This window comes from Nocardioides silvaticus, from assembly GCF_003160695.1.
Lineage (GTDB): Bacteria > Actinomycetota > Actinomycetes > Propionibacteriales > Nocardioidaceae > Nocardioides > Nocardioides silvaticus.
The window spans coordinates 281,242-388,668 of record NZ_QGDD01000003.1 but is presented as its reverse complement, the minus strand read 5'-3'; the positions used below and the strand labels follow the sequence as shown (position 1 = coordinate 388,668).

At 71.9% G+C, this 107,427-nt stretch carries 107 protein-coding genes and 3 tRNA genes (1 of these 110 only partly in view); 63 read left to right on the top strand and 47 right to left on the bottom strand.

The window, feature by feature from the left end:
- Positions 1 to 250: 250 nt before the first annotated feature.
- Entirely contained in the window at positions 251 to 1,621 is a 1,371-nt protein-coding gene (locus DJ010_RS09945; protein ID WP_109693500.1) for an HNH endonuclease signature motif containing protein, read from the bottom strand.
- Positions 1,622 to 1,714: 93 nt separating this feature from the next.
- On the opposite strand from DJ010_RS09945, the gene DJ010_RS21800 reads away from it, so the two are divergent.
- Positions 1,715 to 2,188: a hypothetical protein gene (locus DJ010_RS21800; protein WP_146207310.1), complete on the top strand. Its 474-nt coding sequence runs from the start codon at positions 1,715 to 1,717 to the stop codon at positions 2,186 to 2,188.
- 386 nt (positions 2,189 to 2,574) lie between these two features.
- Here DJ010_RS21800 and DJ010_RS09940 read toward each other — a convergent pair whose 3' ends face one another.
- From DJ010_RS09940 to DJ010_RS09925, 4 genes are read right to left on the bottom strand one after another with little or no spacing between them, the layout of a single operon-like run.
- Positions 2,575 to 3,096, bottom strand: coding sequence for a GNAT family N-acetyltransferase (locus tag DJ010_RS09940; protein WP_211318733.1), 522 nt, complete (start codon positions 3,094 to 3,096; stop codon positions 2,575 to 2,577).
- The gene (locus DJ010_RS09935) at positions 3,093 to 3,638 is read right to left on the bottom strand and encodes a hypothetical protein (RefSeq protein ID WP_109693499.1); all 546 of its coding nucleotides are present in this window, start codon (positions 3,636 to 3,638) and stop codon (positions 3,093 to 3,095) included. The genes DJ010_RS09940 and DJ010_RS09935 overlap by 4 nt, the downstream gene beginning before the upstream one ends.
- Positions 3,631 to 5,061 carry a sensor histidine kinase gene (locus DJ010_RS09930; RefSeq protein WP_109693498.1) on the bottom strand — a complete coding sequence of 477 codons (1,431 nt, stop codon included), beginning with the start codon at positions 5,059 to 5,061 and terminating at the stop codon, positions 3,631 to 3,633. Before DJ010_RS09930 ends, DJ010_RS09935 begins: the two co-directional genes overlap by 8 nt.
- Positions 5,058 to 5,774 (bottom strand): response regulator transcription factor, encoded by a 717-nt coding sequence (locus DJ010_RS09925; protein WP_109693497.1) that lies wholly within the window; start codon positions 5,772 to 5,774, stop codon positions 5,058 to 5,060. Before DJ010_RS09925 ends, DJ010_RS09930 begins: the two co-directional genes overlap by 4 nt.
- An 853-nt stretch (positions 5,775 to 6,627) precedes the next feature.
- Here DJ010_RS09925 and DJ010_RS09920 point away from each other — a divergent pair.
- From DJ010_RS09920 to DJ010_RS09890, 7 genes are all read left to right on the top strand, one after another.
- Complete coding sequence (locus DJ010_RS09920; protein ID WP_109693496.1) at positions 6,628 to 7,866, top strand: HNH endonuclease signature motif containing protein; 1,239 nt, start codon at positions 6,628 to 6,630, stop codon at positions 7,864 to 7,866.
- Between the two features lie 265 nt (positions 7,867 to 8,131).
- A complete protein-coding gene (locus DJ010_RS09915; protein ID WP_109693495.1) occupies positions 8,132 to 8,932 on the top strand; it encodes a class I SAM-dependent methyltransferase in 801 nt (266 codons plus the stop codon).
- Positions 8,929 to 11,064 carry a DEAD/DEAH box helicase gene (locus DJ010_RS09910; protein WP_109693494.1) on the top strand — a complete coding sequence of 712 codons (2,136 nt, stop codon included), beginning with the start codon at positions 8,929 to 8,931 and terminating at the stop codon, positions 11,062 to 11,064. The genes DJ010_RS09915 and DJ010_RS09910 overlap by 4 nt, the downstream gene beginning before the upstream one ends.
- A gap of 47 nt (positions 11,065 to 11,111) precedes the next feature.
- Positions 11,112 to 12,242, top strand: a complete 1,131-nt coding sequence (locus DJ010_RS09905) for a hypothetical protein (protein WP_146207309.1) — start codon at positions 11,112 to 11,114, stop codon at positions 12,240 to 12,242.
- Between the two features lie 35 nt (positions 12,243 to 12,277).
- Positions 12,278 to 15,115 (top strand): DEAD/DEAH box helicase, encoded by a 2,838-nt coding sequence (locus tag DJ010_RS09900; protein ID WP_109693492.1) that lies wholly within the window; start codon positions 12,278 to 12,280, stop codon positions 15,113 to 15,115.
- Positions 15,112 to 15,825, top strand: coding sequence for an SWIM zinc finger family protein (locus DJ010_RS09895; RefSeq protein ID WP_245927407.1), 714 nt, complete (start codon positions 15,112 to 15,114; stop codon positions 15,823 to 15,825). Before DJ010_RS09900 ends, DJ010_RS09895 begins: the two co-directional genes overlap by 4 nt.
- A 105-nt stretch (positions 15,826 to 15,930) precedes the next feature.
- Positions 15,931 to 21,720, top strand: a complete 5,790-nt coding sequence (locus DJ010_RS09890; RefSeq protein WP_158282991.1) for an EAL domain-containing protein — start codon at positions 15,931 to 15,933, stop codon at positions 21,718 to 21,720.
- A gap of 7 nt (positions 21,721 to 21,727) precedes the next feature.
- Here the strand turns inward: DJ010_RS09890 and DJ010_RS09885 are convergent, their stop codons facing one another.
- Complete coding sequence (locus DJ010_RS09885; protein ID WP_245927405.1) at positions 21,728 to 22,408, bottom strand: PaaX family transcriptional regulator C-terminal domain-containing protein; 681 nt, start codon at positions 22,406 to 22,408, stop codon at positions 21,728 to 21,730.
- An 88-nt stretch (positions 22,409 to 22,496) separates the two neighbouring features.
- Here DJ010_RS09885 and DJ010_RS09880 point away from each other — a divergent pair, with 88 nt between their 5' ends.
- Genes DJ010_RS09880 through DJ010_RS09870 form a run of 3 tightly spaced genes read left to right on the top strand, consistent with a single transcriptional unit; the run spans position 22,497 to position 25,890 of the window.
- Complete coding sequence (locus DJ010_RS09880; RefSeq protein WP_109693489.1) at positions 22,497 to 23,444, top strand: crotonase/enoyl-CoA hydratase family protein; 948 nt, start codon at positions 22,497 to 22,499, stop codon at positions 23,442 to 23,444.
- Between the two features lie 11 nt (positions 23,445 to 23,455).
- Positions 23,456 to 25,114: an acyl-CoA dehydrogenase family protein gene (locus DJ010_RS09875; protein WP_109693536.1), complete on the top strand. Its 1,659-nt coding sequence runs from the start codon at positions 23,456 to 23,458 to the stop codon at positions 25,112 to 25,114.
- Positions 25,114 to 25,890, top strand: coding sequence for a crotonase/enoyl-CoA hydratase family protein (locus DJ010_RS09870; protein ID WP_109693488.1), 777 nt, complete (start codon positions 25,114 to 25,116; stop codon positions 25,888 to 25,890). Before DJ010_RS09875 ends, DJ010_RS09870 begins: the two co-directional genes overlap by 1 nt.
- Here DJ010_RS09870 and DJ010_RS09865 read toward each other — a convergent pair.
- From DJ010_RS09865 to DJ010_RS09855, 3 genes are read right to left on the bottom strand one after another with little or no spacing between them, the layout of a single operon-like run.
- On the bottom strand, positions 25,887 to 26,459 hold the full coding sequence (locus tag DJ010_RS09865; RefSeq protein ID WP_109693487.1) for a TetR/AcrR family transcriptional regulator: 573 nt from the start codon (positions 26,457 to 26,459) through the stop codon (positions 25,887 to 25,889). The genes DJ010_RS09870 and DJ010_RS09865 overlap by 4 nt on opposite strands.
- A gap of 43 nt (positions 26,460 to 26,502) precedes the next feature.
- Positions 26,503 to 27,189 carry a VOC family protein gene (locus tag DJ010_RS09860; protein ID WP_109693486.1) on the bottom strand — a complete coding sequence of 229 codons (687 nt, stop codon included), beginning with the start codon at positions 27,187 to 27,189 and terminating at the stop codon, positions 26,503 to 26,505.
- A 27-nt stretch (positions 27,190 to 27,216) separates the two neighbouring features.
- Positions 27,217 to 27,771: a hypothetical protein gene (locus DJ010_RS09855; RefSeq protein ID WP_109693485.1), complete on the bottom strand. Its 555-nt coding sequence runs from the start codon at positions 27,769 to 27,771 to the stop codon at positions 27,217 to 27,219.
- A gap of 101 nt (positions 27,772 to 27,872) precedes the next feature.
- On the opposite strand from DJ010_RS09855, the gene DJ010_RS09850 reads away from it, so the two are divergent.
- Genes DJ010_RS09850 through DJ010_RS09835 form a run of 4 tightly spaced genes read left to right on the top strand, consistent with a single transcriptional unit; the run spans position 27,873 to position 33,289 of the window.
- A complete protein-coding gene (locus DJ010_RS09850; protein WP_109693484.1) occupies positions 27,873 to 29,447 on the top strand; it encodes a carboxyl transferase domain-containing protein in 1,575 nt (524 codons plus the stop codon).
- 5 nt (positions 29,448 to 29,452) lie between these two features.
- Entirely contained in the window at positions 29,453 to 31,243 is a 1,791-nt protein-coding gene (locus DJ010_RS09845; protein ID WP_109693535.1) for an ATP-binding protein, read from the top strand.
- Positions 31,236 to 32,186: a hydroxymethylglutaryl-CoA lyase gene (locus tag DJ010_RS09840; protein WP_109693483.1), complete on the top strand. Its 951-nt coding sequence runs from the start codon at positions 31,236 to 31,238 to the stop codon at positions 32,184 to 32,186. The genes DJ010_RS09845 and DJ010_RS09840 overlap by 8 nt, the downstream gene beginning before the upstream one ends.
- On the top strand, positions 32,183 to 33,289 hold the full coding sequence (locus DJ010_RS09835) for a hypothetical protein (protein ID WP_109693482.1): 1,107 nt from the start codon (positions 32,183 to 32,185) through the stop codon (positions 33,287 to 33,289). Before DJ010_RS09840 ends, DJ010_RS09835 begins: the two co-directional genes overlap by 4 nt.
- 251 nt (positions 33,290 to 33,540) lie before the next feature.
- Here the strand turns inward: DJ010_RS09835 and DJ010_RS09830 are convergent, their stop codons facing one another.
- The gene (locus DJ010_RS09830) at positions 33,541 to 34,236 is read right to left on the bottom strand and encodes an EcsC family protein (RefSeq protein ID WP_109693481.1); all 696 of its coding nucleotides are present in this window, start codon (positions 34,234 to 34,236) and stop codon (positions 33,541 to 33,543) included.
- A gap of 17 nt (positions 34,237 to 34,253) precedes the next feature.
- Between DJ010_RS09830 and aat the strand changes: the two genes are divergently transcribed.
- The 4 genes from aat (at position 34,254) to DJ010_RS09810 (ending at position 36,681) form a co-directional block, all read left to right on the top strand.
- Positions 34,254 to 35,021, top strand: coding sequence for a leucyl/phenylalanyl-tRNA--protein transferase (gene aat, locus DJ010_RS09825; protein ID WP_109693480.1), 768 nt, complete (start codon positions 34,254 to 34,256; stop codon positions 35,019 to 35,021).
- 81 nt (positions 35,022 to 35,102) lie between these two features.
- Positions 35,103 to 35,549 carry a hypothetical protein gene (locus tag DJ010_RS09820; RefSeq protein ID WP_109693479.1) on the top strand — a complete coding sequence of 149 codons (447 nt, stop codon included), beginning with the start codon at positions 35,103 to 35,105 and terminating at the stop codon, positions 35,547 to 35,549.
- A gap of 100 nt (positions 35,550 to 35,649) precedes the next feature.
- Positions 35,650 to 36,087, top strand: a complete 438-nt coding sequence (locus DJ010_RS09815) for a hypothetical protein (RefSeq protein WP_109693478.1) — start codon at positions 35,650 to 35,652, stop codon at positions 36,085 to 36,087.
- Positions 36,088 to 36,126: 39 nt separating this feature from the next.
- Positions 36,127 to 36,681, top strand: coding sequence for a hypothetical protein (locus DJ010_RS09810; RefSeq protein WP_146207308.1), 555 nt, complete (start codon positions 36,127 to 36,129; stop codon positions 36,679 to 36,681).
- A gap of 8 nt (positions 36,682 to 36,689) precedes the next feature.
- Here the strand turns inward: DJ010_RS09810 and DJ010_RS09805 are convergent, their stop codons facing one another.
- Both DJ010_RS09805 and DJ010_RS09800 read right to left on the bottom strand, forming a co-directional pair.
- Positions 36,690 to 37,022 (bottom strand): rhodanese-like domain-containing protein, encoded by a 333-nt coding sequence (locus tag DJ010_RS09805; protein ID WP_109693476.1) that lies wholly within the window; start codon positions 37,020 to 37,022, stop codon positions 36,690 to 36,692.
- Positions 37,023 to 37,044: 22 nt separating this feature from the next.
- Positions 37,045 to 37,923 carry an Fpg/Nei family DNA glycosylase gene (locus DJ010_RS09800; RefSeq protein ID WP_109693475.1) on the bottom strand — a complete coding sequence of 293 codons (879 nt, stop codon included), beginning with the start codon at positions 37,921 to 37,923 and terminating at the stop codon, positions 37,045 to 37,047.
- 56 nt (positions 37,924 to 37,979) lie between these two features.
- Between DJ010_RS09800 and DJ010_RS09795 the strand changes: the two genes are divergently transcribed.
- Together DJ010_RS09795 and DJ010_RS09790 are read left to right on the top strand one after the other, a co-directional pair.
- Positions 37,980 to 38,234, top strand: coding sequence for a hypothetical protein (locus DJ010_RS09795; RefSeq protein ID WP_109693474.1), 255 nt, complete (start codon positions 37,980 to 37,982; stop codon positions 38,232 to 38,234).
- Between the two features lie 33 nt (positions 38,235 to 38,267).
- A complete protein-coding gene (locus DJ010_RS09790; protein ID WP_109693534.1) occupies positions 38,268 to 39,467 on the top strand; it encodes an ATP-binding protein in 1,200 nt (399 codons plus the stop codon).
- Positions 39,468 to 39,541: 74 nt separating this feature from the next.
- Here the strand turns inward: DJ010_RS09790 and DJ010_RS09785 are convergent, their stop codons facing one another.
- From DJ010_RS09785 to DJ010_RS09765, 5 genes are all read right to left on the bottom strand, one after another.
- The gene (locus DJ010_RS09785) at positions 39,542 to 40,012 is read right to left on the bottom strand and encodes a hypothetical protein (RefSeq protein ID WP_109693473.1); all 471 of its coding nucleotides are present in this window, start codon (positions 40,010 to 40,012) and stop codon (positions 39,542 to 39,544) included.
- A 106-nt stretch (positions 40,013 to 40,118) separates the two neighbouring features.
- Positions 40,119 to 40,544, bottom strand: a complete 426-nt coding sequence (locus DJ010_RS09780) for a hypothetical protein (protein ID WP_109693472.1) — start codon at positions 40,542 to 40,544, stop codon at positions 40,119 to 40,121.
- Between the two features lie 9 nt (positions 40,545 to 40,553).
- A complete protein-coding gene (locus DJ010_RS09775; protein ID WP_245927404.1) occupies positions 40,554 to 41,864 on the bottom strand; it encodes a hemolysin family protein in 1,311 nt (436 codons plus the stop codon).
- Positions 41,865 to 41,933: 69 nt separating this feature from the next.
- Positions 41,934 to 42,716: a putative protein N(5)-glutamine methyltransferase gene (locus DJ010_RS09770; protein ID WP_245927401.1), complete on the bottom strand. Its 783-nt coding sequence runs from the start codon at positions 42,714 to 42,716 to the stop codon at positions 41,934 to 41,936.
- A 7-nt stretch (positions 42,717 to 42,723) separates the two neighbouring features.
- Complete coding sequence (locus tag DJ010_RS09765; protein WP_158282990.1) at positions 42,724 to 43,923, bottom strand: GNAT family N-acetyltransferase; 1,200 nt, start codon at positions 43,921 to 43,923, stop codon at positions 42,724 to 42,726.
- 138 nt (positions 43,924 to 44,061) lie between these two features.
- On the opposite strand from DJ010_RS09765, the gene DJ010_RS09760 reads away from it, so the two are divergent.
- Both DJ010_RS09760 and DJ010_RS09755 read left to right on the top strand, forming a co-directional pair.
- Positions 44,062 to 44,682 carry a ClpP family protease gene (locus DJ010_RS09760; protein WP_109693469.1) on the top strand — a complete coding sequence of 207 codons (621 nt, stop codon included), beginning with the start codon at positions 44,062 to 44,064 and terminating at the stop codon, positions 44,680 to 44,682.
- On the top strand, positions 44,679 to 45,284 hold the full coding sequence (locus DJ010_RS09755) for a ClpP family protease (RefSeq protein ID WP_109693468.1): 606 nt from the start codon (positions 44,679 to 44,681) through the stop codon (positions 45,282 to 45,284). The genes DJ010_RS09760 and DJ010_RS09755 overlap by 4 nt, the downstream gene beginning before the upstream one ends.
- Here DJ010_RS09755 and DJ010_RS09750 read toward each other — a convergent pair.
- Both DJ010_RS09750 and DJ010_RS09745 read right to left on the bottom strand, forming a co-directional pair.
- Positions 45,230 to 45,532: a PspC domain-containing protein gene (locus DJ010_RS09750; RefSeq protein WP_109693467.1), complete on the bottom strand. Its 303-nt coding sequence runs from the start codon at positions 45,530 to 45,532 to the stop codon at positions 45,230 to 45,232. The two genes, DJ010_RS09755 and DJ010_RS09750, sit on opposite strands and share 55 nt — an antisense overlap.
- Positions 45,533 to 45,749: 217 nt before the next feature.
- The gene (locus DJ010_RS09745) at positions 45,750 to 46,085 is read right to left on the bottom strand and encodes a helix-turn-helix domain-containing protein (RefSeq protein ID WP_109693466.1); all 336 of its coding nucleotides are present in this window, start codon (positions 46,083 to 46,085) and stop codon (positions 45,750 to 45,752) included.
- An 83-nt stretch (positions 46,086 to 46,168) separates the two neighbouring features.
- On the opposite strand from DJ010_RS09745, the gene DJ010_RS09740 reads away from it, so the two are divergent.
- Both DJ010_RS09740 and DJ010_RS09735 read left to right on the top strand, forming a co-directional pair.
- Positions 46,169 to 46,978, top strand: a complete 810-nt coding sequence (locus tag DJ010_RS09740; RefSeq protein ID WP_109693532.1) for a glycerophosphodiester phosphodiesterase — start codon at positions 46,169 to 46,171, stop codon at positions 46,976 to 46,978.
- Positions 46,979 to 46,988: 10 nt separating this feature from the next.
- Entirely contained in the window at positions 46,989 to 47,936 is a 948-nt protein-coding gene (locus DJ010_RS09735) for a DUF5926 family protein (RefSeq protein WP_109693465.1), read from the top strand.
- Between the two features lie 19 nt (positions 47,937 to 47,955).
- Here the strand turns inward: DJ010_RS09735 and DJ010_RS09730 are convergent, their stop codons facing one another.
- The 5 genes from DJ010_RS09730 to DJ010_RS09710 all read right to left on the bottom strand — a co-directional run bounded on the left by DJ010_RS09730 (position 47,956) and on the right by DJ010_RS09710 (position 52,494).
- Entirely contained in the window at positions 47,956 to 48,969 is a 1,014-nt protein-coding gene (locus DJ010_RS09730) for an adenylate/guanylate cyclase domain-containing protein (protein WP_109693464.1), read from the bottom strand.
- Between the two features lie 53 nt (positions 48,970 to 49,022).
- The gene (locus DJ010_RS09725; RefSeq protein WP_109693463.1) at positions 49,023 to 49,391 is read right to left on the bottom strand and encodes a Crp/Fnr family transcriptional regulator; all 369 of its coding nucleotides are present in this window, start codon (positions 49,389 to 49,391) and stop codon (positions 49,023 to 49,025) included.
- A gap of 87 nt (positions 49,392 to 49,478) precedes the next feature.
- Positions 49,479 to 50,726: an arginine deiminase gene (locus tag DJ010_RS09720; protein WP_109693462.1), complete on the bottom strand. Its 1,248-nt coding sequence runs from the start codon at positions 50,724 to 50,726 to the stop codon at positions 49,479 to 49,481.
- A 106-nt stretch (positions 50,727 to 50,832) separates the two neighbouring features.
- A complete protein-coding gene (locus tag DJ010_RS09715; protein ID WP_109693461.1) occupies positions 50,833 to 51,654 on the bottom strand; it encodes an ion transporter in 822 nt (273 codons plus the stop codon).
- A gap of 6 nt (positions 51,655 to 51,660) precedes the next feature.
- Entirely contained in the window at positions 51,661 to 52,494 is an 834-nt protein-coding gene (locus tag DJ010_RS09710; protein WP_109693460.1) for a prephenate dehydratase, read from the bottom strand.
- Between the two features lie 32 nt (positions 52,495 to 52,526).
- Here DJ010_RS09710 and DJ010_RS09705 point away from each other — a divergent pair, with 32 nt between their 5' ends.
- Positions 52,527 to 52,928, top strand: coding sequence for a DUF4446 family protein (locus DJ010_RS09705; RefSeq protein WP_109693459.1), 402 nt, complete (start codon positions 52,527 to 52,529; stop codon positions 52,926 to 52,928).
- On the opposite strand, the gene DJ010_RS09700 is transcribed toward DJ010_RS09705, so the two are convergent.
- Positions 52,912 to 54,492 (bottom strand): bifunctional phosphatase PAP2/diacylglycerol kinase family protein, encoded by a 1,581-nt coding sequence (locus DJ010_RS09700; RefSeq protein WP_109693458.1) that lies wholly within the window; start codon positions 54,490 to 54,492, stop codon positions 52,912 to 52,914. The two genes, DJ010_RS09705 and DJ010_RS09700, sit on opposite strands and share 17 nt — an antisense overlap.
- A 39-nt stretch (positions 54,493 to 54,531) precedes the next feature.
- On the opposite strand from DJ010_RS09700, the gene DJ010_RS09695 reads away from it, so the two are divergent.
- The 4 genes from DJ010_RS09695 (at position 54,532) to DJ010_RS09680 (ending at position 58,547) form a co-directional block, all read left to right on the top strand.
- On the top strand, positions 54,532 to 55,530 hold the full coding sequence (locus DJ010_RS09695; RefSeq protein ID WP_109693457.1) for an aldo/keto reductase: 999 nt from the start codon (positions 54,532 to 54,534) through the stop codon (positions 55,528 to 55,530).
- A gap of 139 nt (positions 55,531 to 55,669) precedes the next feature.
- Positions 55,670 to 56,950, top strand: a complete 1,281-nt coding sequence (gene serS, locus DJ010_RS09690) for a serine--tRNA ligase (RefSeq protein WP_109693456.1) — start codon at positions 55,670 to 55,672, stop codon at positions 56,948 to 56,950.
- 8 nt (positions 56,951 to 56,958) lie between these two features.
- Positions 56,959 to 57,798: an HAD family hydrolase gene (locus DJ010_RS09685; RefSeq protein WP_109693531.1), complete on the top strand. Its 840-nt coding sequence runs from the start codon at positions 56,959 to 56,961 to the stop codon at positions 57,796 to 57,798.
- 29 nt (positions 57,799 to 57,827) lie between these two features.
- On the top strand, positions 57,828 to 58,547 hold the full coding sequence (locus DJ010_RS09680) for a hypothetical protein (protein WP_146207307.1): 720 nt from the start codon (positions 57,828 to 57,830) through the stop codon (positions 58,545 to 58,547).
- An 18-nt stretch (positions 58,548 to 58,565) separates the two neighbouring features.
- Here the strand turns inward: DJ010_RS09680 and DJ010_RS09675 are convergent, their stop codons facing one another.
- The 4 genes from DJ010_RS09675 to mobA form a co-directional block, all read right to left on the bottom strand.
- Positions 58,566 to 59,177: a bacterial proteasome activator family protein gene (locus DJ010_RS09675; protein WP_109693454.1), complete on the bottom strand. Its 612-nt coding sequence runs from the start codon at positions 59,175 to 59,177 to the stop codon at positions 58,566 to 58,568.
- A 14-nt stretch (positions 59,178 to 59,191) separates the two neighbouring features.
- The gene (locus DJ010_RS09670) at positions 59,192 to 60,169 is read right to left on the bottom strand and encodes an NAD(P)H-quinone oxidoreductase (protein WP_109693453.1); all 978 of its coding nucleotides are present in this window, start codon (positions 60,167 to 60,169) and stop codon (positions 59,192 to 59,194) included.
- 23 nt (positions 60,170 to 60,192) lie between these two features.
- The gene (locus tag DJ010_RS09665) at positions 60,193 to 60,564 is read right to left on the bottom strand and encodes a DUF6457 domain-containing protein (RefSeq protein WP_146207306.1); all 372 of its coding nucleotides are present in this window, start codon (positions 60,562 to 60,564) and stop codon (positions 60,193 to 60,195) included.
- A gap of 77 nt (positions 60,565 to 60,641) precedes the next feature.
- A complete protein-coding gene (gene mobA / locus DJ010_RS09660) occupies positions 60,642 to 61,217 on the bottom strand; it encodes a molybdenum cofactor guanylyltransferase (protein ID WP_245927399.1) in 576 nt (191 codons plus the stop codon).
- 63 nt (positions 61,218 to 61,280) lie between these two features.
- On the opposite strand from mobA, the gene DJ010_RS09655 reads away from it, so the two are divergent.
- The 9 genes from DJ010_RS09655 (at position 61,281) to DJ010_RS22060 (ending at position 65,604) form a co-directional block, all read left to right on the top strand.
- Complete coding sequence (locus DJ010_RS09655) at positions 61,281 to 62,078, top strand: carbon-nitrogen hydrolase family protein (RefSeq protein WP_245927398.1); 798 nt, start codon at positions 61,281 to 61,283, stop codon at positions 62,076 to 62,078.
- A 19-nt stretch (positions 62,079 to 62,097) separates the two neighbouring features.
- Positions 62,098 to 63,138, top strand: coding sequence for a hypothetical protein (locus DJ010_RS09650; RefSeq protein WP_109693451.1), 1,041 nt, complete (start codon positions 62,098 to 62,100; stop codon positions 63,136 to 63,138).
- 64 nt (positions 63,139 to 63,202) lie between these two features.
- Positions 63,203 to 63,427, top strand: a complete 225-nt coding sequence (locus DJ010_RS09645; RefSeq protein ID WP_109693450.1) for a biotin/lipoyl-binding carrier protein — start codon at positions 63,203 to 63,205, stop codon at positions 63,425 to 63,427.
- 238 nt (positions 63,428 to 63,665) lie between these two features.
- Positions 63,666 to 63,989, top strand: coding sequence for a helix-turn-helix domain-containing protein (locus DJ010_RS09640; protein ID WP_211318732.1), 324 nt, complete (start codon positions 63,666 to 63,668; stop codon positions 63,987 to 63,989).
- Between the two features lie 36 nt (positions 63,990 to 64,025).
- Positions 64,026 to 64,445 (top strand): hypothetical protein, encoded by a 420-nt coding sequence (locus DJ010_RS09635; protein WP_109693448.1) that lies wholly within the window; start codon positions 64,026 to 64,028, stop codon positions 64,443 to 64,445.
- A 38-nt stretch (positions 64,446 to 64,483) separates the two neighbouring features.
- Positions 64,484 to 64,568, top strand: a tRNA-Ser gene (locus DJ010_RS09630).
- Positions 64,569 to 64,632: 64 nt separating this feature from the next.
- Positions 64,633 to 65,079 (top strand): hypothetical protein, encoded by a 447-nt coding sequence (locus tag DJ010_RS09625; RefSeq protein ID WP_146207305.1) that lies wholly within the window; start codon positions 64,633 to 64,635, stop codon positions 65,077 to 65,079.
- Positions 65,080 to 65,176: 97 nt separating this feature from the next.
- Positions 65,177 to 65,267: transfer RNA gene (locus tag DJ010_RS09620), tRNA-Ser, on the top strand.
- A 190-nt stretch (positions 65,268 to 65,457) separates the two neighbouring features.
- Positions 65,458 to 65,604, top strand: a complete 147-nt coding sequence (locus DJ010_RS22060; RefSeq protein WP_158282989.1) for a hypothetical protein — start codon at positions 65,458 to 65,460, stop codon at positions 65,602 to 65,604.
- A 22-nt stretch (positions 65,605 to 65,626) separates the two neighbouring features.
- On the opposite strand, the gene DJ010_RS09615 is transcribed toward DJ010_RS22060, so the two are convergent.
- Positions 65,627 to 66,640, bottom strand: coding sequence for a phospholipase D-like domain-containing protein (locus DJ010_RS09615; protein WP_146207304.1), 1,014 nt, complete (start codon positions 66,638 to 66,640; stop codon positions 65,627 to 65,629).
- A gap of 153 nt (positions 66,641 to 66,793) precedes the next feature.
- On the opposite strand from DJ010_RS09615, the gene DJ010_RS09610 reads away from it, so the two are divergent.
- The 10 genes from DJ010_RS09610 (at position 66,794) to DJ010_RS09565 (ending at position 75,091) form a co-directional block, all read left to right on the top strand.
- Positions 66,794 to 66,866: transfer RNA gene (locus DJ010_RS09610), tRNA-Arg, on the top strand.
- Positions 66,867 to 67,000: 134 nt separating this feature from the next.
- On the top strand, positions 67,001 to 67,639 hold the full coding sequence (locus DJ010_RS09605) for a PAS and ANTAR domain-containing protein (RefSeq protein ID WP_109693445.1): 639 nt from the start codon (positions 67,001 to 67,003) through the stop codon (positions 67,637 to 67,639).
- A 50-nt stretch (positions 67,640 to 67,689) separates the two neighbouring features.
- Entirely contained in the window at positions 67,690 to 68,055 is a 366-nt protein-coding gene (locus tag DJ010_RS09600; RefSeq protein ID WP_109693444.1) for a UBP-type zinc finger domain-containing protein, read from the top strand.
- A gap of 86 nt (positions 68,056 to 68,141) precedes the next feature.
- Positions 68,142 to 69,686, top strand: coding sequence for an ABC transporter substrate-binding protein (locus DJ010_RS09595; RefSeq protein WP_109693443.1), 1,545 nt, complete (start codon positions 68,142 to 68,144; stop codon positions 69,684 to 69,686).
- Positions 69,683 to 70,651, top strand: coding sequence for an ABC transporter permease (locus DJ010_RS09590; RefSeq protein ID WP_109693442.1), 969 nt, complete (start codon positions 69,683 to 69,685; stop codon positions 70,649 to 70,651). The genes DJ010_RS09595 and DJ010_RS09590 overlap by 4 nt, the downstream gene beginning before the upstream one ends.
- Positions 70,648 to 71,484, top strand: coding sequence for an ABC transporter permease (locus DJ010_RS09585; RefSeq protein ID WP_109693441.1), 837 nt, complete (start codon positions 70,648 to 70,650; stop codon positions 71,482 to 71,484). Before DJ010_RS09590 ends, DJ010_RS09585 begins: the two co-directional genes overlap by 4 nt.
- Positions 71,481 to 72,923, top strand: coding sequence for an ABC transporter ATP-binding protein (locus DJ010_RS09580; RefSeq protein WP_109693440.1), 1,443 nt, complete (start codon positions 71,481 to 71,483; stop codon positions 72,921 to 72,923). The genes DJ010_RS09585 and DJ010_RS09580 overlap by 4 nt, the downstream gene beginning before the upstream one ends.
- Before the next feature lie 16 nt (positions 72,924 to 72,939).
- Positions 72,940 to 73,950, top strand: a complete 1,011-nt coding sequence (locus tag DJ010_RS09575; protein WP_109693439.1) for a permease — start codon at positions 72,940 to 72,942, stop codon at positions 73,948 to 73,950.
- Entirely contained in the window at positions 73,947 to 74,627 is a 681-nt protein-coding gene (locus DJ010_RS09570; RefSeq protein ID WP_158282988.1) for a TIGR03943 family putative permease subunit, read from the top strand. The genes DJ010_RS09575 and DJ010_RS09570 overlap by 4 nt, the downstream gene beginning before the upstream one ends.
- Positions 74,624 to 75,091 carry a hypothetical protein gene (locus DJ010_RS09565; RefSeq protein WP_109693437.1) on the top strand — a complete coding sequence of 156 codons (468 nt, stop codon included), beginning with the start codon at positions 74,624 to 74,626 and terminating at the stop codon, positions 75,089 to 75,091. The genes DJ010_RS09570 and DJ010_RS09565 overlap by 4 nt, the downstream gene beginning before the upstream one ends.
- A 16-nt stretch (positions 75,092 to 75,107) precedes the next feature.
- On the opposite strand, the gene DJ010_RS09560 is transcribed toward DJ010_RS09565, so the two are convergent.
- Positions 75,108 to 75,683: a hypothetical protein gene (locus DJ010_RS09560; RefSeq protein WP_109693436.1), complete on the bottom strand. Its 576-nt coding sequence runs from the start codon at positions 75,681 to 75,683 to the stop codon at positions 75,108 to 75,110.
- A 123-nt stretch (positions 75,684 to 75,806) separates the two neighbouring features.
- Between DJ010_RS09560 and DJ010_RS09555 the strand changes: the two genes are divergently transcribed.
- Positions 75,807 to 76,382 (top strand): TetR/AcrR family transcriptional regulator, encoded by a 576-nt coding sequence (locus tag DJ010_RS09555; protein WP_109693435.1) that lies wholly within the window; start codon positions 75,807 to 75,809, stop codon positions 76,380 to 76,382.
- On the opposite strand, the gene DJ010_RS09550 is transcribed toward DJ010_RS09555, so the two are convergent.
- Both DJ010_RS09550 and DJ010_RS09545 read right to left on the bottom strand, forming a co-directional pair.
- Positions 76,361 to 76,582 carry a hypothetical protein gene (locus DJ010_RS09550; protein ID WP_109693434.1) on the bottom strand — a complete coding sequence of 74 codons (222 nt, stop codon included), beginning with the start codon at positions 76,580 to 76,582 and terminating at the stop codon, positions 76,361 to 76,363. The genes DJ010_RS09555 and DJ010_RS09550 overlap by 22 nt on opposite strands.
- An 8-nt stretch (positions 76,583 to 76,590) precedes the next feature.
- Positions 76,591 to 78,009 carry a glycosyltransferase family 2 protein gene (locus DJ010_RS09545; protein WP_109693433.1) on the bottom strand — a complete coding sequence of 473 codons (1,419 nt, stop codon included), beginning with the start codon at positions 78,007 to 78,009 and terminating at the stop codon, positions 76,591 to 76,593.
- 347 nt (positions 78,010 to 78,356) lie between these two features.
- On the opposite strand from DJ010_RS09545, the gene DJ010_RS09540 reads away from it, so the two are divergent.
- From DJ010_RS09540 to DJ010_RS09515, 6 genes are read left to right on the top strand one after another with little or no spacing between them, the layout of a single operon-like run.
- Positions 78,357 to 79,604 (top strand): MFS transporter, encoded by a 1,248-nt coding sequence (locus DJ010_RS09540; protein ID WP_245927396.1) that lies wholly within the window; start codon positions 78,357 to 78,359, stop codon positions 79,602 to 79,604.
- Complete coding sequence (locus DJ010_RS09535; protein ID WP_109693431.1) at positions 79,601 to 83,233, top strand: nitrate reductase subunit alpha; 3,633 nt, start codon at positions 79,601 to 79,603, stop codon at positions 83,231 to 83,233. Before DJ010_RS09540 ends, DJ010_RS09535 begins: the two co-directional genes overlap by 4 nt.
- Positions 83,230 to 84,876, top strand: coding sequence for a nitrate reductase subunit beta (gene narH, locus DJ010_RS09530; protein ID WP_109693430.1), 1,647 nt, complete (start codon positions 83,230 to 83,232; stop codon positions 84,874 to 84,876). Before DJ010_RS09535 ends, narH begins: the two co-directional genes overlap by 4 nt.
- Complete coding sequence (gene narJ, locus DJ010_RS09525; protein ID WP_109693429.1) at positions 84,876 to 85,502, top strand: nitrate reductase molybdenum cofactor assembly chaperone; 627 nt, start codon at positions 84,876 to 84,878, stop codon at positions 85,500 to 85,502. Before narH ends, narJ begins: the two co-directional genes overlap by 1 nt.
- Positions 85,502 to 86,230: a respiratory nitrate reductase subunit gamma gene (gene narI, locus DJ010_RS09520; protein WP_109693428.1), complete on the top strand. Its 729-nt coding sequence runs from the start codon at positions 85,502 to 85,504 to the stop codon at positions 86,228 to 86,230. The genes narJ and narI overlap by 1 nt, the downstream gene beginning before the upstream one ends.
- A 32-nt stretch (positions 86,231 to 86,262) precedes the next feature.
- Entirely contained in the window at positions 86,263 to 86,598 is a 336-nt protein-coding gene (locus DJ010_RS09515; RefSeq protein ID WP_109693427.1) for a cupin domain-containing protein, read from the top strand.
- On the opposite strand, the gene DJ010_RS23030 is transcribed toward DJ010_RS09515, so the two are convergent.
- Both DJ010_RS23030 and DJ010_RS23025 read right to left on the bottom strand, forming a co-directional pair.
- Positions 86,511 to 86,876 (bottom strand): DUF421 domain-containing protein, encoded by a 366-nt coding sequence (locus DJ010_RS23030; RefSeq protein WP_369333141.1) that lies wholly within the window; start codon positions 86,874 to 86,876, stop codon positions 86,511 to 86,513. The two genes, DJ010_RS09515 and DJ010_RS23030, sit on opposite strands and share 88 nt — an antisense overlap.
- Positions 86,877 to 86,917: 41 nt before the next feature.
- Entirely contained in the window at positions 86,918 to 87,277 is a 360-nt protein-coding gene (locus tag DJ010_RS23025; protein WP_369333140.1) for a hypothetical protein, read from the bottom strand.
- A 327-nt stretch (positions 87,278 to 87,604) separates the two neighbouring features.
- On the opposite strand from DJ010_RS23025, the gene DJ010_RS09500 reads away from it, so the two are divergent.
- A complete protein-coding gene (locus DJ010_RS09500) occupies positions 87,605 to 87,928 on the top strand; it encodes a hypothetical protein (RefSeq protein ID WP_109693424.1) in 324 nt (107 codons plus the stop codon).
- A 16-nt stretch (positions 87,929 to 87,944) separates the two neighbouring features.
- On the opposite strand, the gene DJ010_RS09495 is transcribed toward DJ010_RS09500, so the two are convergent.
- Genes DJ010_RS09495 through DJ010_RS09480 form a run of 5 tightly spaced genes read right to left on the bottom strand, consistent with a single transcriptional unit; the run spans position 87,945 to position 92,103 of the window.
- A complete protein-coding gene (locus DJ010_RS09495) occupies positions 87,945 to 88,817 on the bottom strand; it encodes a universal stress protein (RefSeq protein WP_109693423.1) in 873 nt (290 codons plus the stop codon).
- A 55-nt stretch (positions 88,818 to 88,872) separates the two neighbouring features.
- On the bottom strand, positions 88,873 to 89,406 hold the full coding sequence (locus tag DJ010_RS09490; protein ID WP_109693422.1) for a hypothetical protein: 534 nt from the start codon (positions 89,404 to 89,406) through the stop codon (positions 88,873 to 88,875).
- Positions 89,407 to 89,414: 8 nt separating this feature from the next.
- Positions 89,415 to 89,873 carry a pyridoxamine 5'-phosphate oxidase family protein gene (locus DJ010_RS22055; protein ID WP_158282987.1) on the bottom strand — a complete coding sequence of 153 codons (459 nt, stop codon included), beginning with the start codon at positions 89,871 to 89,873 and terminating at the stop codon, positions 89,415 to 89,417.
- Positions 89,870 to 90,571: a hypothetical protein gene (locus DJ010_RS22050; RefSeq protein ID WP_158282986.1), complete on the bottom strand. Its 702-nt coding sequence runs from the start codon at positions 90,569 to 90,571 to the stop codon at positions 89,870 to 89,872. The genes DJ010_RS22055 and DJ010_RS22050 overlap by 4 nt, the downstream gene beginning before the upstream one ends.
- Positions 90,568 to 92,103, bottom strand: a complete 1,536-nt coding sequence (locus DJ010_RS09480) for a YfcC family protein (RefSeq protein ID WP_109693420.1) — start codon at positions 92,101 to 92,103, stop codon at positions 90,568 to 90,570. The genes DJ010_RS22050 and DJ010_RS09480 overlap by 4 nt, the downstream gene beginning before the upstream one ends.
- Positions 92,104 to 92,259: 156 nt before the next feature.
- On the opposite strand from DJ010_RS09480, the gene DJ010_RS09475 reads away from it, so the two are divergent.
- Genes DJ010_RS09475 through arcC form a run of 3 tightly spaced genes read left to right on the top strand, consistent with a single transcriptional unit; the run spans position 92,260 to position 95,444 of the window.
- On the top strand, positions 92,260 to 93,501 hold the full coding sequence (locus tag DJ010_RS09475) for an arginine deiminase (protein WP_109693419.1): 1,242 nt from the start codon (positions 92,260 to 92,262) through the stop codon (positions 93,499 to 93,501).
- A 1-nt stretch (position 93,502) separates the two neighbouring features.
- Positions 93,503 to 94,504, top strand: coding sequence for an ornithine carbamoyltransferase (gene argF / locus DJ010_RS09470; RefSeq protein ID WP_109693418.1), 1,002 nt, complete (start codon positions 93,503 to 93,505; stop codon positions 94,502 to 94,504).
- Between the two features lies 1 nt (position 94,505).
- Positions 94,506 to 95,444 carry a carbamate kinase gene (gene arcC / locus DJ010_RS09465; protein WP_109693417.1) on the top strand — a complete coding sequence of 313 codons (939 nt, stop codon included), beginning with the start codon at positions 94,506 to 94,508 and terminating at the stop codon, positions 95,442 to 95,444.
- 30 nt (positions 95,445 to 95,474) lie between these two features.
- Here arcC and DJ010_RS21790 read toward each other — a convergent pair whose 3' ends face one another.
- Entirely contained in the window at positions 95,475 to 96,386 is a 912-nt protein-coding gene (locus DJ010_RS21790) for a universal stress protein (protein WP_158282985.1), read from the bottom strand.
- 108 nt (positions 96,387 to 96,494) lie between these two features.
- Between DJ010_RS21790 and DJ010_RS09460 the strand changes: the two genes are divergently transcribed.
- Positions 96,495 to 99,167 (top strand): bifunctional acetate--CoA ligase family protein/GNAT family N-acetyltransferase, encoded by a 2,673-nt coding sequence (locus DJ010_RS09460; RefSeq protein WP_158282984.1) that lies wholly within the window; start codon positions 96,495 to 96,497, stop codon positions 99,165 to 99,167.
- Positions 99,168 to 99,275: 108 nt separating this feature from the next.
- Here the strand turns inward: DJ010_RS09460 and DJ010_RS09455 are convergent, their stop codons facing one another.
- The gene (locus DJ010_RS09455; RefSeq protein ID WP_109693415.1) at positions 99,276 to 100,178 is read right to left on the bottom strand and encodes a universal stress protein; all 903 of its coding nucleotides are present in this window, start codon (positions 100,176 to 100,178) and stop codon (positions 99,276 to 99,278) included.
- 94 nt (positions 100,179 to 100,272) lie between these two features.
- Positions 100,273 to 101,127, bottom strand: a complete 855-nt coding sequence (locus DJ010_RS09450) for a nitroreductase family protein (protein WP_146207300.1) — start codon at positions 101,125 to 101,127, stop codon at positions 100,273 to 100,275.
- A gap of 143 nt (positions 101,128 to 101,270) precedes the next feature.
- Between DJ010_RS09450 and DJ010_RS09445 the strand changes: the two genes are divergently transcribed.
- The gene (locus DJ010_RS09445; protein ID WP_109693413.1) at positions 101,271 to 101,948 is read left to right on the top strand and encodes a response regulator; all 678 of its coding nucleotides are present in this window, start codon (positions 101,271 to 101,273) and stop codon (positions 101,946 to 101,948) included.
- A 7-nt stretch (positions 101,949 to 101,955) separates the two neighbouring features.
- Entirely contained in the window at positions 101,956 to 103,680 is a 1,725-nt protein-coding gene (locus DJ010_RS09440; protein ID WP_245927395.1) for a sensor histidine kinase, read from the top strand.
- 9 nt (positions 103,681 to 103,689) lie between these two features.
- On the opposite strand, the gene DJ010_RS09435 is transcribed toward DJ010_RS09440, so the two are convergent.
- From DJ010_RS09435 to DJ010_RS09420, 4 genes are all read right to left on the bottom strand, one after another.
- Positions 103,690 to 104,097 (bottom strand): pyridoxamine 5'-phosphate oxidase family protein, encoded by a 408-nt coding sequence (locus tag DJ010_RS09435; protein ID WP_109693412.1) that lies wholly within the window; start codon positions 104,095 to 104,097, stop codon positions 103,690 to 103,692.
- A 128-nt stretch (positions 104,098 to 104,225) separates the two neighbouring features.
- Positions 104,226 to 106,307: a putative bifunctional diguanylate cyclase/phosphodiesterase gene (locus tag DJ010_RS09430; protein ID WP_158282983.1), complete on the bottom strand. Its 2,082-nt coding sequence runs from the start codon at positions 106,305 to 106,307 to the stop codon at positions 104,226 to 104,228.
- 89 nt (positions 106,308 to 106,396) lie between these two features.
- On the bottom strand, positions 106,397 to 106,981 hold the full coding sequence (locus tag DJ010_RS09425; RefSeq protein WP_245927394.1) for a hypothetical protein: 585 nt from the start codon (positions 106,979 to 106,981) through the stop codon (positions 106,397 to 106,399).
- Between the two features lie 127 nt (positions 106,982 to 107,108).
- Positions 107,109 to 107,427, bottom strand: partial view of a magnesium transporter gene (locus tag DJ010_RS09420; protein ID WP_211318730.1) — the end only. Its footprint extends 590 nt past the window's final position; the window shows 319 of its 909 coding nt (coding positions 591-909); the start codon falls outside the window, past its right edge; it ends in the stop codon at positions 107,109 to 107,111.

Sequence of the window (107,427 nt, the reverse complement as noted above, 5' to 3'; positions counted from 1 at the left end):
GGCCCGCGCATGCCAGTAGAGAGCCACACGGACAAGCCGTGGGCAGCCGCATTGAGAGCCACGGACCGGACGCCTAGACCGAGCCTCGCCAGGCACCGGTCCTGGGGTCAATGAAACAAGTAGCCGCACGGCGTGCTCGCGGAGCAGCACGCCAATGCCGCGTGATGTGCGCGGTTGTGTCGGACTTGATTGCTCGGGCATGCCGATGGCCCCGCCGGTTGTGCTGGGGGCGGGGTTCGGGGCTCGGCAGCTACTGGTCGGGCGGGGATGTGCCGGTGAGGGGGTGGGTGCCGGTGGGGTCGACGAGGTAGGTGCCGGAGGCGAGGGTCCAGTGGTAGGTGCCGGGCCGGATCATCCGGTAGGCCGCGCGGTGGGCGGTCTTCATCCGGTGGTGGCCTCGGCACAGGGGCGCGAGGTTGCACGGACAGGTCGCTCCGCCGGCGGCGTGCGCGTTGACGTGGTCGAGGTCGCAGCGGGCCACGGGTTGGGTGCAGTGGGGGAAGACGCAGTGGTGGTCGCGTTCGGTGACCTGGCGTCGGATGCGGTCGGGGATCTCGTAGGAGTCCACGGGCTGGCAGTCGGCCAGATCGACCACCGGGCGCACCACCACGGTGCTGGCCTGGGTGCCGGTCAGGCCGAGCCATTCCTTGACCTGCTCGGGTGAGATCGGGGTCTTGACGTTCCCGAACCGACCGACCGTTGTGTCGGCCGCTGAGAGGTGGAGGATCAGTTCGGTCTTGCGGCCCGGGACGGTGCGGGTGATCTCCCCGGTGTCGGGGTCCACGATGTGGAGGTCGAGGGTGAGGTCTTCGCGCGCGATCTCCCCGAGGGCCTTGGCGCGGCGCACGTCCAACGAGTCCTGATCGCCGAGCCGGCCCAGGAGGGTGGCACGCCGGGAGAGGGCGTTCTCCAGGTCGAGGGCATCGGCAGCGTCGAGGACCGCGGAGATGTTCGCGGTGCCGTCGAACCCGACAGTGGTGAGGCCGGTGTCGACGTGGCGGTGCTCGCGCTCCTCCCGGCGCTTCTCTTCGGCCGCAGCGGGGTCGAACCGCACGAGGGCTTCTTCGACGAGCCGGGCGATCTGGGCCCAGCTGCAGCCGTGGGCGAACGGGGCGAGGTGCCGATCGACGAACGCTGCGGCCTCCTCGGGGAGGGGGCGGGTGAGGTCGGCGATCCGTAGTGCCTTCCAGACCGGGACCTCCCCGTCCAGGACCCGTGCCCAGGTGCGCGGGAGGCGGTGGGCGAGCTCGACGACCTGACCCACATAAGCACGCCCCGAGTCCAGCGACCGGCCGAGGAGGGCGGCGAGCTCCATCACCGCGAAGTCCGAGATCAACGGCGCACCGGGGCCGGCGACCGGGAGGCCGGTGTCCAGACCACGGTCGGTCAACGTGGCGGCGACGGCCTCGTCGTCCACGACGTGCTCGAGGGCCCACTCGGCGATGTGGCGCAGCTTGGTGATCTCGCGGTCGCGGAGGACCTGGTCGTCGTGCCGGATGTCAGCCAGCAGCTCCTGGGAACGGGTCAGGGTGGCGGGCTCGGCAAGAACCGCAGCAGCGTCGACGGCCTCGGCGCCCGAGGGGGCGGGGAGGTCGAAGAGCGGGGCGGTCCCGAGATCCATACCGCCTATTCAACATGGGACCACCGACAGTACGAAACGCACGGAACCCGCCTGTGGACAGGGCATTCACCGATCCAACGCTGTGGACGACAAATGGCCCGAGCGGTCTCGATACGTCCTCGCGCAGAGCGCTCGGACTACTCGACCACCGAAGGCCGCGCAGAGCGCTCGGACTACTCGACCACCGAAGGCCGCGCGGAGCGCTCGGACTACTCGACCACCGAAGGCCGCGCGGAGCGCTCGGACTACTCGACCACCGAAGGCCGCGCGGAGCGCTCGGACTACCCGACCACCGAAGGCAGCGCAGCGCGCTCGGACTACCCGACCACCGAAGGCCGCGCGGAGCGCTCGGGCTACTCGACCACCGAAGGCCGCGCGGAGCGCTCGGACTACTCGACCACCGAGGCGAGCTGCACGGCCTCCGCTAGCCGCATGCCGACCGCAACTACCCGCCCTCCCGGTCGCGACCGCAACCACAACGAGCACCCCAAGCCTCCCGCCACCGGCGCAGGGCTAGGGGGAACAGCACCGCAACCAACGACGGCGCGCAGCCACGCAATTCTGTAGTTCAGAACCGCAACCCCCACGGCCCGCAGCCCGCGGGCACCACCCCGAGGTCTCGATACGTCCTCGCGCAGAGCGCTCGGACTACTCGACCACCGAGGTCACCGGACGCCGCCTTCCAACCGTGGCCACCGTGCTCCCCCGCGCGACCGCAACCACAACGAGCACCCCAGGCCTCCCGCCACTCGCGCAGGGCTAGGGGGAACAGCGCCGTGACCAACGACGGCGCCCAGCCACGTAATTCTGTAGTCCAGACCGCAACCACCCACAGCCCGCGAGCCGCTGGCATCACCACGGGGTCTCGATACGTCCTCGCGCAGCGCGCACGGACTACTCGACCACCGAACCGAGCCGCTCGGCCTCCGACAGCCGGATGCCGACCGCAACCCCTAGGCCTCAGGCGCGTCCGGCCGGGTCCATCGCCACTCCCAGACGGTGCCGACCTCGGGGTCGTCCTGGTCCTCGACGTGCTCGAAGCCCAGCGCGACGAGCACACCGGTCGACGGGTTCGGGCCGGGCAGGGTGTGCGCGACGACGTGGTCGACCTCGCCGGTGCCGACGGCGGCGTCGACGAGGGCGCGAGCAGCCGCGGCGCCGAGACCGCGGCCGCGGAACTCGGGTGCCACCTCGTAGCCGATCTCGACGACGCGGTCGGCCGGCGGCGCGGCGTACCCGCCCGAGCCGATGAAGCGGCCGGACCCGCCTTCGAGGAAGAGCTGCATCGACCACCGTCGGTCCGCCTCCGGCGCATCCCGCAGGCGCTCCAGCGTGAAGCCGATGGCCTCGGGGAACTCGGGCCAGCCGTCCGGGATCGGTGAGCCGACCAGCTCGACGAACCGGTCGCGGTCCTCGGTCAGCGCGGTCAGCAGCTCGACGGTGGCGGGGAGCAGCCGCACGAACGGCTCGCTCATCCCTCCTCCTCGACGCCCGACTCCACGGCGTGCTGTGACAGCCGCGTCAGCGTGGCGCGGACGGCGGCGACGATCTGCTGCTCGTCGTACGGTGCGGGGTCCACGACGTTGACGCTCTGGATGAGGTCGCCGTTGGCGACGAAGCCGGTGACGCCCGCGTCCTTGCGGTCGGTGTTGACGATGATGCGGGCGTCGTCGGCGCCGTCGACCTGCGGCGACGACGAGCGGGCGTCCTCGGAGATGTCCATCGTCTCCCACGCCTCCTCGAGGGTGCCGGAGAAGAGCAGGTAGTTGACGGAGACCGCGGGTGCGCCGTCCTCCTCCGGCACGAACCGGCACTCGGGTGCGGCCGGCTCGCCGTCCTCCTCGGTCGCGACGGTGCCGAAGGCCTGCTCGATGAAGGCGGGGTCGAGGACGTCGCAGGGGTTCCAGAGCGCGGGGGTCTCGTCGGGGAGGTCGGGCTTGTCGCCGAGGTCCTCGCCGCCGCACGCGGCGAGAGGGAGTACGGCGAGCAGCGCGCCTGCTCCGAGGGCCCTACGCATCCACGCTCTCCGTTCCCGGCAGCTTCAGCACCAGCCGTGCCCCGCCACCGACGTTCTCGGCCGCCTGCACGGTGCCGGCGTGCCGCTCGGCCACCTGACGAACGATCGCCAGCCCGAGGCCCGAACCGGGCAGGGTCCGCGAGTCCGCGGACCGCCAGAACCTATCGAAGATGCGGTCGCGCTCCTCCTCGGGGATCCCGGGACCCTGGTCGTCGACGGTGAGGACGCCGTCGCTGAGCCGCACGGTCACGACCCCGCCCTCGGGGCTCCACTTCGCCGCGTTGTCGAGCAGGTTGGTGACGGCGCGCTCGAGCGCCGGGGCCTCGCCGACGACCCACCAGGGGCGGGTGAAGACCTCGAAGGTGAGTCCGGGGGCGCGGCGTCGTACTCGCTCGGTGGCGTGGTCGATGACCTCGGCCAGGTCGACCGGCTCGACGGTCGGCGGCACCGGCTCGTCGCGGGCGAGCTCGGTGAGGTCGCCGATGAGCGTCGTCAGCTCCTCGATCTGCGCGCGGATGTCCTCCATCAGCTCGGCCTTGGCCTCGGGCGGCAGCGCCGCCGCGTCGTCGGACATCGTGAGCAGGTCGATGTTGGTGCGCAGCGAGGTCAACGGCGTGCGGAGCTCGTGGCTGGCGTCGGCGACCAGCTGGCGCTGGCGGACGCGGGAGGCGTCGAGGGAGACCAGCAGGTGGTTGAACGCGGTCGCGAGGCGGGCGACCTCGTCGTCGCCCTCGACCGCTAGTGCGGTGAAGTCCTCGGTGCGCGCGACGTGCTCGACCGACTCGGTCAGCCGGCGCACGGGGCGGAGGCCGTTGCTGGCGACCAGCCAGCCGGCGAGTCCGGCGGCGAGCATCCCGAAGCCGCCGAACGCGACGGTCACCCATCCTAGGCGCGCCAGGATGCGGTCCTGGTCCTCGAGGGGCTGGGCGATGACGAGTGCGATCTGGGGGCGCCGGGCCTGCACCGCGACCATGCGGTAGCGCTCGCCGTCGATGAGGATCGTGCGCACGCTGGAGGAGCTCTCCCTGAGGGCGACGTCGATCTCCGGAGTGCCGAGCTTGAACTCCGGTCCCGAGTCGAGCACCTGGCTCTCGGTCTTGCCGGTCTCCTCGTCGGCGTACAGGAACGCGATTCGCACGTCCGCCGCGCCCAACGCCCACGACGGCACCTCCTGGATCACGCCTGCTTCGAGCAGCACGTCGGACCGGGCGGCAGCGTCGGCCCGCTCCATGAGCGAGTTGTCGAGACTCTGCTGCATCTGGAACCGGGTGGTGGCATACGCCGCGACGGCGACGAACGCCACGGCCAGCCCGACGCTCATCGTGGTGAGCAGGACGACCCGGCTCGCGAGCGACCGCCGGTAGTGCCAGCGTCCGTCGGGCCCGGGGCCGGCCGCGATCGACCCGGCCCAGAACCCGCTCATGACTCCTTCAGCACGTAGCCCACGCCGCGCACGGTGTGGATCAGCCGCGGCTCGCTCCCCGACTCGGTCTTGCGGCGCAGGTAGCCGACGTACACCTCGAGCGAGTTGGCCGTCGTGGGGAAGTCGTAGCCCCACACCTCCTCGAGGATGAAGCTGCGGTCGAGCACCCGCCGCGGTCGCCGCAGGAACATCTCGAGCAGCGTGAACTCCGTGCGCGTCAGCTCGATCGGTCGCTCGCCGCGGGTGACCTCGCGCGTGGTGACGTTCATCGTGAGGTCGGAGAAGGTCAGGATCTCCTCCTCGTCGCCCTCCGCGTGCGGCACGACGCGTCGCAGCAGCGCCCGCAACCGCGCCAGCAGCTCCTGGAGGGCGAACGGCTTGGTCAGGTAGTCGTCCGCGCCCGCGTCCAACCCCTCCACGCGGTCGCCGACCGCGTCACGCGCGGTGAGGACGAGGATGGGTACGTCGTTCCCCGCCGCCCTCAACGCCCGTGTCGCGTCCAGCCCGTCGAGCCGCGGCATCATCACGTCCATCACGACCACGTCCGGCGCGACCGCCCCGATCCCCGCCAGCGCCTCCGCCCCGTCGCCGGCCAGGTGCACGTCGTACCCGTTGAACTCGAGGGATCGCCGCAGCGACTCCCGCACGGCCCGGTCGTCATCGACGACGAGGACGCGCGGTAGGTGCTGGGCGCGCTGGTTCACGCGCTCCATGATGCCGAACCTGGCTGAGGGGGTGCTGAGAGCCCGATCGGGCGCCTCGGTCGTAGCGCTGTGGGTCGTCGAGTAGCCCGAGCCGCCTTCGGTCGTCGAGTAGCCCGAGCGCTCTGGCGCCCTTCGGTCGTCGAGTAGCCCGAGCGCTCTGGCGCGAGGGCGTATCGAGACGCGGTGAGATCCCTGCGGCCTTGCGGCCGTGGGTGGTGGCGACCGAAAGGCTTTGGACGGGAGCGGAGGGAGCGAGTGGTTGCGCGCCGCCGCCGGCTCCCGGGTCGTCCTCGGTGGTCGAGTAGGCCGAGCGCTCTGGCGCCCTTCGGTCGTCGAGTAGGCCGAGCGCTCTGGCGCGAGGGCGTATCGAGACGCGGTGGGATCCCTGCGGCCTTCGGGCTGTGGGCGGTCGCGACCGAAAGGGCTTTGGACGGGAGGGAGGGGGTGCGGGGCTGCCCGCCGCCGCCGGCCTGCCGGTCGGTGGTCGAGTAGTCCGAGCGCTCTGGCGCGAGGCCGTATCGAGACGCGGTGAGATCCCTGCGGCCTTCGGGCTGTGGGCGGTGGCGACCGAAAGGGGCTTTGGGCGGGAGGGAGGGGGCGGGTGGTTGCGCGCCGCCGCCAGCCTGCGGGTCGTCCTCGGTGGTCGAGTAGGCCGAGCGCTCTGGCGCGAGGACGTATCGAGACCCCGTAAGCCAAGAAACCGCCGTACTTTCGTGCAATCCCCCGCGTTCGACCCTTCCATCTTGAGTCGAACTGGTGTACGATCGACGTACGTCGAACCCCTCGACCAGCCGTCCACGAGACTCAGATCTAGGACACCCCGGCACCAGGCCACCGGACCCGTAGCAGCCTGGGAGTCCGGATGAGCGAGCACACCGCCCTTCACCCGATCCGTGCTGCCGCCGCGACCGCGAAGGCCGCGTTCAAGGACGTCCGCGACGTCCAGCCGGTGTTCATGTCCCCGGCCGACCAGGAAGCAGCGGTCCGCGAGCTCGCTGCTCTGGAGGCGATGGTGGCCGAGGCACGGCTGCGGGTGGTAGTAGCAGCCCAGGACACTGCGTCGCGTTCCGGTGCCCGCGACCTCGGCGCCTGGCTCTCCACCCTGACGTTGACCGACTTCAACCACGGTCGTGCCGACGCCCGCCTCGCCGAAGCACTCGACCGCAGGTGGGCGAAGGTCGCTGACGGTATGGCCGACGGCGCCGTGTCCGCAGGCCAAGCACAAGTGATCGTGCACGCACTGGACGTGTTGCCGGCCGACCTCGACCCCGAGCTCCTGACCAAGGCCGAGCAGCAGCTGGTCGACTACTGCAAGGACTTCCGCCCCCGCGACCTCCGACGCCTCGGGCGGCGGATCCTGGAGATCGTCGCCCCGGACATCGCCGAGGCCGAGGAAGCCAAACGCCTCGAGGACGAAGAGCGACGCGCACGGGAGAAGTGCCGACTGGTGCTCAAGCCGATCGGGGACGGCACCACCCGACTCACCGGTCTGCTGCCCGACCTGGACGCCCACCGTCTGCGCACCTACCTCGACGCCTTCACCTCACCCCGCAAAGCAGAACACGCTGCGGGTGGGGAGGAGGACCGCATTCCCTACCCCCGCCGCCTCGGCCACGCCTTCTGCGCCCTGTTGGAGCATCTCGACCCCAAGAACCTCCCGGTGCACGGCGGCGACACCACCACCCTGCTGGTGACGATCCCGCTGGAGTCACTGAAGAAGGATCTCGGCACCGGCACCGTGGTCGGCGGGGAGCCGATGTCGGCATCCGCGGTGCGGCGGTTGGCGTGCACCGCGAACATCATCCCGGTCGTCCTCGGCGGCCAGAGCGAGGTCCTCGACCTCGGCCGCACCCGACGGCTGTTCTCACCCGCCCAACGCAAAGCCATGCGCTGGCGCGACCAACACTGCCGAGCCGAAGGCTGCACCATCCCCGCCGGCTGGTGCGAAGCCCACCACCTCGACCCATGGGCCAACGGCGGGAAGACCGACCTCGACCGCGGCGCCCTCCTCTGCTCCTGGCACCACCACCGCGCCCACGACCCCACCCACACCACCGAACACCTCCCCAACGGCGACATTCGCTTCCACCGACGACCCTGAGGACCGGCTTCGGCCGGCACGTTCTGCCCCAAACCTCTCGACCCGTGGGTCGAGAACCTGTCGTGACCTGATCGCTGCCGTCCTGTGCCTACGCCGACCTAGCGTGAACCGCGTGGGTTGGACCCGGCGGACGTCCTCGGTCGCGTTGCTCAGCCTGCTTGCGCCGGTGCCGGTCGTTGCCGGCGGGTGCGTCGTTGCGTGTCCCGACGTGTACTACGCGGACGGAGTCACAAGACCGGCTGGGGCACTGAGCGAGGATGGCGCAATGTCACGGATGCACTTCGAGCAGATCGCCGGCGACTACGCGGCGGCCCGACCGACGTACCCCGACGAGCTCTACCGCGCGCTTGCCGATGCTGAAGTGACCGGCCCCGGGCGGCGGATCCTCGAGATCGGCGCGGGCGCCGGCCTTGCCACCGTCGAGCTGCTCCGGGCGGGGTGCGAGGTGGTCGCGGTCGAGCCGGGAGCCCGCCTCGTCGAGCATCTTCGTGCGGTCGCCCCCGGTGTGGACGTCATCCAGTGCGGATTCGAGGACGTCGACCTGCCTGGATCGGCGTTCGACGCGGTGGTGGCGGCGACCTCCCTGCACTGGGTGGACCTGGCGGTCGGCCTGCCCAAGATCCATGGAGCCCTACGGACCGGAGGTCGGCTGGCTGTGTGGCGGACCGTCTTCGGAGATGACGAGGTCGGCACCGAGTTCAGGCGCCGCGTTGCAGCGATCGTCGCCCGACGATCGTCCGACGAGCAGGATCGACGGCGAGAGGTGAGGCCCACCGTCGATGAACTGTCCGAGGGCGGGTTGTTCGAGCTCGCGTCCAGCGAGGAGTGGCGGTGGTCGGTCGACCTGACCGCCGACGAGGTGCGGCGCCTGTTCGGCACCTTCAGCAACTGGAACGAGGCCGAGGTGGCGGCTGCCGGGCAGGCGGCCGACGAGCTGGGCGGCGTCGTGACCGAGCACTACCGGACGGTCCTCCATCTCCTCCGACGGCGCGACAGGGAATCTGCTGTGGACGAACCGCGCCGGGTGTCCGACCCGTCGGACGGCGCTGGTAGACACGACGCATGACCGCAGCGACCCAGAGCGACACCCGGGCGCGCGCCCAGCAGCACCTGCGCGCGCTCGTGGGCAAGGACGACGCGGAGCTGTACGACGACCAGTGGGCCGCGATCGAGGCGTTGGTCGTGGATCGGCGGCGGGCGCTGGTGGTGCAGCGGACCGGCTGGGGGAAGTCGGCGGTCTACTTCGTGGCGACCCTCCTGCTGCGCGAGCAGGGGAGCGGGCCGACGGTGATCATCTCGCCGCTGCTGGCGCTGATGCGCAACCAGATCGGGGCGGCCGAGCGGGCCGGCATCCGGGCGGTGACGATCAACTCGACCAACATGGAGCAGTGGGAGGAGACCCACGAGGCGATCCAGCGCGGCGAGGTCGACGTGCTGCTCGTCAGCCCGGAGCGGCTCAACAACCCCGGCTTCCGCGACGAGGTGCTGCCGCGGCTGGCGGCGACCTGCGGCCTGCTGGTGGTCGACGAGGCGCACTGCATCTCCGACTGGGGCCACGACTTCCGGCCCGACTACCGCCGGATCCGCACCCTCCTCGCCGAGCTCCCCGACGGCATCCCGGTCCTGGCGACGACAGCGACCGCCAACCAGCGGGTGACCGACGACGTCGCGGAGCAGATGGTCTCGACAGGCTCGGCCGACAACGGGCCGCTCGTCCTCCGGGGGACGCTCGACCGCGAGACCCTGCGCCTCGGCGTCGTGCACCTCAAGACCGCCGAGCAGCGGCTGGCGTGGCTGGCCGACCACCTGGCCGAGCAGCCGGGCAGCGGCATCGTCTACTGCCTCACCGTGGCGGCGACCCAGCAGGTCGCCGACTACCTGCGGTCCCGCGGGCACAACGTCCGGGCCTACTCCGGTCAGACCGAGCAGACCGAGCGGCTCGCGCTCGAGCAGTCGCTGCTCGACGGCGAGGTCAAGGCGCTGGTCGCGACCAGCGCCCTCGGCATGGGGTTCGACGCGGCGCTCGGCTTCGTCGTCAACCTCGGTGCGCCGAGCTCGCCGGTGGCCTACTACCAACAGGTCGGTCGCGCGGGACGCGGCAGCGTCGGCCCTGCGTCGGTCGTGCTGCTGCCGGCGATCGAGGACCGCGACATCTGGGCCTACTTCGCATCCCTCGCCTTCCCGCGCGAGGAGCTGGTGCGCGAGACCCTCGCCGCGCTGGCCGAGGGCGGCGTGTTGAGCACCCCGGCGCTGGAGGCGCGGGTCGACCTCAGCCGCAACCGGCTCGAGACGATGCTCAAGGTGCTCGACGTCGACGGCGCCGTGCGCCGCGTGCGCGGCGGCTGGGAGGCCACCGGCCAGGAGTGGGTGTACGACGCGGAGCGCTACCGCCGGGTCTCGGAGGCACGGGAGCGTGAGCAGCGGGCGATGCTCGACTACCTCTCGACCGACCGCTGCCGGATGTGGTTCCTCCGCCACCAGCTCGACGACCCGGGAGCGACCGAGGACTGGTCGTGCGGGCGGTGCGACAACTGCGGCGGCCTCGAGCTGCCCACCGACGTCTCGTCGACGGCCGTGGCCGACGCCGCCGACCGGCTGGCCCGGCCCGGGGTGCCCATCGAGCCCCGCAAGCTCTGGCCCACCGGACTGGCCGCCCTCGGCGTCGACCGCTCCGGCCGCATCAAGCAGCCGGCCGAGGAGGGTCGCGCGATCGCCCGGCTCACCGACCTCGGCCACGGCAACGCCTTGCGCGAGCTGTTCCGGGCGGGAGACGAGCGGCCGCCCGAGGAGGACACCGTCCCGGTGCCGCTGGTGCGCGCGGTCGTGGCGATGCTCGCCGACTGGCGACCAGCGCCCGACGTCATCGTGGTGACCGAGTCGGCGAGCCGGCCCGGTCTGGTCGCCGACCTGGCGAACGGGCTCTCCCGCTACCTCGAGCGTCCGGTCGTCGGGCGCTGGGCGATCGCCGACTCCTCGGTGCTGCCGGGCCAAGGGGCGACCAACTCCGCCCAGCGCGTCGCCGCCGTCTCCCGTCGCCACCGGCTCCAGCTCGACGACCCCGCCGCCGTCGAGGGCAGGCGGGTGCTGCTCGTCGACGACCTCGTCGGCACCGGGTGGTCCCTCACCCTCGCCGCGGACGCCCTCGTGCAGGCCGGCGCCGAGGCGGTGCTCCCGTTGACCCTCGCCGTGTCGGCCTGAGCGCCGACGTCCCCGGTAACGAGGGCGATCGGCCGTACCGTCGAGGCATGACGGAGGACGCTGCTTCCACGGGTCCGGTCCGGCCGCAGGGCACGCCCAACGACCCCCCGCCCCCGCCGCCGCCTCCTGCGGAGACGGTGGTCGCCGGTGCACCACCACCGCCGGGCGGTACGACGACGGTGGTCGCCGACCCGCCCCCGCCCGCACCGCCGGTGCGGGCGGAGAAGCCGGACCGCCCGGGCATGGGCCTGCTGCCGATCGCGCTCGGCGTCGGCCTGCTCGCCGCTGCCATCGCCATCTCCACCACCCGCAGCCGCGCCGACGGTGAGCTCGACTGGTCCAACTACGGCGTCGGGCTCGGCGCCACCGCCGTGCTGCTCGTCGTCGCGGCCGCCGCCTTGATGATCGGCTCCGGCCGCACCCGCGAGGACCTCGTGGCCTGGCCGGGCGCGGTCGGCATCCTCGGCGTCGGGGCGATGATCGGCGTGGGCCTCGAGGACCTCGACGGCAGCGAGGACTGGCTGGCCTACCTCATCGGCGGTGTGATCTTCCTGCTGTCGGTGGCCGGGTACGCCGCCGTAAGACGCGGCGCGTTCGTCGTCACCGCGATCCTCGGCCTCGGGGTGGCCTACCTCCAGCTCTCCGAGGACGTCATCTCCGACATCGGCGACGACGACGACGGGGCGATCATCGCCGCGATCACCGTCGCGGTGTTCGTGCTCGTGGTCACCGCCGTCGGTTGGCTGCTCCGGACCCGTGCGCTCAGTGGCGTCGTCGCGGGTGTGATCGGTCTGGTCGGCCTCAACGCGGTGCTGGCGACGCTGGTCTTCCAGCAGCTGTTCGCGGGATTCTTACCCACGATGATGATGTCCGGGGTCGACGACACAGCGGTCATACCGTTCGAGGAGGCACCGACCCCTGACTTCGACAACGACGTCTACGTCATCCTGGCGATCGCGGCGGTCCTCACCCTGGTCTGGGCGCTCGCCGCCTCGGTCAACGGCAACCCCGGCTTCGCCGTCCTCACGATCGCGATGCCGGCGACCGTGGTGCCGATGGCGACGTTCGTGCTCGTGGTCGAGCACCCGACCTGGTGGGGCGTCGCGCTCGGCGGTGTCGGTGCGGTGCTGCTGGCGCTCGTCGCGCTGCGCCAGCTGCTGGCGCGCAGGAAGCCCTGATCGTCGTGTAGGACCCGGCGGCTAGCGTCGCCTGCGTGAGTTTCGTGCCCGTCACCGGTCCGGCCACCTTCCGGCCCGCCGACCCGCCCCGCGACGGCACGATCGAGTTCACCGGGGAGCGCCGCGCCGTCACCCTGTCGATCCGTGCCGCGCTACCGGTGCTGAGCCGCGCCCGGTCACAGGCCGACGTCCACCCCAGCGTCGCCCTGCTCGGCGGCGCCGCGCTGCTCGCCGGACGGTTCGTCGCGGCCGGCAAGCTCGCGCCGGCTGCCGGCGCCGAGAGGCCGAGCTGGCGGATCGGCGACCTCGACGACCGCGACCGCGACAGCGTCTCCCGGCTCGCCGAGGCACGGTCGTACGACGACCTCGACGCCGCTGCCGCCACCACGCTGGTCACCCAGCTGCTCGATGCCGTCGCCGACGCGCTGCCGCGGGCGGCACCGGTCGGAGCCCGGGACCTCCCCGGCCAGCGGGACGCGGAGCCGCGCTCCGACTTCGTCGACCGCGTCCGCCGTCGCGCGGCCGAGCGCGCCGACGCCGAACGGGCCGCCGCCGATCAGCAGTCGCTGCCCGAGCTGGTGCGGATCTCGCTCCGGGTCGAGGCCGACGAGGAGGAGCTGGTCGCGGGCTCGGTGCGGGTGGTGCTGCAGGTCCACGACGAGCGCGACCCGCTCCACGTCTGCGACGCAGCGCTGCTGTGGGCCGACGGTGAGGACCGGGGCTTCGGTCCCCGCGCCCGGGTGCACGCCAGCATCGCGCTCCGGTCGGCCGCCGAGGTGTGGCCGGTGCTCGACCGGCTGCTGGCGCTGTCGGTCCCGGACCAGCTGACCCTCGACGGCGAGGAGATCAGCAGCCTGCTCGAGCACGTCGGCGCCCTCCGCGACGCGCGGGTCGACGTGCACTGGCCACGCGCGCTCGGGCGCGACCTCACCACCCGCGCCGTCCTCGAACGCCGCGCCGACCCCCGCAACCCCGAGCTGCCGCTCCAGGACAGCCCGTTCTCCGCCGACGGGCTGTTCGCGTTCTCCTGGCAGGTCGCCCTGCACGGTGAGGCGCTCACCGACGCCGAGATGGAGCAGCTCGCGAGTGCGGCCTCCCCGGTCCTCAAGCTGCGGGGCGCATGGACCGTCGTCGACCCCGCCACCGCCCAGCGGGCCCGCAAGCGGCTGATCCGCAAGGCCAGCGGAGCGCAGGCGCTGGCCGCCGCGCTGAGCGGTGTGACCGAGCTGCCCGACGCCAGTGCCGCGGAGACCGGCGGCACCGCCGAGGTCGTCGTCGGCGCCAGCCTGCTGAAGGTGCGCGAGCAGCTGCTCGCCGCCCCGACCCGCGAGCCGCTCCCCACCCCGGCGGGCCTGCGCGCCGAGCTGCGGGACTACCAGCGGCACGGGCTGACCTGGCTCGCCGACCTCACCGGGATGGGCCTCGGCGCCTGCCTCGCCGACGACATGGGGCTCGGCAAGACCATCACCCTCATCGCGCTCCACCTGCACCGCCTCGAGCAGGACCTCTCCGGCGGCCGCCCGACGCTCGTCGTCTGTCCCGCCAGCCTGCTCGGCAACTGGGAGGCGGAGATCCAGAAGTTCGCGCCCGGCCTGCCGGTGCGGCGGTTCCACGGGACCGGCCGCGAGCTCGGAGGTCTCGACAGGCTCGACCACCGGGACGAGCCCGACCATCCCGGCGGAGGTGCCGGATTCGTGCTGACGACCTACGGCACGATGCGCCGCGACAACGCAGCCCTCGCCGAGGTCGCGTGGGACCTCGTGGTCGCCGACGAGGCCCAGCACGTCAAGAACTCCCGTTCCTCGACCGCCCGCAACCTCCGGCTGATTCCGAGCCGCGCGCGGGTGGCCCTGACCGGCACGCCGGTCGAGAACGACCTCACCGAGCTGTGGTCGATCCTCGACTGGGCGATCCCCGGCCTCCTCGGCAGCCGGCAGGCGTTCCGGCGGGTGTGGGGTGCGCCGATCGAGTCCGGCCTCGAGCCCACCAAGGCGCGCCAGTTCGCCGACCTGATCGGTCCGTTCCTGCTGCGCCGCCGCAAGTCCGACCCCGGCATCGCCCCCGAGCTGCCGCCGAAGACCGAGACCGACCACCTGCTCGGGCTGACCCGCGAGCAGGTGGTCCTCTACGAGGCGTTCGTTCGCGAGACCATGGACCGCATCGAGCGGCTCGCAGGCGACGACCCGCTCCGGCGCGGCATCGTGCTGGCGCTGCTGACCGGCCTCAAGCAGATCTGCAACCACCCGGCCCAGTTCCTCAAGCAGTCCGGCGCGGTGCGGCTCACCGGCCGTTCGGAGAAGCTCGAGCTGCTCGACGAGCTGATCTCCACGGTGGTCGCGGAGGACGGCGCGGTGCTGGTCTTCACCCAGTACGTCGCGATGGCGCGATTGATCGAGCAGCACCTCACCCGCACCGGCGTGGTCCACCAGCTCCTCCACGGCGGGACCCCGGTGACGGCGCGCGAGGCGATGGTCGAGCGGTTCCAGGCCGGTGAGGTGCCGGTCTTCCTGCTCAGCCTCAAGGCCGGCGGCACCGGCCTCAACCTCACCCGCGCCGACCACGTCGTCCACGTCGACCGCTGGTGGAACCCCGCGGTCGAGGAGCAGGCCACCGACCGGGCCTACCGGATCGGGCAGACCCGGCCCGTGCAGGTGCACCGGATGGTCACCCGCGGCACGATCGAGGAGCGGGTCGCCGCGCTGCTCGACCGCAAGCGCGCGCTCGCGGACGCCGTCCTCGCGCGGGGCGAGGCCGCGCTCACCGAGCTGAGCAACGAGGAGCTGCGCGACCTCGTGACGCTCCGCAAGGAAGCGCGCCTGGGTCTCGACCGGCTCGACCGACAAGCACTCACCGACCTCGAGCAGGAGGGGTGAGCGTCGTGGACCGCGCCGGGCGGGTCACCCACGCACGACTGGCGCCGCCGCGCACCGGCATCCGCTCGTGGTGGGGCAAGGCCTGGCAGCGCGCGGTCGAGGAGGCGGCCTACGCCGACGCCGACCTGCGTGCCGGCCGCACGTTGGCGCGGCGCGGCGAGGTCGGCGGCATCAGCATCGCCGCCGGCTCCGTGCTGGCCGCCGTCCGCGAGGGCGACGACGCCTGGACCGCCGAGGTCTCCGTGCCGGTGCTCGCCGAGGAGGAGCAGCGCGCGCTCGTCGAGGTGGTCGCCGCCGAGGCCGGCCGGGTCGCCGCGCTGCTGTCGGGCGAGCTGCCGTTCGACCTGGTGGAGCACGCCGACGAGATCGGCGCCGAGCTGTTGCCGTACGGCGGTGAGCTGGCCGCTCGCTGCACCTGCGACGCCTACCTCGACCCCTGCCGCCACGCGCTCGCGGTGCTCGTCCAGACCGGCTGGCTGGTCGACGCCGACCCGCTCGTGCTGTTCGCGCTGCGCGGCCTGGACCGGGAGGCGCTGCTCGCCGCGCTGCACGAGCGCGCGGCCGGCGGCCCGGACGGGATCGGCCAGGGGCCGGGCGGCGTCACCGAGCTGGCCGACGACGTCGAGGTGGCCGCCGACGCGATGGTCCGCGCCCAGCGGTTGGTCGCGCTGATGGAGGCAGGCGCAGACCTCCCCGACGGCCTCGTCTGAGCGGCGCTTGTTCGCCTAAGCGCATTTGTCGATAAAAGCATCCGGTCCTACGGCCCGCCCTACCCTCGGGAGCGAGGGGAATGCGGGGGAGTGATGGAGAGCGGCATGTTCGCAGGTCGTTTTCTGCTGGGCCCTGTCCTCAAACGGGGCAACGGCGTCGACACCTACCGTGCCCGCGACACCCGCAGCGGCCTCGACGTCGTCGTGAAGTCGATCGACGCGCAGGTGGTGCACGCAGCCGCGCGGCTGCGCTTCGAGCACGAGACGGCGGTGCTCCGGCAGCTCACCGGTAGCGGCCTCGCCGAGCTGCACGCCTCCGGTGAGGTCGACAACCGGCTCTACCTCGTGCAGCAGCACGTGCCCGGCCAGACCCTCGAGGCGCTGCTCCAGGTCGGTCGGCTCTCGGTCGACGACGTGCTGCGCATCGGCATCGACATCGCCCGCGCCCTCAGCGTCGCCCACGAGGCCGGCATCGTCCACCGCGACGTCAAGCCCGCCAACATCATCGTCGAGGGCGCCGACCCGGTCACGGCGGTGACGCTCATCGACTTCGGCTTCGCCCGCAGCGCGCACCTCGACGAGTCGGTCCGGGAGGACCTGGTCGGCACCGTGCGCTACCTCGCGCCCGAGGCCGCGGGCCTGCTGTCCGCGACGCCCGACGAGCGCTCGGACCTCTACTCCGTCGGCATCCTGCTCTTCGAGTGCCTGGCCGGCTCGCCGCCGTTCGCGGGCCCCGGGGTGAGCGACCTGCTCCGCCAGCACCTCTCGACACCCGCGCCGGCGGTCGGTGATCTCCGTCCCGACGTGCCGCGGGTCCTCGACGCGATCCTCCAGCGGCTGCTCCGCAAGGACCCCGTCGACCGCTACCAGTCCGCCGCAGCGCTCGCCTACGACCTCGAGACCCTCCGCTCCACCCTCGCGACCGGAGACCCCGACCCGCGGTTCACCATCGGGCGGGTCGACCACCGCCAGCACCTCACCGACCCGGCGTTCGTCGGCCGCGACGCGGAGCTCGCCAGCCTGCAGGCGCTGCTCGCCGAGATCCGGGACGGCGGCAGTGGGCTGGTGCTCCTCGACGCCGAGTCCGGCGGAGGCAAGAGCCGACTGCTCGCCGAGCTCGCCTCCCAAGCCGTCAGCCTCGGCGTCACGGTCCTGCACGGCCAGGGCATCCGCGACGGCGTCCAGCTCCCGTTCACCCTCGTCCAGGGGGTCGCCCGCGACCTGGCCGGACGCGACGACGCCGAGCTGCTCCGCGCCGGTCTCCGCGACCGGCTGGGCGAGGCCGCGCGGGTCACCGCCCACGTGCTGCCACCGCTGCGCCCGCTGCTCGACGTCGAGGTCGACGACACCGGACTGGAGGCGTTCGGTCCGGACGCGTTCGGTGAGGAGCGCAGCCTCGCTGCGCTGCGCCAGTTCCTGGCGTCGATCTCGACGCCCGAGAGCCCGGTGCTGCTGGTGCTCGACGACTGCCAGTGGGCCGACGCGCTCACCGTCCGGTTGCTGGCCGAGGCCTTCGGCGACGATGCCGACCTGCCCGCGCACCTCGGCATCGTGGCCGCCTTCCGCTCGGAGGAGGTGGAGCCGGGTGCTCCGCTGCGCACGATCGGCGCGGCCAAGGCCCTGCACCTCGGCCGGTTGTCCGACGAGGCGATGCGGCTGCTGGCGGAGTCGATGGCCGGACCGCTGCCCGAGAAGGCGCTGGCCACCATGACCCGGCTCGCCGACGGCAGCCCGTTCATGGGCGCCGCCGTGCTCCGGGGCCTGGTGGAGTGCGGTGCGTTGACCGCGAGCGAGCACGGCTGGCTGGTCGACGACGCGGCGCTGGCCGAGGTCCAGACCGAGCGCCGCTCGGCCGCCGTGCTCGTCCGCCGGCTCGACCTGCTGCCGGACGGCGTGCGCCGTGCCCTCTCCGTCGGCGCGGTCCTCGGCAAGGAGTTCGACATCGTCCAGGCGGTCGAGCTCGCCGGCCAGAGCGAGTCCGCGGCGACGATCCTCGAGGAGTCGCTGCGGCGGCGCCTGCTGTGGGTCGACAACCGTTCGGGCCGCTGCACGTTCTTCCACGACCGGATCCGCGAGGCGCTGCTCGACCGGCTCGACGTGGACACTCGCGAGCGGCTGCACAGCCAGATCGCCGACGCGCTGCTCGAGGGCGACGTCGACGACGCGGGAGTCTTCGACGTCGCCTACCACCTCGACGCCGCCCACCGGAACGCCGACGCCCTGCCCTACGCGCTGCGTGCCGCCGAGCTCGCCCGCGCCCAGTACGGCCTCGACTCCGCACTCGCCCACTACCGGATGGCCGAGCGCGGGGTCGCAGAGGGCGACCACGCCACGCGGGCCACGATCGCGACCGGCATGGGCGACGTCCTCATCCTTCGCGGCGCGTACGCCGAGGCAAAGGCCGCCCTCGTCGACGCCAAGGCACTGGTGACGGACCGGGTCGAGAAAGCCTCGCTGGAGGAGAAGCTCGGCGGGCTCGCGTTCAAGCAGGGCGACCTGTCGACGGCGCGCGAGCACCTGCACGGCGCGATGACCCAGCTCGGCCGTCGGGTCCCGACGCGCACGCCGGTCGTCGTGGTCTGGCTGCTCTGGGAGTTCCTCGTGCAGGCCGTGCACAGCCGGCTGCCCCGGCTGACCACCGGCCGCCGATCGCCCGAGGGCCGCGACGAGGACTTCCTCGCGATGCGCATCTACAGCCGTCTTGCCTACGTCTACTGGTTCTCCAGCGGCAAGTTCACCTGCGCGTGGAGCCACTTCCGCGGCCTCAACCTCGCCGAGCGCTACCCGCCGAGCGACGAGCTGGGCCAGGCCTGCTCCGAGCACGCACCGGTGATGACGATGCTGCCGTGGTACGAGCGCGCACTGCGCTACGCACGACGGTCGCTGGAGATCCGTCGTACCCGCAACGACCCGTGGGGCCAGGGCCAGAGCCACGGCTTCGCCGGGGTGTCCCTCTACGCCGCCTCACGTTTCGACGAGGGCGCCGACGCCTGCCGCGAGGCGATCCGGTTGCTGAAGTCGACCGGCGACCAGTGGGAGGTCAACACCGCCAGCTGGAACCTCGCCCTGTGCCACTACCGGAAGGGCGAGCTGCCGGCCGCGATCGAGGTCGCGCGGGCGACGTACGACTCCGCGATGGCGATCGGCGACGAGACGTCCGCCGGTGTCGCGCTGTCGGTGTGGACCCGCGCCAGCGGCGGGCGGGTCGACCCGGCGCTCATCGACGCCGAGCTCGCGCGCGGCAGCTCCGACGTCAGCACCACCGCCGAGCTGCGGCTCGCCGCCGCCGTCTGTGCCCTGCACGCCGGCGACCACGAGCGCGCTGCCGACGAGGCCGCGCAGGCCGCGGCCAAGGTCAGGGAGGGTGGGCTCCGGCAGGAGTACGCCGCGCCGATCGCCTCCTGGAACGCCACCATCGCGCGGCTCGCCGTTGAAGCCGCCTCCGTCTACGACGCCGCCGGCCGGGCCCGGCTGCTGCGGGCCTGTGCCGCGCACGTACGACGCGCCCGGGTCTGGGCGTTCAGCTATCGCAACAACCTGCCCCACGCCCTGCGCGAGGCCGGCCTGCTGGCGAGCCTGAAGGGCCGGGAGCACCGGGCGGTCCGCCTGCTCGAGCGCAGCATGGCGGTCGCGGGCGAGCAGGGCGCGCAGTACGAGCTCGCGCTCAGCAAGCAGGCGTGGGCAACGGTGATGGTCGCCCGCGGCGAGCCCGAGGAGCTGCTGGAGGAGGCGACCGCGGCCCTCGCCGCGTTCGAGCTGGCCCTGGAGCCGTTGCGGGCCGACGACGACTCGGATGCCTCGGTGTCGCTGTTCGACCGGTTCACGACGCTGCTCGGCGTCGGGCGGGAGATCGCGGCCGCCCCGTCGACCGTCGCCCTCGAGGGCGTCATCCGGCGCGCTGCGCTGACGCTCCTGCGGGGGGAGCGCTGCCACATCATCAGCGTCGAGGACATCCGCAACGACAACCTGGTCACCGTCTCCGGTGAGCGCGCCGACGCGATCAGCCACACCCTGCTGACCCGCGCCATCGAGGCCGGGGCGCCGATCGTCGCCGGCGACCTCAGCGTCGACGGCAGCGAGAGCATGCTGCTCTCGGAGATCCGCTCGGTGCTGGTCGCCCCGATCACCGTCGACGGCAAGGCCCTGTGGTGCTTCTACCTGACGCACAGCCAGCTCGGTGAGCTGTTCGGCGAGGAGGAGATCCAGCTCGCCAGCTTCATCGCGACCCTGGCCGGCGCGGCCTACGAGCACCTCGAGGGCACCGAGGCCCGGTTCCGCGCGATCGGCCAGAACTCCAGCGACGTGCTCACCCTCGTCGACCGCGACGGCACCGTGACCTACCAGAGCTCCGCGGCGTCGCGCGTCTTCGCGCTGCCCGCCGTGGGGCTGGTGGGCCGGCCGATCCTCGAGTGGGTGCACCCCGGTGACCGGGCGCTCTTCGACGAGGCGCTCGCGCGCGCCGTACGCGAGAACCAGTGCCGGGTCGAGTGCCGGCTGATGCAGTCCGACGGCTCGTTCCGCTACACCGAGACCTCGGTGACCGACCTGCTCGACGACCCGGCGGTCGAGGCGCTGGTGCTCAACACCCACGACGTGACCGAGCGCCGCCGGCTCGAGGACGAGCTGCGGGAGCGGGCGCTGTCGGACGAGCTGACCGGCCTGGCCAACCGGGTGCTGTTCCTCGAGCGCACCCGGCACGCGCTCACCCGGCGCGAGGCGCACCCGTTGGTGGTGTGCTTCCTCGACCTCGACGACTTCAAGGCCGTCAACGACGCGCACGGCCACGGCGCCGGCGACCAGCTGCTGCGCAACATCGGCGCCCGGTTGCTCGACAACGTGCGTCCCGGCGACACCGTCGCCCGCTTCGGCGGCGACGAGTTCGCGATCCTGCTCGAGGACACGGACCTCGACGCCGCCGTACCCGTCGTCGAGCGGCTGCTCGAGGCGATCAGCGTGCCGGTCGACCTCGGCGACGTCGAGGTCGTCAGCCACGCGAGCATCGGGCTCGCCGAGTCCGCGTCGTGGCACCCGGACACCGAGACCCTCCTCGCGGAGGCGGACGCCGCGATGTATGCGGCGAAGGCCAAGGGCAGCAACACCTTCCAGGTGTTCAGGCCCGAGATGCGGGTCGCGGCGCAGTCGCGCTCGCGGGTGCGCACCGACCTCGACCTGGCGCTGGTGCAGGAGGAGTTCTGGCTGCACTACCAGCCGATCGTCGACCTGCAGACCAACCAGCGGCTCGGCGTCGAGGCGCTGATCCGGTGGCTGCACCCGGGCCGCGGGCTGCTCAACCCGGCGGACTTCATCGACCACGCCGAGACCAGCGGCCAGATCGGGCCGATCGGCGAGTGGGCGCTGCGCACCGCCTGCGACGCCACCTCGACCCTGCCCGACGACGTCTACACCAGCGTCAACATCTCCGCCCGCCAGCTGCGGCTGCCCAACCTGGCCGACGTGGTCGCCCAGGCGCTCGACGCCTCCGGGCTGCCGGCGAAGCGGCTCGTCCTCGAGATCACCGAGACGGCCACCGTCAGCGACATGACCGGCGCCATCGCCCGGCTGTGGGAGCTGAAGTCGCTGGGCGTGCAGATCGCGCTCGACGACTTCGGCACCGGCTACTCACCGCTGACCCACCTGCGCACGTTCCCCGTCGACATCCTCAAGATCGACCGGTCCTTCGTCCGCAACGTCGTCCACGGCTACGAGGACCGGGCCATCGTGCGCGGTGTCATCGACATCGCCCACCGGCTCGGTCTCCGCACCGTCGCCGAGGGGATCGAGAAGCCCCGTCAGCTCGAGATCATGCGCGACCTCGGCTGCGACTCCGGGCAGGGTTACCTCTGGACCCGGCCGGTCCCGCTGGAGCACCTCTACGCCGAGCGGGGCGTGTCCTGACCCGAGGTCAGACCACCGCCAGGGCCCTGAGCTCTGCTTGGTAGTCGGCGTACGCCGCGCGGAGCTCGGCGCCCGGCCAGCCGGCCGGCAGCAGCTCGCCCGGGAGCAGCGGGTCGGCGGTCAGGTGACGGACGACGTGGGCGGCCACCGCGAGCCGGAGCGCGGGTTCGCGGGTCGCGGAGAGGCGCTCGAGCAGGGCGTGCCCGTCCGCCGCCCACCCGCGCAGGTCCCACAGCTCGCGGGCCAGCGCGGCGGGATCGCCGTCCGGGCGCGCGCGGAACGACGACAGCGCCGGGTCGGCGCCGTACGACGCCGGCCGGCGCAGGTTCGCCGGCCGGGTCCACACGCCCTCGCGCAGCTCGGCCAGCCGGGCGCCGCCCAGCTTGTCGCGGAGCGCCGCGCGCTCGCTGCCCGGTCGGCCCGTCATCACGACGACCGCCATCTCCCAGGTGCCGTCCCACGCGGTCTCGGCGTCCTCGACACCCTCGTCCTGCCGGCGCTGCCGGGCGACCAGGCGCTCGCCGAGGAGGTAGTCGCCGGACTCACGGCGGAGGTCGCCGGCTGCGACGGCCCGCGTCAGTGCGACCCGCAACGTCGCGGCGGGGATCCCGAAGTGCTCGCCCGCCCGGGTCAGCTGGGCTGGCGACATCCGGTCCGGGTGCGACCCGAGGAGCAGCGACAGCACCACGGAACGCGCCGACAGCCGCCCTTTCATCGGCGCAGCAGGGTCGCTACAGGCATGGACACAACTGTAGCCGAAACTGTAACGTCGCGGCATGAGCGACGCAGCGCCCTGGAGGCGTCCCGCGCACGACGGCCCGGACTCGCCGTACGAGGGGCTGCCGACTGCTGACGAGAGCCGCGAGTACCGCACGCTGACCTACGAGGTCGACGACCGGGTCGCGCGGATCACGTTCGACCGGCCCGAGCACGGCAACGCGATCACGCCCGACACTCCGGTCGACCTCGCGCACGCGGTCGAGCGCGCCGACCTCGACCCGCGGGTGCACGTGATCGTCCTCAGCGGACGCGGCAAGGGGTTCTGCGGCGGCTACGACCTGGGCGCGTTCGCCGAGCAGGCGATCCCCAACCACGACCCGTCGAAGACGTGGGACCCGATGGTCGACTACGCGATGATGAGCCGCTTCACCAAGGGCTACGCCTCGCTGCTGCACGCGAACAAGCCGACCGTGGCGAAGATCCACGGCTTCTGCGTCGCCGGCGGCACCGACATCGCGCTGCACTGCGACCAGCTCGTGATCGCCGCGGACGCGAAGATCGGCTACCCGCCGACCCGGGTCTGGGGCGTGCCGAGCGCCGGGTTGTGGGCGCACCGGCTCGGCGACCAGCGCGCCAAGCGGCTGCTGCTGACGGGCGACTGCCTGTCCGGCCGCGAGGCCGAGGAGTGGGGGCTGGCGATCGAGGCGCCCGAGCCCGACGAGCTCGACGAGCGGACCGAGGTGCTGGTGGGGCGGATCGCCGCGATGCCGATCAACCAGCTGATGATGGTGAAGCTCGCCCTCAACTCGGCGCTGCTCGCCCAGGGCGTGCAGAACAGCCAGATGATCAGCACCGTCTTCGACGGGATCTCCCGGCACACCCGCGAGGGCTACTCCTTCGCCGGCCGCGCCACGGAGGTCGGGTTCAAGCAGGCGGTCGCCGAGCGCGACGGGCCGCCGTACGACGACTTCGGTCCTTCGACCAACAAGGGCCCGGCCCGATGAAGGGGAACACGATGACGCAGCCGTACACCACCCACGAGGTCCTCAACCAGGTCCCGCCGCTGGTGGGCCACAACACCGCCGACGACCCGGCCCTCCGCGAGGGCCTCGAGCGCGAGGGTGCCGGCTGGGCGCTCGGGGAGATCGACGAGCTCGGCCGGCTCGCGGGCTCCGAGGAGGCGCAGTCGTGGGGTCGGCTGGCGGAGCGGGTGCCGCCGCGGCTGCACACCCACGACCGCTACGGCCACCGGGTCGACCAGGTCGAGTACGTCCCGGCCTACCACCAGCTGATGGAGACCGCCGTCTCCCACGGCCTGCACGGCGCGCCCTGGGCCGACGACCGGCCGGGCACCCACGTCGCGCGTGCCGCGAAGTTCATGGTGTGGTCGGTCGACGCGGGCCACGGCTGCCCGATCTCGATGACCTACGCCGTCGTGCCGGCGCTGCGGGCGAACCCCGAGCTGGCCGCGCAGCTCGAGCCGCTGCTGACCAACCGCGAGTACGACCCCGTGCTCCGCGATCCCGCGACCAAGCGCGGCCTCATCGCCGGCATGTCGATGACCGAGAAGCAGGGCGGCTCGGACGTCCGCGCCAACACGACGACGGCCACGCAGCAGGCCGACGGCACTTATGTCCTGCGCGGTCACAAGTGGTTCACCTCCGCACCGATGTCGGACCTGTTCCTGACCCTCGCGCAGACCGACGCGGGCGTGACGTGCTTCCTGGTGCCGCGGGTGCTGCCGGGCGGCGAGCCCAACGCGATGCGCTTCGTCCGGCTCAAGGACAAGCTCGGCAACAGGTCCAACGCCTCGTCGGAGATCGAGTACGACGCCGCGGTCGGCTGGCTGGTCGGCGAGGAGGGCCGCGGGGTGCGGACCATCGTGGAGATGGTCAACATGACCCGGCTCGACTGCGTGATCGGCACGTCGGCCGGCATGCGGACCTCGCTGGTCCTGGCCGCGCACCACGCCCGGCACCGCTCGGCCTTCGGCCGGACGCTCGTCGAGCAGCCGGCCATGCGCAACGTGCTGGCCGACCTCGCGATCGAGTCCGAGGCCGCCACGACCGCGATGCTGCGGCTGGCGGGTGCCAACGACCGGGCGGTCCGCGGCGACGAGGGCGAGGCCGCCGTACGACGTCTCGCGCTGGCCGCGACCAAGTACTACGTCTGCAAGCGCGGACCCGTCCACGCCGCGGAGGCGCTCGAGTGCCTGGGCGGCAACGGCTACATCGAGGACTTCGATGCCGCGCGGATCTACCGCGAGCTGCCGCTGCTCTCGATCTGGGAGGGGTCCGGCAACGTCGCGGCGCTCGACGCGCTGCGTGCGATCGCCCGCGAGCCGCACACGCTCGACGCCTACTTCGAGGAGGTCGGCCTCGCCTCCGGCGCCGACCCACGCTTCGACGAGGCACTGGCCCGGCTGCAGAAGGAGTTCACGTCGTTCGACGACATCGAGCTGCGGGCGCGGCGGATCGTCGAGCAGCTGGCACTGGTCTTCCAGGGCTCGCTGCTGCTCCAGCACGCTCCGTCCGCGGTCGCCGACGCGTTCTGCGCCTCCCGGCTCTCGCGCGACTGGGGCGGCGCGCTCGGCACCCTGCCGACCGGGCTCGACCTCGAGCCGATCATCCAGCGGGCCCTGGTCGACGTGCCCGGGTCCGGCAGGTCGGCCTGATGTCGGTCGACGTCGAGCGGCGCGGCCCGGTCACGATCGTCACGATCAACCGGCCGGAGGTCCGCAACGCGGTCGACACCGAGCACGCGCAGGCGCTGTACGACGCCTTCCTCGCGTTCGACGCCGACCCTGGTGCGAGTGTCGCGGTGCTCACCGGCGCCGACGGCACCTTCTGCGCCGGCGCGGACCTGAAGGCGGTCTCGGCGGGGACGATGCGAGCCGACCCGCCCGGGGTCTCGACAGGCTCGACCGGCAACGTGGCCCCGATGGGTCCGTCGCGGCTGCTGCTGTCGAAGCCGGTCATCGCCGCGGTCTCCGGTCACGCCGTCGCCGGCGGCCTCGAGCTCGCGCTCTGGTGCGACCTCCGCGTCGCCGACCCCGAGGCGGTCTTCGGTGTCTTCTGCCGCCGCTGGGGGGTGCCCCTCATCGACGGTGGCACGGTCCGGTTGCCCCGCCTCATCGGTCACTCCCACGCCCTCGACCTGATCCTCACCGGTCGTCCCGTGGGCGCCGACGAGGCGTTGCGGATGGGCCTCGCCAACCGGGTCAGCGCCCCTGGCGCCGCCCTCGACGAGGCGGTCGCTCTCGCCGAGCAGGTCGCCGCCTTCCCCCAGCTCTGCATGCGGCAGGACCGCCTCTCGTCGTACGAGCAGCACGGCCTGCCCTTCGACCGCGCCCTCGACGTCGAGTGGGTCCACGGCGGCCGGTCCCTCCTCGAGGCCATGACCGGCGCCGCCCGCTTCCGCGACGGCGAGGGGAGGGGCGGGGCCTTCTAGGTCACCGACCCCAGCGCGGCGACGGCCATGTCGGCGAGAAGGGTGCGGAGCGCGTCGTCGGAGATGGCGTGGCCGGCGCGGGGGGTGGAGTTGAGGAGGCCGAAGGCGGCCTGTGCGGCGGCGTGGGCGGCGGCCCGCGGCAGGTCCGGCCGCTGGGCGAGCAGCTGGGCGGCGAGCAGGTCGACGTACTGCCGCTGCAGCCGGCGCACCTGCTCCCGTGCCTGCTCGGGGAGCGACTCCCAGTCGCGGTCCTGGACGATGATCAGCGGGCGGTGGCCGAGCGCGAACTCGACGTGCCAGTCCACGAGCGCGCGTACGGCGTCCGCGGGTCCCGCCGCCTCAGCGACCCGGGCGCGGCCGACCGCGAGCAGCTCCTCGCTGATCGACACCAGCATCTCGGCCAGCATCGCCTGCTTGCTGGGAAAGTGCTTGTAGAGCGCCGGGCCGGAGATGCCGCAGGCCGCGCCGAGGTCGGCGACCGAGACGCCGTGGAAGCCGCGAGCCGCGAACAGCTCGGCCGCGGTGGCGAGGATCTGGTCCCGTCGCGTCGGCTCCTGGGTCTCGGTCACCCGCCCAGGTTAATGCTCGTTCACCGGCCGGTGTCAGGCGTGCTCAGCCGGGCTCCGGCGCGAACACGCAGAACTCGTTGCCCTCGGGGTCGACCATGATCGTCCAGCGGATCACGTCGTCGGGCTCGCGGAGGATCCCCGCGCCCTGCGCGACGAGACCGGGGATGTCGCTCGACTCGAGGTCCCAGTGGATCCGGTTCTTGACGGTCTTCGGCTCGGGAACCGTGCCGAACACGAGGTAGCCGAACGGTGCTCCGGGGATCCCCTCGACCCACGACCACGCACCGTTCGGGCCGTCCTTGCTGCCGACGGTGCCGCCGAGCACGCCGGCCCACCACGCCGCCTGGGCGTGGTGGTCGACGGCGTCGACCACGACCTCGTAGAGGCGGTACGACGAGGGCTCCTCCACCTCGAACATGCACAGCTCGCCGCCCTCGGGGTCGCGCAGCACCCGCCACGGGAACGACTCGAGGTCGACGACCGTCGCGCCGAGCGCCAGCAGGTCGTCGACCGCGCCGGCGTTCACGTCGAGGTGGACCCGCTGCTTCACCGTCACCGGCTCGGGCACGGTGTTGACCCAGATCGCGTGCTGCGGGGTCGGGCCGACCAGCCGGGCGTCGCCGTCGTCGTGCCGTTCCAGCTCGAGCCCGAGCGCGGCCGCCCAGAAGGCGCCGAGCCGGTGGGCGTCGACGGCGTCGACGCACAGGTCCTTGTACGTGGCGAGCGGCACGGCCCCGACGCTACTGCCCGGCGCCGACTACTCGCCCTTGTCGGGGTCGGCCGCCTTGCTCAAGGTCTCGCTCTCGGCGCGCACCGACTTCGCGACGCCGGGGTCGAGGAGCGGCTCGTCGGCGTCCGGCGCGTTGTGCGGCTGGCCGGTGGCGGGATTGATGTCCTCGCCGTCGTCGAGCTCGTCCTCCCAGTGGTCGGTCGGGTCGGCGCCGCGACCCTGGTGCGCCGACTGCCGCGAGGCCGCCTTCGGCTCGGTCGTCGACGGGTCGACCGACCTCGCGGGCTCGGCCGGCTCGGCCGGCTCGGTGTTGCGCGGCGGAGCGGGGACGACCTCGGGCCCGTCGGCCGTGCTCGACCGCGTGCTGCCCGTCTTGGGCTTCGCCTTGGTCCTGGTCACGGGAGCCGGCGGCTCCTTCGCCCGTTCCTCCGCCTGCTCGGTCTGCCCACCCGTCACGCTCGAGGCCAGGCCGCGGGCGTGGCCGGTGACGGCGGAGACGGTCTGTCGCGGGTGGAAGACGGCGTGGGTCGCCTTCCCGACGACATCGGTGGCGAGCTTGGTGAGGGTTCCGACGGCGGACATGGTGGGTGATGGCTCCTCTCGAGGTCCTTTCGACGTCGTTACCCGCCGAGCGCCCGGGCAGCCGATTGACCGGCCAGGTTAATGATCGTTAACCTCCTCACATGACGAGTCTCGAGGAGCTCACCGTCGAGCTGCGCGAGCGGCTCGCCCGGGTGCGTGAGGGCGGCAGCGAGGCCGCTCGCAAGAAGCACACCGATCGCGGCAAGCTGCTGCCCCGCGAGCGGGTCGACCGGCTGCTCGACCCCGGCAGCCCGTTCCTGGAGATCGCCCCGCTCGCCGCGTTCGGGATGTACGGCAAGGAGGGCGACGACTACGCCGTGCCGTCGGCCGGCGTGATCGCCGGCATCGGCCGGGTCGAGGGCCGCGAGTGCCTGGTGCTCGCCAACGACGCGACGGTCAAGGGCGGCACCTACTACCCGATGACGGTCAAGAAGCACCTCCGCGCGCAGACCATCGCCGCCGAGAACCACCTGCCCTGCATCTACCTCGTCGACTCCGGCGGCGCGTTCCTGCCGATGCAGGACGACGTCTTCCCCGACAAGGAGCACTTCGGCCGGATCTTCTTCAACCAGGCCAACATGTCGGCGAAGCGGATCCCCCAGCTGGCCGCGGTCATGGGCTCCTGCACCGCCGGTGGCGCCTACGTGCCCGCGATGTCCGACGAGACCGTCATCGTCCGCAACCAGGGCACGATCTTCCTCGGCGGACCGCCGCTGGTGAAGGCCGCGACCGGCGAGGTCGTCACCGCCGAGGAGCTCGGCGGCGGCGACGTGCACGCCCGCACCTCCGGCGTCGTCGACCACCTCGCCGAGGACGACGCCCACGCGCTGCAGATCCTCCGCGGGATCGTCGGCACGCTGCCGGAGGGGCGTCTCGATACGGCCTCGCCTGGCGGCTCGGCCTACTCGACGACCGAAGCGTTCGATGTGGAGGAGCCGCACGAGCCGCCGGAGTCGCTCTACGACGTGGTGCCGGCCAGCACGCGCACGCCGTACGACGTCCGCGAGGTGATCCGCCGCCTCGTCGACGGCTCGCGGCTCCAGGAGTTCAAGCAGCTGTACGGCGAGACGCTGGTCTGCGGCTTCGCGAAGATCCACGGCTACCCGGTCGGGATCGTCGCCAACAACGGGATCCTCTTCAGCGAGTCGTCGCTCAAGGGCGCGCACTTCGTGGAGCTGTGCAACCAGCGCGGCATCCCGCTGCTGTTCCTGCAGAACATCACCGGCTTCATGGTCGGCAAGGACTACGAGAACCGAGGCATCGCCCGCGACGGCGCGAAGCTCGTCACCGCGGTCGCGTGCTCGGTCGTGCCGAAGCTGACCGTCGTCATCGGCGGCTCGTTCGGCGCCGGCAACTACGGCATGTGCGGCCGCGCCTACGACCCGCGGTTTCTCTGGATGTGGCCCAACGCCCGGATCTCGGTGATGGGCGGCGACCAGGCGGCCAACGTGCTCGCCACCGTCGCCGGTCGCGAGGACGACCCCGACGTGGAGGAGTTCAAGGCGCCGATCCGCGAGCAGTACGAGACCCAGGGCTCGCCCTACTACGCCACCGCGCGGCTCTGGGACGACGGCGTCATCGACCCCGCCGACACCCGCCGCGTCCTCGGCATGGCGCTCGCCGTCACCGCCAACGCGCCGGTCCCCGAGCCGTCCTACGGCATCTTCAGGATGTGACGACCATGGTCTCGACAAGCTCGACCACCGGGACGATCAAGTCCGTCTACATCGCCAACCGCGGCGAGATCGCCCGGCGCATCGCCCGCACCTGCGACCGGCTCGGCATCCGCGCCGTCGCGGGCACCGACAGCTTCCTCGACCCCGCGGCCCAGGTCGCCGCTGCCGTCGCGGCCGGCGCCGACGCGGTCCACCCCGGCTACGGCTTCCTCTCGGAGAACGCCGGCTTCGCCCGCGCGGTCGCCGCGGCAGGCCTGACCTGGATCGGGCCGATGCCCGAGGTCATCGAGCGGATGGGCCGCAAGGACGCCGCTCGCGAGATCGCCGCCGCGGCGGGGGTCCCGGTGGTGCCGACCGGGGCCTCGGCAGGCTCGGCCACCGATCTCTTCCCCGTCCTCGTCAAGGCTGCCGCCGGTGGCGGCGGCAAGGGCATGCGCATCGTCCGGACCGCGGCCGAGCTCGACGAGGCGGTCGCGGCCGCCGGACGCGAGGCGAAGGCGGCCTTCGGCGACGACACCATCCTCATCGAGAAGTACGTCGAGCGCGGCCGGCACATCGAGGTGCAGCTGCTCGGGGACACGCACGGCACCGTGATCCACATGGGGACTCGCGAGTGCTCGGTCCAGCGCCGTCACCAGAAGGTGATCGAGGAGGCGCCGGCTCCCGGGCTCGACGACGATCTCCTCGAGCAGATGCACGACGCCGCGGTCCGGCTCGGCAAGGCCGTCCAGTACACCAACGCCGGGACCGTGGAGTTCCTCCTCGACGCCGACACCGGGGACTTCTACTTCCTCGAGATGAACACCCGGCTTCAGGTCGAGCACCGGGTGACCGAGCTCTACACCGGCGTCGACCTGGTGCACCTGCAGCTGGAGGTCGCCTCCGGGCGGCCGATCGACCTCGGACCCGACCCGTTCTTCTACGGCAGCTCGATCGAGGCGCGGATCTACGCCGAGGACGCGTGGCACGGGTTCCTCCCGCAAGCCGGCCGTGCGTCGCTCGTGCGGTGGCCGGAGGCGACGGTCGTCGACCACGACCTCGTCTCCGGACAGGTGGTGTCCACCGCGTTCGACCCGATGCTGGGGAAGGTCGTCGTGCACGGCGACGACCGCGAGACGGCCCGCCTGGCCCTGGTGCAGGCGCTCGACGACACGGTGATCCTCGGGCTGACCACCAACGTCGGCTTCCTGCGCCAGCTCGCCGCGAGCGAGGAGTTCGCGACACCGGGCACGATCGACACCGCGTGGCTCGACCGCACCGAGCCGACCCCGCCCGACCCGGCCCCGGCGCGCGAGCTCGCCGCCCTGCTGTGGCAGCAGGCGCACGCGCCGACGACCGGGCCGTTCGCGGCCGACGGGTTCCGCATCGGCGGGCCGCCCGCCCCGGTCAGGGTCGACTTCGAGGACGGGTCCGTCACCCTCCCCGGAGGTCATGCGCCCGGCACCGCGGGAGGTGCGGGGCGCATGACGTCCGCGATCGTCACCGCACACGGCGTCGAGCTCTCCCACCACGGCCAGCGCTACGTCTTCGAGCGACCCGACGCCGCCGCCGACCACGGCATGGAGGCCGGCGACGGCACGGTGGTCGCACCGATGCCCGGCACCGTCCTCGACGTCCGCGTCGCCGAGGGCCACACGGTCGCGGCCGGTGACGTGCTCGGTGTGGTCGAGGCGATGAAGATGGAGCTGGCGCTGAAGGCGCCGTACGACGGCGTGGTCACCGCCGTCATGGCCGTCACCGGACGTCAGGTCGCCCTCGGCGACGCGCTCTTCACCGTGGAGGCGATCGATGACTGAGACCCTGCCGATGGTCGTGCCCGAGCCGGGGTTGCCGGAGCGGGTGACGATCTACGAGGTCGGCGCCCGCGACGGGCTGCAGAACGAGGCCGCCCTGGTGCCGACCGAGGTGAAGGCGGAGTTCGTGCGCCGGCTGCTCGCGGCCGGCCTGCCCGTCGTGGAGGCGACCAGCTTCGTCCACCCGAAGTGGGTGCCTCAGCTCGCCGACGCGGCCGAGCTGATGACCGGGCTGACCGCCGAGCTCGGCGACACCGCCCGCGCGCTGCCGGTGCTCGTGCCCAACGAGCGCGGCCTCGACCGGGCTCTCGAGCTCGGCCTGCGGCACGTCGCGGTGTTCGCGTCGGCGACCGAGACCTTCGCCGCCAAGAACCTCAACCGCACCCTCGACTCGCAGTTCGCGATGTTCGAGCCGACGATCACCCGCGCCCTCGACGCCGGCCTCGACGTCCGCGGCTACGTCTCGATGTGCTTCGGCGACCCGTGGGAGGGCTCAGTGCCGCTCGAGCAGGTCGTCACCGCCGGCCGCCGGCTGCTCGACCTCGGCTGCCACCAGCTGAGCCTCGGCGACACGATCGGCGTCGCCACCGCCGGGCACGTGCGCGCGCTGGTCGCCGCGTTCGAGGCGGCGGGCGTCGACAGGAGCCGGCTCGCGCTGCACTTCCACGACACCTACGGGCAGGCGCTCACCAACGTCCACGCGGGGCTCCAGGCCGGCGTCACGACGTACGACGCCAGCGCGGGCGGGCTGGGCGGCTGCCCCTACGCCAAGAGCGCGACCGGCAACCTCGCGACCGAGGACCTGGTGTGGTTCCTCACCGGCCTCGGGATCGAGCACGGCGTCGACCTGCGGGCCGTCGTCGGCACCAGCGTGTGGATGGCGTCACACCTCGGACGGCCCAGCCCGTCGGCGGTGGTGCGCGCGCTGGCAGAATCTCCGGCATGACCAGGGTCGTCCACCTGCACATCGGTGCACCGAAGACGGGGACGACCTACATCCAGACCCGGCTGGGGCGCAACACCCGGACCCTCGCCGACCACGGCGTGCACTTCCCGTCGACGACCCGGCTGGCCCGTCCGGAGCTCTCGCAGTTCCGCGCGGCGCTCGACCTCACCGAGCAGGACTGGGGCGGCGCCCCCGGCCACGCCGACGGCGCGTGGGACGCGCTCATGCGCCGGGTCCGCCGGCTCGACGGCAACGTCGTCATCAGCCACGAGATCCTCGCGCCCGCGAAGTCGCGGATGATCGAGCGCGCGATGAAGGACCTCGCCGGCAGCGAGGTCCACATCGTCTACTCCGCGCGCGACCTGGCCCGGCAGCTCGCCGCCGCCTGGCAGGAGAGCGTGAAGCAGGGCCGGGCCTGGACGTTCCGCAAGTTCCTCCGCCGCTCGCGGATGGGCAAGCCGTTCATGATGCAGGCCTTCGACATCCCCGACGTGCTGTCGTCCTGGGGAGTGGCGGTCCCTCCGGAGCGCATCCACCTCGTCGTCGTACCCGCCCGGCGCCGGAACGGCGACGTCGCAGCCGACGGCGAGGACACCCTCTGGACCCGGATGTGCCGGGCCCTCGCCATCGACCCCGCCTGGGCCCCGCTCGACAGCGACGCGGTCAACGCCTCGCTCGGCGTCGCGGAGACCCAGGTGCTGCGCCGCCTCAACCAGGAGCTGGGACGGCAGGTCGCCCGCGAGGGTGAGTACGACGAGCTGCTCCGCCGGATGGTCGCCGACGGCACCCTCTTCCACCACCGGTCCGCGCCCGTCACGCTCCGCCCCGACAACTACGACTGGGTCGAGGAGCGCACCGAGCGGTCGCTGGAGTGGATCGCCGCCAGCGGCATCGACGTCATCGGCGACGTCGACGAGCTCCGCCCGCAGCGTCCCGACCCCGACGAGCGCTGGCACAACCCCGACCGGGTCCGGAAGCGCGCCATCACCCGCGCCGCCATCGGTGCCCTCAGCAGCATGACCGCCGAGGCCGCCCGCCGCCCCGACCCGCACGGCCTCGCCGCCCGGGCGACCCGCGAGATCAAGCGCCGGCTGGAACCCTGACGTCTCGCTCGTCGAGCAGCGGCCCCGGTCGTCGAGCAGCGGCCCCGGTCGTCGAGTAGCGGCCCCGGTCGTCGAGTAGCCCGAGCCGCGAGGCGAGGGCGTATCGAGACGCCGCAACCGTCACGTCAATCGTCCCCACCGCTGGCTTTCGGCTCACTGGATCTCGATACGTGCGTCGCGGCTTCGCAAGCTCAGCCGCGGCACTACTCGATCTTCGAGCCTTCCGCTGACCGTCCTCGTGCCTCGAACGGTCAGCGGGCTCTCGGTAGAAGCTCCCGGTCGGCGTATCGGCCGACCTTCCAGGTGCTGAAGCCGTCGGCGCCGGCGCCGACGAGGCCGCCGACGACCGGCACGCGCTTGCCGACGGTGGTGGCGAGCCGCTTGCCGATGACGCGGCTGACGAGGTCGGTGGCCACGGCGTTGGTGATCGTGGTGTCGAGGGCGGGATCGTGCGACGGGGCGGTGGCGAGCGCCATCGGCGGGGCCGGGAGCTGGAGCTTCTTCACCATCTTCTTGACCGTGTCCTCGCCGAGGACGCTGACGAGGACGGCGTTGCGGACGCGGGGGTCGTCGAGGTCGTAGCCGCGCAGGTGCGCGATGCCGGCGACCATCCGACACTGGATCAGCGCCAGCCCGGTGATGTTGGCGGGCGCCACGACGGCCGCCGTCACGAGGCCGCCGAGGTTGGTCACCATCCCGCCGAGCCCGGCGTAGGTCACGTGGTTCTCGATCACCTCGTGGATCGCCTTGTCGACGTTCCCGCCCTGCTCGCGCAGCTGCGTCTCCGCGGCCTCGGCGGCCGGCGGCAGCGGGCCGACGCCGACGATCGCCCGGTGCAACGCCTCCCGCACGAACGAGGAGGTGAGGCCGGGGGCCAGCTCGGTGACCTTCGGTACGACGGCGCGGGCGGCCTGGACGGCGAGCCCGCGCTTCAGGCTGCTGCGCATGGGAAAACATTAGACAGATGGACCACAGAGGCCCGGTCGAGCCACCCCCGACGCCGTGGGAGCTGCCCTCCCGCGAGCAGCTCGCTGCCCTCCGGTCCGACGACGACCTGGTCGCCGTCGGCGCCGACCTGGAGCCGGGCACCGTGCTCGCGGCCTACCGCCGCGGGCTGTTCCCGATGCCCGAGCAGGGCCGGCTCCGGCTGCGCGGCCGGGCGCTCGGGCCGACGCTCGGCTGGTGGTGCCCGGCGCAGCGCGGGGTGCTGCGCCTGGACGGCCTCCGGGTCTCGCGCTCCCTGCGGCGGTCGGTCCGCGACTACGAGATCCGCATCGACACCGCCTTCGACGAGGTCGTCGCCGCGTGCGGCGACCCGCGCCGACCCGGCGGGTGGATCGACGACGGCATCCGCGAGGCGTACGGCGCGCTGCACCGGCTCGGCTGGGCGCACTCGGTCGAGGCCTGGCGGGACGGCTCGCTCTCCGGCGGGCTCTACGGCGTCGCCATCGGCGGGTTGTTCGCCGGTGAGTCGATGTTCCACCGCAGCCGCGACGCCTCGAAGGTGGCCCTCGTCGCCCTCGTCGAGCGGCTCTCCGACGAGCACGCCGCGGACCGGCTGGTCGACGTCCAGTGGTCCACCCCGCACCTTGCCAGCCTCGGTGTGGAGGAGGTCGGCCGCCGCGAGTACGTCGAGCGGCTGCCCGCGCTCCTCGCAGTTCCTCTACCTGACGCGTTTGCGTCACCAGCTGTTGGGGGAGGACCAGTGTCGTCAGCGGGTGGACCTCCCTAGTCTGCCAACGGCGGCCCCTCTCGGGCCGGCCGCTCCGGACCCGGTGCACGCGGCACCGGCGTCATCCCGAAAGGAACCTTCATGACCCGCATCAAGCGACCCGCCGCCGCAGTCGGCGCGGCCGTGCTCCTCGCGTTCTCCCTCAGCGCCTGCGGTGGTGCCCCCACCGACGCGTCCAAGGACGACTTCTGCGAGGCCGTCAACGACCAGTCCGCGTTCGAGGACGTCGACCTCGAGGACACCGAGGCCTACGTCGACGCGCTGAAGGAGCAGGCGGAGAGCCTGGAGGAGGTCGGCACCCCCGACGACATCTCCGACGACGCGCGGGAGGGCTTCGAGATCTACATCGACGCCATCAACGACGTCGACGCGGACGACATCGACAACCCGGACGACCTCGAGGGCGAGATCTCGGACGACGACCAGGACAAGGTCGAGGAGTTCTTCACCTACCAGGCCGAGACCTGCACCCCGGAGATCCCGGACGTCGAGGACCTGGAGATCCCCACCGATGGCGCCACCGAGTGACCTGACCCGGTTCGCTGAGAAGTGACAGTCCGGACGGCCGGCCCCACGGGGCCGGCCGTTCGTCGTCTCCGGGGCTCTCCCGAGTGCGTAGGGTGCGACCGTGAACCCGCTCCAGCGCGCCGCGAGCGCGGTCGCGGCCGTCGCCGCCGTGCTCGCCCTCGGCTCCTGCGGCGGGCCGCCGACCGACGCCTCGCGGACGGAGTTCTGCGCCACCGCCACCGACCAGTCCTGGGCCGAGAGCCTCGGTGAGGACACCGACGGCGACGCGATCGCCGACGCCGTCCGCGGCTGGGGCGACGACCTCCGGGAGACCGGCACTCCCGAGGGCATCCCCGACGACGCCCGCGAGGGCTTCGAGCTGACCGTCGACTACCTCCGCCACGTCGACGCCGACGACTTCGAGGACCTCGGCGCCCCGGCGCCGGTCAACGACGACCTCTCGGAGGAGGAGCAGGACAAGGTCACCGCCTTCGACGAGTACGTCGCCGAGACCTGCCGCCCCGACCTCGGCGTCGACGTGCCGGGCCCCGCCGACTGAGCCCTCGGCGCCCTGGGATGCCGTGCCACCATGGCGGAGATGCGTCCTCCACTCCGTCCGATCCGCGCGGGCCTCGTCCCGCTGCTGGTGACGGTCCTCCTCGGCACGCTCGTCGGTGGCTGCACCTCCGACGCGGACGACGGCTCCGACGCCTCCGACGCCGACGCAACCGCCGTCACGGCGACCGCCCCGGAGGAGCCCGAGATCGAGAGCGCGACCGACGGCACCGACGGCACTGACGGCACCGACGCGAGGAAGAGCCGGCCCGCGCAGCCACCCGCCGCGTGCGCGCCGTACGTCGCGATGGTCGAGGCCATCACGGCGGCGGCGAGCACGTCCGACGACCCGGACGAGGTGGCGGCGGAGATCGGGCCAGTGCTCAAGGAGTTCGCGGAGGTGGTGCCGACGTTGAAGCGCCCGGGCGGCATCTCGGCCGAGACGTGGCGGGGCGTCGTGGCGCTGGCCGCCGAGATCGGCAAGCTGCCGGACCCGCCGACCGACGCCCAGGTCGAGGCCGTCGAGGGCCGGCTGAGCGACGCCGAGAAAGCCGCGGTCAAGGAGGCGTTCGGCTGGTTCCAGGCCACCTGCACCTGAGGCAGGCCTCAAGCGACGTACGGCGTCGCGCCGCTGTCGGTGACGAGCTCCCGCCCGGCCGCCTCCCAGTCGAGCAGCCCGCCGTCGAGGTTGACCGCCTCGTGCCCCTGCTGGGCCAGGTAGCCCACGGCCTGCGCCGACCGGCCGCCCACCTTGCAGACGACGAGCAGCTGGCCCTCGGGCAGCTCCCCGACCCGGGACGGCAGCTCCTGCAGCGGGATGTGGAGGGCGCCGTCGATGTGACCGGCCTGCCACTCGCCGGGCTCACGCACGTCGACGACGGTGACGCCGTCGGGGAGCGGGTCGGGGACGCCGTCGACGGAGACGGTGGGGATGCGCATGGGTGCCTTTCCTCTACGTGCGCTACTTGAGCAGCTTGCTCATCCGGCGGTCGGCCAGCGGCTTGCCGCCGGTCTGGCAGGTGGGGCAGTACTGCAGGCTGGAGTCGGCGAAGGACACCTCGCGGACGGTGTCGCCGCAGACCGGGCAGGCCAGGCCGGTGCGGCCGTGGACGGCGAGGTTCGACTTCTTCTCGGCCTTCAGCTCGCTGGCCGCCAGCCCGCGGGACCGGTCGACCGCGGCGCCGATGGTGTCCTTGATCGCCGCGAACAACGTGGCCAGCTCCTCGTCGGTGAGGCTGTTGGCCGGCTTGAACGGGCTCATCCGCGCGGCGTGCAGGATCTCGTCGGAGTAGGCGTTGCCGATGCCGGCGATCGTGCCCTGGTGGCGCAGCACGCCCTTGATCTGCTTGCGGCCCTCGGACTCGAGGATCCCGGCGAGCACCTCCCGGGTGAACGCGTCGTCGAGCGGGTCCGGGCCGAGCCGGCGGATGCCCTCGACGTCCTGCGGGTCGCGCACGAGGTACATCGCGAGCGACTTCCTGGTGCCGGCTTCGGTCACGTCGAGGCCCGGCGTCAGGCCGTCGGCCTCGTCGAGCACCACGCGCACGGCGAGCGGGGACTTGTTGCTCGGCTTCGGCGGGATCGACGGCACCTCGTCGCGCCATCGCACCCACCCGGCCCGCGCCAGGTGGAAGACCAGGTGGAGACCGCTGGCCTCGATGTCGAGGAACTTCCCGTGTCGTCGTACGTCGTCGACCAGGGTGCCCTCGATCGCCGCGAGCCGCGGGTCGAAGGTCTTGAGCGCGCTGAACGCCGCGACGTGGACCTTGGTGATGGCACGGCCGGTCAGCCGGCCGCGGAGATCCAGGGCCAGCGCCTCGACCTCGGGCAGCTCGGGCACGCCGCCAGCCTAACGAGAGGGGCTGACAGGCAGCGCCCGACGGCGCATGATGGGGCATGGCCGCCGTACGACCGCTGCCCCGGACGGGCGAGATCTTCTTCGACGCGCGCGGCGGCGACCGGTCGATGCGGGTGAGCTGGCACGAGGAGGCCGACCTCGTCGTCGTCTCGTTGTGGCGCGACGGCGCCTGCTCGGGGACGTTCCGGCTGCCCGCGGAGGACGTGCCGGACCTGGTCGACAGCCTGGTCGACGTGCTGCGCCGCCGCGGCACGCCGCGGACGGCGTCGCTGCGACACGCTAGAGCGGTCTAAGGATCCGGCTAGACACCTCGATACGGTCCGATGGTGGACCCGATCCGGAACCCCTACGCGCCCGGCGCCGGGCAGCGCCCGCCCGAGCTGGCGGGCCGTGACGAGCAGCTCGCGGCGTTCGACGTGGTGCTGGAGCGGGTCGCCCGCGGCCGTCCGGAGCGCTCGCTGGTGCTGACCGGTCTGCGCGGCGTGGGCAAGACCGTGCTCCTCAACGCGCTGCGTTCGGCCGCCGTGCGCAAGGGGTGGGGCACCGGCAAGCTCGAGGCACGCCCCGACCAGTCGCTGCGCCGGCCGCTGTCCGGCGCGCTGCACCAGGCGGTCCGCGAGCTCGCCCACCCCAGCCCCGACGAGGTCGACCACGTGCTCGGCGTGATCCGCTCCTTCGCCGAGCGCGACGCCGGAGCCGACGCCAAGCTGAAGGACCGGTGGAGCCCCGGCATCACCACGCCCGCGGTGCGCGGTCGCGCCGACTCCGGCGACATCGAGATCGACCTCGTCGAGCTGCTCACCGACGTCGGCGGGCTGGCGGCCGACAAGGGGCTGGGCATCGCGGTGTTCGTCGACGAGATGCAGGACCTGGACGCGACCGACGTGTCCGCGCTCTGCGCCGCCTGCCACGAGCTGAGCCAGTCCGGGCTGCCGGTCATCGTCGTCGGCGCCGGGCTCCCGCACCTGCCGGCCGTGCTGTCGGCGTCCAAGTCCTACTCCGAGCGGCTCTTCACCTACCAGCGGATCGACCGGCTCGGCCGCGACGCCGCCGACCGCGCACTGGCAGCGCCGGCGGCCGAGGAGGAGGCGTCGTACGACGACGACGCTCTGGCCGCGATGTACGACGCCACCGGCGGCTACCCCTACTTCATCCAGGCCTACGGCAAGGCGGTCTGGGACCTCGCGCCGCGCACGCCGATCACCGCCGAGGACGTCGCTGTCGCCGCGCCGGAGGCGGAGCGGGAGCTGGCGGTCGGGTTCTTCGGCTCCCGGTTCGAGCGAGCGACGCCGGGGGAGCGCGACTACCTGCGCGCGATGGCCGATGCGGCCGAGGGCACCGACGGCGTCGACCCGGTGGGTGCGGTCGCCACCGCCGACGTCGCCCTCGTGCTCGGCAAGAAGCCGCAGTCGCTCTCGCCTGCGCGCGACAGCCTGCTGAAGAAGGGGCTGATCTACTCAGGCGAACGCGGCCGGATCGCGTTCACCGTGCCGCACTTCGGCAGGTACCTGCGGAGCCAGGGCTGACCCGGCAGCGTCGGTCAGGACCGATCAGGGCCGATCAGGGCCGATCAGGGCCGATCAGGGCCGATCAGGGCCGATCAGGGCCGGCCGCCCCCGAGGACGCCGTCGAGCACGCAGTTGAGGCTCGACACCAGGTCGGTGCACTCCTCCTCGGGCTCGTTCGGCGGGTTGCTCGGGGGGTTGCTCGGCGGGTTCGGGGTGTGCGTGGGGCCGTCCGGGTCCCAGTCGGGGTCGGGCGACGAGGGCGTGGTGGGGTCGTCCGCCGACGGCGTCGGGTCGTCCGCGGAGGTCGTCGGGTCGTCGGCGGTGTCGGCGACCGACTGGATGCCGGGCTCCTGCGTCTCGTCGGTCGGGTCGGCCTCGCGGGTGCGCCGCTCCTTGGCCTTCTCGACCGCGTCCGCCCCCTTGATGTCGTAGGACGGCACGTCGTCGGGATCGGCCTCCCGGACGACGTTCGGAGGAGTCTTCTCCTTCTCCTCGGCGTCGGCGAGGCCGAGCGCCCAGGCGCCCACCAGGGCGGTGACGATGACGACGGCTCCGCCGCGCATCAGCCAAGTCCTGCCGCGTAGCAACCAGCTACTGGTCATCCCATGCACTCCATCGGTCCTGCCCCCAGGGCCTCCCCAGCGGAGGACTCTACAGCGACAGGCGACATCAGGCCCAGACCGAGACCCGGTAACCGAGCTCGCACCCCTCGGTGCCGATCGGGTGCACCCCGAACTCCACGAGCAGCCACGGCCCGCCCGGCTCGCCGCTCGGGTCCGGCGCCACGCGCACGGTCGGCCGGACCGCTCCGATGACGATGGCGCCGCCGAGGTCACCGGTGGTGGACCGGTGGGTGCGGACGTCCATCTCGACCTCGAGGTGCGAGGGCAGCGAGGTCACCGGCGGCGCGTCGGGCACGAAGAACGACAACGACAGCACGTCCGTGTGCCGGATCATCCCGCGGAAGCCGGGGTTCGCGACGATGCTGACGACGCCGGAGTGGACCGTGACCCGCCCCTGGGTGTGGTCGGGGTTGCGCAGGTCGAGGTAGTAGGGCCGGGCCGGGGTCACGCCGGCGACCTGCAGGCGGTGCACGCCGCCAGACTAGGGCTGGTCGGGCTCCTCGGGCACCGGATCACCCGTCGCGGTGACGGAGATCCGGGTCAGCCGGCGCCCGTCCATCTCGGCGACCTCGAGCCGGGCCGGACCGACCTCCACCGCGTCGCCGACCTCGGGGAGCCGTCCCAGCCGGGCGATCACGTAGCCGGCGGCCGTCTCGTAGTCGCCGTCCGGCAGCGTGATGCCGGTGGCGTCGGCGAAGTCCTCGATCGACAGGCCGCCCTCCACGACCGTCCCGGCGCCGAGGTCGCCGAGGTCGGGCTCCGGCCGCTCGTCGTACTCGTCGCGGATGTCGCCGACGATCTCCTCGACCAGGTCCTCGAGCGTGACGATCCCGTCGGTGCCGCCGTACTCGTCGACGACGACGGCCAAGTGGGTGCCGTCCTCGCGCATGATGGCGACCGTCGGCAGCACCAGGTTGGTGCCCGGGAGGTGCAGGATCGGGCGTTGCACCTCGGCGACGGTGCGCGGGTCGTCCTGGCGGACGTCGAGCAGGTCGCGGACGTGGAGGAAGCCGGTCACGTCGTCGAAGCTGTCGCCGAGCACGGGGTAGCGTGAGTAGCTCTGCCCGGCCACCCATTCCACGGCCTCGGGCAGCGGGGTGTCACCGTCGACGAACGCGACGTCGCCGCGCGGCCGCATGACCTCCTTCAGCGAGCTGCGGGTGGCGGAGAAGACATCGCTGAGGATGCGTCGCTCGTCGTCGCCGAGGCCCTCGTGGGTGGTGACGATGTCGCGCAGCTCGTCCTCGCTGACGGAGTCGTTGCGGGCGTCGGGGTCGCCGCCGAGCAGCCGGACCAACGCGTTGGTGGACACCGACAGCAGCCAGATCACCGGCCGCATCAGGGTCGCGAACCGGTCGAGGGCGGGTGCGGTCGCCAACGCGACCGGCGCCGAGCGCTGGAGCGCGAGCCGCTTCGGCACCAGTTCGCCGAGCACCAGCGAGAGGTAGGCGATGAGCAGGGTGAGCACCACCAGCGCGACGGTGTCGGCGGCGTCCTCGCCGAGGCCGAGGTCCACGAGGTACGGCGCCACGTCGGGAGCGAGCGTCGAGCCCCCGTAGGCGGCGGAGAAGAACCCGGCGACGGTCACACCGATCTGGACGGCGGAGAGGAAGCGGTTGGGGTCGCGCGCGATGTCGGCCACCCGCTGTCCGCGTCCGCCACGCTGCTCGAGCTGGTTGACCTGGCTCTCGCGCAGGGACACCAGCGCGAGCTCGGTCGCGGCGAACACGCCGCCCACGACCACGAAGGCGACCACGAGGCCGAGGTTGAGGAAGGTCTGCGAGTCGATCAAGCCCGTTCACCTCCCTGCGGCAGCGAAGGTGAACGGTAGGGACTTCGGGGATCGTCCATGCCCGCGATCCTACGGAACCGGGTCCCGCGGACGCTGGCCGGAGACGGCGGTCGCCCCGCGGTCCTCGTCCTGGTGGACGGTCGGCGCCAGCCCGGCGGTCGCGAACGCGGCGGCCGCGACGTGGGCCTGGTCGGTCCCGGTCTCGACGAGCAGGTGGCCGCCGGGGGCGAGCCACTCCGGCGCCCGGCCCGCGAGCCGTCGTACGACGTCGAGCCCGTCGGCGCCGCCGTCGACCGTGGCGCGCGGCTCGTGGTCGCGCGACTCCGGTGGCATCAGCGCGACCGCGTCGGTCGGGACGTAGGGGACGTTCGCCACCAGCACGTCGACCCGCCCGCGGAGCCGGTCGGGGAGCGGGTGGTCGAGGTCGCCGTGGTGGACGGTCCCGCCGACCGGCGCGAGGTTGCGCCGCGCGCACGCCACCGCGACCGGGTCGACATCGGCCGCGTGCAGCTCCACTCCGGGGTGCCGGTGGGCGATCGTCAGGCCGAGGGCGCCGGATCCGCAGCACAGGTCGACGACGACGCCACCGGCGCCCAGCCGGTCGACCGCGAGCTCCACCAGGAAGGCCGTGCGCTGGCGCGGGACGAACACCCCGGGGTCCAGCGCGACGCGGACGCCGGCGAAGTCGGCCCAGCCCACCAGGTGCTCCAGCGGCTCGCCGGCGACCCGGCGCTCCACCAGCAGCTCCAGCTCCGGTCCGTCGGCCGTGGCGGCGAGCACGGCCGCCTCGTCCTCCGCGAACACGCAGCCCGCCGCGCGGAGGCGGCGGACCAGCGGGTCGAGGTCGGGCACGGTCGGGTCAGAAGTAGTCGCGCACGTGCAGCGGCCGGCCCGCGCACACGGCATCGAGGACCGCGTCATCCTCGGCCGTGCCGCCGGTGAGCAGCCCGGCCATCCGGACGTTGGCGCAGGTCTGCGCGCCCGACCACAGCAGCGCCAGCCCGCCCGGGGTGAACGTCGGGTGGTCGCCCTCGGGGTCGGTCCGCTCGCAGGTCACCCCGTCCTCGGACGCGGTGAGCCGGTAGCTCCCGTCGGTCCCGGACACCGCGTCCTGGTGCACGCGGAGGACGACCGTGCCGCGGGCGCGGGCCGGGAGCGCGGTGAACGCGGCGGGCACGTCGAGCAGCCGGAGCATGTAGGGGTGGCTCTCGATCGCCGTCCAGCTCAGGGTCGGGAGCACCGAGCGGGCGAGGTCGTCACCGGACGTCTGCACGGTCACCCGGACGGCGACGCTGGCGAACGAGCCCAGCAGGCGCCAGAGCGCCCGGTAGCCCTCGGCGGTGGTCGCGAGCAGGTCCTGGACCTCGATCCTCCCCTCGGGTCCGTAGCCGCGGCCGCGGTTCCACGAGCAGTAGCCGACCACTGCGTCGCTCTCGTCGACCGCGAGCGTGACGCCGGTGAAGTCGCCGATGACGTCCTCGTCGGTCGCGGGGAAGGACGGTCCGCGCCGGGTCAGCGGTCCGTTCTGGGCGCGCGCCCAGACGTCGTACAAGGCGCGCGCTGCGGGAAGGTCGGCGGCGGTCGCGCGTCGGGTGCGGACCCCGACCGGCGGCCGGACCCGGGTCAGCTCGGCGGTCGGGACCTCGACCGTCTGCAGGGTGGTGACGACCTCGTAGCCGCTGCTGCGGTAGATCCCCGGTGCCGTCGGGTAGAGCGTCGAGACCACGTCGCCGCGCTCGACCGAGGCGTCGAGCACCGCTCGGAAGAGCTCGCGCAGCAGGCCGCGGCCCCGCTCCTCCGGGGACACCGCGACCCCCGCGATGCCGCTCGTCGGCAGCTCCTGCCCGTGCCACCAGGAGTGGTACTCCCGCCGGAGCATCCGCCCGGCCAGCCGCTCGCCGTCGAAGGCGCCCCACCACAGCCGTCCCGGGCCGGGGAACCCCTCGCGGGTCGGCCGCGGCATCCCGTCGGGGATCGCCCCGAAGGCCTCGATGCCGAGCGCGACCGACTGCTCGAGGTCGTCGGCGGTCAGGGGTCGGACGGTCGGGGTGGTGGTCACCGGGACAGTCTGGGCCACCGGCCCCCGCGCCCGACATCCGATTTCGGCCGGTCCGCCGGCGTCGCGTCCTGCCGACAGCGGATCTGCCTGCGGCAGAACAGCCTTGGGCGACGTCCCGGGGTGCCGCACGGTGGGGTCATGAGCACCCACACCCCCGAGCGACCGCTCCTCATGGTCGACGACCAGCTGGCGTCCCGGCTGCTGCAGCAGCGCATCATCGTCCTCGGCCAGGAGGTCGACGACCACGTCGCCAACCGGCTGTGCGCGGCGCTGCTGCTGCTGTCGGCCGAGGACCCGAACCGCGACATCAGCCTCTACATCAACAGCCCCGGCGGCTCGGTGACCGCCGGCCTCGCGATCTACGACACCATGCGCATGATCCCCAACGACGTGAGCACGCTGGCGATGGGCCTGGCCGCCAGCATGGGCCAGTTCCTGCTGACGGCCGGCACGCCCGGCAAGAGGTACGCCCTGCCGCACGCCGAGGTGCTGCTGCACCAGGGGTCGGCCGGGCTCGGCGGCACCGCGATCGACATCGAGATCCAGGCCCAGCGGCTGGAGCGGATGAAGGACCTGATGATGCGGCTGACCGCCGAGCACAGCGGCCAGCCGGTCGCGAAGGTCGAGAAGGACGCCCGCCGCGACAAGTGGTTCACCGCCGAGGAGGCTCGGGACTACGGGCTGGTCGACGCCGTGCTCACCGACGTGCGGGCGGTGGCGCCGACCCGGCCCACCGTCGCGTTCGGCGGTGCCCAGTGAGCACCTACACGATCCCGAGCGTGGTCGAGAAGACCGTGCGCGGGGAGCGGGCGGTCGACATCTACAGCCGGCTGCTGAGCGACCGGATCGTCTACATCGGCACCGAGATCGACGACGGCGTCGCCAACGTCGTGATCGCCCAGCTGCTGCACCTGGAGGCGGAGAACCCCGACGTCCAGATCAACCTCTACCTCAACTCACCGGGTGGCTCGGTGACCTCGATGCTCGGGATCTACGACACGATGCAGTTCGTGCGGGCGCCGGTGGCGACGACGTGCATCGGCCAGGCCGCCTCGTCCGCGGCGGTGCTGCTGGCGGCGGGCGCTCCCGGCCGCCGGTCGGTCCTCCCGCGGTCGCGGGTGATCCTCCACCAGCCGTCGGGCGGTGGTCAGGGCACGCTGCCGGACCTCGCCGTGCAGGCCAAGGAGATCGCGCGGCTGCGGGGCACGATGGAGGAGGTGCTCGCGAGCCACACCGGGCAGAGCCTCGAGCGGTTGCGGGAGGACACCGACCGCGACCTCATCCTCGACGCGCCGAGCGCGGTGGCCTACGGCCTGGCCGACTCGGTGCTCGAGTCCCGCAAGCTCGCGGTGGGGGCGTAGGGCCACGGCTGCTCGGGCCGTTCAGGCATGAGGGCCCAGCCGACGACGTACAGCAGGATCGGTGTGCCGATGCCGAAGATGGTGGCGGCGACCAGCACGATCCGGATCAGCGTCACGTCGAGGCCGGTGTAGTCGGCGAACCCCGCACAGACCCCGGCGAGGACCTTGCCGTCCCGGCTGCGCACCAGGGTGCGCTTGGCCGCCGGAGCCGGAGGGGCGGGCTGGTGGTAGGGCTCGTAGCTGCTCATGCCTCCAGCGTGCTCGGTCGCGGCCCGCCGGACATCGGGGACCGACCCTGACCGTCCCCTGATCCTTCCGCCGGAAGTCGTCTCGATACGTCGCTCGCTGCACTCGCTCCTACTCGACGACCGAAGGCGTCCGGTCGTCGAGTAGCCCGGGCTTTTCGGTCGTCGAGTAGTCCGAGCCGCTAGGCGAGGACGTATCGAGACGCCCGCACCCGCGCGCCTACGCCGCCAGACAGACCGGGCCGCGCACGGCGTGCATCCGCCGGGCCACCCGGAGCGTCAGGTCGGCCATCCGCAGGCCGAGCGCGCCGGCGACGGCGGCCAGCACCTCCGAGCTCGGCTCCTTGCGCCCGCGCTCGACCTCGGAGAGGTACTGCACGGAGATCCCGGCCTCCTCGGCGACGTCGGCCAGCGTCCGCTCGCTGCGGTGGCGCTCCTGCCGCAGCTCCTCGCCGGCCGCCTCGCGCCACAGCGGCTCGACCGGCGCGGGCTCGGGAGCGGGCCGCGGCGCGGGCCGGGCCGGGGCGGTGGTCGGGAAGCGGAGGACGTCACCCATGGGGTGACGTTAGGCCGCCGCACCGAAGGGCGACAGGGCTGTTCGCTCCCGGCGTACGGCCCTGCTGGTGCATCATGCTGCCCATGCGGCCGCAGGTCGTCGCACACCGCGGCGCGAGTCACGAGATCGCCGAGCACACCCTCAGCGCCTACCTCGAGGCGCTCGACGCCGGCGCCGGCGGCCTCGAGTGCGACGTCCGGCTGACCGCCGACGGGCACCTGGTCTGCGTGCACGACCGCAACCTCCGTCGTACGTCGGGCAACCCCGGCCTGGTCTCGACGATGGACCTCGCCGAGCTCAACGAGCTCGACTTCTCGACCTGGAAGAACCCGTGGTCGGACCTCGACGACGAGGCGCCCGACCGCGACGAGGAGCTCGACGGCGTCCTCACCCTCCGCAAGCTGCTGGAGACCGTCGCCGACTACGACCGGCGGGTCGAGGTGGCGATCGAGACCAAGCACCCGACCCGGTTCGGCGGCCTGGTCGAGAAGCGGCTCGTGGAGATGCTGCGCGACTTCGGCTGGGAGACAGCCGGTTCGCCGGTGCGGGTGATGAGCTTCTCGTTCACCGCTCTCCAGCGGGTCGAGCGGCTCGCCCCGGACGTGCAGACGGTGCAGCTCGTCGACAAGCCGTCCTTGTGGCCGATGCTGCGCCGGGCCGTCGGCCCGCGCACGATCATGGGCCCGGGCATCGAGATGCTGCGCGACCACCCGCGGGTCGTCGACAGCATGGTCCGCACCGGCCGCACCCTGCACGTCTGGACGGTCAACACCGAGGACGACCTCGACCTCTGCCTCAAGCTCGGCGTGCGGGCCGTGATCACCGACCGGCCGGCGTACCTCCTCGACCTGCTCGACCGACGCGGTGAGGTCGAGGAGGAGCCACCCGGATAGGTTCTGGGCCATGGCCAAGAAGAACCGCTCGAAGAACCGCGCCGCCGAGACGACCTCCGGCGCGCCCGGAGAGGTCGGCCCCCGCCAGCCGTGCCCGTGCGGGTCCGGCAAGCGCTACAAGGCCTGCCACGGCGCACCCGGCGGCGGCACCGTGTTCGTGAAGCGGCCCTTCGAGGGCCTGGCCTCGGAGTGCGACCTGGTGGCGATGCGCGAGCTGGTGCCGGCGGCGTCCGCGGCGCTCACGCTCCAGGGCGAGCACGCCGACCGCGCGGTGCGGGTCTGCACGCTGCTGCCGATGGCCGCGCCGGCGATGGTCCGCGAGAGCGGCGAGGTCTGGCTCGGTCTCCAGGTGCAGCACAGCTTCGGCGACCCCTCGCGCGACCTCGCGGCCGTGCTCCTGGCGGCGCTCGACGCCGAGCCCGGCACGCCGATGGTGGGGCTCACCGAGCCGCCGGCCGCCGGCCCGCGGCTGCAGGACCTCGTCGTCGACGAACCGCTGCGCATCGAGGTCCACGAGGGGTTCGACTTCTGGGTCTCCGACGTCGAGGACTCCCCGGAGCTCGCGGCCGCGCTCGAGCAGGCGCAGGGTGCCGCCTCGCCGACGGCCCGGCTCGCGTCAGTGACGGCGGCGTACTGGACCAAGCTGGGCGACAAGGAGTTCCTGCGCTGGGTGATGCCGGAGCCGGAGGACGCCCTGCTCGACGCGTTCGCGCGGCTGCACGTCGACGACCGCGACCGGGTGGTCGACGGCGCGCGGCTGATCGGGATGTTCCGCGCGCACGGTGTGGTCGCGCCGGTCTGGGAGCTCCCGGACGGCACCGGCGTCGAGGGTGTCGAGGACGCCGCGGCCGAGCTGCGCGCGCGGCTCGACGAGGCGCTCGCGGCGACGGCCGACCTGACGACCGAGGAGCGCTCCGCCCGCGCCGGGCTCGCCAACCGCCAGGTGACGATCCGCTGACGCCGGACCGGCGCCGCTCTCAACGCGGCTGGACGACCCAGGTGTGCAGGCGGGAGTAGCCCTTCACCGACACCCGGCGCAGCCGGCGGAAGCGGTACGTCGACGCGGCGTCCTCGTGCTCGTCGGAGTCGTCGTCCTCGGCGCCGGTGAGCGCCTCGAACATGCCCTTGTCGACGAGCACCGACCCGGGCCGTGCCACGCTGGTGAGCCGGGCGGCGATGTTGACGGTCGGGCCGAACACGTCGCCGAGGCGGGTGACCACCTCGCCGTACGCCACTCCGGCACGCACCGCCGGGAACTCGTCGTCCTCGTCGGCGCCGCGTCGGGTCAGCTCGAGCGCCATCGCGACGGCGTCCTGGGCGGTGTCGGCCACGATGAGCAGCTCGTCGCCGATGTTCTTGATGATCCGCCCGTTGTGCTCGATGACGGTGTCGAGCGCCGCGGTCTCGAACGCCTCGAGCCAGCTGACCAGCTCGCGCTCGGACAGGTTCCGCGAGCGGGCTGTGTAGCCGACGATGTCGACGAAGCAGACCGCGCGGCAGCTGGTGCGGTCGTCGGTGGCCGCGACGGCCAGCATCCGCGAGGACACGCTGAGCAGGTGCCGTCGCCACACGTAGTTCTGCAGGTCCTCGACCCGCGGCAGCACCTCGCCGGCGAGGTCGATCAGGCCGTCGGTCGGGTCGATCCCCGCTTCGCGGGCGATGTCGGCGAGCAGGCCGACCTGCCACTCGGCCAGTCGGGCGAAGCTGCGACCGAGGGTGCGGACCAGCCCGTCCTGCCGGTCGGCGTCGATGACGCCGAGGTCGATCAGGTCCACGGTGTTCCGCAGCGCGCGGACGTCCGCCTCGGTGAACGCGGGCTCGCCCGGTTCGGTGTGGGCGAAGCCGAGGAGGTGCCAGAGCTCGCGGGCGACCTCGAGGGACACGCCGGCCCGCTCGGCGACCTCGGCCTGGTCGAGGTGGGGCTCCTCCCCGAGGAGCCGGTACTCGAGCGCGTCGAGCGCGTCGGGCGGTCCGGACTCCCCGGGTGGCACGGAGTCGATGGCGTCGGTGGCGTCGGTGGCGTCGGTGGCGTCGGTGGGGGCCGTCAGCCGCTGACGCGGGCCTGGGCGACCTCGACCAGGGCCTCGTGGAAGCTCGGCATCTCGGCGTCGAGCTTCAGCAGCGTCTCGTCGGTCAGGTGGATGCAGTCGAGCTCCGTGAGCGCGACGATCGTCGCGTTGCGCAGCTTCTGACCCATGATCGCGGCCTCACCGACGATGTCGCCGGCACCCAGCTGGGCGATCTCGGAGCCGTCGACCCGCACCGAGACCGTGCCGTCGAGGATGATGTAGGCCTTGTCCGCAGGAGTGTCCTTCCAGATCGGGGACCAGCCCTCCGGAAGGTGGACCCGGCGACCCAGCCCGCTGATCTTGGCGACCTCTTTGGGCGTGAAGTGCTCGAAGAACGTTGTCATGTTGACCCTTTCCCTGCGGTCTCCCCATGTGGCGCGGCACCCGCGTTGGATGCGACTTTATCCACAACGACCCGGGAGGGGCATGGGTTAGTGCGCCGGGTCACGCGCGATCGGGCAGCTCATGCAGCGCGGACCGCCGCGCCCGGAGCCCAGCTCGGAGCCCGCGATCCGGATCACCTCGATGCCCGCCGCCTCGAGCCGGCTGTTGGTGCCGTCGTTGCGCTCGTAGGCCACCGCGAGCCGCGGCGCGAGGGCCAGGGTGTTGTTGCCGTCGTCCCACTGCTCCCGCTCGGCGGTGACCGGGTCGAGCCCGGTGTCGATCTGGTGGAGGGTGTCGAGCTGCATCGCCTTGGCCGCCGCGACGAGGAACGGCTCGGGCTCCGCGACCTCGAGCTCGAGGCCGGCCGGGTCGCTGTCGGCGCGCCGGGTGACGGCGTACGCGGTCAGGGTGTCGGCCACGTTCGGGTACATCACGACCTTGTCGACGTCGACCATGGTGCACACCGTGTCGAGGTGCATGGTCGCCCGCTCCTGGGCGATCGGTACGGCGAGGACGGTCTCGGCCAGCCCCGACTCGAAGACCTGGCGGGCGAACCGCTCGGCGCCCGCGGGCGTCGTACGCTCCCCGACGCCAACGGCGATCACGCCCGGCGCGAGCAGCAGGACGTCGCCGCCCTCGACGTGCTCGAAGTGGTGGCCGAGGATCCGCGGGCTGGCCGCGAACCGCGGGTGGTGGCGGTAGATCAGCTCGGTCAGCTGCGTCTCGCGCTTCCGCGCCGGCATCGCCAGCGAGGTGATCGCCACCCGGTCGCGCACCCACACCGAGGAGTCGCGGGTGAAGAGCAGGTTGGGCAACGGGTCGACGAGGAAGTCGTCGAACGCGAGCAGCTTGGTGACCAGCCCGAACCCGCCGCGGACCTCGTCGTTGCGGATGCCGGAGGTGAGGTAGATCGTGAGGTCCTCGGGCGTCGCGTCGCCCAGGAAGCCGCGGAGGTAGAGCCGCAGCGTCTCGCCGAGGTCGAGGTCGGTGAGCGCGGTCTCGATCGCGATGTCCCGCGCCTCGGGCTCGGCGAGGGTCTCGGCCAGCAGCTCGGTCAGGTAGACCACCTCGACCCCGCGGCCGCGGAGGGCGTCGGCAAACGCGTCGTGCTCGTCCTGGGCGCGCGACACCCAGGGGACGCCGTCGAAGAGCAGCTTGTCGTTGTTGCGGGGCGTCAGCCGCTGGAGCTCGGGGCCGGGCCGGTGCAGCATCACCGTGCGCAGGCGGCCCACCTCGCTGTCCACGCCGGCCGGGGCGGGCTCGGGAGCGCTGGGGTTCACCGTTGCGTCGGTCATGGCGGGCACCTTAGTGGATTGTCTGACAATCACGTGCGTCGGCGGCTTCGCACGTCCTGCGTCGCGCGCCGCTCACGGGGTCCACCGTAGGACGTCGGCGATGGGATCAGTCGGGCACCTCGAGGCGTGCCTCGAGCGCGGCCACCTGCTGCTTGAGGTCGGCGATCGCCGCGAGGATCGTGGCCGTGGAGTCGTCGACCGCCTGCTCCACCTCTTCGGCCAGCTCGGCGTTGTCCTCCTCCACCTCGCGGTCGAGGGCCTCGACCGCGACCGCGATGAAGAGGTTGAGCACGATGTAGGTCGACAGCACGACGAAGGCGAGGAAGAACGCCCACGCCCAGGTGTGCTCCTCGGTCGCGGCGCGGACGACGTTGGCCCAGTCGTCCCCGGTCGTGACCTGGAAGAGCGACAGCAGCGACTGGCCGAGGGTCCCGAAGTGCTCGGGGTCGGTCGTGCCGAAGAGCTGGGTGGCGACCACCGCGCTCACGTAGAGGAGGATGAGCAGCAGCAGTGCGATCGAGCTCATGCCCGGGATGGTCGTGACGAGCGCAGCCACGACCGTGCGCATCGAGCGCACCGTGGACAGCAGGCGCAGCACCCGCAGCACCCGCAGCACCCGCAGCACACCGCTGGCGCTGCCGCTCGGCACGAACGCGATCGCGACCACGACGAAGTCGAAGACGTTCCAGCCGCCGCGCCAGAAGCGCCAGCCCTCGGCGAAGATCCGGAGCGCGATCTCGACCACGAACACGGCCAGCGTGCACCAGCCGACGACGTTGATGAGCGTGCCGTACTCGCTCATCCAACGCTCGTAGGTCCCGAGACCGAGGATGGCGGCGTTGAGCAGGATCACCGCGATGACGAACCACTGGAAGGCCGGGCGCTCGATCAGCCGCCGGGCGGCCTCCCGGGCGGGATGCACGTCCATCGGCCGTCAGCCGCGGAACGGGTCGGCCGGGTAGACGCCGAGCATCTTCACGTCGGTGGTGAAGAACCCCAGCTCCTCCAGCGCCCGCTTCAGGCCGGGGTCGTCCGGGTGCCCGTCGACCTCGGCGAGGAACTGGGTGGCGCCGGCGAAGGACCCGCCCACCATGTAGCTCTCCAGCTTGGTCATGTTGATGCCGTTGGTCGCGAAGCCGCCGAGCGCCTTGTAGAGCGCGGCCGGCAGGTTCCGGACGTTGAAGACGAAGCTGGTGACGACCGGCCCGTTGCCGGGAGGGGCCTTGACGAAGTCGCGGGAGAGCACGACGAACCGGGTGGTGTTGTGGTCCTCGTCCTCGACGTCGGCGCGCAGGATCTCCAGGCCGTAGATCTCGGCCGCGAGCGGGGGCGCGATCGCTGCCTGGGTCGGGTCTGCGGCCTCGGCGACCTCGCGGGCGGCGCCGGCCGTGTCGCCGGAGATCAGGGGCGTCAGCCCGAGCTCGCGGATCACCTTGCGGCACTGGCCCAGGGCGTGGACGTGGCTGTGCACGGTGCGGATGGTGTCGAGGCTGGCGCCGGGCACCGCCATCAGCGAGAACTCGATGCGTAGGAAGTGCTCGGCCACGATGTGGAGGTCCGACTCGGGCAGGAAGTGGTGGATGTCGGCCACCCGCCCGGCGATCGAGTTGTCGATCGGGATCATCGCCAGGTCGGCCTCCCCGGCCGTGACCGCCGCGAAGACGTCCTCGAACGACGCACACGGGATCGCCTCCCAGTCCGCGTAGTGCTGCTTGCACACGAGGTGGGAGTTCGCGCCGGGTTCTCCCTGGTAGGCGATGCGTGGCATGGCCCAAGGGTAGTGCGACCTACGATCGGCCCATGCCGACGCTGCTCGCGAGCATCGCCCTGATCGTCGCCGCCCTCGCGCTCGCGCTGGCCCTCGTGAGCTGGCGCCGGACGCGACCCACCGCCGACGGCGACCTGCCCGCCGACGTGCTCGGGCTGCGGCGCGAGGTCGCTGCGCTCCGCAAGGAGGCGAGCGGCGTGCTGCGGCACCTGGCCGTGGTGCGCTACGACGCGTTCGAGGAGATGGGTGGCCGGCTGTCGTGGTCGCTGGCGTTGCTCGACGACGGCGGCGACGGCGTCGTCCTCACCTCGATCCGCGGCCGCAACGAGGCCCGCACCTACGCCAAGAGCGTCCTGGGCTGGAAGAGCGACCAGGAGCTCTCACCGGAGGAGGCCGAGGCGATCGGCCACGCGAGGGCTACCGCGGCACCCTGACCAGCAGCCGGCCGTGGATGCACTCCATGTGCAGCTCGCAGCCGGGGCCGATGGTGTCGCCGTCGAGCTGGCGCGGCACCTCCGAGGACGCGCGTACGACGACCGACCGGCCGGTGAAGCGCGCGACGGACTCGCCGGCCCGCCCCTCCCGGCGGCTCAGCACCCGCACGACGAGCGGGATCCAGCTGAGGAACCGGCGCGGGTAGAGCAGGACGACGTCGAGCTGGCCGTCGTCGATGGCCGCGTCGGGGATCAGGTTCATCCCGCCCTGAAGGCTGCCGACGTTGCCGACGACACAGGTCCGGGCGCGGTGCTTGGTGAACTCGCCGCCGTCGATCGACACCTCCAGCCGCATGGTCGGGAACATCAGCGCCTTGAGGGCCGACCACACGTAGGCCAGCCAGCCGACCTTCGCCTTGATGTCCTCGTTGACGCCCTCCATGATCGCGGCGTCGAAGCCCATGCCGGCCATCACCATGAAGTGGGTGTCCTCGATGCCGTCGCCGGTCACCTTGACCATGTCGATGGCCCGGTCCTGGCCGTTGATCGCGATGTCGATCGCGGCCCGGATGAAGAGCGGGATGTCGAGGTTGCGCGCGAGCAGGTTGCCGGTGCCGGCCGGGACGATCCCGACCGGGATGCCGGTGCCGGCGAGCTCGGCGCAGACCTCGCGCACGGTGCCGTCGCCACCGCAGACGATGACCAGGTCGGCGCCGTCGATCGAGGCCTGCTCGGCCTGGCCGGTGCCGGAGTCCTCGATGGTGGTGAGGTACCAGCGCGGTTCCTTCCACCCCGACTCGGCGGCCAGCTGGGCGACCATGGCCTGGAACTGGTCGACGTCCTCGACCTTGATCGGGTTGAGCACGACCGCGAGGTCGTTGTTCGACGGCAGGGCCTGCGGCAACGGCAGCGCGTTGAGCGCGTGGCTGCGGGGGAGCGGGTTGTAGAGCGCGAGCGTCAGCAGCACCAGGCCGGCGCCGAGCAGCGCCCCGCCGGTGACGTCGGTCCAGAAGTGCCGTCCCAGCAGCAGCCGGTCGGCGCACACCAGGGCCACGACGAGCACCAGCCCGGCGCCGATCAGCCGGCGGATGTTGGCGCGCCGGACGAGCATGACCGCGAGCACCAGGCACACGCCCGCGAGCGCGGTGGTCTGGGAGGCGTGCCCGGAGGGAAACGCGCGGGTGTCGAGGAAGCCCAGTGTCTCCTGCCAGTCGGGCCGGTCGCGCCCGACGAGGAGCTTGAGGCCCTGGGTTATCACGACCGTCGCGACCATCACCACGACGACGAAGACCGCCGCCCGGCGGTGCCGCTTGGCGAGCATGACGCCGGTGAGCACGACCGAGTAGATCGTCATCGCCAGCACCTCGAAGGCCAGCTCGACGACCCGGAGCACGTCGTGGAGCCAGTCGCCCTGGTCGTCGGCCCAGCCCGCGAGGTCCTCACCGGTGTCGTCGACGTCCGCGAGCCAGGCCCAGTCCAGGGAGACGCCGAGCGCGAGCACCGAGAAGAGGAGCAGGCACGCGACCGCGGCGATCAGGGGGGTCTGACGAGGGCGGTCGAGCACGCGGGCAGGCTAACCGAGCGGCCCGCTAGCGTCGTACTCGTGACCACCCCTCAGCAGGAACCTGCGCCCCACCGCCGCCTCGGCAGCTCCGGGCTCGTCGTCTCCGCCGTCGGCCTCGGCTGCAACAACCTCGGCCGGCCCGGCACGGCGTCGGAGTCCCAGGAGGGCACCGACCGGGTCGTCGGCGCGGCCCTCGACGCCGGGATCACCCTGTTCGACGTCGCCGACACCTACGGCGCCGAGCCGGGGCTGTCCGAGGAGCGGCTCGGGGCCGCGCTGCGCGGGCGCCGCGACGAGGTCGTGGTCGCGACCAAGTTCGGCATGGACATGCGCGGGGTCAACGGGCCGGACTTCGGCGCCCGTGGCGGCCGGCGCTACATCGTGACCGCGGTCGAGGCGTCCCTGCGCCGGCTGGGCACCGACCGGATCGACCTCTACCAGTTCCACACGCCCGACCCGGCGACGCCGATCGACGAGACCCTCAGTGCGCTCGACGACCTGGTCCGGGCCGGCAAGGTCCGCTACGTCGGGCACTCCAACCGGGCGGGGTGGCAGATCGCCGAGGCCGAGCACGTGGCCCGCGAGCTCGGGACCGAGCGGTTCATCTCCAGCCAGAGCCACTACAACCTGGTCGACCGCCGGGCCGAGCTCGAGGTCGTCCCGGCCTGTCGCGCCTACGGCCTCGGCCTGCTGCCGTACTTCCCGCTCGCCAACGGCCTGCTCACCGGCAAGTACGCCGGCGGCACAGCGCCGGAGGGCTCCCGCCTCACCCGCACCCGCCAGCACCTGCTCGAGACAGCGGCCTCGCCCCAGCTCCAGCGGTTCGGCGACTTCGCCCGCGCCCGCGACGTCAGCGAGGTGACCGTCGCCATCGGCTGGCTGCTGGCCCAGGACCCGGTCGCCAGCGTCATCGCCGGCGCCACCCGTCCCGAGCAGGTCACCAACAACGCCGCCGCCTCCTCCTGGGTCCCCACCCCCCAGGACCTCACCGAGCTCGACGACCTCTTCCCGCCCCCCGAACCCGTGGCTCTCTTCTAGGTCGAATCCCCCCTCGTGGCGTGTTGATTCCTCCCTCGTGGCTCGTCGAATCGTCCCTCGTGGTCGACATCTGTCCACCCCAACCGACGAATGAACCCGCCACGAGAGACGATTCGACGATCCGGATAGCCTCAGCACCATGATCGACCCGCGCATCCTCCGCGACGAGCCCGACCGCGTCCGCGCCGCCCAGGCCAAGCGCGGGCTGTCCGCCGAGGTGGTCGACCGGGCGCTGGCGGCCGACTCCGCGCGTCGTACGGCGATCGCGACCTTCGAGTCGAAGCGGGCCGAGCAGAAGACGCTCGGCGCGCAGATCCCGAAGGCCTCCCCGGAGGAGAAGCAGGAGCTGCTCGCGCAGACCAAGGCGCTCGCCGCCGAGGTCAAGGAGGCCGAGGCCGCGCGGACCGCGGCCGAGGAGGAGTGGAACGGGATCCTCAAGGAGATCCCGAACCTGGCTGCCGACGAGGCACCCGCCGGCGGCGAGGACGACTTCGCCGTGATCGAGCACGTCGGTACGCCGCGCGACTTCGCCGCCGAGGGGTTCGAGCCGCGCGACCATGTCGAGCTCGGCCAGCTGCTCGGCGCGATCGACCTCGAGCGCGGCGCCAAGGTCAGCGGCAGCCGCTTCTACTTCCTCACCGGCATCGGGGCCCAGCTCGAGCTGGCCCTGGTCACCATGGCGATGGACCAGGCCCGCGCCGCCGGCTTCACACAGGTGATTGCCCCCTCGCTGGTGCGGCCGCGGGCGATGGACGGCACCGGCTTCCTGGGCCAGGCAGCCGACGACGTCTACCGGATCGAGGGCGAGGACCTCTACCTGGTCGGCACCTCGGAGGTGCCGATGGCGGCGTACCACTCCGACGAGATCCTCGAGGAGTCGTCGCTGCCCCGCCGCTACGCGGCGTTCAGCCCCTGCTTCCGCAAGGAGGCCGGTTCGCACGGCAAGGACACCAAGGGCATCATCCGGGTCCACTGGTTCGACAAGGTCGAGATGTTCGTCTACACGACGCTCGAGGAGTCGTACGCCGAGCACGAGCGGTTGCTCGCGTGGGAGAAGGAGTTCCTCGACAAGCTCGAGCTCGCCTACCGCGTGATCGACGTCGCGGCCGGGGACCTCGGGCTGTCGGCGATCCGCAAGTTCGACTGCGAGGCGTGGATCCCCACCCAGGGCAAGTACCGCGAGCTCACCTCGACCTCCAACTGCACCGAGTTCCAGTCGCGCCGCCTCGACATCCGCGGCCGCGCCGCGGGCGCCGACGGCAAGGTCCGGCCGGTCGCCACCCTCAACGGCACCCTGACGGCCGTCACCCGCGCCATCGTCGCGATCCTCGAGACCCACCAGCAGGAGGACGGGTCGGTCCGGGTGCCGGAGGCGCTCCGCCCCTACCTCGGGGGTCTCGACCTGATCAAGCCGGTCTGAGGCACGTGGTGGCAACGGACTGGCGACCCCGGCTGGTCGCGCTCGACATCGACGGAACGCTGCTCAAGTGGGTGACCGGCCCCGGCGGCGGCTCGACCCACGAGACGGTGCCGGCCGCGGTGCTGGCCTCGGTCCAACGCGCCATCGACGCCGGGGCTCACGTCGTGCTCGCCTCCGGCCGCGCGCCGCACGGCATGACCGCGGTCGCCGAGCAGCTCGAGCTGCGAGACCCGGCCGACCCGGACGAGCGGCTCTGGATCGTCGCCTCCAACGGCTCGGTGCTGGTGCGGCACCCACCGATGGAGATCGTCCACGAGGAGACCTTCGACGCGGCGCCGGCCGTGCACGCGATCCTCGAGCGGCACCCCGACGCGCTGGTCGCGATCGAGGAGCGGGGCGTGGGCTACCGGGTGTCGGCGCCGTTTCCCGACGGCGAGCTCGGCGGCGAGCTGATCGTGACCAAGCTCGAGGACCTGGTGTCCGCGCCGGTCAGCCGCGTGATCATCCGCGACCCCCAGGCCACGGCCGACGACTTCGTCACGATGGCCTCGGAGCTCGGGCTGCACGGCACCGACTACGTCGTCGGCTGGACGGCGTGGATGGACCTGGCGCCGGTCGGGGTGTCGAAGGCATCGGGCCTGCAGTACGTCGCCGACCGGCTCGGCATCGACGCGGCCGACGTGCTGGCGATCGGCGACGGGCGCAACGACATCGAGATGCTCGGCTGGGCCGGCCGCGGGGTGGCGATGGGTCAGGCGGTACAGGAGGTCCGGGACGCGGCGGACGACGTGACCGGTCCCGTCGACGAGGACGGTGCCGCGCTCGAGCTCGACCGGTGGTTCGGCTGACCGGCCGGGCCCGTGGCTAGGCTGGTGCGGTGACGCGAGCCCTCCGGACGACCCTGGTGACGGTGGCGGCCGCCCTCGCCTGCTGGTGCGTGCCGACGCCCGCGGCCCCGGCGGCACCCGCAGCACTCGCGGACCCCGCCGCCGCCTCGGCGATCGACTGCCCGGCGCTGGACCTGGCGAACGCGGACGCGGTCCGCGACCACGCCGACGCCGTGAGTGACGTCTTCGCCGGCACCGTGCGCGACGTGGTGCCGGTCAAGACGACCCGCGGCGGCGGCAAGAACAACCAGGGCGACGACGCCCCGTCGCAGAAGCCCGACGCGCGGGTGACCTCCTTCGACCACGCGGTCGTCGTCGAGAAGGACTTCCGCGGTGCGCTGCGGCCCGGCGACCGGATCAAGGTCGTGACCGAGCCGACGGCCGACGAGGGCGTCGGGCGGCTCGAGCAGGACCAGATGTACCTCTTCTTCGCCGACGCCGAGCAGGGGATGCGGGCCTACCTGGTGGCACCGTGCAAGGGCACCCAGCTGTTGCAGGGCGGCCTGGGCGCGCGGCTCCGCAACTTCCTCGACGCCACGCTGTCGGAGGAGCCCGAGGAACCGGCGCCGTCGTACTCCCTCGCGGAGCCCGAGGACGGCGCCCGGTCGACGCCGGCCCTCGGCCGGCTGGCCGCACCCGGCGCGGCGGTCGCGCTGATCGGCGTGCTCGGGCTGTTCGTGATCGCGCGGATCAACGCGCGACGCGGCTGACCCGGCCGGTACGTCGGCTCAGAGGTACATCCCGCCGCGACCCTCGTCCGGCTTCTCCTGACCCGGACCGGCCTGGCCCGGCTGCCCCGGCTGGCCGGGCTGGCCTGCCGCCTGCTCCGGGTGCATGCCCGGCGGGAGCGCCCGGCGGATCTGCTCGAACTGGGCGCGCGCGGCCATCTGCTGGGCGTAGATGGCCGTCTGGATGCCGTGGAAGAGGCCTTCGAGCCAACCGACGAGCTGCGCCTGGGCGATCCGCAGCTCGGCGTCGGAGGGTGTGGTGTCCTCGGTGAACGGGAGCGACAGCCGCTCGAGCTCCTCGACCAGCTCCGGGGCGAGTCCCGCCTCCAGCTCCTTGATCGAGGACTGGTGGATGTCACGCAGCCGCTGGCGGCTGGCGTCGTCGAGCGGCGCGGCCTTCACCTCCTCGAGGAGCTGCCGGATCATGCTGCCGATCCGCATCACCTTCGCGGGCTGCTCGACCAGGTCGGTGAGCGAGTGCTCGCCGTCCTCGTCGCCCTCGGCCTCCTGCGCGGCCGCCAGGGCGCTCGCCGGCACCGACGCGACCGGCTGGCCGTCGGGACCGATGACGACGATCTGCTGCTCGGGGGAGTCCGATGACTGCTCGCTCATGCGGCCAACACTAGTCAGATGGCAAGGAGCACCTTTCCCGAGTGCGAGCTGTCCTCGACGATCCGGTGCGCCTCGGCGGCGTCGGCCAGCGGCAGCACCTGGTGCACGACCGGCTCGACCCTGCCGGCGGCGACGAGCGGCCACACGTTCTCGACGACCGAGGAGCAGATCGCGGACTTGTCCTCGACCGGCCGCGACCGCAGCGCGGTCGCGATGACGGCGCCGCGCTTCGACAGCAGCTTCCCGATGTCGAGCTCCGCCTTCACCCCGCCCTGCATCCCGATGATGACCAGCCGGCCCTCGTCGGCGAGGACGGAGACGTTGCGCTGGAGGTACTTCGCCCCCATGTTGTCGAGCACGACGTCGGCGCCGCGGCCCTCGGTGCCGGCCCGCACCACCTCGACAAAGTCCTCGTCCCGGTAGCCGATCGCGACGTCGGCGCCCAGCGAGCGGCAGAGCTCGAGCTTCTCCGGGCTGCCGGCCGTCGCGAAGACCTGCGCGCCGAGCGCCTTGGTCAGCTGGATCGCCATCGTCCCGATGCCGCCGGCGCCGCCGTGCACGAGGAATGCCTCGTCCGGTCGCAGCCCCGCGACCATGAAGACGTTCGACCACACGGTGCACGCGACCTCGGGCAGGGCCGCGGCGGTGACCAGGTCGACGCCGTCAGGGACGGGCATCACCTGCCCGGCCGGTACGACGACCCGGCTGGCGTAGCCGCCCCCGGCCAGCAGGGCGCACACCTCCGCGCCGACGTCCCAGCCCGTCACGCCCTCGCCGAGCGCCGCGACTGTGCCGCTGCACTCCAGGCCGATGACGTCCGAGGCGCCCGGGGGCGGCGGGTAGAAGCCCTGCCGCTGCAGCAGGTCGGCCCGGTTGACCGCCGTGGCGGCCACGTCGATCAGCACCTCGCCGGGACCCGGCTCGGGGTCCGGCAGATCGGTGACGGTCAGGACCTCGGGGCCCCCGGGCTCGGTGGCGGTGACGGCACGCATGCGTCCATCTTGCCGACCCGGTGTCAGACGAGGAGGTTCTCCTCCTCTTCCTCGTCGACGTCCTCGTCCACCTCGTCGATCTCGTCGAGGTGGGTCAGCTCCTCCGCGACCTCGTTGTCCGCCTCGTCGTCGTTGTCCTCGTCGGACGAGGAGCCGGCCGGCCGGTCCCACGCCTCGGCGAAGGCCTGCACCCGGGCGGCCATCCGCTCGACGGCATCCGGCCCGGCGTCGCGTGACCCTGCGGCGACGCCGAGGAGGAACGCGGTCACCGGCCCGGCGGTCGGGTGCACGTTGTCGTGCGCGACCTCCGCGAGGTCCCCCAGGAGGCTCTCGTCAGCCTCGGTCTCGACGTCGAGCAGGTCGCACAGCTCATCGATCCAGTCATGGAGGTTCACCACTCCAGGGTGAACTTTCGACGTGGCCGCTGACAAGACCCCTCCCGACCCGGATCGGGGATCGTCGTCGAAATCGCTCAGTCGTCGGCCAGGTCGCGCAGGTCGGTCCACGAGTCGACGTCGCGGTGCTCACGGCCCAAGGCCGGGACGGAGACCAGGTCGAGCGCGTCGAGCAGCATCGAGACCGGCCGCCCGTGCCGTGCCTCCAGGCCGGGATCGACCTCGGCCAGCCGTGCGGTGTCGACGACGAACGCCAGCTGCCGCCGCAGGTCCGGATCGACGAGCACCGCGCCGTCGTGCCCGACGGCGGCGTCGTGCAGCCGCCGGACCGTGGTCGCGGTGAGGAACGGCATGTCGACCGCCAGCACCGCCAGCCACGGGTAGTGGCCGAACAACCAGTCCCGCCCGGTCAGGAGGCCGGCCACCGGACCGCCGTGCTGCGGGTCCTCCACGACGAACGTCACCGGTCGCTCGGTCGGCACCTGCTGGCCGACCACGACCACCTCGGCGGCGTCGACCACCGCGTCCAGCGCCCGCTCGAGCAGGGAACGGCCGCCGAGCTCGATCGTCGCCTTGTCCGCGCCACCGAGCCGCGTCGCCCGCCCGCCGGCGAGGACGATCGCGGCGAAGCTGGTCAGGCCGGGCTCGATCACGTCGGGAGTCTCCCAAACCGGCCCGTTCCCCGGAAGCACGGCGCCACGGGGGAGACTGGTGGGGTGAGCAACGCCACCGAACCTCAGGAGCGGCTGCGACTGGCGCTGGTGCAAGCGGCGTCGGGCCTGGAGCCGGCCGAGAACCGTGCCGCGCTCGACCGGCTGACACCCGAGCACCAGGACCTGGTGGTCTTCCCCGAGGCCTTCGCCCGCGACTTCGGCGACGCCGGCTCCGACGTGAGCGCGTACGCCGAACCGCTGGACGGCCCGTTCGCGACCGAGGTCGAGCGGGTGGCCGGAGAGCGGGGGACGACGGTCGTCGCCGGGATGTTCGAGCGGAGCGAGGACCCCGAGCGGCCCTTCAACACCCTGGTCGTGCGCGGCAGCGCCACGGCGTCGTACCGCAAGGTGCACCTCTACGACTCCTTCGGCTACCGGGAGTCGGACCGGCTGACCGCCGGGCCGGTCGAGCCAGCGGTGGTGGAGGTCGGCGGCTGGCGGGTCGGGCTGATGACCTGCTACGACCTGCGGTTCCCCGAGCTCACGCGCCGGCTCGTCGACGCCGGCGCCGAGCTGGTGGTCGTGCCGGCCGCGTGGGTCGCCGGGCCCCGCAAGGTCGACCACTGGCGGACGCTGGTGACGGCGCGGGCGATCGAGAACACCGTCTACGTCGCCGCGGTCGGCCAGCCGGCGCCGCGCTACACCGGCCACTCCATGGTCGTCGACCCGCTCGGGGACGTCGTCGCGGAGACCGGTGCCGGCGACGCGGGCGCGCCGGAGGTCGTGACCGCGGAGGCGGACCGTACGACGCTCGCAGGGGCGCGTCGTACCAACCCCTCCCTCCTCAACCGCCGTCTCTGACCACCTAGGCTCATCGCCCGTGTCCCGCCCCACCAACCGTAGTGCCGCGACGCCCGCGCTGGGCGGTCTGCAGCAACGGCTGGCGGCGGTCTCGGCGTCCCGGCTACCGCTCGTCGCGTGGGCGGTGCTGGTCGCCGCCGGGACCGGGTTGCTGGTGTGCGCGATGGTGCCGACCGGGCCCGACTGGCTGGGGGTCGTCGGCTCGGTGACGATCGGCGCGACCTACGCCTGGGCGCTCGCGGCGCGCACCGGCGGCCGGCCGGTGGTGTTCGGGGCGCTGGCGCTCGCGATCGGCCTGCTCGCGGTCTGGGCGGAGCAGGACCTGCTCTCCACCGGCGCAGCGGTCCTCGTGACCGCCGAGGCCGCGGTGCTCGGCGTGATGGCGACGGTGCCGGCGCAGAGCTTCCTGCGGGCGGCGCGGGAGTGTGCGATCGGCATGGTGATCGCGGGCATCGGCGCGATGGCGGCGGTCGGGTTCGAGCCGGCGATCGACGTGACCCGGTTCGAGTACCTCGGCCTCGGTCTCGCGCTCGTGGCTGCCGAGGTGCTCGTCTTCCGGCTGGGCGCCGGCCTGCACGGCCTCGGCCGGCGCGGCGTGCTCGTCGTCGCGATCGGGGCTGCGCTGCTGCTGGCGACGCTGCTCTACGCCGAGCTGTTGCGGCGCTACGGGTCCACGGGGCTCGTCGACTGGCTGCTCGACCGGGTCGACTGGAGTCGCGACCAGCTCGGCGCGTTCCCGCGCCCGATCGTCGCGGTGCTCGGCGTGCCCGCGCTCGCCTACGGCTGCCACATGCGCGCGCGACGCCGGCAGGGCTGGTGGGTCTGCGCGTTCGGCGTCGCTGCCACCTCCCCGGTCGCGACCTCCCTCGGCAATCCCGCGGTGGGGCTGAGCGAGGTGGTGCTCTCGGAGGTCTACGGCCTCCTCGTCGGGCTCGTGCTGGCCTACGTCGTCATCCGCCTGGACCTGGCGCTCACCGGCAATGCCGGACGGCGCAGCCGCGTCGCCGAACAGGCGGCCGCCGTACGGCCGGAGCCACGGCGTACGGCGGCGCTGCTGTAGCTCGCGGCACACCCGTCCGCACGCGATGGCGGCGTACCAGGAAGTAACCCGTAGGTTCACCATCATGCGCAGTCAGTCGTCCCAGATCCGGGCCGAGATGGTCGCGAACGTGCTCTCGGTCGACGTCGCCGTCGGCGACACCGTCGCGGCCGGCGACGCCGTGCTCCTGCTGGAGTCGATGAAGATGGAGATCCCGGTCATGGTCGAGACCGGCGGCGTCGTCAAGGAGGTCAAGGTCTCCGTGGGCGACGTGGTCCAGGAGGGCGACCTGCTGGTCGAGCTCGGCTGAGCTCCGCCAACCCACCGTCGCCGACCGCTCCGTCCGCTCCCATCGCGACGGACAGCACCGTCGTCGCCGGCACGTCGAGCGCGACCGCCAGCTCCACCAGCTGCGCGACGGTGAGCCCGCACACCACCTGCCTGAGGTCCTCCGAGAGACGCACGCTCAAACGCTAGTTCATGTTGGAACAGATCTGCAAGGTTGGGCGTCTCGCCCGACGTGTTCAGATTGGGATACTGTCACGCGGGTGGGACAGACACCGCAGTCGACTTCGCCGATCAACGTCGAATGTCTCCGGTTGATCCGGGAGAGCTTCGCGCAGTCCGGGATGACGCAGGACCAGCTCACCCGTGCGTGCGGCATCCCGCGGAGCACCCTGGCGAACCTGCTGTCGCCGACCGCCCAGCCCCGGGTGGTGCACGTCGGACAGATGGTCAAGATCGCCGTCGCCATGGGCGTGGACGCCCGGGAGTGGGTGCACAAGCTCGAGCGGTTCGAGCGGAGCATCGGCGGCACCAGCTCGATGGTGACGGTCCAGAAGCGCGCGGCCCGGCGCGCGCCCGGTGAGTGACGCCGTACCGTCGGCCGTCGTCACTAGCCTGCCCGGGTGATCGATCCCTGGCGCCGCCTCCGAGCCCTCCCGGGGTGGGAGCTGCGCTGGCACTCCCCGCAGGACGATCCCGACCTGGGCTTCACGCTCTTCGACGAGAAGGTCGTCAGCCTGCGCACCGACCTGACCTGGGAGGAGCGCCGGTGCACCGCGCTGCACGAGTGCCTCCATGCCGAGTGGGGACCGACGCTGTCCGGTGTCCTGGAGGAGCGGCAGGAGCTGCGGGTTCGGCGCGAGACGGCCCGGCTGCTGCTGCCCTCGATCGACGACGTCGCCGACGCACTGGCGTGGGCGCTCTCGCTGGAGGAGGCCGCAGCCGAGCTGCTCGTCGACGCCGGCGTGCTGCGCGACCGGCTGCGCTGGCTCGAGCCCGCCGAGCGGCGCCACCTCCGGCGTCGGGCGGGCCGGGCCGCCTGATCTAAACTCGTCGGCCGGGGAGCCCACGGGTGCCCCGAGGAGGGGTGCCGGAGTGGCCGATCGGAACCGCCTTGAAAGCGGTCGTAGGGAGACCTACCGCGGGTTCGAATCCCGCCCCCTCTGCGTGGTTGAGCGAGCGAAGCGAGGTCAAGCCCGCAGCGGGGGCGATGGCCGGGGAGGCGGCTGCATGGTGAGTGATCCTGTCGACTACCGGATGGCCCCCTTGGTGGTGGCCCGGTTCGTCGGCGCCTACCTGGTGCTGTTCGCCGTGGTCGTCCTGGCGGGCACGATCGGCGTCGCGGTGGCAGGCCTGGGCCCGGACCTGCTGGTCGTGCTGCTCGCGGTCGGACTGCTCGGCCTCGTCGGGCTCGCCTGGTGGCTGCGCACCCGGGTGAGCGTCGTACGGCTGACGGCGGCGGGCTATCGCGTTCGGATGGTGCGCGGGGCCGGCGTCCACGAAGCCCGCTGGAGCGACGTCGAGGACGCCGTCGCGACCCAGCCGCAGGACGTGCCGTGCGTGGTGCTCCGGCTCAAGGACGGACGGTCGACCACCATCCCCGTCGAGCTGCTGGCCGCCGACAAGGACGACTTCGCCCGCGACGTGCGCGACCACCTGAGCCGCGCCGCGCGCTGAGCCGACCCGAGCCGACTCGAGCCGATCCGAGCCGATTCGGTCGGGCCCGACCGGGCCTTGTAACCTGTGTCCGCTGACCGGCCCGCCGGTCGGCACGGGAGGCGTCGCCTAGTCTGGTCTATGGCGCCCGCCTGCTAAGCGGGTTTGGGGCTACAACCCCATCGAGGGTTCAAATCCCTCCGCCTCCGCCGCGTGATGCCACGGGCATCAGGAGCCCGGATCCCCCGGACGAGGGGGTCCGGGCTCCTTCCCATGGACCCCGTGTGCCTGCCATCCCTTGCTCCGAAATGACTAGTCCACGTGGCCCCGGCGTTTTCTTATCCGGACATTTCGTGCAAGATGTGGCGGTACGGGGCAACTGCTGGTTTGGGGAGAAACATGAAGAAGTTCGCTCGACGCGTGACGCTGGTCGTCGCATCCACGACGCTCGCGACGGGGATGGTCGCGTTCACGCCGGCTCCAAGCAACGCTCTCTCCGACTGGCCCTGCGCGGCCTGCAAGCAGGTCCGCGGCGACGCGCGCTGACCTCGCGCTGATCGTCTGACGATCACTCCGCGGTGTCGTCGGGCAGCTCTCGGCCCGAGATCCCGCGCTTGCCCATGTAGTAGCCGAGCTGGAACCGCGACTGCGCGTCGTACTGGTCCTTGAGGTCCGCCACGTAGCCGGCGTACGTCCGGGGGCTGACGCCGAGGCGCTTCGCGCTGACCGCGTCCGCGTGGCCGTCGACGAGCATGCGGATGGTCATCGCCCGCTGCTCCGAGGCGACCGCGCTCGTGTCCCGGTCGGCGTTGCTGGTGAACGGGCGGCCGCGCGCGAACGTCCGCTCGAAGACGTCGATGAGGTAGTTGACGACCGACGGCTCGCGTACGGCGACCGCCACGTTCGAGTCGTCGACCGACGGGATGATCGCGACCCGGCGGTCCACGATGATCATCCGGTTGAAGAACTCATCGAGGGTCCGGACCTCCGCGCCGCGCGGAGTCACGTTGGCGACGTACTCCCGCGTGGCGCGGTGCCGTCGCGCGCTGTGCTGGTAGAGCGTGCGCATCGACACGCCCCGCTCGAGCGCCTCGATGTCGCGCAGCGCCGCCGTCGCGAGCGACGGCCCGCCGCGGCCGGCCTGCGGCTGCGCGGTCAGCAGCTCGTGCTCGGCGTCGCCCAGCAGCGCGGTGAGGTAGGGGCTGATCGCCTGGCCGTGGAGGTAGGTGAACGCCTCGCTCGACTCCGGCTGCGGCGACCGCTTCCAGCTCTGCGCGAGCGACTGGAACGCCTTGGCCCACCGCGCCGACTCGTCGAGCAGCCGCACGCCCTCGGTGCTGAGCGGCGTCACGATCCGCGCCTGGACGTTGGCCGGTTCCAGCGCCCGCCACTGGTCGACCCGGGTGTCGATCTGCACCAGGTTCAGCTCGACCAGCAGGTCCAGCGCGTCCTTCTTGAGGCTGCCGTTGGCGAACCGCGGGTCGTCGGGCGCGATGCCACCCTCCTGCACGACGAGGTCGTACAGCTCGACCGCGTGCTTCTCGAAGAGCTCCCGGTCCTCGGGCTCGAGTCCGGACATCACGACCACGACCTCCCTGCCTCCGCGCCCCCGGACATCCCCCGCCTCGGGGCGTCGCGTCGTTGCACATAATTGCAGAACCGGGCCGATTCGGCATCCGTATGAGCCCTCGGCTATCCTCAACCGGTCGCTCGCCGAACCACCGGCACGCGGCAGGCGCCCGTAGCTCAACGGATAGAGCATCTGACTACGGATCAGAAGGTTTGGGGTTCGAATCCCTACGGGCGCGCAGATCGTATTCACCGTGTGACCTGCGTGGACGGCTACGCCTTCGGAGAGATTCGCGCTAGGTTCCGGACTGCGCCTCACCTCAGGAACATGGGGTGTCGAGCGGCGCACTACTCTGAGGAATGAGTTCACTGAGTGAACGCCGCTTACTCGCGTCCGGCGGGACGCTTCGTGTACCGCGTGCGCGACGACGTCTGGGAGTGGGACGACGACGTCTACCGCATCCATGGGTTCGAGCCCGGCAGCATCGAGCCGACCACCGAGCTGATCCATGCCAGCAAGCACCCTGAGGACCTCGAGCGGGTCAAGGTCGTGCTCGCCGGTGCATCGAGGGACGGTGGATCCTTCGCTGTTGCGTATCGGCTACGACGAGCCGACGGGACCGAGCGCCAGGTGGTCCTCATCGGCTACGGCGACCCGGGCGGCCCGGAGGTCGAGGTGGTCGAGGGCTACTACATCGACCTCACGAAGGACTTCGCCGCTCAGATCCGCGAGGAGACCCACCGAGCGGTGGCCGCCTCGGCCGAGGCACGAGCGACCATCGAGCAGGCGAAAGGGGTGCTGATGATGGCCTACGGGGTGAGCGCCGACGGTGCGTTCGCGATGTTGGAGTGGTGGTCGCGGAACCACAACGTGAAGGTGCGCGACCTTGCGGCACGCCTGATGGCGAGCACCCAGTCGCAGCCCATCGTCAAAGGTCTGCACCTCTCGCTCGACAAGCTCCTGTTCGACCTCACCAGCCGTTGGTCCGTCACCGGCGGCGACGACCGGTAGTCCTCCGGAGCGACGCCTGCCCCGACCGGCCGGGGGGCTATCTTCAATTCGTGAACGAGCAGCAACAACCTTCGGTCGCGCCCGCCTTCGACACCGCGGTCCCTCCGTCCGGCGAGGGCTGTGCGGACTGCGACGCGGTCGGCGGCTGGTGGGTCCACCTGCGCCGGTGTGCCGCGTGCGGTCACGTCGGCTGTTGCGACTCCTCGCCCGCCCAGCACGCCTCCGCGCACCATGCCCAGTCCGGTCACCGGGTGGTGCAGTCGTTCGAGCCCGGGGAGGACTGGTTCTGGGACTACGTCGAGGAGCGCGTGGTCGAGGGACCCGCGCTGGCCGAGCCCACCTCGCGCCCGGACGGGCAGCCCGTGCCGGGCCCGAAGGGCCGGGTGCCCGTGGACTGGCGTTCCCACGTGCACTGACCTCGAGGGCGAGGTGCGCCCGCCCATCCTTTGACATTGAGAATCGTTCTCAATAGCCTCCTGGTCTCCTGACCGGAAGGCTCCCGATGAATCCCACCCGTCCTGCCGTGGCCGCCGTTGCTGCGGTCACCCTGCTCGCTCTCGCCGGCTGCGGCGCCGGCGCGGACCGCTCGTCGTCCGCCGACGTGCTGCGGGTCGCCGGCCCGTTCGAGGTGCACAGCCTCGACCCGACGGCCGACGGAGAGATCTTCACGCGGCTCCAGGTGACCGAGACCCTGGTGACCAGCGACATCGAGGGCGAGCTCGTGCCCGGTCTCGCGACGGAGTGGTCCGCGTCGCCCGACAACACCGAGTGGCGGTTCGAGCTCGTCGAGGGGGCGACGTTCCACGACGGCTCGCCGCTCACCCCGGAGGCCGCGGTCGAGGCGTTGGAGAAGGTCGCAACGGTCGAGGCGAGCCCGTTGGCGGAGGTGCCGATCGAGGACATCGCTGCCGACGAGTCCGCGGTGCTCTTCGACCTCGCGACCGCGGACCTGACCTTGCCTGCGGTCCTCACGCACTACAGCACGGCGATCCTCGCTCCGTCGTCGTACGACGACGCCGGCCAGGTGACCGAGGTGGTCGGCACCGGCCCGTACGAGGTGACTGACGTCGAGCTCCCCGCCTCGATCGAGACCGCCGTCTCACCCGAGTGGCGGGGAGAGGAGCCGGCCATCGAGAAGGTCGCCTTCCAGGCCGTGGGACGGGCGGAGTCGCGGGCACTGCTGGCGGTCAGCGACCAGGCCGACGTCGTCTTCAGCCTCGAGCCGGCGGGGCGCAGCAGGGTGGAGGGCGCCGACGGCGTACGGATGGAGTCCAGCCTCCAGCCCCGCACGATCCTGCTGAAGCTGAACGCCGAGCACCCCATCCTCGGCGACGTGCGCGTACGACGTGCCCTGAGCATGGCGCTCGACCGGGAGTCGATGGCGGGGGCGGTCCTGCGGGAGGAGGAGCTGGCGGCGACGCACCTCTTCCCACCGTCGCTGGAGGCCTGGCACCCCGACCTCGCGCCGCTGCCCGAGGACGAGCAGGGCGCTCTCGACCTGCTCGCCGAGGCCGGGTGGGAGCCCGGGTCGGACGGGGTCCTCGAACGCGACGGCGAGCCGCTCGAGCTCACGCTGCTGACCTACCCGGACCGGCCGGAGCTTCCCGCCCTGGCGACGGCGATCCAGGGCGCACTGGCCGAGATCGGCGTCCGGATCGAGGTGGACGTGACCAACTCCAGCGAGATCCCGGCCGGGCAGGCCGACGGCAGCCTGGAGCTGGCGCTCATCGCCAAGCACTTCGCGCTCGTGTCCGACCCGCTGGTGGACGTCGCGACGGTCTTCGCCCCGGAGGGCGACGACTGGGGAGTGATGAACTGGGCCGACCCCGCGGTCGAGCGGGCGATCGAGGCACTGCTGGCGGGCGCTCCCGAGCCGGAAGCGGCCGAGCACCGCGAGACCATCGTGCGGGTCGCCCACGAGGACCTGCCGCTGATCCCGGTGGCGTGGTACCGGATGAACGCGGCTGTGAGCGACCGCGTGGACGGGTTCGTGATGGACCCGCTCGAGACGACGTGGCGGATCACCGACCTGAGCTGGGCCTCATGACGTCCCGCCGCCTTCGTCTCGCAGGTGTCCTGGCGCGGCGCGGAGCACAGGGGGTCGGCGTCGCCGTGGTCGTCTCGGTGCTCTGCTTCCTGCTGGTGCTGCGCCTGCCAGGGGACGCGGCCTACCGGATCGCGGCCGGGAGGTACGGCTACGACCTCGTCGACCAGGAGGCCGCGGCCGCGGTGCGGGCCGAGCTCGGGCTCGACCGATCGGCCTGGCACCGGCTCGGGGACTGGCTCATCGACCTGGCGCAGCTCGACTTCGGGACCTCGCTGGTGACCTCGCGCCCGGTCGCGGAGGAGGTCGGCTACTACCTGCTCGGGACCCTGCAGCTCGCCGCGGTGGCCCTGGCCTTCGCGGTCGTGATCGGCGCCGGAGCCGGGGTCCTGGCGGCCCGCCGGCCATCGGGGCCCGTCGACCGACTGACGACGGCGTGGGTCGCATCGGTCCGGGCGGTGCCGCCGTTCCTCCTCGGTCTGCTGCTGGTCGTCGTGTTCTCTGCCCAGCTCGAGCTGCTCCCCGCCGTCGGCCACGGCACCCCGGCGAGCCTGGTCCTGCCCGCGGCGACCCTCGGCCTGGGACTCTCCGGACTGTTCGCGCGCGTCACGCGGGACGCCGTGGTGGAGGTCCGCAGCTCCGAGTACGTGCAGTTCGCGCGCACCAAGGGCCTCGCCGAACGCTGGGTCCTGCTGCGCCACGTCGTGCGCAACGCAGCGGTGCTCGTGGTGCCCTACCTGGGCGTCCAGGCCGTCGTCCTCATCGAAGGCGTCGTCGTCGTGGAGAGCCTCTTCTCCTGGCAGGGCCTCGGACACGCCCTGGTGCACGCGGTGTTCTGGCGCGACGTCCCGGTCCTGCAGGCGACGGCGCTCGTGCTGGCGCTGCTGATCGTCGCGGTCAACACCGCGGTGGACCTGGTCGTGCTCTGGCTGGATCCCCGTCCCCGCGGCTCGGGGGTCTCCGCATGACGAGCCCGCTCCTCGCCACCGCGGCGGACACGGCGACCGGAGGTCGTCGCCGCCCGCTCGCCCGGCGTACGGCGATCGCGGGACTCGGCGTCCTCGTGGCCTTCGCCCTCGTCGGACCGCTCGTCCTCGCGGACCCGGCCGCACAGGACCTCGACCGCTACCTCCAGGGTCCTACTCTCCTCGAACCGCTCGGCCGCGACGAGTACGGCCGGAGTGTGGTCGCCCGCGTCGCTCACGCCACCCGGCTGTCGTTGCTGCTCGCCTCGGCCTGCGTCGCCACCGCGCTGCTCCTCGGCACCGCGGCCGGGATCGCATCAGCCTGGTTCGGCGGTTGGGTCGACGCCGTGCTCCGCGCGGTGTCCGAGGCGTTCGTCGCGCTGCCGGCCCTGCTGGTCGTGCTGCTCGTCTCCGCGCTGGCTTCGGGAGGAAGTCTCTGGGCGCTGTACCTCGGCCTCGCGCTGGCCCAGTGGGTCGAGTACTTCCGGGTGGTCCGGGCCCGCAGCGCGCTGGTCATGGGGTCGGCCGCGGTCGAGGCCAGTCGCCTGCTCGAGCTGGGACCCGGCCACATCGTGCGCCGGCACCTCCTTCCCGATCTCCGGCCGGTCCTCGTCACCCTGGCTTCCCTCGGCATGGTGACGTCGATCCTCGCCATGTCGACGCTCGGGTTCGTGAAGGTCGGCCTCCAACCTCCCCGGGCCGAGCTGGGCCTGATGATCACCGAGGCGTTCCCCTTCTACGACGTGGCCCCGTGGCTCTCGATCGCACCCATCGCGGTGCTGTTCGTGCTGACGATCTGCTTCCTGACCCTTCGTGACTCCGAGGAGACCGCGTGACCGACCCGAACGCAGCGGACACCTTGGTCGTGCACCGGGCGGTCGTCCGGACGCCGACGACCGTGCTCGTCGACGTCCGCGACATCACCGTGCGCGCTGGTCGGCCGCTCACGATCGTCGGTGAGAGCGGGTCGGGCAAGTCCGTGCTCGCCCACGCCCTGATGGGCACGTTGCCCCCCGAGCTGGCGGCGGAGGGGTCGATGAGCATCGGGCGCTCGCGGTTCGACCTCGCCGAGCGCGCCGGCCGTCGGAGCCTCTGGGGCCGGCAGGTCGCCCTGCTCCCCCAGGAGCCGGCACTCGCGCTCGACCCGACGATGCGGGTCCGCGACCAGGTCGCCGAGGGAGCGCCCGGCTGGCGCCCGCGCGAGACCGCGGCGTTGAAGCGCGCCGACGACCGGCTCGAGCGGCTCGGGCTCGAGGGCGCCGGGCGCGCCTTCCCGCACACCCTGTCCGGCGGCATGGCGCAACGGGTGGCGTACGCCGCCGCCACCATCGGCGGCGCCGACATCCTGCTCGTCGACGAGCCGTCGAAGGGGTTGGATCGCGAGTCCCTCGACCGGCTCGCCGTGATGCTCGCGGCCCACGTCGAGCGGGGTGGGCTGCTCGTCACCATCACCCACGACCTGGGGCTTGCCCGCCGTCTGGGCGGTGACGTGGTGGTCATGCAGGACGCAGCCGTCGTGGAGTCGGGTCCGGCCGAGGAGGTCCTGACCCGCCCGGTCCACCCCTACGCGAAGCGGCTGCTGGCCGCCGAGCCGTCGAAGTGGAGCGCGCCGTGGACCCGGGACAACCTCCGGGCCGACGAGGCCGCTGAGCCGCTCGTGACCGCACACCGGGTCAGCAAGGCCTACACCGGGAAGCCGTTGTTCCAGGACCTCTCGGTCGAGATCAGGCCTCGGGAGCGCTGGGCCGTGGTCGGACCCAGCGGCGTCGGGAAGACGACCCTCGGCAACGCCCTCCTCCGCCTGACCGACATCGACGCCGGCTGGGTCCGCCACAGCGGTACGACGCGCGGAGGGCGGATCCAGAAGCTCTACCAGGACCCCGGACTCGCCTTCCCGCGGCGAGTGCCGCTGGAGTCGTCGGTGCGCGACGTGATGCGCCGTCATCGCGTGGACGAGCGACACGTCCGGTCGCTGCTCGACGAGATGGGGTTGCCCTTCGCCATCCTCCGGCGGCGGCCCGGCCAGGTCTCCGGTGGTGAGCTCCAGCGGATCGCGATCGCCCGGGCCATGCTGCCCCGACCGGTGGTGCTGTTCGCCGACGAGGCGACCTCGCGGCTCGACCCCGTCTCGCAGGCGACCACCATGGACCTGCTGATGCGTCAGGTCACCGGCGACGGCTGCGCACTGCTTCTCGTCACCCACGACCTCGACCTCGCGGAGGCGGTCGGAGCGCGGCAGATCCGCCTCGGAGCCGACGAAGAGGCGAGCTTGTGATTATGATTCTCATTCCATGGAGCAGACGAGCCACGAGGTGACCGCGCCGGCGCCGCGCCGGGACGGCGGCGTCGGCTGGCAGGCTTGGCTGGTCGTCGGGCTGCTGGCTGCGGCATTCCCGCTGCGACAGCTGGTCGGACCGGTGCTCGATCAGCCGGCGTTCCAGACCTGGGCGACGATCTTCCTGGCGATCGTCGTGCAGTCCGTGCCGTTCCTGGTCCTCGGTGTCCTCCTGTCGGGTGTCATCTCGGTCCTCCTCTCGGAGCGGATGGTCGCGCGGGTCGTACCCCGACGGCCGGCGCTCGCGGTGCCCGTGGCCGGCATCGCCGGGGTCGGCCTCCCGGCGTGCGAGTGCGCGGTGGTCCCCGTCGCCAACAGCCTCACGCGTCGCGGGCTGCCGCCGGCCGTCGCCCTGACCTTCATGCTGGCCGCGCCGGCGATCAACCCTGCGGTCCTGGTGTCCACCGCGGTCGCGTTCTCAGGCCGGGTGGACATGGTCGCTGCCCGCTTCCTCGCCTCCTTGCTCACCGCGGTGGTGATCGGCTGGATCTACGTGTGGGCGGCCGCCCGCGTCCCGGCGCTCCGCCTGCCGGACATCCGTCACCGCTTCCACCAGGACGAGGGGAGTCGCTGGTCGCGGTTCGCTGCGGCCGCCTGGCACGACTTCCTGCCGGCGGCGGGCTTCCTTGTCCTCGGCGCGATCGTCGCCGCGGCCATCAACGTGTGGGTGCCTCTGCGCTTCGTCGAAGCCGTCGCCGACAACGCGGTCCTCGCGGTCGTCGCGCTGACCCTCTTCGCCTTCGTCATCGCGTTGTGCTCCGAGGCCGACGCCTTCGTCGCGGCCAGCCTCACGGCGTTCTCGGACACCGCGAAGCTGGTGTTCCTCGTGGTCGGCCCCGCCATGGACATCAAGCTCGCAGCGATGGAGGCGGGCCAGTTCGGGAGGGGGTTCGCCCAGCAGTTCGTGCCCTTGGTCCTCCTGGTGGCGGCCTCCGCCGCTTGCCTGGTCGGGTGGGTGGTCCTGTGAACCACACCGCTCGGGCCGTGGTGCTCAGCGCCCTCGGAGGAGTCACGCTCCGCGTGGGTGCGACCGAGGAGTACGCGAACTACGTCAACGACTGGATGCGGTGGCCCCTGGTCGCCAGCGGGGTGCTGCTCGTCGCGCTCGCGTTCGTCGCGATCCTCGCCCGTGTCGGTGAGCACGAGCACGAGCACGACAGGGCCAGTGCCCTGGTGCCCTGGCTCCTGGTGCTCCCGATCGTCATCGGCTTCGTGATCCAGCCTCCGGCACTCGGCGCCTACGTCGCGGACCGGCGGGCGAACCAGGCCGACGCGCGGACCTACGCCGACCCTGCCGTGGTGCCGCTCGACACGACGGGGGAGAACGAGATGCCGGTCTCGAGCTTCGTCGCCCGGGCGTCGTACGACCGCGACGGGCTCGCCGACGTCACCGTCCGTCTGACCGGCTTCGTCACCAGCGATGGCGACGGGTGGTTCGTCACGCGCCTCGCCATCTCGTGCTGCGCCGCCGACGGTGCGGCTTTCCGGGTCCGTATCGAGGGCGCCGAGGCGCCACCCGAGGAGCGGTGGGTGACCGTGGTGGGGACCTGGGTCGAGGGGACCGGCACCGACCTCGGTGACACCCCGGCGATCGCTGCCAGCGAGGTCACCGAGGTCGACGAACCGGCCCAGCCGTACGAATGAGTGGTGCCCACCGCCGTGACGGCCGTCCGGTCGTGCTGGCGCTGATGATGATGGTCGGCGTGCTCGCGCTCGTGCTGCTCGTCCGTCCCGAGGAGCCGGAGAGCCCGGCATCGGCGCCCGCGCCGACCGACCCCAGCGTGACCGGCCCGTCGCTGCCGACACCCTCGGAGGAGGAGTTCTGCGCGGGCTTCCGCAGGCTCGCCGCCAGTCAGTCGGAGTACGCGGCGGCTCCCGACCAGCGAGGTGTGGAGCTGCTGCGCGCGGCGGCCGACGACCTGGTCGACCTGGGCGTGCCGCCCACCATGACCTTGCCGGCCCGAGGCGGTTACCACACGGTGGTCGCAGGCATCTACGACTCGATCGGCCTGAGCCTCGAGCGGGCCGCCGTCGGCGCCCCCGACGAGCCGGTCGCGAACGAGGACGCGGCGTTCTCGTCCTTCCTCGCTGAGTACTGTCCGGCGTGACGAGGGCGACGGGCGACTAGGCAGCGCCACCGCCGAGCTCCCGGCCGAGCCGGATCGCGGAGAGCAGGAAGAAGACGCCGCCGAGGGTGGCGTAGCCGGCGAGCGCAGCAAGCGAGGGGTCGTCCTGCCCGGCCGTGCCGGCGATCCCGAGGCCGGCGAGGACTGAAAGGCCACCGCTGAGCACCATCGGGAGCTGACCGCCGACGCGGCGGCGCCGAAGGGCGACGACCAGCTGGACGGCACCGGCGGCGACGGCCCAGGCACCCCAGACCCGCAGTGCGTCGGGGGTGTCGGAGACTCCAGCGAGGCCACCCGCGGCCAGCAGGCTCAGCGCGATGTTGGCGTGCAGCGCGCCGCGATGCCGCGTCGCTCCCGCCGTCCTGAGGTCGTACGCCGCCGCGGCGAGGTCGAACAGCGGGTAGAGCACCAGCAGCGTCCGGCTCAGCAGGTCGAGGTCCGACGCGTGGGTGGCCAGCACGCCGGCCCAGACCAGGGCGAAGGCGAACCGGACGACGTAGAGGTTGCGCAGCGGGCGGGCGATCTCGGTGCCGGGATCGGCGGACGGCTGGGCGGTCGGGAGGGCGGTGGCCATGGTGCTCCTTCAAGTAGATAGACCGGTCGGTCTACGAGCGAGTCAAGACGAAGTCGCTCGCCATGTCAAGACCGACCGGTCTATCTGCTACCTTCGCCAGGAGGTCGTCGACGAGGGGGAGGCATGTCGGAAGCACGGGCACGGTTGCTCGACACGGCCAGCCGGCTGTTCTACGCCGAAGGCCTCCGCTCGGTCGGGATCGACCGCATCATCAGCTCCGCCGGCGTCACCCGGGCGACGCTCTACCGGCACTTCCCGAGCAAGGACGACCTGCTCGTCGCCTATCTCGGGCAGGGCGACGCGATGGTGCGCGCGGGCGTCGAGGCCGCCCGAGCCTCGGGCGGGTCGCCTGATGACGTCATCCGCGGCGTCGCGCAGGCGATCGCCGACGACATCGGCCGCCAGGGGTTCCGTGGCTGCGCGTTCCTCAACGCCGCCGCTGAGTATCCCGAGGAGAGCCATCCCGTCCACCGCGCCGTGCTCGCGCACCGGGACTGGTTCCTGGCGACGATGGTCGAGCTCTTCGCCGCTACCGGCAAGCCGGACGCGGAGGCGGCTGGCCAGCACTTCGTGATGCTCCGGGACGGAGCGATGTCGGCCGGTTGCCTCACCGACCCGGCCCTCGTCTGCGCGACGTTCCTGCGCGGGGTCGAGGGGCTGCTGGGGTACCGCAGCCGTCAGCGAGGATCGTCGGGGTAGATGCTCCGTGTCTCGCTCCGACGGTGGCGACGGGGCAGGAAGTCGCCGGGGTAGATCCGGGGCAGCGACTTCACCATGGCCAGGGTGACGTAGACCAGGGTGTTGATCGCGACGAACGCGGCCAGCGCCTGGAACCAGTCCTGGTGCAGCGTGCCCTCGGGGAGCAGCACGCCCCAGATGACGGAGAGGTCGACGGTCATGGGATTCCTCAGGTCGTACGAGCGCTGACGGCGTCCGGGTGGTGCCAGGTGGCCGTGGTGGCGTTGGTCATGTCGAGGACGCCCTTGACCCAGACGACGGCCAGGAAGAAGGAGTAGGCGAGCTCGGGAAGGATGGTCACGGCGAGCAGGCGAGCCTTCCAGCCGCCGCGCCAGACGGTGAGGGTGCGCTCGACGGCGAAGACGGCGCCGACCCCGAGCCAGAAGGGAAACCAGATCATCGTGTCGAGGGCGAGTGCGGTCACGACCATCAGCCCGAGGTAGCCGGTCAGCGCCAGCGCGCCGTACCCGATGCCCAGCTGCTGGAGCCAGTACCGCCAGGTCTGGGCGCGCAAGCCGTAGGCGCCGAGGTTCTCCACCGCACCGCGCTGCCACCGCAGCCGCTGCACCCACAGCGCGCGCCAGGTCGGCATGACCTCGGTGACGACCGTGCAGGCGGCCGGGGAGAGGACCAGGCCGCCGAGGGACTTCAGGGCGAGCGTGATCTCGTTGTCCTCGGTGAGCGCGAGCGTGTCGAAGTACTGGCCGGGGACGCCCGGCAGCAGGCGCCCGCGCTCCGCCGCGACGGCGCGCAACGCCCGCGGACGGAAGATCGAGGCGGTCCCGGTCAGCACGAGCACGAGCCCGCGGCGGCGGCGGAGGTCGCGGGCGTAGCGGGTGTACTCGTTGCGCTGGAACTGCTCGAGCAGGCCCCCGCCAGGCTCGCCGTAGAAGAGGCCGCCGATCGCCATCAGGGCGCGGTCGGCCGTCATCCTCGCTGCGGCGTGCTCGAGGAACCCGCTGCCGAGGGTCGTGTCGGCGTCCATCACCATGACGAGGTCGTTCTCCCCGCAGCTGGGCAGGACCTGGCCGAGCGCCTGGTTGAGCCCGCCGGCCTTCTTGTCGCGGTTGGCGACGGTCTCGAGGACCTCGACGCCCGCCGCGTGGGCGATGTCGACGGTGTGGTCGGTGCAGTTGTCCGCGACGACGATGATGCGCTCAGGCGGCCGCGTCTGGTTGCGGAGCGACGCGATCGTCGCGCCGAGACAGGCCTCCTCGTTGTGCGCAGGGATGAGCACGGTGATGGTGATCGGGCCGGCGAACTCGCCGCGCGTCGCGGCCATCACCAGCTTCGGCGCGAGCGGGGCCCGCGTCTGCACGTCGCTACGGCGCGAGCGGTTGGTGACCCACCGCTCCAGGGAGGCGACGGTCCACGCGGCCAGGGCGGCCAGGCCGATCGCCCCGAGGAGGATGGCGGTGGAAGGCACGCTCGCGTCGTAGACGACCTGGAAGTGGCCGATCAGGTCCCACGACCCCACGTCCACCAGTACGTCGGCCGGCACTCGCGCGGCCGCCGTCGCCAGCACGGCCGCGGCCACGATGGCGGTGCCGAGGATCAGCAACCCGGCGGCACGGGGGTGTTTTCGCATCTGACAAGGGTAGGGATGTCACGGCAACGGGACGTCCTTCCCGCTGCGACGGGTGTTTATCTTCCTCAACGCTTTCGGTGCCGCAGCCGGAAGAGATCCCATCGAGGACGGCAGTCGGCAGGAGAACTTCCACCGAGGTGCTCTCGCCGGTCGTGCTTGTTGCGCAGAGGTACGGAGCGGCAGACCCGTGGGTCTTTCGTCCCTCGGTGCCAGGGTCTGCGGACCGTGCTCTGCGGAACCCGCGTCGGCGAGGGTGGACGGAGTGCCGAGGTCCGGCGCGTGCGGGTCAACAGGACGCAGGAGTGTCTGGCATGGTGGGGACAGCCACGACAAGGAGGTCGAGGTCGGTGAACACAAGCTCGGGCCTGGGTTCGAAGGTGTCGGAGTCGGGCAGTGCGACTTCTGGCCGGTCGCCGTACCTGATGCTGACCCTGGCCACGATCGGCTTCGCCGTGAACTTCTGGGCCTGGGCGCTGCTCAGTCCCCTCGGGCCGCTGTACCGCTCGAGCGGTCGACTCGGCGACATATCCGAGTCCGACGTGGCACTGCTGGTCGCGGTGCCGGTGATCGTCGGAGCCCTCGGCCGGATCCCGATCGGCGCACTGACCGACAAGTACGGCGCACGGATCATGTTCCCGCTGGTCTCGGCGGCAACGATCGTGCCGGTCCTCTACATCGGGCTGCTCGGGCAGGACTCCTATGTCGGCCTGCTGGTCGCCGGGTTCTTCCTCGGCATCGGCGGTACGGCGTTCGCTGTCGGGGTGCCGTTCGTCAATGCGTGGTTCCCGCCCGAGCGGCGAGGGCTGGCCGTCGGGGTCTTCGGCGCCGGCATGGTCGGGACCGCGATCAGCGCGCTGACGACGGTCAGGCTCTACGAGAACGTCGGCGAGACCGTGCCCTTCCTGCTCACCGCCGCTGCGCTGGCGGTCTACGCCGTGGTCGCCTGGTCGGTGCTCCGGGACGCACCCGGCCGCTCGGTCCCGCAGGGAAGCCTCGTCGGCAGGCTGGCCGCGAACGCGCGGCTGCCGATCACCTGGCAGGCGTGCCTGCTCTACGCCGTGTCCTTCGGCGGGTACGTCGCGTTCTCGGTCTACCTGCCCGCCTACCTCAAGACCGCGTGGGAGCTCGATCCCGCCGACGCGGCGAACCGGATGGCCGGGTTCGTCGTGGTCGCGGTCGTGATGCGCCCGGTCGGTGGGTGGCTGTCCGACAAGCTCGGACCGGTGAAGGTCCTCGCGGCCGGCTACGCGGTGGTCGTCGCGGGCGCCGCCGTGGCCGCCGAGACCCCGATCCTCGAGCACCTCGGCACGATCGCGTTCCTCGCGATGGCCGCGGCGCTCGGCGCCGGGAGCGGCGCCACGTTCGCGCTCATCGCCCGGGTGACCGAGCTGTCCCGCGTCGGCGGGGTGACCGGCCTGGTCGGCGCCGCCGGTGGGCTCGGCGGGTTCGCGCCGCCGTTGCTCATGGGTTACGTCTACGGGCGCACCGACTCCTACGCGATCGGGCTCTGGCTGCTCTCGATCACTGCCGCATTCGCCCTGCTCCTCACGCTGACCACCGTCCGCCGACTCGCCGCAGGAGGAACCACCACGTGACCCTTCAGGACCCCGGCCTGGACTCGCCTCTCGTCGACGCCCTGGTCAGGACCCGTCGCTACTTCACCCGAGGCGAAGTGTCGCCGGACCTGCGCTCGCTGACCAAGCGCGGCGGCCGCGAGGCCGACGATTTCTACCGCGACCGCTGGAGCCACGACAAGGTGGTGCGCTCCACCCACGGCGTCAACTGCACCGGGTCCTGCTCGTGGAAGGTCTACGTCAAGGACGGGATCATCACCTGGGAGACCCAGCAGACCGACTACCCCTCGGCCGGTCCCGACCGTCCGGACTACGAGCCGCGCGGCTGCCCGCGCGGCGCGGCCTTCTCCTGGTACACCTACTCGCCGACCCGGATCCGCTACCCCTACGTCCGCGGCACCCTCCTGCAGATGTACCGCGAGGGGAAGGCGCAGCACGGCGGCGACCCGGTGAAGGCGTGGGCGCACGTGGTCGACCACCCGGGCCGGGCGAAGGCCTACAAGTCCGCGCGCGGCAAGGGCGGACTGGTCCGCGCCTCCTGGGACGAGGCCACCGAGATGATCGCCGCGGCCTACGTCCACACGATCGCGAAGTGGGGGCCGGACCGGGTGGCCGGGTTCTCTCCGATCCCCGCGATGTCGATGGTCTCCCACGCCTCGGGCGCGAGGTTCACCCACCTCGTCGGCGGCTCGATGCTCTCGTTCTACGACTGGTACGCCGACCTGCCGGTCGCGTCCCCCCAGGTGTTCGGCGACCAGACCGACGTGCCGGAGTCCGGCGACTGGTGGGACGCGAGCTACCTGGTCATGTGGGGCTCCAACGTGCCCGTCACCCGGACACCCGACGCACACTGGATGGCCGAGGCGCGCTATCGCGGGCAGAAGGTCGTCGTGGTGTCACCCGATTACGCCGACAACGTGAAGTTCGCCGACGAGTGGCTCGCCGTCCGTCCGGGCACCGACGGCGCGCTCGCGCTGGCGATGGGCCAGGTCATCCTCGAGGAGTTCTACGCGGAGCGCGCGACGCCGTACTTCCTCGACTACGCGCGGAAGTACACCGACCTGCCGTTCTTGGTGCGGATCGAGGACGGCAAGCCCGGGAAGTTCCTTACGGCCGAGGATCTGGCGGTCTCGACGAGCTCGATCGAAGAGCAGGAGAACGCAGCGTTCAAGACGGTCCTCCTGGACGCCCGCACCGGTCAGCCGGTGGTGCCGAACGGGACGCTGGGCCACCGCTTCGGCGAGAGCGGTGCCGGCCGTTGGAACCTCGACCTGGGCGACGTCGAACCGGTTCTCGCCCTTGACGGCACCGAGCAGGCGACCGTGACCCTGCCCCTGTTCGGCGAGGTCGACGGCAGTCCCGGTGAGGCCACTACGGAGATCCCGGTGCGGCGGGTCGGCGAGCACGTCGTCACCACGGTCTACGAGCTGATGCGCGCCCGCTACGCGGGCTACACGCCGGAGTGGCAGGAGCCGATCACCGGGGTCCCGGCCCAAGCCGCTCGCCGGATCGCCCGCGAGTTCGCGCGCAACGCCGAGGAGTCCAAAGGCCGGTCGATGATCCTCATGGGGGCCGGCACCAACCACTGGTTCCACTCGGACACCATCTACCGCGCGTTCCTCGCACTGACCACGCTGACCGGGTGCCAGGGCGTGAACGGCGGCGGCTGGGCGCACTACGTCGGCCAGGAGAAGGTCCGCCCCGTCACCGGCCACCTGCACCTCGCCAACGCCCTGGACTGGAGCCGCCCGCCGCGGAACATGATCCAGACCGCCTACTGGTACCTCAACACCGACCAGTTCCGGTACGACCACTTCTCCGCCGACACGCTCTCGGCCGCCACGGCGGGCGGGCAGCTCGCCGGGCTCAGCACGGCCGACGTCCTGGCCAAGAGCGCCCGGATGGGCTGGATGCCGTCCTATCCCACCTTCGACAGGAACCCCCTCGACCTCTGCGACGAGGCCGCGGCCGCGGGCCGGCCGGTCGCCGAGCACGTCGTCGCCGGCCTCGAGGACGGCAGCCTGCGGTTCGCCGGCGAGAACCCGGACGCGCCGGAGAACCATCCGCGCGTCCTCGCTGTGTGGCGGGCCAACCTGCTCGGCTCGTCGGCCAAGGGCAACGAGTACTTCCTCAAGCACCTGCTCGGCACCACCTCCTCGGTCCGGGCGACGGAGACGCCCGAGGACCGGCGCCCCCGCGACGTGGACTGGGTCGAGGAGGCGCCCGAGGGCAAGCTCGACCTTCTGCTGTCGCTGGACTTCCGGCAGACCTCGACCACGATCTACTCCGACGTCGTCCTCCCGGCGGCGACCTGGTACGAGAAGCACGACCTGAGCACGACCGACATGCACCCGTTCGTGCACTCCTTCAACCCCGCGATCGCGCCGCCCTGGCAGACCCGGACGGACTGGGACGCGTGGCAGGCGATCGCGAGAAAGTTCTCCGAGCTTGCCGGGCCTCGACTCGGCGTCCGCCGGGACGTGGTCGCCGCGCCGCTCACACACGACACTCCCGAAGCGATGGCCAACCCCCACGGTCGGGTGCGGGACTGGAAGCTCGGCGAGTGCGAGCCGGTGCCCGGCCGGACGATGCCGCGACTGGTGGAGGTCGAGCGCGACTACGGCGCCGTCGCGGACAAGTACGCCGCGGTCGGACCGCTGCTCGACACCCTCGGCGCCACCACCAAGGGCATTACGTACGACGTCTCGGCCTCGCTCGACGAGCTGCGCGCCCGGAACGGAGCGGTGCGGGGCGGCGCGGCGGACGGGCGGCCGTCGCTGGAGCGCGACGTGCACGTGTGCGAGTCGATCCTCGCCCTGTCCGGGACCACCAACGGGCACCTCGCGGTGCAGGGGTTCAAGACCCTCGAGCGGCGCACCGGCACCCGGCTTCACGACCTCGCGGCCGAGCACGAGGGCAAGCAGATCACCTTCGCCGACACGCAGGCGGCGCCCCAGCCGGTCATCACCTCGCCCGAGTGGTCGGGGTCGGAGACCGGAGGCCGCCGGTACAGCCCGTTCACCATCAACGTCGAGCGGCTCAAGCCCTGGCACACGCTGACCGGCCGGCAGAGCTTCTACCTCGACCACGATTGGATGACCGAGCTGGGGGAGGGCCTGCCCGTCTACCGGCCGCCGCTGAACATGGGGGCCCTGTTCGGGGAGCCCGAGGTCGGTGACGTCGGTGAGCTCGGTGTCACCGTGCGCTACCTGACCCCGCACAACAAGTGGTCGATCCACTCGGAGTACCAGGACAACCTGTTCATGCTGTCGCTCTCGCGAGGCGGGCAGACGATCTGGATGAGCGAGGCGGACGCGGCCAAGGTCGGCGTCGCCGACAACGACTGGATCGAGGCGGTCAACCGCAACGGCGTCGTCGTCGCGCGAGCGATCGTGTCGCACCGGATGCCCGAGGGGACGGTCTACATGCACCATGCGCAGGACCGGCTCATCGACGTACCCCTGAGCGAGACGTCGGGCACCCGGGGCGGCATCCACAACTCGTTGACCCGGCTGCTGATCAAGCCCAGCCACCTGATCGGCGGCTACGCCCAGCTGTCCTTCGCCTTCAACTACCTCGGACCGACGGGCAACCAACGCGACGAGGTGACCGTGATCCGGAAACGGTCGCAGGAGGTGACCTACTCGTGAAGGTCATGGCGCAGATGGCGATGGTGATGAACCTCGACAAGTGCATCGGGTGCCACACCTGCTCGGTGACCTGCAAGCAGGCCTGGACCAACCGGACCGGCACCGAGTACGTCTGGTTCAACAACGTCGAGACCCGCCCCGGGCAGGGCTATCCGCGCCGCTACGAGGACCAGCAGGAGTGGCAGGGCGGCTGGACGCTCAACCGCCGCGGCCGGTTGAAGCTGCGGGCGGGCGGCCGGCTGAAGAAGCTGGCGACGATCTTCTCCAACCCCAAGCTCCCGTCCATCCAGGACTACTACGAGCCGTGGACCTACGACTACGCCACGCTCACCGACGCACCGGCGCAGGAACACACCCCGGTGGCGCGGCCGAAGTCGCTGATCTCGGGCAAGGACACGAAGATCACCTGGTCGGCCAACTGGGACGACAACCTCGGCGGCTCCGAGGCGTCCTTCCGGCACGACCCGGTGCTGCAGAAGGTGTCCACCGATGTCAAGCGGTCCTTCGAGGACGCCTTCATGTTCTACCTGCCGCGGATCTGCGAGCACTGCCTCAACCCGTCCTGCGCGGCGTCGTGTCCCAGCGGCGCGATCTACAAGCGCGCCGAGGACGGCATCGTGCTGGTCGACCAGGACCGGTGCCGCGGCTGGCGGATGTGCGTCTCCGGCTGTCCGTACAAGAAGGTCTACTTCAACCACCGCACCGGCAAGGCCGAGAAGTGCACGTTCTGCTTCCCGCGGGTGGAGGTCGGCCTGCCGACGGTCTGCTCGGAGACCTGCGTCGGCAGGCTGCGCTACATCGGCCTGGTCCTGTACGACGCCGACCGGGTCCTCGAGGCCGCCTCCACGCCGGACGACGAGGATCTCTACGAGGCCCAGCGCTCGGTGCTGCTCGACCCGAACGACCCCGAGGTGGTGCGTGCGGCGGAGCGCGACGGCATCCCGCACGACTGGGTGGTCGCCGCGCAACGGTCGCCGATCCACGCGCTCATCAACGAGTACCGGGTCGCACTGCCGCTGCACCCGGAGTACCGCACGATGCCAATGGTCTGGTACATCCCGCCCCTCTCACCCGTGGTCGACGTCGTCCGCGACACCGGCGAGGACGCGGAGGACCCGGACAACCTGTTCGCCGCCATCGACGCCCTGCGGATCCCGATCGAGTACCTCGCCGAGCTGTTCACGGCCGGGGACGTCGCTCCCGTCGACCGCGTGCTCAAGCAGCTGGCCGCGATGCGTGCCTACATGCGCGACATCAACCTCGGCCGTGACCCGGACGGCTCGATACCGGCGGCGGTGGGCATGACCGAGGAGCAGATGTACGACATGTACCGGCTGCTCGCCCTCGCGAAGTACGACGAGCGCTACGTCATCCCGCCGGCCCACGCCGAGCAGGCGCACGCGCTGGAGGAGATCGCCACCGAGTGCTCGGTCTCGGAGTACGGCGGCGGCAACCCCGAGATCTTCGGTGAGGGATCGGGCAGCCTGACTCCGCTGGCGGTCGAGAACTTCCGGATGCTCCAGGACCGGCAGACCTCCGACACGATCGCCGCGCCGGACGACAAGGCGGCCCGGGTGAACCTGCTCAACTGGGACGGCAAGGGCGCGCCCGAGGGGCTGTTCCCGCCACGGAAGGACGACTGATGGGTCCTGACCAGATCGCCTGGCAGTGCGCGTCGGTCCTCCTCGGCTACCCGGACGAGCGGCTCCTCGCCGACCTGCCCGTCGTCCGCCGTGCTGCCCTGACGCTGCCCGACCCGCTCGGCCGACCGCTGGCGCGGACCGCCGACCACCTCAGCGGCCGTCCGCTGGACGAGCTGCAGACGTCGTACGTCGATACCTTCGACGGCCGTCGTCGCCACAACCTGTTCCTGACCTACTTCGCCCACGGCGACACCCGCAAGCGCGGGACCGCCCTGCTGCGCTTCAAGCAGACCTACCGATCCTCGGGCCTGGTCCCGGACGAGGCGGAGCTGCCCGACCACCTCTGCGTGGTCCTCGAGTACGCCGCGACGGTCCCCGACCGCGGACGCACCCTGCTGCTCGACCACCGCGCAGGACTGGAGCTGCTGCGGCTCGCGCTGCGCGACGACGGCAGCCGCTGGGTCGGCGCCGTCGAGGCCGTGTGCGCGACTCTTCCGCCACTGCGCGGCGAGGAGCACGACGCCGTACGCCGGCTCGCCGCCGAGGGCCCGCCGGTGGAGGAGGTGGGACTCACGCCGTACGGCTCGGTGGACCTGCCCATGCCGACCGTCCGAGGAGGGCGCTGATGGACACGCTGCTGTGGGTGATCGTCCCCTATGTATGCCTGGCGCTGTTCGTGGTCGGGCACTTCTGGCGCTATCGGTACGACAAGTTCGGGTGGACGACGCGATCGTCCCAGCTCTACGAGGACCGGCTGCTGCGGTGGGGCAGCCCGCTGTTCCATTTCGGCATGCTCGGCGTCGTCGGGGGCCACGTGATCGGCCTGTTGGTCCCTCGGTCGTGGACCGACGCCATCGGCATCGACGACCACCTCTACCACTACCTCGCCGTCGGCGGCGGTCTCGTCGCCGGCGTGATGGCGACGGTCGGCCTGGTCATCCTCGTCTACCGGCGGCGCACGGTCGGGCCCGTCTTCTCAGCGACGACCGCGATGGACAAGGTGATGTATGCCTTCCTGGCGGCGGCGATCTTGCTGGGGATGTGGAACACTATCGCCGGTTCGATCCTCACCATCGGCGGCGAGTACAACTACCGTGAGGGCGTCTCGGTCTGGTACCGGTCCTTCCTCGCGTTCCAGCCCGATGCGGCACTGATGGCCGACGCCCCGATCGGGTTCCAGCTCCACGCGCTGGTGGCGTTCGGTCTCTTCGCGCTCTGGCCGTTCACCCGCCTCGTGCACGTGTTCAGCGCCCCGCTCGGCTACCTCACTCGGCCCTACATCGTCTACCGCAGCCGCGACGACCGGCAGCTCGGCAGCCACCGCCCGCGCCGCGGGTGGGAGCGCGTCGGCTGAGACGGCCGACCCAGATAGGAAGAGGACCTCCGATGGAGAACCGATCACTGACCACGCTGGCTGACGAGCTGCTGGAGACGGCCCGTGCGTCGAGCAGCGGCCGTTCCGCCACGACCGTGTACGGCGGCCACGAGCACGACCTGCGCCAGACCGTCATCGCGATCGTCGGCGGCCGCTCACTCGGCGAGCACGACTCCCCGGGCGAGGCCACCCTCCAGGTCCTCCGGGGCGACGTCCGCCTGCATGCGGGTGAGGAGACCTGGGAGGGCGCAGCGGGCCACTACCTGCACATCCCTCCGCGCCGGCACGACCTTGAGGCGCGCACCGACGCGGTGGTCATGCTCACGGTGGCCTCGCGCGCCGATTGACCCGGCCCGGAGCTGCTCCGACTCAATCCTCGTCGCTCGACCGCGTGAACAACGAGAATGATCCCTTCGGGCTCGAGCCGTGGGAACCGGAAGGAGAGCCAGGAAATCGCGATCGTGAGCAGCGCGAAGGTCGCGACCGCCGTGAACGCTCCGCTGAACGAGGTGTCCTCCGCGACCACCGCTTCGGCGATCAGGTCGCCGATGACGAACAGTATGACAAGGTCGAAGGCGGACATCTCGGAGAGCTCACGCTTCCCCAAGACCCGCAGCACGCCCATCAGAAGGAAGAACACGAGGATCGCGTAGACGACGGCAATTATCAGGGCATCACCCACGCGGTGACGGACAGGTCGACCGCGGGCGCCCCGTCGACGATCCAGCGCAGCGTCACCGCGTTCGTCCTGGCGGCTGCATCGTCGGCGTCCGGCCCGAGAGGCGGACGCCGAGCGGACCGTCGCCCGCGGGCGAACTTCAGGAGGACCGCGCCGTCGGCGCGGCGCGGTCGGGATCGATCGTGAGCACGATCTCGCTGTCCACGCCGGGTCGCGTCAGCGTCGTACCCCAGCGTGATCTCACCCGCCGAGGCGGTTTCGGACGCGGTCCGCGAAGCGGGGCCGAGCAGCCCGAGGCAGCCGGCGACCACGATCGCGACCAGGAGGACGATGCCGGCACGCCGCACGACCACCTCGTGCCGGGCGTGCCGAGGTCCGGCTGGCGCGCTCTCGGCGGTCGGGAACGCGTCCCAACTGGCTGCTCAAGCCCGGTCCTTGCCGCGACCGTTGCGGCAACGGGTCGGTCAGCGGTTGCGCATCGCCGGCAGCAGGAACTTCACGAGGAAGAAGAGCACGACGAGCGCGATGATCACGAACAGGATGAATTTCATCGGACACCTCCCAGAGTCGGGGAGTCAGTTCCCGCGACCTGTCCCGCCATACCTCGCAGTTCTCGCCGTCCGGCCTGTTTGACCGGGCGTCGTCCGGGCACCGGACCCTGCAAGGAGGCTCACATGTCGAAGATTTCATTCCTGGCCGGCGCCGGCCTCGGCTACGTGCTCGGTGCGCGTGCCGGTCGTCAGCGCTACGACCAGATCAAGTCAGGCGCCCAGGGTGTCTGGAACAACCCCAAGGTGCGGGAGACCGTGTCGCACGCCCAGGACCTGGCGGCCGAGAAGGGCCCCGAGGTCGGGCACAAGATCGCCGAGACGGCGACCGCCGCTGCGCACAAGGCGAGCGACAAGGTGAGCAGCGGCTCGGACGACAGCGGCGACGGTACGGCGTACTCGGGGTCGGCCACGCCGTCCGGCTTCGTCGAGAACCCGGCGCAGAGCTAGCGGCCCCCGCGCCGGCTCAGGAGGCCGGCGGAACCACGAGGACCGGGCAGGCGCTGTGGTTGAGCACAGCGCGCGCGTGCGGCCCGAGGTGCGATCCCAGCGGCAGCAGGTGGTGGCGTCGCCCGATGACCAGGAGGGCTGAGCCGCTCGCCGAGTCGAGCAGCGCCTCGATCGGCGGAGCGTGCCGGACCTCGACCGTGACGTCGACGTCGGGGTACTCGTCCCGCAGCTCGTCGAGGGCGGGCGCCAGGGATGCCTGCGCGCGATCGGCCCACTCACGACGCATGGTCGCGTCGACGACGGTCATGTCGTAGCCGCTGGCGAGCCACCAGGCGTGCAGCACGACCAGGGCGGTCTGCCGGCTCCTCGCCTGCTCGAAGCCCGCGCGGAGCAGCGCAGCCGCCTCGCCGGGATCCTGGACAGCGACGGTCACGACCGTTCCGGGGGGCGATGAAGCTGACCAGTCCTCGGGCACGGAGACCACCGGGACGGCAGCGCGGGCCGCGACGCCGTTGGTGGTCGACCCGGTCACGATCCGGTTCAGGGTGCTGATCCTGCGGTGCTGCAGGACGATCATCCGGCCACGGTCCGCGTGCCGCACGAGCGCGCGGACGTGGGAGGTGTCCTCGACGCGCTCTCCGGTCACGGGCACGCCGAGCTCGTCGCCGAGCTTGCGGGTGTGGGCGAGCGCCTGCTCGAGCGGGGCGTCCACGTCGAGCACCGTTGTCGAGTAGATGCCGGCGTACTCGGCAGTGTCGGGCAGGCTGGTGACCTGGACCAGGTGCACCGGGCTGTTGGTCCGCGCGGCCTCCGCCACGGCGAACTCGGCGGCCGCGTCGCAGCCGTGGTATCCGACTGCCACGACGGTGGCGTCTGCGGGCTGGTTCATTCCGGTTCCCCTCCTGCGGGATGGTGGCGGACCGCCCGCGAGCGGTCCCGGTGGTTCAAGCCTCGTCGCACAGCTCGCTGCCGCCCACGGTCGCGCGGCCCGAGTGGCCGGGACCAACGACCCGGGCAGCGCCCGCCGGCCGTCCTGCGTGCCACAGCAGCGCCAGGGCGAGGACGAGGGGCACGGTCCACACCAGGTACGCCCAACCGAACGACAGCAGGAGCACGTTGAACCCGATCAGGCTCAGGAGTGCCGCCTGGCGGACGCGACCGGGCACCAGGACGAGGAGGCCGGCGAGCGTCTCGCCGACGATGAGCAGCCCGATGAAGAACGTGTGGTGCGGGACGACCAGCGTCTCCCAGGTCTCGCGCACGAAGTCGCTCGACGCTCCGTCGGCGAAGCCGGAGTAGTCGCCGCCGCGGGCCAGCAGCCAGAGATTTCCGGCGGCGCCACCGAGGACCCAGAGGGCGCTGGTGGCATACACACCCGTCCGGTACCCCGTGAGGCTGTGGTGGGCGCGGAGACCGGAGCCGACGACCACGACGCCGAGCGACAACCAGGTCACAGGCAGGAACCAGTCGATGTTCATTCTCGATCTCAGCTTCGGTCGTACTCGAATCCGTACCGACGGACGGGCAGCTCCGCGAGGGGGTTCCAACCGCGTCCGAGTCGTCGGCCGGTCAGGGTCACCCACGGCAGTCGGATCCAGACCTCGTCCTCCCGCTTCACCCAGGGAGGTGGTTTGGGGGCGCTCCGCTCTACGGAGGTGAGCTGGTCGCGGCTGACCCGCTGGCCGACGCCGCGCGCGACGACCGACCAACCATGCCACCGCTCGTAGTTGGCGTGGTCCACCTCGAACACCAGGGCAGCGCCGTGCGCGTGCCGGTCGAGGAGGGTGCCGGGCGCCGTGCGCACGAGCACGGCGTCGCCGGCCACGGTGTAGTTCACCGGCAGGATCTCCGGGCCCGTCGGCCGGTTGAGGACGATCCGTCCGAACACGCCGGCACGGAGCAGGGCCTCGCAGTCCTCGTAGGGGATCTCGTGGGTAGTGGTCACGACTTCATCGTCGGACGAACGGACCCGGCGGGGCAGGGTCCAACGTCCTCGGCCGCGGTGACCGGGGACACCAGCCGGACGATTCCCAGCCCGGTGCCTGCGGCTTGGACGACCGCCATCGCGATGCCGGCAGCCACTCCGACCGCTACCGCGTTGATCACGGACTGACCGGGGTGCCAGAGCGGCGTCGCGATCGCGAGGAACGTCCCCAGTGCGGCCAGCCAGGCAACGGCGGTCCAGCCGATCCATCGGACCGCCTGCGGCACGTGGTGCCGCAGCTCGAGCCATTGGGCCCCGCCGATCGTCCCCAGGAGGAGCAGGCCGGCCGCGGCAGCACCGACGAACCCGAGCGGCGAGCCGCTCGCGCCGAGCTGCGACATCAAGAAGCCGAGAGCATAGGCGGCGACTGCCGCCCCGGCGGTCAGAGCCGTCCAGCGTCCACCGTGGAGGCCGGGTAGGACCCCTCGGAGCACGGACGCCTGCGCCAGGCCGAGGACTGCGCCCTCGAGAGCACCCGCGAGCAGGACCGTCGCCACTCCGGCGGGGGCCGCCAGCCCGAGGCTCAGGACTCCCGCGATCGCAGGAGCGAGGAAGCCGACGGACTCCGCGGCGCTGACCCTCCAGGTCCAGGAACGGAAGACGACCCGAGACGCCTCGATCGGTGTCGAGGCGCCCCGGGTCGTTCCCCCTCCCCTCATGAGATGGCGGCTCCCACCGCTACGAACGCGGTTCCGAGCACCAGCAGGATCCCGACCAGCGGAAGCACGAACCGCAGGTACTGGTCGTAGCGGACCTTCGCCAGGGCGAGTCCCCCCATCACCACCGCCGAGGTCGGGGTGATCAGGTTGACGACACCGGACGCCGACTGGAACGCGGTGACGACGATCGAGCGCTGGACGCCGGCGAAGTCGGCGAGCGGCGCGAGGATCGGCATCGCCAACGCGGCGTGGCCGGAGGTGGACGGCACGAGGAAGGCCAGCGGCACGTTGATCAGGAACATCAATCCGCCGAACAGTGCGGACGACGTGCCGTCGACTGCGTTCTCCATCGCGTGGAGGACGGTCCCGGTGATCTCGGAGTTGTTCATGATGACCGTGACCCCGCGGGCCAGGACGATGATCAGGCCGACGCCGATGAAGTCGCCGGCACCCTTGACCACGGTGTCGGTCAGTCGGTGCTCACCGAGTCCGCCGACCAGCCCGATAACGAGAGCCATGGCGAGGAACAGCGCGGCGAGCTCGGGGAAGTACCAGTCGAGCTGCCAGCCGTAGCTCATCGCGTCGGGACCGTCGATGACCTGCGCCCACGGCACGATCGCGTAGATCATGAACGCGAAGGTCAGGCCGACGATGGCCAGCACGGACTTGTCGCGGCCGGTCAGCCTCGGCACGTCAGCCAGGCCCTGGACCCGCAGCTCGTCGTCACCTTCGACCGCTCCGACGAGCGACTTGCGAGGCTCCGCCTTCACCTTGCGGGCGTAGCGGACCACCCACCACACGCCGACCGGGACGAGCACGACGTACATGAGGAGGCGGTAGCCGATGCCGTCACCGATCGAGATGTCGGCCGCGCCGGATGCCACCCCGGTGGCGAACGGGTTCACGGTCGAGGCGAGGACGCCGATGCCGGCGCCGACGAGGATCGTCGCCGCGGCGACCATCCGGTCGTAGCCGAGGGCCAGCATCAGCGGGATCAGGAGCCCGTAGAAGCCGAGGGTCTCCTCGGCCATGCCCTCGGTCGTGCCGCCGACGGAGAACAGCACCATCAGCACGACGATCAGCAGCGAGCCCTTGGTGCTCATCCGCTGGGCGACCCGGGCGACGCCGTTGTCGATCGCTCCGGTGCGCATCGCCATGGTGATGAAGACACCGATCGCGAGGACGAACAGGAAGACGCCGGCGGCGCCGTACAGCTCGCCCGACTCGTAGGGACCGATCTTGCCGTCGGGGTTCATGACCCCGTAGAGCCCGTTGACCGGAGCCATGAACAGCTCCATCAGGCGGTCGCCGAAGGACAGCGGGTTCTCAGTCTCGGCGTAGCTGCCCGGGACGGGGCGGCCGGTCGCCGGGTCGGTCTCGTAGGCGCCGGTGGGGACGATGAACGCCAACAGCCACACCGCGACGGTCACCCCGAACAGGACCGTGAACGCACTCGGGAAGTGGAAGCGTTTGGCCTCGGCCTTCTCTGGCGAGGACTTGTTCGGGCGCGGAGCCCGATGGATGGTAGCCATGGGACGTCCTTTCGTGAGTAGTGCTCCCTCCGAGCATCCGGCTCCAAGCGCGCGACCGCACCGGTCACGGGTCCCGTGTGGATCGGGACGTTGGGCCCTGATGGGCGCGGCGAGTTCCGACGACGCTGGCGACGACAACCAGCGAGAGGAACTCCCATGCACGAGACCGGACCGACCTACCACGTGGACTCCGAGGTGGGTGTGCTTCGTCAAGCGATCCTGCACCGTCCCGGACTGGAGCTGAAACGCCTCACGCCCACGAACAAGGACGACTTCCTGTTCGACGACGTGCTGTGGGTGAAGCAGGCGAAGGTGGAGCACGACGCCTTCGCCGAGGCTCTTCGCGACCAAGGCGTGCGGGTGCACCTCCTCGACGACCTGCTCCGAGAGACGCTGGAGATCCCGGCCGCCCGGAAGCACGTCCTCACCGAGTCGCTCGACGAGCGCGTCTACGGTCCGCTCGCGGCGACCCGCATCCACGACCTGTTCACGTCGATGCCGGCCGACGAGCTGACGACGGTCCTGATCGGCGGGATGACCAAGCGCGAGCTCCTGGAGAGGATGTCCGAGCCGTCGTCCGTCGTCGTCCAGGCGCTCGCGCCTGACGACCTGCTGCTGCCGCCGCTCCCGAACCACCTCTTCACCCGCGACACCTCGGCCTGGGCGTACGACGGAGTGTCGATCAACGCGATGCGCAAGCGCGCGCGGATGCGCGAGACCGTCCACTACGAGGCGATCTACCGTTGGCACCCGCTCTTCGCGGGTGAGGACTTCCGCTGCTGGGCCGACGGCCCGGCCAACGGCCAGGCGACCACCGAGGGTGGCGACATCCTGGTCCTGGGCCGGGGCGCCGTGCTGGTCGGCATGAGCGAGCGGACCACCCCGCAGGGGGTCGAGATGCTCGCCCGGCGGATGTTCGCCGCAGGGAGCGCCGAGCGCATCGTCGCGCTCGCGATGCCGCAGAAGCGGGCGTTCATGCACCTCGACACCGTCATGACGATGGTCGACGAGGAGACGTTCACCCAGTACGCCGGCCTGGGGCACCTGCCGTCGTACACCATCGAGCCCGGCTCGGACGGGCCCCAGGAGCTCCGCATCACCGCCCACGCTCCCGAGGAGATGCACTCCGTCATCGCCGCCGCTCTCGGCCTCGACCGGATCCGCGTGCTCACGCCGACCCAGGACGTCCGGGCCGCCGAGCGCGAGCAGTGGGACGACGGCTGCAACGTGCTCGCCGTCCGCCCGGGCGTCGTGATGGCCTACGAGCGCAACGTCACCACCAACACCTTCCTCCGCAAGCACGGCATCGAGGTGATCACCATCGAGGGCAACGAGCTCGGTCGTGGTCGCGGCGGTCCGCGCTGCATGACCTGCCCGATCGAACGAGAAGGGATCTGAGATGGCCTTCAACCTCCGCAACCGCAGCTTCCTCAAGGAGCTGGACTACACCCCCGACGAGTGGCGCTTCCTGCTCGACCTCGCTGCCGAGCTGAAGCGTGCGAAGTACGCCGGCTCCGAGCAGCCGCGGCTCACCGGCAAGAACCTCGCCCTGATCTTCGAGAAGACCTCCACCCGCACCCGGTGCGCGTTCGAGGTCGCTGCCTTCGACCAGGGCGCGCGCGTCACCTTCCTCGACCCGGCGAGCTCCCAGATGGGCCACAAGGAGTCGATCGAGGACACCGCCCGGGTGCTGGGCCGGATGTACGACGGGATCGAGTACCGCGGGTCCGCCCACGACAAGGTCGAGACGCTCGCCGAGTACGCCGGCGTCCCGGTCTGGAACGGGCTGACCGACGACTGGCACCCCACCCAGACGCTGTGCGACCTGATGACCATGCGCGAGCACTCCGGGAAGCGGGACGCGGAGATCTCCTTCGCCTACCTCGGCGACGCGCGGAACAACGTCGCGAACTCCCTGCTCGTCGGCGGCGCGATGCTGGGAATGGACGTGCGGATCGTCGCACCCCAGGAGCTGTGGAACCGTCCGAGCGTCATCGCGAGCGCGCGTGAGCTCGCCGACGCGACCGGGGCCCGGATCCTGCACACCGAGAGCGTCGCCGAAGGTGTCGCCGGCGTCGACTTCCTCTACACCGACGTGTGGGTCTCCATGGGCGAGCCGAAGGAGAAGTGGGCCGAGCGCATCCACCTGCTGCGCGACTACCAGGTCGACATGGACGTCGTGAAGGCCACCGGCAACCCGGACGTCAAGTTCCTGCACTGCCTGCCGGCGTTCCACGACCTGCACACGACCGTGGGTCGCGAGATCTTCCGGGAGACCGGCATGGACGCCCTCGAGGTGACCGACGAGGTCTTCGAGTCGCGGCACTCGATCGTGTTCGACCAGGCCGAGAACCGCATGCACACCATCAAGGCCGTGCTCGTCGCGACCCTGGGGGCCTGAGATGCGCATCGTCGTCGCCCTCGGGGGCAACGCCTTGCTGCAGCGCGGGCAGCGGCCCGACGCCGACGTCCAGGAGGCGAACGTCCGGCGGGCGGTCGCCGCGCTGGCGCCGCTCGCGGCCGAGCACGAGCTCGTGGTCACGCACGGCAACGGGCCCCAGGTCGGCGTGCTCGCCCTGCAGAGCGCCTCCGACCCGCACCTGACGACGCCGTACCCGTTCGACGTGCTCGGGGCACAGACCCAGGGCATGATCGGCTACTGGCTGCTCCAGGCCATGCAGAACGCGCTGCCCGGCCGCCACATCGCGGCGGTCATCAACCAGACGCTCGTCGCTGCGACCGACCCGGCGTTCGACGACCCGACGAAGTTCGTCGGCGAGGTCTACGAACGGGCCGAGGCCGAGCGGCTCGCTGCGGAGCGCGGCTGGGCCGTGCGCGCGGACGGCGACGGCTGGCGCCGGGTCGTGGGATCTCCCCGGCCCCTGCGGGTCGTCGAGACACCGTTGATCCGGCTCCTCCTGGAGAGCGGGGCGGTCGTCGTCTGTGCCGGCGGGGGAGGTGTCCCGGTGGTGCGCAACGAGTCGGGCCACCTCGATGGTGTCGAAGCCGTGGTGGACAAGGACCTCACCAGTGCCGCGCTGGCAGAAGCCCTCGACGCCGACGCGCTCCTCGTCCTCACCGACGTCGGCGCGGTGATGCGCGACTTCGGGACGCCCGACCAGGCACCCATCACGCGGGAGACCCCGATCGGCCTGCGGGCCCTCGACCTCCCCAAGGGGTCGATGGGCCCCAAGGTCGAAGCGGTCTGCCGGTTCGTCGAGCTGACGGGCGGCATCGGGATCATCGGCGCTCTGGACGACGTCTCGTCGATGATCGCCGGGACCGCGGGGACCGTGGTCACCCCGTCCGGGCGGTACGACGGCAGCCTCGCACGGGCCTGATGTCGGGCACGGCGGGCGAGGCTCGGCGGGTCAGCCCCGCTCGGGGACGACTGCCACGTTCGTCCGGGCCCGCTCCACGACGGCGTTCGCGATCGACCCGACCAGCGCCCGGTGGAGGCCCGTCATCGGGTGCCGGCCCACGACGACCAGGTCCCACGAGCTGTCGCGGCGCGTGAGTGCCTCGTCGACGAGACCGTGGCGGAGCAGCAGCGTCACCTCGACGTCGGGATACTTCTCGCGGAAGCCGGCGACGGTCTCCGAGAGGAGCACCCGCAGCTCCTCGAGCTCGGGTTCGTCCAGGACCTCACCCGACGCCTCGCGGAAGCCGGCCGCGGCGGCGATGGCGTCCCAGAAGCAGTGCACGACGGTGAGCGGCTGGCCGTGGAGCGACGCCTGGTCGAACGCGAACTCGACGACGGGCAGCGACTCGGCGCTGCCGTCCGCGCCCACGATGACGCCGCTGGTCTGCTTGTCGGTGCCGGGACGGCAGACGACGACGGGGCAGCTCGCGGTCCGCACGACCGCGGAGCTGACGGAGCCCAGGAGCAGGGACCGGACGGCGCCCCGACCTCGGGACCCGACCACCAGGAGGTGGGCCTCGGCGGAGAGGTCAGTCAGCACCTCGCGCGCGTCGCCGACGACGACGTGAGCGCTGACCTCGATCTCCGGCGCCTCGCGTCGAGCGAGCACCGCTGCCGCTTCTGCGACGTGCCGGACCTGGGAGACGACGCGGTCTCCGCGGTCGGGGTCGGTGCCGGCGATGACGCCGGTCCACCCGATTTCGTGCGCGCCGGCCGAGGCGGCGGCGGCGACCACGGCCAGCGGCCGCTGCTCGCGCCGGGCCTGGTGCGCAGACCACCGCACCGCGCGGTCCGCATGGGCCGAGCCGTCGACGCCGACGACGATGCTTCCGGAAGGGATCGAGAGGCTGTTCTTCGTCATGTCCTGATCGTCCTGCCCGCGGTCCCGGACGCGCCACGGCCGGAGTCCCTCGCGGCTCGGGACCTTGGCCCCTCGTGCCGTGTGCGGCGTTCCGCGGAACATCGGAGCGTGACTACCGAAAGCGAGATCGGCCTGCCCTCGGCCGACGTCCTGATGAGCGATGGCGGGCTGGCCGTGGTCCGCCGCGTCCGACCCGAGGACGGGCCTGATCTCTACGAGCTGCACGACCGGGTGTCGGACGACTCGGTGTGGTTGCGCTTCTTCTCGGTGTCCCGTCAGGCCGGCCGGCAGTACGTCGACAAGCTGCTGGGGTCCCAGGACACCATCGCACTGGTGGCGGAGGTCGACGGCAGGGTGGCCGCCCTGGCGACCGCCGAGCCGGTGGGACCGGAGGTCTGCGAGGTCGCCTTCCTGGTCGCGGACGACCAGCGCGGCCGCGGCCTCGGCACGCTGCTGCTCGAGCACCTCGCGGCCGACGCGAGAGACCGCGGCTTCGCGGTCCTCGAGGCGCGGGTGCTTCGGGACAACCACCGGATGCTGCAGGTCTTCGCGGACGCCGGCTTCGAGCTGGCCCGCCGGTTCGACGGCGGCGAGGAGGTGCTCCGGATGCCGACGGCGGTGACGCCTGTCATCCAGGCTGCTGCGGACGAGCGGGAGTTCGCCTCCGAGCGCCGCTCGCTGGAGCCGCTGCTCGCTCCCCAGGGCGTGGTCGTCTACGGATCCCGTCGCGACGGGTCCGGCATCGGCGGGGCGGTGATCAGCGCGATCACGAGCGGCGGTTTCACAGGTTCCCTCGTCGTCGTGCACCCGGCCAGCCCCGTCGTGGCTGGCCTCCCCGCCCACACCCGCGCGGGGGACGCCGGTGTCGCGGTGGACCTGGCCGTGATCGCCGTACCCGCCGAGGGTGTGCTCGCGGCTCTCGAGGATGCCGCCGCGGCGGGGGTCCGCGCAGCCGTGATCATCTCTTCCGGCTTCCAGGAGATGGGGCGCCGCGGCGCCGATCTCCAGCACGAGCTCGTGCTCATGGCACGCCGTCGCGGGATCCGCCTGGTGGGCCCCAACGGCCTCGGCCTGATCTGCAACGATCCCGACATCCGCCTGCACGCGACGTTCGGCGGGCTCGTCCCGGCGTCCGGTGGCGTGGCGATGGCCAGCCAGTCCGGGGGCGTCGGCATCGCTCTCATGGACCTCCTCTCCAAGGCGGGCGTGGGCCTCAGGTACTTCGTCTCGCTGGGCAACAAGGCGGACGTCTCGGGCAACGACCTGCTCGCCGCCTGGTACGACGACGAGCGGGTGACCTGCGCGGCTCTCTACCTCGAGTCCTTCGGCAACGCCCGGAAGTTCGCGCGGTTCGCGCGTCGGTTCAGCGAGCGCAAGCCACTGGTCGCCGTCGTGGGTGGCCGGTCCGTGGGCGGCCGACGTGCGGGCTCGTCGCACACCGCGGCCGCAGCCTCGCCCGCCGCCGGCGTCCGCGCCCTCTTCGCGCAGGCGGGAGTGATCTCGTGCAAGGACGCGGAAGAGCTGGCGGACACGACCGTCCTGCTGACCCGGGCCGCGCTGCCCGCCGGGAACCGGGTCGCCATCATCAGTAATGCCGGCGGCATGGGTGTGCTCGCGGCGGACATCGCCTCCGACGAGCAGCTCGAGGTTGTCGAGCTCTCGCCCGGGCTGCAGCAGCACGTCGGACGGCTGGTGAACCAGACGACGGGCACTGCCAACCCGATCGACGCCGGCGCCGGCGCCGAGGCCGACCAGGTCGCGGACATCGCCGACGTGGTGATGCGCTCGGGAGAGGTCGACGCGGTCGTCGCCGTCCTCGTCGCGACCGGCACGAACGACCTCGATGCGACGGCCGAGGCGCTCGCCGCTGTCCAGCAACGGCACCCGCTCTGGCCCCTCCTGGTCGTCCCTCTGGGCGCGGGAGAGATCGAACGGAGCGACGTGGCGGTCTTCCGCAGCTCGGCCGGGGCGATCGGTGCCCTGGGCCGGGTCGCGCGGTACACGGCCTGGCGTCGGATCCAGCGCCAGGACCCCGAGCTCACCGACCCGGCGATCGTTCGCCGGACGCGGGCCGCCGCCCGCCGCCTGCTCGAGTCGGGCACGGACACGGGGTGGACCTCGGCCGCGAGCGCCCGGCAGCTGCTCGCCGCCTACGACATCGATCTCACCGGCCGTCTGGCCGCCGGTCCTCGGGCGGCGGCGACCGCCGCCGACGACCTCGGGTTCCCCGTGGCGGTGAAGCTGGCCGACGCCGACGTCGTGCACAAGACCGATCTCGGGTTGGTGCGCACCGGGTTGCGGACGCCCGACGAGGTGGAGGCTGCCGTCGACGACTTCGAGTGCCGACTCGCCCACGAGTGCACCGTGCTGGTCCAGCCGATGGTCTCGGGCGTGGAGCTCGCGTTCGGCGTCGTCCGTGACCCGTCCTTCGGCCCGATGGTGATGATCGCTGCCGGTGGCGTCGCCGTCGACGCCCTCGACGACCGGGCGTTCCTGCTGCCTCCGTTCCACGAGTCCGACGTCCTGCGGGTGCTGCGTGCCCTACGGGTGTGGCCGCTCCTGGACGGGTTCCGCGGAGCTCCCCCGGCCGCCACCGCGGAGGCCGCAGAGCTGGCCGTACGGCTCGGGCGGCTCGCGCTCGACGTCCCCGAGGTCACCGAGGTCGACCTCAACCCGGTCATGGTCGGTCCCGAGCGTTGCTTCGTGGTCGACGCCAAGGTCCGGCTGCGTCCTGCTCCGGACGCAGCGACCGACGGGCCGCGGCAGCTGCGCAGGGCATGAGGTCCACCCCGAGACCGCTGTGCTGGACGCTCGCGGCTCGAAGTCGAGGTCGCTGTCGCCCGTCCCGAGCAAGCAGTCCGTGTCGGGCGTCCTTCCGGCGGACGGCTGTCAGTGGGTCCCGGCGGCGGGAACCGCCTCGGGGACGACGGCGACGTGGGTGTGAGAGCGTTCGAGGACGGCGGTGGCGATCGCGCCGGAGAGATGACGCCCGACCGAGTCGATCGGGTGTCGTCCGATGACGACGAGGTCGTAGCGGTCGGCGATCGCCGTCAGCGCGGAGTCGGCGGACCCGCGGAGGACCTGGGAGCTGGCATGCACCTCGGGGTAACGCTCGCGGAACCCGGCCATCGACTCGGCGAGCAGCAGCCGGTCGGCGACCAGTCGCGGGTCGTCGGCGGGTGCCGATGAGGAAGCTCCGACGATCGCGCTCAGGTCCCGAACGGTGTGCACGACCGTGAGCGGCTGGCTGCGGAGCGAGGCCTGTCGGAACGCGAAGTCGATGACCGGGAGCGACTCAGCGGTGCCGTCGGCTCCGACGAGCACCCCCTTCTTCACCCGCAGCTCGGTGCCCGGGCGGCAGATGACCACCGGGCACGACGCGCTCCTGGCAACCGATGCGCTGACCGAGCCGAGCAGCTTGCTGCTCATCGGCCCGCGACCCCGCGACCCCATGACGAGGAGGTGGGCCAGCATCGTGGTGTCGGCCAGGACGGGCCGAGGGTTGCCGAGGTCGGCCACCGTCTCGACCGCGACGCCGGGGCGGTGACGGGCGGCGAGGTCGGCTGCCTCCTGCGCCAGCGTCTTGGCGTTCGCGAGCAGGTTGTGACCCTGATGGACGTAGCCGATGCCGGGGCCGGCTGCGACCAGGGCAGGCGCCTGGGTGGCGACGGCCATCACGACCAGGTTCCGTCGCTCGACGGCGGCCTGCTCCGCGGCCCAGTGGACCGCTCGGTCCGCGTCGCGTGAACCGTCGACAGCGACGACGATGCTTCCAGAGGGGATCTTGTCCATGCCTCCAGCCTCGTCCGTGGCGGGCCGCGCGGGTACGGTCCGATTCCTCCCGGTGGTGGGACCTAGGACCCGGGGCGGGTAGTCGCGAGGAAGGTCAAGCGGTGAGCTCGACAGCAGGCTCTTCGGAAAGGACCTCGTGCAGCGCGAGTCGCGGCGTCCGCGGGAGTGCGGAGCGGCCGATCGCCTGCCAGGCGACCCGGACCAGCAGGTGGGGCGCGCCCCACTCCTCGGCGAGCGGCGCCCGGCTCACGTCGACGCCGCACGGCAGGCTCATCGGCACGATGGCGAGCCCGTCACGGGTCGCACGGAGCCACAGAGCGCTCAGCCCCTCCCCGGTGCGCAGCCACGCTTCCAGACCGTCCTCGGGGCCGCCGAGGGCGATCACGCCGTCGCTGCCCTCCACGAGCGCCAGGCTCTCGGGGGTCGGGCCAGAGCCGAGCACGCTTTCGACGTACTCCCGCTGGGTCAGTGCCTCGAGCCGGAACCGTGCGCGCTTGTCGGTGACGGGGACCGCTCGGGTTCCCCGGGCGTGTGCCTCCGCGGCGAGCACGTCCAGGGCCGAGACAGGGACCGGCCAAGTGGTGAGCCGACGCCGGTCGGTGCAGCGCGCGCGGAGGTTGGCAATGTCGTCCGCCGCCGTCTCGGACGGCGTTCCGGGGGACAGCTCGATCGTCGCGAGGACGTCGCTGCTCGGCCCTTCCGGCAGGCGGGTCACTGCGGTCCTGACCCCGATTGCCCGCGCCGCGGCGCACAGGTGGTCGAGCGCGGCCCCACAGCTGATCGTGACGTTCCGTCCGCTGGGGTCCTCGTGCGGGAGCACCCGAGACCGGTCGATCGACAGGGTGATGCGGTCGTCGTGCACCCGCCAGTGCCACGGTTGGGCGTTGTCGACGCTGGGCGCATGGCAAGCCAGCTCGACCAGCCTCATGGTCAGCGGAGGAATGGACACGTCGTCGGACCTTCGTTCGGTAGTGATGCACCAAGCGTGCGGCCGCCCGTGACCTGGGAGCAGGGCAAAAGGTCACTGCCTGGCCCGACCTTCGGTGGGATGTTGGCGTGCGAAGCCGGCCGGCGCAGCGCTAGCGTGGGCCCATGAGCGACGCCGCTGACCCCCCGGAAGCGTCCACTCCGATCAAGATCTTTCTTCTCGACGACCACGAGGTCGTCCGGCGAGGGATGCGTGAGCTGCTGGAGGCGGAGCCGGACTTCGAGGTGATCGGCGAGTCGGGCTCGGCCGCCGAGGCCGCCCGTCGGATCCCGGCTCTTCGCCCTGACGTGGCGATCCTCGACGGGCGGCTGCCGGACGGCTCCGGCATCGACGTCTGCCGCGACGTCCGGTCCCAGGACCCGAGCATCGCTGCCCTCATCCTGACGTCGTACGACGACGACGACGCCCTCTTCGCAGCGATCATGGCCGGCGCCGCGGGTTACGTGCTGAAGCAGGTGCGCGGCACCGACCTCATCGACATGATCCGGCGGGTCGCGGCCGGACAGTCGACGCTCGACCCATCAGTGACGGCGCAGGTGCTCGAGCGGCTGCGCAACGGCCCGCCGGTCGACAAGGAGCTGGAGACGCTCACCGAGCAGGAGCAGCGGATCCTGGAGCTGATCGGCAAGGGCCTGACCAACCGGCAGATCGCCGGCGAGCTCTATCTCGCGGAGAAGACGGTCAAGAACTACGTGTCGTCGCTGCTGGCCAAGCTCGGGTTGTCGAGCCGCACCCAGGCCGCCATCTTCGCGGTCAAGCACGAGCGACCGTCCTCGGACTGAGCGCGTCGTGGAGGAACGGGCGGACGGCAGGGCCGCCGGGAGGGACCGAGCGGACCTGCAGGGAGCGGAGTTCGAGGACCTGGTCCGCGAGGTGCAGGCGCGGATGCGGGGCGCGCTCGACCAGCAGGAGCGGCTCCGGTTGCTGCTGGACGCCGTCGTCACCATCGCCGGTTCGCTCAGCCTCGACGGGGTCCTCTCGCGGATCGTCGCCATCGCCAGTCGCCTCGTCGACTCCCACTACGCCGCCCTCGGGGTCCTGGGCGACGCCTCCGACAAGCGGCTGCGCACCTTCGTCTACCACGGGATCTCCGACGAGCAGGCCGTGGAGATCGGCCACCTGCCGCGCGGTCACGGCCTGCTGGGTCTCCTGATCGACCGTCCGGAGCCGGTGCGCCTCCACGACATCGCGGAGCATCCCGCCTCTTACGGGTTCCCGCCGAACCACCCGCCGATGCACTCCTTCCTCGGGGTGCCGGTCCGCGTCCGCGACCAGGTCTTCGGCAATCTCTACCTCACCGAGAAGAGCGACGGCACCGACTTCACGGCCGAGGACGAGGACATCGTCGTGGCGCTGGCCGTGGCGGCCGGTGTGGCGATCGACAACGCGCGCCTCTACGAGGACGCGACCAGGCGGGAGGCCTGGCTCCGCGCCACGGCCGAGATCACGGCGCTGCTGTCGGAGGCGACCTCGGAGGATGTCGCGCTCCGGGCGATCGCCGAGCGGGCTCGCGAGGTCGCCGGTGCGGACGTGGCCTGGATCGTCGCCGGTGCCTCGCCCGAGGAGCTTCGGGTGAGGGCGATCGCCGGTGTGAAGGCCACGGACGACGAGCTGGCGGGTCTTCGGATGACGAGCACGATCGGTCAGGAGGTGGTCGAGTCCGGGGAGGCGGTCCTGATCCAGGACCTGTCGATGGAGCCGGTCAGCGTCTCTGCTCTCCCCGGTTGGCCGACGATCGGGCCCGGTGTCGTCGTACCTCTTGGCTCGAGCGGCTCGTCGGTCCGCGGTGCCCTGGCGCTGGGCTGGGCGCCGGAGAACGTGGACCAGTACAGCGCGATGGGGTTCGAGCTGCCCGCCAGCTTCGCGCGCCAAGCGGCGCTGGCGCTGCAGGTGGCCCGCGCGCGCGAGGACCAGCAGCGGTTGACGCTTCTCGAGGACCGCGACCGGATCGGCCGTGACCTCCACGACCTGGTCATCCAGCGCCTGTTCGCCGTGGGGCTCGGCCTGCAGAGCACCGGCCGTCTCTCGGACCGTCCCGAGGTGGCCAAGCGGCTCGATCAGGCCGTCGACGACATCGACGCGACGATCAAGGACATCCGCCGCACCATCTTCGCGCTCGGCGCTCCCGAGGCCAGCGCCGACGTCCAGGGGGAGGTCTCCCGTCTGGTCGACCGTGCGGCGGCGACGCTCAAGTTCCGGCCCGAGCTCGTCTTCGAGGGCCCGGTGCGGACGCTGATCAGCGCCGACGTGGTCCCGGACCTGCTCGCCGTGCTGGGCGAAGCGCTCTCCAACGCAGGTCGGCATGCGTTCGCCAGATCGGGATCGGTGCGGCTGGCGGTCGGCGACCAGATCGTCCTGACGGTCACCGACGACGGCAAGGGCATGCCTGACGACGTCGTGGAGAGCGGACTCGCCAACATCCGCCGGCGTGCCGAGCAGCGCGGAGGAACGTTCGTGGTGGAGTCGAAAGAAGGTGAGGGGACGGTTCTCCGGTGGGCGGTCCCCGCCGGGTGAGCCTTCCGGTCAGGCCGGAATGAGGCGCCGACCGCTGACGAGCTCCGGGCAGATCCGGAGCACGTAGGTCCGGCTCCCGTCGGCCCAGGGGTGCGGGCGACGGTCCGGTGGCGCGAGCGGGGACTGCCGTGCGGCGCGGCCGCGAACCACGACCGACCAGCCCGACGCCGTGAAGTGGTCGAGCTGGTCGACCTCGAACGCGACCCGGCCGTTCGTCCCCGCACGCGCCAGGGCGCCGTACCCCGTGGTGGTGATGACGATGTCGTCGCCATCCATCGCGTAGTTGACGGGGACCAGATCGGGCCCCGAGTCGTCGGTGAAAGCGATCCGACCCACGGTCTCCGTGCGCAGGAGGTTGAGGCACTCGTCACGGTCGATCTCACGCAGCTTGCTGCTGAACCAGCTCTCGTCGCTCATCGTCTCGTCCTGTTCCGAGGTTCGACTGGATGTCCCAGCTCTCTGTCCCACTTTCCCTCGCCGTCGGCGCGGCCGGACCGGTCGTAGGTCGCCGCCCGGCGGGACGTTCGACCCTGACCGAGAGGCACTCACCGAGTCTCGACGCGCCGAACGGTTCGGAGGACCTCGTCCGCCGAGACCCCGGGGCTGAAGTAGTACCCCTGCGCCTCGTCGCAGTCCCGCTGACGCAGGTAGGTGATCTGCCGCGGCGACTCGACACCCTCGGCGACGACCGTCAGCCCGAGGGCGTGGGCCATCACGATGATGGCGTCGACGATCGGCGCCTGCGGGTCCTCGCCGCCCAGGTCGTGCACGAAGGACCGGTCGATCTTGAGCTTGTCGATCGGGAACCTCGTCAGGTAGGCCAGGCTCGAGTAGCCCCTGCCGAAGTCGTCGATGACGATCTTCACCCCGAGGTCACGGATCGCTTGGAGGATGCCCGTCACGCCCCAGCGTTCGTCCATCAAGATTCCCTCGGTGATCTCGAGCTCGAGCTGGGAGGCGTCGAGGCCGGAGCTCTTGAGCGCGTCGACGATCTCGTCGAGCCACCCGCTGCTGTGCACCTGGCGGGGGGAGACGTTGACAGCCAGGTGGAAGGGCCGGCCGAGAGCGCGTTGGATCTCCACCATGTCGCGGCATGCCTGGCGCAGGACCCAGCCGCCGAGCGGCACGATCATCCCGCTGTCCTCGGCGACCGGGATGAATCGGTCCGGACCCACCGCGCCGTGTTCTGCGCTGTGCCACCGCGCCAGGGCCTCGAAGCCCGTGACCTCGCCGGTGGCGAGATCGACCTGCGGCTGATAGTCCAACGAGAGCTCGCCGGCCGCCAGGGCTTGCCGGAGGGCGGAGGTGAGCGACACCCGGTCGTTGGTCTCGTCGAGCATGCTCCGGTGGAACCAGCGGACGTTGTTCCTGCCGGCCGCCTTGGCCTGGTACATGGCCGTGTCGGCGTGCTTGAGAAGAGCGGTGGGGTCGATGCCGTCGACGGGATAGACCGCGGCGCCGATGCTGACGGTGACCGCGACCTCCTGCCCGCCGAGGTCGACCGGCTGCATGACGGTCTCCAACAGGCTCTGGATCCGGGCGGACACCTGCGAGCGGTCGCCGAGACGTTCGAGCACGACCACGAACTCGTCGCCCCCCAACCTCGCGATGATGTCCGACCGTCGGCCCCAGCTGTTCAGTCGTTCCGCCGTCCGCAGGAGGAGGTCGTCGCCGGCGTGGTGGCCGAGCAGGTCGTTCACCCGCTTGAAGTGGTCGAGGTCGAGCAGCAGCACTGCGAGCTCCGTGCCACCGGCCTGGGCCTCGACGATCGCGGTGCGGAGCCGGCTGACCAGGAGCGAGCGGTTCGGCATGTCGGTGAGGGCGTCGTGGTTGGCCATGTGGAGCACGGCCGCCTGCGCCTGGATGCGCTTGGAGATGTCGTAGGCGACGACGAGGTACCCGGTTGTGGTCCCGGACTCGTCCTGGAGGCGCGTCGTCGCCTCGTGAACGGGCACGACGGTGCCGTCACGCCGTCGGTACTCCCATTCCCGTTCGGTGCCCGCCCGCAGGCGGAGCGACGTCGGCTCCGCGCGGGAATGGTCGATGGCGGCGTCGATGTGGTCGAGGCGCCGGCCGACCAGCTCCGCCTGGCGGTAGCCCAGGAGCTGCTCGGCGCCGGGGTTGGCGGTCACGACGACTCCCTCGGCATCGGTCGCGATGATGCTGAAGGGGATGCTGTCGAAGATGGTGCGCCGGAGCGTGTCCTGCTCGACGGCGCGCGCGTCCAGACGCTCCGTGATGTCGATGACGGATGCCAGGACGAACTGCTCGTCGCCGATGGAGATCGGATTGAGGCCGATCTCGATCGGCATCTCCGTGCCGTCGCTGCGGAGGCCGAAGAGCTCGCGCCCCGCCCCCATCGCCCGCCGCGCGGGCTCCTCGACGTACGCCGTCCGGTCGAGTGCGTGACGGTCTCGGAAGCGGGTGGGCATCAGCTGCTCGACGCGCATCGAGAGCAGCTCGCGGCGGTCATAGCCGAAGGATTGCTCGGCCTCGCTGTTGACCAGGACGATTCGTCCGGAACCGTCGATCATGACCATCGCGTTGGGCGCTGCCTCGATGATGAGGCGCAACCGCCGCTCGTGCTCGGTCTCCTCGGTCGGTTCCGGCTCTCGCGTCTCCGTCACGTCGCTTCTCTCGGTCGCGTGGTTGATCATCGGGGGACAGCACAGCGACCGGTCGGACAACCGGTCGCTGGCGTCTGGTCAAGCTTGGCTCAGCGCAGGACGGGGAACCGGCGGACGAGGTTGGTCTTCGCCCACAGCTTGCCGAAGCCCCAGGTGTCGCCGGCGAGGGTCAGGGCGAACACGATCACGGCGACGGCGCCGAGAAGGTGGTCGTCGATGACCGGGTTGTTCTCCAGCGGCAGCGAGGCGACCCACATCAGCAGGTACATCGCGGCGCCGGCGATGCCGGCGATGCGGATACCCACGCCGAAGGTGAGGGCGAGGCCGATGCCGAGCAGGCCGGCCATGAACAGCCAGTTCGTCCATGCGTCGCCAGCGATGCTGTTGAACGTCTCGCGGAACGGGTTGTCCTCGGGGACACCGAAGGTCAGGAACCCGAAGGTCGGGTTGCCCTCGTTGATCCACGCGTCGGGACCGAACCGGTCGACGACCCCGGTCTCGGGGTTCTTGCCGGTGGCGTAGCCCAGGGCCAGCAACTTGTCGAAGAAGGCCCACAGGAAGGTCAGACCGAAGCCGATCCGGAGCGCCGCGAGACCCCGGCGCGCGTTGCGGTGCGTGATGACGTCCTGCTCGACGAGGACGTCGGGGGAGGTGTTGTGCTGAAGGGCGGTCATGATTGCCTCACTTGTTCGGTGGGCCGACGCGGCCCGGTGGTTGATGCCTCAACGATGGGTCCTGGACCAGGGGTCCTTGGAGGGTCCAGCGGCTGCAACCAAGCGGGTCTTTGGTCCTGCGTTCTCGTCAGAACACGATCGCTGTCGCGGCCAGGAAGTAGACCACCAGCGACAGCAGGTCCTGGATCACGGTCGAGAGCGGACCCGCGCCGTAGGCGGGGTCCTTGCCGAAGCGGTGGATCAGGGCGGGCAGTGCCGTGGCGATGGCGGTCGCGAACGACGATGCCGCGAAGAGGGCGACGGCCACCGTGCACGCGACGGGTAGGTCGCCCCACAGCAGGTACACGGCGGGGAGGGCGATCGCTGCCAGGAAGCCGCCGACCAGGAGACCCGTGGCCAGCTCGAGCCAGGCGGTCCGACGGACGTCGACCCCGAGGGACAGGCCG

Coding starts and splice junctions, on each gene's coding strand:
- DJ010_RS09725 (WP_109693463.1), bottom strand. CDS start 49,391: ATGACAACGTTCTTCGAGCACTTCACGCCCAAAGAGGTCGCCAAGATC.
- DJ010_RS09870 (WP_109693488.1), top strand. CDS start 25,114: ATGTCGGTCGACGTCGAGCGGCGCGGCCCGGTCACGATCGTCACGATC.
- DJ010_RS09710 (WP_109693460.1), bottom strand. CDS start 52,494: ATGCCACGCATCGCCTACCAGGGAGAACCCGGCGCGAACTCCCACCTC.
- DJ010_RS09705 (WP_109693459.1), top strand. CDS start 52,527: ATGCCGACGCTGCTCGCGAGCATCGCCCTGATCGTCGCCGCCCTCGCG.
- DJ010_RS09785 (WP_109693473.1), bottom strand. CDS start 40,012: ATGCGCGGCGGAGCCGTCGTCATCGTCACCGCCCTGGTGGGCGCCTGG.
- DJ010_RS09850 (WP_109693484.1), top strand. CDS start 27,873: ATGACGAGTCTCGAGGAGCTCACCGTCGAGCTGCGCGAGCGGCTCGCC.
- DJ010_RS09435 (WP_109693412.1), bottom strand. CDS start 104,097: ATGAGCGACGAGAGCTGGTTCAGCAGCAAGCTGCGTGAGATCGACCGT.
- DJ010_RS09875 (WP_109693536.1), top strand. CDS start 23,456: ATGACGCAGCCGTACACCACCCACGAGGTCCTCAACCAGGTCCCGCCG.
- DJ010_RS09945 (WP_109693500.1), bottom strand. CDS start 1,621: ATGGATCTCGGGACCGCCCCGCTCTTCGACCTCCCCGCCCCCTCGGGC.
- DJ010_RS09880 (WP_109693489.1), top strand. CDS start 22,497: ATGAGCGACGCAGCGCCCTGGAGGCGTCCCGCGCACGACGGCCCGGAC.
- DJ010_RS22060 (WP_158282989.1), top strand. CDS start 65,458: ATGAAGAAGTTCGCTCGACGCGTGACGCTGGTCGTCGCATCCACGACG.
- DJ010_RS09425 (WP_245927394.1), bottom strand. CDS start 106,981: ATGACCGCCCTTCAGCACAACACCTCCCCCGACGTCCTCGTCGAGCAG.
- aat (WP_109693480.1), top strand. CDS start 34,254: ATGGACCACAGAGGCCCGGTCGAGCCACCCCCGACGCCGTGGGAGCTG.
- DJ010_RS23030 (WP_369333141.1), bottom strand. CDS start 86,876: ATGGGCGTGCTGCGGGTCTTGGGGAAGCGTGAGCTCTCCGAGATGTCC.
- DJ010_RS22050 (WP_158282986.1), bottom strand. CDS start 90,571: ATGAGGGGAGGGGGAACGACCCGGGGCGCCTCGACACCGATCGAGGCG.
- DJ010_RS09890 (WP_158282991.1), top strand. CDS start 15,931: ATGTTCGCAGGTCGTTTTCTGCTGGGCCCTGTCCTCAAACGGGGCAAC.
- DJ010_RS09495 (WP_109693423.1), bottom strand. CDS start 88,817: ATGAACCAGCCCGCAGACGCCACCGTCGTGGCAGTCGGATACCACGGC.
- DJ010_RS09475 (WP_109693419.1), top strand. CDS start 92,260: ATGCACGAGACCGGACCGACCTACCACGTGGACTCCGAGGTGGGTGTG.
- DJ010_RS09670 (WP_109693453.1), bottom strand. CDS start 60,169: ATGCGTGCCGTCACCGCCACCGAGCCCGGGGGCCCCGAGGTCCTGACC.
- DJ010_RS09565 (WP_109693437.1), top strand. CDS start 74,624: ATGAGTGGTGCCCACCGCCGTGACGGCCGTCCGGTCGTGCTGGCGCTG.
- DJ010_RS09810 (WP_146207308.1), top strand. CDS start 36,127: ATGCGTCCTCCACTCCGTCCGATCCGCGCGGGCCTCGTCCCGCTGCTG.
- DJ010_RS09545 (WP_109693433.1), bottom strand. CDS start 78,009: ATGCGAAAACACCCCCGTGCCGCCGGGTTGCTGATCCTCGGCACCGCC.
- narJ (WP_109693429.1), top strand. CDS start 84,876: ATGGGTCCTGACCAGATCGCCTGGCAGTGCGCGTCGGTCCTCCTCGGC.
- DJ010_RS09830 (WP_109693481.1), bottom strand. CDS start 34,236: ATGCGCAGCAGCCTGAAGCGCGGGCTCGCCGTCCAGGCCGCCCGCGCC.
- DJ010_RS09910 (WP_109693494.1), top strand. CDS start 8,929: ATGACCGCAGCGACCCAGAGCGACACCCGGGCGCGCGCCCAGCAGCAC.
- argF (WP_109693418.1), top strand. CDS start 93,503: ATGGCCTTCAACCTCCGCAACCGCAGCTTCCTCAAGGAGCTGGACTAC.
- DJ010_RS09930 (WP_109693498.1), bottom strand. CDS start 5,061: ATGAGCGGGTTCTGGGCCGGGTCGATCGCGGCCGGCCCCGGGCCCGAC.
- DJ010_RS09720 (WP_109693462.1), bottom strand. CDS start 50,726: ATGACCGACGCAACGGTGAACCCCAGCGCTCCCGAGCCCGCCCCGGCC.
- DJ010_RS09935 (WP_109693499.1), bottom strand. CDS start 3,638: ATGCGTAGGGCCCTCGGAGCAGGCGCGCTGCTCGCCGTACTCCCTCTC.
- arcC (WP_109693417.1), top strand. CDS start 94,506: ATGCGCATCGTCGTCGCCCTCGGGGGCAACGCCTTGCTGCAGCGCGGG.
- DJ010_RS09905 (WP_146207309.1), top strand. CDS start 11,112: ATGACGGAGGACGCTGCTTCCACGGGTCCGGTCCGGCCGCAGGGCACG.
- DJ010_RS09750 (WP_109693467.1), bottom strand. CDS start 45,532: ATGAGCAGCTACGAGCCCTACCACCAGCCCGCCCCTCCGGCTCCGGCG.
- DJ010_RS09845 (WP_109693535.1), top strand. CDS start 29,453: ATGGTCTCGACAAGCTCGACCACCGGGACGATCAAGTCCGTCTACATC.
- DJ010_RS21790 (WP_158282985.1), bottom strand. CDS start 96,386: ATGACGAAGAACAGCCTCTCGATCCCTTCCGGAAGCATCGTCGTCGGC.
- DJ010_RS09515 (WP_109693427.1), top strand. CDS start 86,263: ATGGAGAACCGATCACTGACCACGCTGGCTGACGAGCTGCTGGAGACG.
- DJ010_RS21800 (WP_146207310.1), top strand. CDS start 1,715: ATGGCCCGAGCGGTCTCGATACGTCCTCGCGCAGAGCGCTCGGACTAC.
- DJ010_RS09445 (WP_109693413.1), top strand. CDS start 101,271: ATGAGCGACGCCGCTGACCCCCCGGAAGCGTCCACTCCGATCAAGATC.
- DJ010_RS09715 (WP_109693461.1), bottom strand. CDS start 51,654: ATGGACGTGCATCCCGCCCGGGAGGCCGCCCGGCGGCTGATCGAGCGC.
- DJ010_RS09645 (WP_109693450.1), top strand. CDS start 63,203: ATGCGCAGTCAGTCGTCCCAGATCCGGGCCGAGATGGTCGCGAACGTG.
- DJ010_RS09455 (WP_109693415.1), bottom strand. CDS start 100,178: ATGGACAAGATCCCCTCTGGAAGCATCGTCGTCGCTGTCGACGGTTCA.
- DJ010_RS09625 (WP_146207305.1), top strand. CDS start 64,633: ATGGTGAGTGATCCTGTCGACTACCGGATGGCCCCCTTGGTGGTGGCC.
- DJ010_RS09915 (WP_109693495.1), top strand. CDS start 8,132: ATGTCACGGATGCACTTCGAGCAGATCGCCGGCGACTACGCGGCGGCC.
- DJ010_RS09555 (WP_109693435.1), top strand. CDS start 75,807: ATGTCGGAAGCACGGGCACGGTTGCTCGACACGGCCAGCCGGCTGTTC.
- DJ010_RS09745 (WP_109693466.1), bottom strand. CDS start 46,085: ATGGGTGACGTCCTCCGCTTCCCGACCACCGCCCCGGCCCGGCCCGCG.
- DJ010_RS09795 (WP_109693474.1), top strand. CDS start 37,980: ATGGCCGCCGTACGACCGCTGCCCCGGACGGGCGAGATCTTCTTCGAC.
- DJ010_RS09590 (WP_109693442.1), top strand. CDS start 69,683: ATGACGTCCCGCCGCCTTCGTCTCGCAGGTGTCCTGGCGCGGCGCGGA.
- DJ010_RS09735 (WP_109693465.1), top strand. CDS start 46,989: ATGGCCAAGAAGAACCGCTCGAAGAACCGCGCCGCCGAGACGACCTCC.
- DJ010_RS09490 (WP_109693422.1), bottom strand. CDS start 89,406: ATGAACATCGACTGGTTCCTGCCTGTGACCTGGTTGTCGCTCGGCGTC.
- DJ010_RS09480 (WP_109693420.1), bottom strand. CDS start 92,103: ATGGCTACCATCCATCGGGCTCCGCGCCCGAACAAGTCCTCGCCAGAG.
- DJ010_RS09575 (WP_109693439.1), top strand. CDS start 72,940: ATGGAGCAGACGAGCCACGAGGTGACCGCGCCGGCGCCGCGCCGGGAC.
- narI (WP_109693428.1), top strand. CDS start 85,502: ATGGACACGCTGCTGTGGGTGATCGTCCCCTATGTATGCCTGGCGCTG.
- DJ010_RS09855 (WP_109693485.1), bottom strand. CDS start 27,771: ATGTCCGCCGTCGGAACCCTCACCAAGCTCGCCACCGATGTCGTCGGG.
- DJ010_RS09940 (WP_211318733.1), bottom strand. CDS start 3,096: ATGAGCGAGCCGTTCGTGCGGCTGCTCCCCGCCACCGTCGAGCTGCTG.
- DJ010_RS09550 (WP_109693434.1), bottom strand. CDS start 76,582: ATGACCGTCGACCTCTCCGTCATCTGGGGCGTGCTGCTCCCCGAGGGC.
- DJ010_RS09500 (WP_109693424.1), top strand. CDS start 87,605: ATGTCGAAGATTTCATTCCTGGCCGGCGCCGGCCTCGGCTACGTGCTC.
- DJ010_RS09675 (WP_109693454.1), bottom strand. CDS start 59,177: ATGAGCGAGCAGTCATCGGACTCCCCCGAGCAGCAGATCGTCGTCATC.
- DJ010_RS09760 (WP_109693469.1), top strand. CDS start 44,062: ATGAGCACCCACACCCCCGAGCGACCGCTCCTCATGGTCGACGACCAG.
- DJ010_RS09805 (WP_109693476.1), bottom strand. CDS start 37,022: ATGCGCATCCCCACCGTCTCCGTCGACGGCGTCCCCGACCCGCTCCCC.
- DJ010_RS09595 (WP_109693443.1), top strand. CDS start 68,142: ATGAATCCCACCCGTCCTGCCGTGGCCGCCGTTGCTGCGGTCACCCTG.
- DJ010_RS09560 (WP_109693436.1), bottom strand. CDS start 75,683: ATGGCCACCGCCCTCCCGACCGCCCAGCCGTCCGCCGATCCCGGCACC.
- serS (WP_109693456.1), top strand. CDS start 55,670: ATGATCGACCCGCGCATCCTCCGCGACGAGCCCGACCGCGTCCGCGCC.
- DJ010_RS09840 (WP_109693483.1), top strand. CDS start 31,236: ATGACTGAGACCCTGCCGATGGTCGTGCCCGAGCCGGGGTTGCCGGAG.
- DJ010_RS09585 (WP_109693441.1), top strand. CDS start 70,648: ATGACGAGCCCGCTCCTCGCCACCGCGGCGGACACGGCGACCGGAGGT.
- DJ010_RS09835 (WP_109693482.1), top strand. CDS start 32,183: ATGACCAGGGTCGTCCACCTGCACATCGGTGCACCGAAGACGGGGACG.
- DJ010_RS09925 (WP_109693497.1), bottom strand. CDS start 5,774: ATGGAGCGCGTGAACCAGCGCGCCCAGCACCTACCGCGCGTCCTCGTC.
- DJ010_RS09820 (WP_109693479.1), top strand. CDS start 35,103: ATGACCCGCATCAAGCGACCCGCCGCCGCAGTCGGCGCGGCCGTGCTC.
- DJ010_RS09920 (WP_109693496.1), top strand. CDS start 6,628: ATGAGCGAGCACACCGCCCTTCACCCGATCCGTGCTGCCGCCGCGACC.
- DJ010_RS09740 (WP_109693532.1), top strand. CDS start 46,169: ATGCGGCCGCAGGTCGTCGCACACCGCGGCGCGAGTCACGAGATCGCC.